This window comes from Shinella yambaruensis (assembly GCF_050859155.1).
GTDB lineage: Bacteria > Pseudomonadota > Alphaproteobacteria > Rhizobiales > Rhizobiaceae > Shinella > Shinella yambaruensis.
Window position 1 is genome coordinate 2,874,884 of sequence record NZ_CP150638.1, and the last position, 110,131, is coordinate 2,985,014.

Consider the following 110,131-nt stretch of genomic DNA (forward strand, 5'->3'; position numbering starts at 1 on the left):
ACACGGATTTCGAACGCGGCTTCATCCGCGCCTTCACCATCTCCTATGACGACTACATCGCCTACAAGGGCGAAGTCGGCGCCAAGGAAGCCGGCAAGGGCCGCGACGAAGGCAAGGAATATGTGGTGCAGGACGGCGACGTCATCCACTTCCGCTTCAACACGTAAACGCCCATGACGGACGCGCAGCTGACCTTCGAGGATTTCACGCCCGGCCGCCGCTTCGACTTCGCGGAGCGGACGCTGACGGCGGACGAGATCATCGCCTTCGCGCGGGAATTCGATCCCCAGCCCATGCATCTCGACGAGGAAGCCGGCCGCACCAGCATCCTCGGCGGGCTCGCCGCGTCCGGCTGGCACACCAGCGCCGTCATGATGCGCATGCTCTACGAGGCCTATATCCGCGGCTCCACCTCGGAGGGCTCGCCGGGCGTCGATGCCATGGAATGGAAGCGCCCGGTGCTCGCCGGCGACACGCTCGGCGGCCATTGCGAGGTGCTGGATGCGCGCGTCTCGCGCTCGCGGCCTGAGATCGGCATCGTGCGCATGCGCGCCACGGTGACGAACCAGCGCGGGGAAACGGTCGCGCTCTGCGAATATATCAACATGATGCGCCTTGCCGAAAAGGGAGCCGACCATGCGCATGGCTGAGCTCTACGCCTTCGGCGAGGCCGTCGAGATCGGCAGCCTCACCTTCACCGCCGAAGACATCATCCGCTTCGCCAGGGATTTCGACCCGCAGCCCTTCCATCTCGATGCGGAACTGGCCAGGCACGCGCTGTTCGGCGGCCTCTGCGCCTCCGGCTGGCATTCCAGCGCAGGGTGGATGAAATGCTTCGTGCCCTTCTGGACGGGCGAATGCCGGCGGCTCGCCGCCGAGGGGATCGCGCCTCCGAAGCTCGGCCCCTCCCCGGGCTTCACGAACCTGCGCTGGCTGAAGCCGGTCTTCGCCGGCGACACGATCACCTATTCGGTGACGCTGACGGCCTCGCGCGAACTCGCCTCGCGGCCGGGCCGGCTGATCAATACGATTTTGTGTGCGGGAAGGAACCAGAATGGCGAGCCGGTCATCCGGTTCGAGAGCACGGTTCTGGAATTCGTCTGAACCGCACGTTCGGTTTGCCCCTCACCCTAACCCTCTCCCCGCAAGCGGGGAGAGGGAACTTGCCCCATGAACAGTATGGGCTGGGGAAACCGGCGCGGCCTATCCTTTCGCCCCGCTTGCGGGGAGAAGGTGGCCGGCAGGCCGGATGAGGGGCGACACGGCAGATCGCGGGCAGCTATGCTCAATGCCCGTCGAACGCCACCAGCGTGCGCACTTCCACGTCGAGCGCTTCAAGCTTCTTCCGCCCGCCGAGTTCCGGCAGGTCGATGACGAAACAGGCCGCGACGATATCCGCCCCCATCTGGCGCAGCAGCTTCACCGCCGCCTCCGCCGTGCCGCCGGTGGCGATCAGGTCGTCGACGAGGATGACCTTCTCGCCCGGCTTGATGGCATCCTTGTGCATCTCCATCTCGTCCACGCCGTATTCCAGGCTATAGGCGATGCGCACGGTCTCATGCGGCAGCTTGCCCTTCTTGCGGATCGGCACGAAGCCGGTCGACAGCTGGTGTGCCATGGCGCCGCCGAGGATGAAGCCGCGCGCCTCGATCCCGGCGACCTTGGCAACGCCGATGCCCGCATAGGGATGCACCAGCTCGTCCACCGCGCGGCGGAAGGCGCGGGGATTGCCGAGCAGCGTGGTGATGTCGCGGAACATGACGCCGGGCTTGGGGTAATCCGGGATGTTGCGGATCGCGGCGACGAGTTCGTTTTCGAGTGTGGACATGGGAATTCCGACTGCGGAGGGCTTTTTCCGGTTATTGCAGGTGCGGCATCGCCCCACAACAAAAAAGGCGGCCCGAAGGCCGCCTTTCGACAGAGCGGCAGGACCGCTCAGTGTTCCTTGTTCGCGTAGACCGACTTCTTCGTCAGGTAGATCAGGCCGGTGAAGATCACCAGGAAGACCATGACCATGAAGCCGGTGCGCTTGCGGTCCTCCAGGTGCGGCTCGGCGGCCCACATCAGGAAGGCGGAAACGTCATGCGCATACTGATCCACCGTCTGCGGCGAACCGTCGTCATAGGTGACCTGGTCGTCGGAGATCGGCTTGGCCATGGCGAGCGCCGCGGCGTTTGCGAAATACGGGTTGTAGTGCGTGCCTTCGGCGACCTCGACATGCGCCGGCGGCTCTTCGTCATAGCCGGTCAGCAGCGAGTAGATGTAGTCCGGGCCGCCTTCCTGGTACTGGGTGAAGATGTCGAAGACGAATTGCGGGAAGCCGCGGGTGATGCCGCGCGCCTTGGCGATCAGCGAGAAGTCCGGCGGGGCCGCGCCATTGTTCGAAGCGGCAGCCGCCTCGTGGTTGGCGTAGGGCGACGGGAAGTAGTCGGACGGAACGGCCTTGCGGGTGAACATCTCACCGTCGCTGTTCGGGCCGTCCTCGACCTCGTAGTTCGCCGCGAATGCCTTCACCTGGGCTTCCGAGTAGCCGAGACCTTCCAGCGTGCGGAAGGAGACAAGGCTCATCGAGTGGCAGGCAGAACAGACTTCGGTATAGACCTTCAGGCCGCGCTGGAGCTGGCCCTTGTCATACTTGCCGAACGGGCCGGCGAAGCTCCAGTCCTGCTGCTTGGGCTTGTGGATCGGGTAGTGGGGCGTGGCGTGCTCCGCTTCGGCGCCACCGGCGGCATGCTCGTCCTGCGCGGTCGCGAAGGAGACGCCGATACCGGCGACGAGGGCGAGCGACAGAATGCCTGCAACAAGCTTTTTCATTGTCATGGTTCCTTTCGTCGCTCGCTATCAGGCTCTGGCCGCCTTGGCGTTCTTCTTTTCCAGAACCGCTTCCGTGATCGAATTCGGAATGCGCTTCGGGGTCTCGATCAGGCCGAGGATCGGCATGAGGACGATGAAGAAGCCAAAGTAGTAGACCGTGCCGAGCTGCGAGAGGATGACGTAGATGCCTTCGGCGGGCATGGCGCCGAGCCAGCCGAGCATGATGGCATTGGCCACGAAGATCCAGAAGAACAGCTTGTACCACGGACGGTAGACGGCGGAGCGAACCTTGGAGGTGTCGAGCCACGGCAGGAAGAAGAGGATGATGATCGAGCCGAACATCACCAGAACGCCGCCCAGCTTGGAGTCGATCGGGCCGATGTTGAAGGTGATGGCGCGCAGCATCGCGTAGAACGGCAGGTAATACCATTCCGGAACGATGTGGGCGGGGGTCTTCAGCGGATCGGCCGGGATATAGTTGTCCGGGTGGCCGAGATAGTTCGGCATGTAGAAGATGAACCAGGCGAAGACGATCAGGAAGACCGAGACGCCGAGGGCGTCCTTCAGCGTCGCATAGGGCGTGAAGGCGACCGTGTCGGTCTTGGACTTCACCTCGACGCCCGTCGGGTTGGTCTGGCCGGTGACATGCAGCGCCCAGACGTGCAGGACGACGACGCCGGCGATCATGAACGGCAGCAGGTAGTGCAGCGCGAAGAAGCGGTTCAGCGTCGGGTTGTCGACGGCAAAGCCGCCGAGCAGGAACTGCTGGATCCACTCGCCGACCCACGGGAAGGCCGAGAAGAAGCCGGTGATGACGGTCGCGCCCCAGAAGGACATCTGGCCCCAGGGCAAAACGTAGCCCATGAAGCCTGTCGCCATCATCAGGAGGTAGATGACGACGCCGAGGATCCAGAGGATTTCACGCGGCGCCTTGTAGGAGCCGTAGTAGAGGCCGCGGGCGATGTGGAGATAGACCGCGATGAAGAAGAAGGATGCGCCGTTGGCGTGCATGTAGCGCAGGAGCCAGCCGTGGTTCACGTCGCGCATGATCTTCTCGACCGAGTTGAACGCGACGGTGGTTTCGGCGGCATAGTGCATGGCCAGCACGATGCCGGTCAGGATCTGCACGATCAGCATCACCGACAGCATGGCGCCGAAGGTGTAGGCATAGTTCAGGTTGCGCGGGACCGGGTAGGACACGAAGCTGTCATGGATCATGCGCGGCAGAGGCAGCCGCGAATCGACCCATTTTTCGATGCCAGTCGTCGGCTGGTAGGTTGAATGTTCAGCACTCATTATCAGTAGTCCCCTCAACCGATCTTGATGACTGTGTCGGATACGAACGAGAAGGTCGGCACGGGCAGGTTCTCGGGGGCCGGACCCTTACGAATACGACCGGCGGTATCGTAGTGAGAACCATGGCAGGGACAGAACCATCCGCCGAAATCGCCGGCCTGGCCGAGCGGAACACAGCCGAGATGGGTGCAGGAACCGATCATGACGATCCAGTTCTCCTTGCCCTCGCCGGCCGAGCGGTCGAGATCCGTCGCCTGGGCGTCGGAAGCGATGTTGGCGTTACGGGCGACCGGGTCCTTGAGGTCGGAAAGCTGGACGGCCTTCGCCTCCTCGACTTCCTTGTCGGTGCGGTTGCGGATGAAGACCGGCTTGCCGCGCCACTTGGCGGTCAGCGACATGCCCGGCTGCAGGCTGGAGACATCGACCTCGATGGAGGCGAGCGCCAGCGTGGACGCGTCCGGACGCATCTGGTCGATGAACGGCCAGGCAACCGCAACGCCGCCCACGACGCCCGCCATACCGGTGGTCAGGTAAAGAAAATCGCGGCGAGTGGGCTCGCCCAGGGATTCGCTTGTTGTCTCGTGTTCGCTCACGGCTAAACCATCCTCTCACGCAAAGTCTGCGGAAAACCGCAACGCCCCTTTGGAAACCGGCAAGATCCGGACACAATACGGCCATAGATTCCCCGTCAATCCGGCGCGTTCTATGCTTGATCGCAAATTATGTCCAGCCTTGGCAAGGGGAGGTGGGCACATTGTCGCGGGAAAAACGGGGCATCTTGACAAGGCGCAGGCATCGCCTTGAACATCCAGCGCTTCCGGGCTTGGAAAGGGCGTGGGAAACGACGCTTTGCGGCCCTATTGCGCCGCTTCCTCGTGGCCGAGGAACCCGCCCGACTGGCGCGACCAGAGATCCGCATAGAGCCCGCCGCACGCGACGAGTTCCGCATGGGTCCCCTCCTCCACGATATGGCCGCGATCCATGACGATCAGCCGGTCGAGCGCGGCGATGGTGGACAGGCGATGGGCGATGGCGAGCACGGTCTTGCCGCGCATCAGGCGCTCGAGGTTCGACTGGATCGCCGCCTCGACCTCCGAATCGAGCGCCGAGGTCGCCTCGTCGAGCACAAGGATCGGCGCGTCCTTCAGCATGACGCGGGCAATGGCGATGCGCTGGCGCTGGCCGCCCGACAGCTTGACCCCGCGCTCGCCGACATGGGCGTCATAGCCCTTCCGGCCGCGCTGGTCCTCCAGGGCGAGAATAAAGTCGTGCGCCTCGGCCTTCCTTGCGGCCTCGATCATCTCGGCCTCGCTGGCGTCCGGATTGCCGAAGAGGATGTTGTCGCGGATCGAGCGGTGCAGCAGCGCGGTATCCTGGCTGACCATGCCGATATTGGCGCGCAGGCTCTCCTGCGTGACGGCGGCGATATCCTGCCCGCCGACGAGAATCCACCCGCCTTCGAGGTCGTAGAAACGCAACAGCAGGTTGACCAGCGTCGACTTGCCGGCGCCGGAGCGGCCGACGATACCGACCTTCTCGCCGGGACGGATCGACAGCGTCAGGTCGTCGATGACGCCGGACGGACGGCCGTAGTGGAAGCGGATGGCTTCGAAGCGGATTTCGGGGCGGGCGACCTTCATCTCGACCGCGTCCGGCGTGTCGACGAGGCCGATCGGCTGGGAGATCAGGTCGGCGGAATTCTGGATCGTGCCGATGTTGCGCATGATGCTGTTGAGCTGCGTCATCAGCCGGTTGAGCAGGAAATTCAGCCTGAGCACCAGCGCCATGGTGAAGGCGACCGCGCCGGAACTGGCGATGCCGCCGAGCCACAGATGGATGGAGAGCACCGCCATGGCGACGATCATCAGCCCGGAGACGAAGGCCATGGAGGCGCGCACGCCCGTCAGGAAGCGGGTGAAATCGAGCGTTGTCTTCTGGAAGATGTCGAAGCCGCTGCGCATGTAGCGGTCGTTCGCCTCGTCGCGGCCGAAGAGCTTCAGCGTCTGGATGTTGGAATAGGCATCGACCATGCGGCCGCTGAGCATGGACGCGGCTTCGGCGGTCTGCCGCGAATGTTCGCGGATGCGCGGCACGAAGTAGCGCGCCAGCACGGAGAAGACCACCAGCCACACGCCGAGCACGGCGGCGAGCCGCCAATCGAGCCCGCCGAGCAATACCAGCGTCGAGGCCGTGTAGATCGTCACGAACCAGACGCTTTCCATGAAGGAGGTGATGACGTCGCCCGTCGCCTGCCCCGCCGACCAGACCTTCGTGACGATGCGGCCGGAGAAGTCGTTCTGGAAGAAGGAGAGCGACTGGCGCGCGACATGCACATAGGACTGCCAGCGCACCAGATTGTAGAAGCCGGGCGTGATGACCTGCTGGTCGACGAGCGCCGTGAGGAACGTGACGACGAAGCGCACGAGGCCGATCAGGCCCAGCATCATCAGCAGCTCCGGCCCATGGGCGGCCATGAGGCCGCTCCACCCGTCCGCGGGCTTGACCGTCGCCAGGATATCGACCAGCCGCCCGACGAACCAGAAGGTCGCCGCCTCGATGCCCGCCGTGACGCCGCCGAGCACAAGCATCGCCGCAAACGGCGCCTTCGCCTGCCCGACATAGAACCAGATGAAGGCGAAAAGACCCTGCGGCGGGCGAAGGTCATCCCGCCGCGCGAAGGGCTGAATCCAGTTCTCGAACCAGGAGAAGAGCGGGCGGAAGATCATGCCTCCGATATAGGCGGTTTTTGACGGGGGACAAATTAAAGATTGGAAAGGTGGAGGTATCTGACAACGGTCGGCAATTCTCTTGATTTTCGAGGATTGTAATATTAAAGTTACAGATTAGATGACGCTCCTGATCAAGCAGACCGACACCTTTCGCAAATGGGAGCGGGCGCTCGACGACCGGAAAGCGCGCGCACTGATCGCCGCCCGGCTGAACCGGATCGCCTACGGCCTCATCGGCGATGTAAAATCCGTGGGAGACGGCATCAGCGAAATTCGCGTCCACTATGGCCCCGGATATCGCATCTATTTCACGCGGCGGGGCGACGAGATCATCGTGCTGCTCTGCGGCGGCGACAAGGGTTCACAGAGACGGGATATCGCCAAAGCCAAGACCTTGGCAGCCCAAATGGATGAATGACATGAACGAGACACTGCACAGTTACGACCCGGCCGAGGCCCTCGGTTCCGACGAGGCGGTCGACGTCTTCATGAAGGACGCGTTCGAGACGGGGGATGCGGGCTATATCGCACAGGCGCTCGGCGTCGTTGCGCGGGCCAAGGGCATGGGAAAGGTTGCGGAAGAGACCGGCCTTGCCCGGGAAGCGCTCTATCGTTCGCTTGCCAGCGACGGCAATCCAACCCTCAAGTCCATGCTGGCGGTCATGCGCGCCCTCGGGCTGGAGCTCACCTCCAAACGCACCGGCACGGATTGAAGGCGCCCCTTCCGCTGGAAAGGGCGCCCTCTTACCAGTTACTCCGCCGCCGCTTCCGCCTCGGCGTCGTCGGCGATGAAGCCGCCGGACTGGCGGGTCCAGAGATCGGCATAGATGCCGCCTTTGGCGACCAGTTCGGCATGGGTGCCGGTCTCGTGGAGACGACCCTTGTCGAGAACAACGAGACGGTCCATCTCGGTCAGCGTCGAGAGGCGGTGGGCGATCGCGATCACCGTCTTGCCCTGCATCAGGGCGAAGAGGTTTTCCTGGATCGCCGCCTCGACCTCCGAATCGAGCGCCGAGGTCGCCTCGTCCAGCACCAGGATCGGCGCGTCCTTGAGGAAGACGCGGGCGATCGCGATGCGCTGGCGCTGGCCGCCGGAGAGCTTGACGCCGCGCTCGCCGACCTGGGCATCGAGGCCCGTGCGGCCATGCTGGTCGACGAGACCTTCGATGAAGTCCCAGGCATTGGCGCGCTTCGCCGCCTCGATGATCTCCGCATCGCTCGCCTCCGGCTTGCCGTAGGCGATGTTGTCGCGGATCGAGCGGTGCAGCAGGGAGGTGTCCTGCGTGACCACGCCGATCTGCGAGCGCAGGCTGTCCTGCGTCACCGTCGCGATATCCTTGCCGTCGATGGTGATCTTGCCGGATTCGAGATCGTAGAACCGGAGCAGCACGTTCATCAGCGTCGTCTTGCCGGCGCCGGAGCGGCCAACGAGGCCGACCTTCTCTCCTGCCCCGATCCTGAGCGACAGGTCCTCGATCACGCCCTTGTTCTTGCCGTAGTGGAAGCGGACATGATCGAAGTCGATCGCGCCCTTGGCGGCCGGCAGGGCCGGTGCCTGCGGCGCATCCATGATGTCGTGCGGCTTGGTCATCATGCCCATGCCGTCATAGACCGTGCCGATGTTCTCGAAGAGCGCGGTCACTTCCCACATCACCCATTGCGACATGCCGTTGATGCGCATGGCAAGGCCGACCGCCACCGCCACGGCGCCGACGGACACGTCGCCGGACATCCAGAAATAGATGCCGATCGCCGTCGTACCGAACAGCGCGATGACATTGTTGATGTCGATCACGATGTTGAACAGGGTGATGAGCCGCATCTGCTTGTGCACGGTCTGCAGGAACGCGTCCATGCCTTCGCGGGCATAGCTCTCCTCCCGGCCGGCATGCGAGAACAGCTTCACCGTCGCGATGTTGGTGTAGCTGTCGACGATGCGGCCCGTCATCATCGAGCGCGCATCGGCCTGCTCGCGGGAGATGACCATGAGCTTGGGCACGAAGTAGCGCAGGATGCCGAGATAGATCACCAGCCAGACGAGCAGCGGCACGACGAGCCGCATCTCCGCCGAGGCGATGATCGCGATCATCGAGATGAAGTAGCTCACCACGTAGATGAAGACGTCGATGATCTTCATCACCGCTTCGCGCACGGCAAGCGCCGTCTGCATCACCTTCGTCGAGACGCGGCCGGCGAACTCGTTGGAGAAGAAGGTCATGCTCTGGCGGATGAGGTAGCGGTGCATCTGCCAGCGGGCGATCATCGGGAAATTGCCCGCGAGCGCCTGGTGCATGGTCATGGTGTGCAGCGCGCCGAAACCGGGGATGATCAAGAGCAGCAGCGCCGCCATCCACACGAGCGTGTCGCCCTCTCGGGCGAGGAACGTGCCGGGATCACCGGCCGAAAGCCAGTCGACGATGCTGCCGAGGAACTGGAACAGCACGACCTCGGCGATGCCGAGCACCATGGAGCAGAAGCCAAGCAGGGCCAGCCAAGGGGCGGCCGGGCGCGTATAGTGCCACAGGAAGGCGAAAAGGCCCTTCGGGGGCAGCGAGGGCGCCTCGGAAGGATAGGGATTCAAGCGTCTTTCGAACCAGCCGAACATGGCTTTCTCCGTAATAGAAAGACGGAACCGGCACGGACGGCGCAAAACGGGCGCGGTCAGGAACGGGGTTCCGGCAGGATTGCCGTGGGGCGACGAAAAGCGTCACACGACGAAGTAAAATGAAGAAACGGTGGGAATCTTGGTGGCGAAACGCCTACGCGAGAAGAGGCGTCAATCCAGCCGGGAGGCGCGGTCGATACATGGTATCCATAATGATCCTCCCTTTTCTCGCGTTGAAGATGCGCCTTGGTTAGCGCGAAACGACGCAATTTGCCAGCCGCTTTGTCGCAGTTTCGTCTTTCCGGCCAATTCTGTTGCCCTGCCGCCACATCCGCGATGGCATCCCGCCGCTTTTCGCCGAAAGGCGGGTCGGCACCATCTTTTTGTCTTTCCGCGATTTTGAAGACGAAACCGCTTCGCACTTTGGCCGGAATTGCTGTAGGCGAGGCCGTATGTCCGCACTTCGCATCGCCCTCTACCAGCCCGACATTGCCGGCAATACCGGCACGATCCTGCGTTTCGCCGCCTGCCTCGGCCTTTCCGTCGACATCATCGAGCCGGCCGGCTTCGATATTTCCGACCGCAGCCTCAAGCGGGCCGGCATGGATTACCTTGCCGCCGTGACGCTGACGCGACATGTCAACTGGGAGCGATACGAGGCGTGGCGGCGGGAAAGCAGCCGCCGCCTCGTGCTCGCCTCGACCAAGGCCGCCGAACGCTACACGGATTTCGCCTACCGGCCGACCGACATCCTGCTCTTCGGCCGCGAAAGCGCCGGCGTGCCGGACCACGTGCATGGCAGGGCGGACGGTCGGGTGCTCATCCCCATGGTCGAGGGGCAGCGCTCCATCAATGTCGCGCTCGCCGCCGCGATGATCTGCGGCGAGGCCCTGCGCCAGACGGGTTTTGCCTGACCGCACGCATTTCCGCTCCGTCCCGAATCGCAAAAGCGCTCCGCCTTTCCGTCTTAGCGCGGCTACGGGAATCGCCCTAGCCATCACCCGGCCACAACCAGCGCAACGCGAAGGCCACGACGCCGAAGGCCAGCACGATGGCGCCGACAATGGCATAGGCGCCGTCGTAACCCGATACGGCGATCAGCGGCTGCGAGACGACGGGCGAGAGGAACTGGCCGGCAAAGATGCTGGACACCAGGAGGCCCGAGACGCGGCCACGCCGGGCCGGCGGAGCGAGCAGCATCGCGGCGGCCGCGAAATTCGGCATGATCGTGCCCATGCAGACACCGGAGACGGCCATGGCCGCGAGCACGCCGGCATAGCTTTCTGCCCCCGAGAGCAGCAGGAACGACAGGCCGGCCGAGACGAAGCCGAGGCCGAAGACGCCCATGATGCCGGCGAGGCGCCGAAAGGGCGCGAAGGCGAGCGCGCTCACCACGCCGACGAACTGGCCCGCGCCGATCGCCGTGCCGGCAAGGCTCGGGGCGGCAAAGCCGAGCGTTTCGAGGTAGAAGGGAAGCTGCGTCGGGATCATGTAGAAGGCGATCATGTTGACCGCGGCGGCGAGGAACAGCAAGGCGAGCAATGCGGTGGCGCGCCCGCCGAGCCGGTCCGCCCCGGTGGCGGGGCCGGCCGGCCGCGCGCGGCGCGGCTCCGGCAGGAAGGCGAGCGCCGCCGGCACCAGCAGGACCGCCACCGTGTAGATGAGGAACGGCCCGCGCCAGTGGACCTCCGCAAGGAAACCGCCGCCGGTGAGGAAAATCGTGCCGCCGACGCCGACGAAGGCCTGCTGCAGGCCCATATAGCGATCGCGCGCCGCGCCCTGGAAGAAATCGCCGACCAGCGCCGTCGTCGCCGTCATGATGCCGCCGACGGCAATGCCGAGCGCGGCGCGCCCGACCAGGAGGCCCGGCAGCGTATCGAGGACGAGGCCGGACGCCCCCGCAATGGCGAACAGCGCGAGCGAGACCGTGAGCAGCGGCTTGCGGCCGAAGCGATCGACCAGGAAACCGGCAGCCGGAGAGAACAGCGCGATGAAGACCGCAGGCAGCGTCAGCACCAGCCGGCTGAGCAGCGCGACATTCTCCACATCGGCGAACCGCGCCGCGATGCCCGGCAGCGAGGCGGAAATCGTCGCGCCGGACATGATTGTGAGCGTGCTGATGAAGAGCAGCGTCGAATTGCGCCGGAGATCTGCCGGGGAGCGGGCGACCTCCGCTGCCGCATAGTGTTCCGGCTTCATGCCGCGGCCTCGTCATAGCGCGTCGCGATGCGCGCCGCCTTCAGCGCGTTCGCCCACCAGGTCAGGCGCTTCATCAGGACGGCAAGCTGGCCGTTGAGCTGGCCTTGTCGGAAAGGGTTGCCGACCGGGTCGAAATGCGTCCAGGCATGGGCAAGGCTCACCGTCTCGCGGATCGCCACCGCATGCAGCTCGGCAAAGACCAGCCGCAGCTGCTCGACGGCGCGCAGGCCGCCGGAGACGCCGCCATAGGCGATGAAGGCGATCGGCTTGGCATGCCAGGGACGGAAGCAGCTGTCGATGATCGCCTTCAACGCCGCCGGATAGGCATGGTTGTATTCCGGCGTGACGATCAGGAAGGCATCCGCCTGCGAAATCCGGCTTTCGACCAGCTCTGCCGAGGCTTCGTCGAGGCCGCCGGGCGTGAAGGCCAGCTCCATCGGGTCGATGCGCACGATGTTGAACTGGCCGAAACCGGCGAGTTCAGGCTCCAGCCATCCCGCGATCGTATCGGCAAAGCGCCCTTCGCGGCCGCTGCCATAGATGAGGGCGATCGTCAGTCTGTCAGTCATGCGGCGGCTCCGTCTTGGAAATGCGAGGAGCCGCTGGTATAAAACCTCAACTTAAGTTGAGGTCAACAGCCATGACGGAAAAATGTCCAAGGACCGGCATGCCCCGGGAACTCAGCGTCGGCGAGGTTGCCGAGCGTAGCGGCATCGCGGTCTCCACCCTGCATTTCTACGAGACGAAGGGGCTCATCCACAGCCAGCGCAACCGCGGCAACCAGCGGCGCTATCCGCGCAGCATCCTGCGCCGGGTGGCGGTGATCAAGGTGGCGCAGCGCACCGGCATTCCGCTTTCGGAGATCGCCGACGCCCTGTCGGTCCTGCCGCACGACCGGCCGCTGACGAGCCTCGACTGGCGCAAGCTCTCAGAGACCTGGCGCCGCCAGCTCGACGAGCGCATCGCGCGCCTGACGAAGCTGCGCAACCAGCTCGACGGCTGCATCGGCTGCGGCTGCCTGTCGATGCAGGAATGCCCGCTGCGCAACCCGTTGGACGAACTGGCCGCCGAAGGGCCGGGCCCGAGGCTGCTCGAGCCCTGACCTTCAGGAACGCGCGACCGCGGCTTGATGGGATCGGCTCAGTCCAGCCGCGTGGCGAGCAGCTTGTCGACGCGGCGGCCGTCCATGTCGACGACCTCGAAGCGCCAGCCCTGCGTTTCCGTGACCTCACCGGTCTTCGGCAGCTTCTGTAGCGATTCGATGACGAGGCCGGCGGCGGTCTGGTAGCTGCGGCGGGCCGGCAGCTGCAGGCCGAGGCGATCGGCCATCTCGTCGATCGGCATGGCGCCGGCGATCAGCCAGGAGCCATCCTCGCGCTGCACGGCATAGTCGTCGTCGCCTTCCTCGATATCGGCGCGGAACACGCCGGCAATCGCCTCCAGCACGTCGGCAGGCGTGATGACGCCCTCGAAGTGACCGTATTCATCGTGGACCAGCATCATCGGCACTTCGGAAGTGCGCAGCTTGTCGAGCACGCGCATCGCATCCATCGTGTCCGGCACGATCGGCGCGGGGCGGATGAAGGCGCGGATATCGAGCGGTTGGCCGGCCAGCACGGCCGAGAGCAGCTCGCGCTTCTGCACGATGCCGACGATCGTCTCCGGCCCGCCGTCGGCGACCGGCAGACGGGAATGCTGGCTCTCGTTGAGGGTCTGGTGGATTTCCTCCATCGTGTCGCCGAGGTCGATCCAGTCGACATCGTTGCGCGGCGTCATGAGACCGCGCGCCTCGCGGTCGGAAAAGCGCATGACGCCGGCGATCATCAGCTTTTCACCGCCCTCGATGACGCCGGCAGCCTCCGCTTCGGCGACGATGGTCTTGATTTCCTCGTCGGTGACGACGCTCTCGGCAACCTCGTGCTGGCCGGTGAGGCGGAAGATCAGCCGCGTCGAGGCATCGAGGATCCAGACCGCCGGGGCGCCGATCTTGGAGAGCAGCGACATGGCCGGCGCGACGAGCGCGGCGAAGCGCTCCGGGTTCTTCAGCGCGATCTGCTTGGGCACCAGCTCGCCGACCACCACCGAAAGATAGGTGATGATGAAGATGACGATACCGTAGCCGAGCGGATCGGCCAGCCAGTCCGGCACACCTTCGGCATAGAGGATGTCACGCAGGCGCCCGCCGAGCGCGGCACCCGAAAAGGCACCGGCGAGAATGCCGATGAGGGTGATGCCGATCTGGACGGTGGAGAGGAACTTTCCGGGGTGGTCCGCCAGCTTCAGCGCGGCGGCGGCGCCGCGCGAGCCCTGCGCGGCCATGGTCTTCAGGCGTGGTTTTCGCGCGGAGACGATGGAAAGTTCGGAAAGGGCGAAGACCCCGTTGAAGAGGATGAGGAAGACAGCAATCGCGAGTTCGAACAAGGACTGTGAGCCGTGCTTCTGAACCGCAACGGCGCCTTTCTGTTGATGACGATGGCCGCAAGATAGGGGCGCGGCGGGCCGCCGTCAATCGAACTTGCCGATCACGGTCGCGTCAGGTGGGGATCACGAGCATTTCGAGGAGGATGTCGCGCAGCCGCCCGACCGGCGCGGACGGCGCCGCCTCGGCCGTGTGCAGCATCAGGTCGACGCTGCCGAGCGCCGGCAATCCGGCCCGTTGCGGGTCGAGCACGCGCAGATGCGCGGGCATGCCGGTGGTGGTGCGGATCGTCACGCCAAGCCCGGCCGTCACCGCCGCCCAGAGCCCGGCAAGGCCGGGGCTGGAAAAGACCTGCCGCCACTCCCGCCCGGCCGCCGAAAGCGCATCGACGGCGGCGGCCCGGAACGAACAGGGCGGATCGAAGGCGATGAGCGGCACCGGTTCCCCGGCGGAGACGTCGTAGTCCGCCGCCGCGATCCAGACGATCGGATAGGTGGCGATGTGCCGGCAATGCGCGCTTTTCTGCCCGCCCCAGGTGACGGCCATGTCGAGGTCGCCGCGCTCCACCGCCGCCACCAGCCTGGCGCCGCGATCGACCCGCGCCTCGACGCGCAGCTTCGGATGCGCCCGGGAAAAGCGGCCGAGCACCGGCGGCAGCGACGTCTCGGCAAAGTCCTGCGGAATGCCGAGCCGCAGCCAGCCGTCGAGCGCCCGGCTGGAGCCGAGCATCATCATCGCCTCGTCGTTCAAGTCGAGGATACGCACCGCATAATCATGCAGCGCCTCGCCGGCATCGGTGAGCGCAAGGCCCCGGCCCTGTTTGGTGAAAAGCGTCTGGCCGCTGAGATCGGCAAGCTTCTTCAGTTGCAGGCTGACGGCCGGCGGCGTTCGCCCCAGCGCCTCCGCGGCTTTCGCAAAGCTGCCGAGCCGCACCCCCGTGACGAAGGTGCGCAGCACGTCCATGTCGAAGTTGCGGGGCGAAACCATTCAGTTTTCCAAAACCATTTCTGCAATGCTTCTCAATTTTAAAAACGATAGTCGCGCAATAGGCTCATCCCGTCAACACGAGACAGGAGACGACCATGCCCTTCCTCCATATCCGCCTCGCCGGCAGGAACCTGACCGACGGCGAGCGCCTGCACCTCCAGGACGAGGCCACCCGCCTTGCCGTCACGCTGCTCAGCAAGCGCGCCGAAGCGACCGCGGTCCTCGTCGAGGGAACACCGATCGCCGACTGGACCATCGGCGCGCGTCGGCAGAAGGTGGCCGGCCATTTCGAGATCCTGATCAGCGAGGGCACGAACACGGCGGAGGAGAAGGCCCGCTTCATCGCCGCCGCTTATGCCCTGCTGGAAGAAGCGCTGGGCGCGCATCTCAATCCGGTGACCTATGTGGTCATCCGCGACATCGCGACGGACAGCTGGGGCTATGGCGGCCAAACGCAGGAAAGCCGGCGCGTTGCCGTTGCGGCATGAAGCGTCAGTCGGCACTCGGCAGGCGGCGCATGGTAAACTCGATGCGGTCGCCCTCCATGGCGCGCCAGCTCTCGACCTCGGTCCAGTAGGCAGCCTTCGGCCAGAGGTCGAACCATTCGCGCGCCTTCTCCCGCGCCGCCTGCCGGTCGAGGCAGAAGGTCTCGCGGACGAAATGGCCCTCGCCGGCGGGTTTTTCGCGACGGCGACGCTCGATATGGCGCCGGAGCCCTTCGAGAGGGGGCGGACCGGGAACACGCGCCATGCAGATTTCCTCCTGGCAGCACATTCGACGGAAGAAACATAAGCCGCCCCCGCGCATTTTGCGAGTCCCGCCGTCCCCAGCCGATGCCCCGCCCGCGGTTGCCAAACGGCGCAAAGTTTTGGACTGTGGCGAAAATGCGATTCGGCGGGCTGCCCGCCAGCGGGAAGCACCATGGAACGACCAGACCTGCCGAAGGGCTTGCCCGAGGACATCGAAGACAAGAAGAATGCCGCCCGCGCCTGGTTCGAGCGGCTGCGCGACGCGATCTGCGCCAGCTTCGAGGCGATCGAGGACGACCTGCAGGGGCCACTCTCCGACATGCGGCCCGGCCGCTTCGCCGGCAAGGACTGGCTGCGCGAGGGGGGCGAAGGCGGCGGCGGACGCATGTCGATGATGGAAGGCCGCGTCTTCGAGAAGGTCGGCGTGCACACGTCCACCGTCCACGGCGAATTCTCGCCGGAGTTCCGCGGCCAGATCCCCGGCGCCAGCGAGGACCCGCGCTTCTGGGCCTCCGGCATCTCGCTCATCGCCCACCCGGTGAACCCCAACGTGCCCGCCGTGCACATGAACACGCGCATGGTCGTGACCACCAGCCGCTGGTTCGGCGGCGGGGCGGACCTGACGCCGGTGCTCGACCGCCGCCGCGTGATGGACGACCCCGACACCACGCTCTTCCACAAGGCGATGGAGATCGCCTGCAACCGCCATCCCGTCGCCGACCACCGGAAATTCAAGGAATGGTGCGACGACTACTTCTTCCTGAAGCACCGGGGCGAACCGCGCGGCACCGGCGGCATCTTCTACGACTGGCTGCATTCGCCGGAAGAGCTCGGCGGCTGGGACGCCGACTTCGCCTTCACGCAGGATGTCGGCCGGGCCTTCGCCATGGTCTATCCGAAGATCGTGCGCGCGAACTTCAACAAGGGCTGGACGGAAGAGGACCGCGACGAGCAGCTCGTGCGGCGCGGCCGCTATGTCGAGTTCAACCTGCTCTACGACCGCGGCACGATCTTCGGCCTCAAGACGGGCGGCAATGTCGAATCGATCCTCTCCTCGCTGCCCCCGGTGGTGCGCTGGCCCTGAAGGCCGGCCCTCGCCGCCTTGTGATTACAGATCCGCACTGTCCATGGTATGATGCCGCCTGCATGAGTCCATGGAGGAAGCAGTCATGAAGATTGCAGCACAAGAGGCAATGCAGGCGGGTCCCGACCCGAAATCCCCCGAATTTCTCGATCGTTTCGCCGAAACCATCCGTGCCGAGAGCGGGCTCGACCTGCCGCACGCCTATTTCGTCGAGGAAGCCCGGCTGCGGCTTGCCAGCGGCGTGGTTCACCATCTTGTCGATCACCACACGACCCCGGCCCAGTTCCAGTCGTCCTGCTGCTTCGACGCCTGGGCAAAGGACGACGCGGCCTGACAATGGCCGCCCGCAAAAGCGGCGATGAATCCGCGCCCGGGGCGGAACCCCGGGCCGCTTTCGCCGTTTCTTGGGACGGCCAACCGAGCCACCGGCCCGGCCGCGATTTGGCCGGCGGGCCCTCATCTGCTACACTGGTTCCGTTGAAACGACAGGAGATAGGTCATGAGACTTTTTGAATGCGGTTCACTCGTCCCCGGATGCGACTGGCATACGCGGGCCAATGACGACGCCGAAGTCGTCCGCCGCGCGGTCGAGCACTTGCGCGCCGTCCATGGTGAGGCGATCATCCGGGAAAGCATGGTCGACCACATCAAGGAACGCATCGTCGACGAGAAGGCGGCCGACGCCGCCTGACGGGCAGCGCCCCGCAAGCCCCTTGTCGATCTGCCGCACCTTCTCCCCGCCGGGGAGAAGGAAATTGTCGGTGTGACTGGACGTTCCTGCTTCTAGGCCTTCGAAGGCTCTCCCTCCTGCCTGGCCAGTGCTTCCAGGCGGGCAAGCAGCTTGGTGCGGCCGTCATGAAAGTTGCCCGCCACCCACGCGTCTTCGATCGCGCCGAGTACCGCGCCGACCTTCGGGCCGGCGGGAATGCCGGCGGCCAGCACATCCGCGCCATTCAGCGGGAAGGTCGGCTTGTGCCATGTCTCCGCCTTTGCGAGGAGCCGCTGGCAAAGCCCGGCAAAGGCGAGCGCCTGCGGATCGGCGAGCCCGCGGGCCCGGGCGGACGCGAGCGCCAGCTTCAAACGCATGGTCAACCCCTCAGCGCCGTTGCGGTAGAGCAGCCGCTCGAACGCCGTCTCGGCGAGTTTCCGCGCGATTTCCGGCGCGCCTGCCCAATGGTCGAGAGTGGCCGCCTCGGCCCTGGAAAGGCGCAGGCGCCCGGCAAGCGCCTTCAGGCGCGCGCGGTCCGGCGGCACCATGGCGGCAAGGCGCAGCAGCGCGTCCGGCATCCAGCCGAACGCCGTCTCGGCATCGACCAGGCCGGGGATCGCATCGATGCCCCATTTCTCCGTCTCGGGCAGGATCGCGGTGAGCGCGCCCGCCTGCCGCATCCACAGCAGCGCCCGGCCAGGGTCGGGCGCGGCCAGCAGCTTCTTCGTCTCGGACCAGACCCGTTCCGCCGAGAGTTTTCCCAGCGTATCCTTCGCCCGCGCGCAGGCCTTCAGCCCCTCCGCATCCGGCCGGCCGCTGCCGTAAAGCGCGAAGAAACGGAAGAAGCGCAGGATGCGCAGATGGTCCTCCGCAATGCGCGTCGCCGCATCGCCGATGAAGCGCACCGTGCGGCTCTCGATATCCGGCAGGCCGTTCACGAGATCGATGACCGTGCCGTCGTCGGTGGCGTAGAGCGCATTGATCGTCAGGTCGCGCCGCTCGGCATCCGCCCGCCAGTCCGTGCCGAAGGCGACGTCCGCGCGGCGGCCATCGGTGGCGACGTCGCGGCGCAGCGTCGTCACCTCGAAGGGCTTGCCGTCGAGGACCAGCGTCACCGTGCCGTGCTCGATGCCCGTCGGCACCGCCTTGATGCCGGCCGCCTTCGCTCGCTCGACCACCGCTTCCGGCCGCAACGTCGTCGCGATGTCGATATCGGCGACCGGCAGGCCCATCAGGCTGTTGCGCACGGCCCCGCCGGCGATGCGTGCCTCCCCGCCGTCGCTGTTGAGCAGCGCCAGCACGCGAACGAGCGCCGGATCGGCGAACCACGCCTCGCCCGAAACAGACGTCATGCATAAAGCCTTTCATAGATCACCCGCACGATGCCGGCGGTGATGCCCCAGATATTATGCCCCTCATAGGGCATGCGATAATAATGCCGCTCGCCGCCGAGCCAGATGCCGCTGCCCTGCTCGTGGTTGCGCGGATCCATCAGGAACGACAGCGGCACGTCGAAGACCTTTTCGACCTCCGCCGGATTGGGCGTCAGCGCGAACCCCGGCTGCACCACGGCAAGGACGGGCGTGATGGAAAAACCCGACAGCGCCTTGTATTGCGGCAGACGCCCGACCGGCTCGACGAAGCGGCGGTCGAGGCTGATCTCCTCCTCCGCCTCGCGCATCGCCGCAGCCTCGACGTTCTCGTCCTCGTCATCGACCGCGCCGCCCGGAAAGGCGATCTGGCCGGAATGTTTCCGCATGGTGGCGGTGCGCTGGGTGAAGATGACCCGCGCCTCGTCGCCATCGTCGACGACGGGGATCAGCACCGCCGCATCGCGCAGCTTCATGTCTTCGAGATGCGGAATGACGCCCGGATTGAGCAGGCTGTCGCCATGCTCGCGCCAGGTCCCCTCGCCGAGCGTCAGCATCTGTTCCAATGCCCGGCGGCGGAACTCGGCGGCGCTGTAGGGCGGAAAACTCATCGGGTGAGCGCATCCAGCTCGGCGGCCGGCATGATCGGGAAGACCACGCCGCCGGAGCGCACCGCGAACATGTCCGTCCCGTCGATCTCGACCGTCTCGCCAAGCGCGACCAGCTCGTACATCATCGCCCGCGAGACCAGGGCCTCCAGCCGCCCGCGCACGAGGAGGTAGGGCTTCAGCTCGCTGTTCCCGCCCGCGATGACGAAGCGCAGCGGGTGCTCCGGCCCCGCCTCCACCACATCGCCGACATTGGTGCGGAAGGTGAGCTTCTGCACCTCCCCCTCGCCCGACGCATTCATCTCGACGGCGAGGAACGGCGCGTCGACGACCCGGATGCCGACCTTCTCGACCGGCGTCACCAGATAGGTCCTGCCGTCCTCGTCCTTGCGCAGGACGGTGGAGAACAGCCGCACCAGCGGCGCGCGGCCGATCGGCGTTCCCAGGTAGAACCAGGTGCCGTCGGCGCGGATCTCCATGTCGATGTCGCCGCAGAATGGCGGATTCCAGCGCTCGACCGGCGGCAGGCCGCGCCCGCCGGTTTCCGCGCCGGCCCGTGCGATCAGCGCGGCCAGTCCTGCCGCATCGCTGCTTTCGCGAATTTCGCCCGTTGCCATTGTTCCGTCCCGGTTGAACCCTATCTCCGCGAGAGGCCCTTCTTCACGAAGAGGAAAGGGTGGATACACTCACGAGATAGTCATTTCGTGGCCGCTTGTCAGCCACGGGTGAGCTAATAAGCTTTCTATCTATGAAGCGGACGCGGCAAGACCACGATTCGCCGAAGATTTTAGGACCGATAGTGGAGAGACCCATGGGCGTTCAGAATTCCCCCGAGGCAGGCCTGGACGAAAAGGCGGTGATCGCCGCCGCGGAACGGGCGCTCTCCGACATCGCGATCATCCGCAAGGAGGTGGCCAAGGTCATCTTCGGCCAGGAAAGCGTGGTCGAGCAGACGATGCTGGCGGTGCTCTCGGGCGGTCATGCCCTGCTCGTCGGCGTGCCCGGCCTTGCCAAGACCAAGCTGGTGGTCACCCTCGGCACCGTGCTCGGCCTTTCCTCCAGCCGCATCCAGTTCACGCCGGACCTGATGCCCTCCGACATCCTCGGCTCGGAGGTGATGGACCAGGACGAGAACGGCAAGCGCTCCTTCCGCTTCGTGCCCGGCCCGATCTTCACCCAGCTCCTGATGGCCGACGAGATCAACCGCGCCTCGCCGCGCACCCAGTCCGCCCTGCTGCAGGCCATGCAGGAATATCACGTCACGGTCGCCGGCCGGCCGAACGACCTGCCGAAGCCCTTCCATGTGCTGGCGACGCAGAACCCGCTGGAGCAGGAAGGCACCTATCCGCTGCCCGAGGCGCAGCTCGACCGCTTCCTGCTGCAGGTCGACGTCGACTATCCGGAACTTGCCGCCGAACGCCAGATCCTGCTCGAAACGACCGGCGTGCACGAGGCACAGGCGAGCGCCGCCATCTCGGCCGCGCGCCTGATGGAGATCCAGAACCTCATCCGCCAGATGCCGGTCAGCGAAAAGGTGCTCGACGCCATCCTCTCGCTCGTGCGCTCCGCCCGCCCCGGCAACGGCATCGCCTCCACCGACAAGCACGTCGCCTGGGGCCCCGGCCCGCGCGCCGGCCAGGCCATGATGCTCTGCGCGAGAGCCCGCGCGCTCTATGAAGGCCGCCTCGCGCCTTCCGTCGACGACGTTCTCGCCCTTGCCGAACCCGTGCTGCAGCACCGCATGGCCCTCACCTTCGGCGCGCGCGCCGAAGGCATGTCGGTTCGCGACGTCATTGCAGGCCTCGTCCGCCAGGCCGGCGGCTGAGCGGGGCCGATCACATGGCGACCGTCGGCCAGATCGTCCAACCGACCCCGACCCGCGAGGTTCTCTCGCGGGCGCAGGCCCGCGCCGCCCTCATCCCCGATTGCATGGTGGAGGCCCAGCGCCTCGCCAACACCGTGATCGCCGGCTGGCACGGTCGCCGCAAGCGCGGCATCGGCGAGAACTTCTGGCAGTTCCGCCCCTATGTCGACGGCGAGAGCCTGTCGCGCATCGACTGGCGGCGCTCGGCCCGCGACGACCATACCTATGTGCGCGACCGCGAATGGGAAGCCGCGCACACCGTCTGGGTCTGGGCCGATCTTTCTCCGTCGATGATGTACAAATCGACCTTCGGCAGCGTCTCGAAGGAAAGCCGCGCGCTCGTGCTGATGCTGGCGCTCGCCGAAATCCTCGCCCGCTCCGGCGAGCGCATCGGCTGCCCCGGCATCATGGAGCCGATCGCCGCGCGCAACGCCGCCGAACGCCTCGCCACCGCGCTGATGCACGCCGGCATGACCGGCGGCCTGCCGGAGACGAGCATGATCCGCGGCAACAGCGATATCGTGCTGATCGGCGATTTCCTCGATCCCGTCGAGGATGTCATGGAACGCCTCGCCCCCCTCGCCCGCCGGGGTCTCAGAGGCCATGTCGTCGAGATCGCCGACCCGGCGGAAGAGACCTTCCCCTATGTCGGCCGCACCGAGTTCACCGATCCCGAAAGCGGCCAGAAGCTCACCGCCGGCCGCGCCGAGACGCTGAAGAACGACTATGCCCGCGCCTATGTCGCCCGGCGCGAGACGCTGGCCGACAATCTGCGCCATCTCGGCTGGAGCTTCGTGCCCCACCGCACCGACCGCCTCGCCTCCGAGGCGCTGGTCGCCGTGCACATGTATCTCTCCGGCATGCCGGCGATGAGGACGGAGGGCCGCGGCCGATGAGCGCCTTTGCCTTCGCCTTTCCCGCCGTCCTCACCGCGCTCGTGCTGCTGCCGGTCATCTGGTGGCTGCTGCGCCTGACGCCGCCGAAGCCGCTGACCGAAGTCTTCCCGCCCTTCGCCATCCTCGCCTCGATCATGAAGCGCGAGGAGACCCCGGCGCAAAGCCCCTGGTGGCTGACGCTGCTGCGCATGCTGATGGCCGCCGCGATCATCTTCGCCATCGCCGACCCGGTCTTCAACCCGCGCACCAATACGCTGGCAAGCAGCGGCCCCCTCGCCCTCGTCATCGACAACAGCTGGGCCTCGGCCACCGACTGGCAGCAGCGCATCGACACGGCCTCGACGCTGATCGACGACGCGGAAAGCCGCGACGTGCCGATCTCATTGGTGCTGACCGCCGACCGCCAGCACGACGCCGTGCCGGTCGATGCCGCGACGGCGCGCAACCGCCTCGCCGCCGCCGAAGTCCGCCCGCTCCCGGCCGACCGCGCGTCGGCCGTCGCCTCGCTGCGCACCGCGCTCGACGGAACCGCGCCGGGCACCCTCGCCTTCATCAGCGACGGCATGGCGGGCAGCGAGACGGACGAGACGGTCTCCGCGCTGCAAGCACTTTCACCGGCCGATTTCCGCCTGATCGCCGGCGACGGCGCCCCCGCCGTCGCCATCACTACCGCCAGCAACGGCGCGGACGCGCTATCCGTCACCCTCACCCGCCTCGACGGCGGCCCGGCACGCAGCCTGCCGCTGACGGCACACGATTCGCGCGGCCGCCCCATCGCGACGGGCACCGCCGATTTCGCCGCAGGCAGCACCACGACGACCGGCACGATCACCGCGCCCTTCGAGCTGCGCAACGACTTCGCCCGCATCACCATCGACGGCCTCGCCAATGCCGGCGGCACGTATCTGCTCGACGACGGCTTCCGCCGCCGCCGCGTCGCCTTCCTCTCCGGCGAGGTGGTCGATGCCAGCCAGCCCCTCCTCTCGCCGCTGCACTATATCAACCGCGCCCTCGCCCCCTATGCCGACCTGATCGAGCCGAGCGTCGCCGACCTCTCCGTCGCCATCCCCGAACTGCTGGAACAGAACCCCTCCGTGCTGATCATGGCCGATATCGGCCGCCTGCCGGAGGACGTACAGGCCGAAGTTCAGCGCTGGATCGAGGCCGGCGGCATGCTGATCCGCTTTGCCGGCCCGCGCCTTGCCGCCGCACCGGCGGACGATCCGCTCGTGCCGGTCATGCTGCGCAAGGGCGAACGCGCGCTCGGCGGCGCTCTTTCGTGGTCCGAGCCGCAGCCGCTCTCCGCCTATCCGGCGAACAGCCCCTTTGCCGGCATGCGCGCGCCTGAAGGCATCCTCGTCAAGCGCCAGGTGCTCGCCGAGCCGACGCCGGACCTTGCCGAGCGCACTTGGGCGAGCCTTGCCGACGGCACGCCGCTGGTGACGACCGGCCCGCTCGGCTCCGGCCGCCTCGTGCTCTTCCATGTCAGCGCGGAAACCGGCTGGTCCAACCTGCCGCTCTCCGGCGATTTCGTCGAAATGCTCCGCCGCACCGTGCAGCTTTCGCGCGGCGGCGGCGTCTCCACCGGCAACGGCGCCGAGACGCAGGGCCTGCCGCCCTACCGGCTGATGACGGCGAACGGCACGCTCGCCGCCGCCACCGGCGAGGCCAAACCGCTTGCCGCCGGCAACGCCACGAGGGCGATCGCCAGCTTCGACAACCCGCCTGGCCTCTACGGCACGGAGGACGGCTACGTCGCCCACAACCTCTTCCCGCCGGGTCACGAAATCCGCCCGCTCGCCGTCGCCGAAGGCGCCGCCGTCCGCGAGCCGCTCGCCGGCAAGGAGACCTGGTCGCTGAAGCCGCATCTCTTCACCCTCGCCGCCCTCTTGCTGCTTGCCGACTGCGCCATCGTGCTCTTCATGGGCGGGGCCTTCGCCGCCGCGGCCCGAAGCATGCCGAAGCGCGGCGCCACCGCCGCCGTGCTGCTGACCCTCATGGCCGGCGCGCTGGCGGCGCTGCCGTCCGAAAGCCGGGCGGATGACGCAAAACCGGGCGACGAAAATATCCTGTCGCGGCTCGACACCACACATCTTGCCTATGTCGTCACCGGCGAGGGCGAGGTGGACCGCATTTCCGAGCGCGGCCTAGCCGGCCTCACGGAATTCCTCACCTACCGCACCACGCTGGAGCCCGGCGAGCCGGTCGGCATCGACATTTCCAGGGACGAGCTGTCGCTCTACCCGATCATCTACTGGCCGGTGAGCGCCAGCGCCGAAATGCCCTCCAGCGCCGCGATCAGCCGCATCGACGCCTATATGCGCAATGGCGGCACGGTGCTGTTCGACACGCGCGACCAGTTCGTCTCGCTCGACGGCAGTTCGACGAGCCCGAACACCGAACGCCTCCAGGCGATCCTCGCCAGCCTCGACATTCCCCCGCTCGAGCCCGTGCCCACCGATCACGTCCTGACCAAGGCCTTCTACCTGCTCGCGAATTTCCCCGGCCGCTATGCCGGAAGCCCGCTCTGGATCGAGGCGGAGCTGGACCGTGCCGAGGACCCGAGCCGGCCGGCCCGCGCGGGCGACGGCGTCTCGCCGATCATGATCACCGGCAACGATTTCGCCGGCGCCTGGGCGGTCGACGCCAACGGCATGGCGCTGCTGCCGACCGTGCCGCCGGACGAGATCCAGCGCGACCACGCCTTCCGCGCCGGCGTCAACATCATGATGTACATGCTCACCGGCAACTACAAGGCGGACCAGGTACACGTGCCCGCCCTCCTCGAACGGCTGGGGCAGTGACATGACCCTGCAATTCTCCCCCTTCCTGCCCTGGCTCGCCATCGCCGCGATCGGCCTTGTCGGCCTTGCGCTTGCCGCCCTCGGCTTCTGGCGCGGCCTGCGCGGCGCCGTCATCCGCGCGCTGGCGCTCGCCCTGCTGGTCCTCGCCCTCGCCAACCCGGTCTTCCTGCAGGAGGACCGCGAGGCGCTGTCGACCGTCGTGCCCGTCATCGTCGACCGCAGCCAGAGCCAGGACAACGAGCAGCGCACCGCCCAGACCAACGCCGCGCTGGAAGGCCTGAAAGAACGCTTCGCCCGTTATCCCCGCATCGAGCCGCGCATCGTCGAAGCGGGCGACGACGGCACGTCGGACACGCCTTCAACGCGCCTCTTCGACGCGCTCAACGCGGCAATCGCCGATGTGCCGCGCTCGCGCGTCGGCGGCGCGATCCTCGTCACCGACGGCCAGGTGCATGACATTCCGGAGGCTTCCGCCTTCTCCAGCTTCGAGGCGCCGGTGCACGCGCTCGTCACCGGCCGGCCGGACGAGTTCGACCGCCGCATCGAGATCGTCAGCGCGCCGCGCTTCGGCATCGTCGGCGAGCCGCAGGAGCTGAAATTCCGCGTGGTGGACGACGGCGCCGGGCCCGGCGACACCGCCCGCGTGACCGTGCGCCTCAACGGCAACGAGATCGCCTCGGAAATCGCGCAGCCGGGCACGGAACAACCGCTCCGCTTCACCGTGCCGCGCGGCGGCAACAACATCCTGGAATTCGAGGTCGAGCCGGTCGAAGGCGAGATCACCACGGCGAACAACCGTGCCGTCCATGTCATCGAGGGTATCCGCGAGAACCTGCGCGTGCTGCTGGTCTCCGGCGAGCCGCATGCCGGCGAGCGCGCCTGGCGCAACCTTTTAAAGTCCGACACCGCCATCGACCTCGTGCACTTCACCATCCTGCGTCCGCCGGAAAAGCAGGACGGCACGCCGATCAACGAACTCTCGCTGATCGCCTTCCCGACGCGCGAACTGTTCGTCGACAAGATCAACGAATTCGACCTCATCATCTTCGACCGCTACCAGCACCGCGGCGTGCTGCCGATCCTCTATTACGACAACATCGCGCAATATGTCGAAAACGGCGGCGCGCTGCTGATCGCCGCCGGGCCTGAGCATGCGGGCAACGATTCCATCGCCGGCACGCCGCTCTCCGTCGTGCTGCCGGCGAACCCGACCGGCGCGATGAACGAGGCGGCCTTCTACCCCCGCCTCTCGGACCAGGGCAAGAAGCACCCCGTCACCCGAGGCCTCGAAGGCGCGAACGAGGAACCGCCCCATTGGGGCCGCTGGTTCCGCACCGTCGACGTGCAGCGCCCGGACGGCAATGTCGTGATGGAGGCCAATGACGGCAAGCCGCTCCTCGTGCTGAACCGCGCCGGCAAGGGCCGCGTCGCCATGCTGCTTTCCGACCAGGGCTGGCTCTGGGCGCGCGGCTTCGAGGGCGGCGGCCCGCATGTCTCGCTTTACCGGCGCACCGCCCACTGGCTGATGCAGGAGCCGGCGCTGGAAGAGGAGGCGCTGACCGCGCGCACCTTCGGCCGCACGCTCCAGATCAACCGCCAGACGATCGGCGACGCACCCGGCGAGGCAACGCTGAAGCTGCCTTCCGGCGCGACGCAGCAGGTGACGCTGAGCGAGGCCGAGCCCGGCCTCTACCGAGCCGAGGTGCCGACGGCGGAGACCGGCCTCTACGAGATCACCAACGACGATCTCTCCGCTCTGGTTCATGTCGGCGCGGTCGACGCGCCGGAATTCAAAGCGACGATCTCGACCACCGAGAGCCTGATGCCGCTCGCCGACGCCACCAAGGGCACGGTGCGCCGGCTGGTCGATGCGGAGGGCGAGACGGTTTCCCTGCCGCCGCTGCTGCCGGTGTCGGGCCAGGTGCGCACGGTCGACGAGAACCGCCTGTCGCTGCGCATGACGGACGAGACGGTGCTGAAGGGCATCAACTCGCTGCCGCTCTTCGCCGGTTTCGCCGGCGTCGGCCTCCTGCTGCTTGCCTTCTCGGCCATGTGGTATCGCGAAGGGCGATAGTCTCTCTGGCGTCGCGCCTGCCGTTCGGCTAGTCTCGCCGCACGGCCGGAGGCGGCCGGCAGACCCGCGCCTTTTCCGAAGGCATGGCGAACGCCTCCCTGAAAACCTTTCACCACCGTTCATCGTTGGCGAAGGCGTCGGCAATGCGGGCACTGACGAAGACTTCGCCTTGAGATGAGGAACGGACATGCGCGATTTTCGCGACGCAAAAACCATGGCGAAAACCCTGCGGGAGGCGCTCGCCGCCCGCGCCATCGAGATCACCCACAGCGAAGCCCTCGAAATCGTCGCCCGCCAGTTCGGCGTCGAGACGTGGAACATCCTGTGCGCCAGGATCGAAGCGAAGCCGGTGAACGGTATCGAGTTCGAGCAGGCGGTGCCGATCGTGCGCATCTTCGATGTGCCGAAGGCGCACGAATTCTATCTCGGCTTCCTCGGCTTTACCGTCGATTGGGAGCATCGCTACGGCGAGAACTTTCCGCTCTATACGCAGGTCTCGCGCGGCGGGCTCAGGCTGCACCTTTCCGAACATGCGGGCGATGCCACGCCCGGCGGCAACATGGTCGTCTACATGACCGGCATCCGCGCCTTCCAGAAGGAGCTGATCGGCAAGGACTACCGCTACATGAAGCCGGGGCTGGAGGACGAGGGTTCGCGGCTGGAGGTGACGGTGACGGATCCGTTCAACAACCACATCCGCTTCATGGAGTTGAAGGACTGAGAAAGCCCCTCATCCGGCTGCCGGCACCTTCTCCCCGCAAGCGGCAGAGCGATCGCATATGGAAGGAAACCGTTGCCCCATCTCCTTCTCCCCCGCGGGGAGAAGGTGCCGGCAGGCGGATGAGGGGGAGGTCGGAAGCGCAGACGATCCGGCGGAACCACCCCCTCATCCGACCCTTCGGGCCACCTTCTCCCCGCGGGGGAGAAGGGGAGAACGGCAATGTCGAATTCCATAGGCGACCGCTCTGCCGCTTGCGGGGAGAAGGTGGCGGCAGCCGGATGAGGGGATGCCTCAAACGCTGGGAGTAACCCCCTCGTCACACCGCCACGCAATCACCCCCTTCAGCCGCTCATGCGTATCGGCCGCAAAGGGCATGACGAGCACGCGGGCGGGATCGACGGGGCCGGGGAAGGTCAGCGCGTTCCAGGCGACCTTCTCGAAGCCGAGCGGGCCGTAATAGGGCGGATCGCCGACGAGCACGACGGCTTCCGAGCCCTTGCGTTTTGCGGCGGCGCAGGCGATGCGCAGGAGCTCCCGGCCGATGCCCCGGTTCTTGTGCGAGGGCCTGACGGCGAGCGGGCCGAGAAGATGCCCCTTCACGCCGCCCGCCAGAACCGGCGTCATGCGCACCGAGGCGATCGTCTCTCCATCATCGGTACAGATGAAGGACAGCGACAGGTCGTGCGGCCCCTGCTCGCGGATGCGCGCAGCCGCGCGGACATGCCGGCCGGGGCCGAAGGCTTCTTCGTTGATGTGTTCGATGGCCGCGTCGTGGGAGGCATCTTCCGTCAGGTAGACGAGGTCGTGCTTGAGCATGTTCATGGATCGGGGAACCGGAGACGAAACGAGGGATGCGGGGGATCGCGCCGCCGCCAGGGGGCGCAGCAGGAGCATCAGCGTCGTCGTGGGGTTCCGGTGTAGAACATGCGCGTTTCGTCTTCCCTGCCGGCGTGAGCGCCGGTGCTGGTCTGCGCGGATAGCAGAAATTTCGTGTCTGTCAAAGAGCAAAACGCACTGTTCATCAAAATGCACCTATCCACGTCCCGCCCATGCGCTCACTATGGCCGCACGTTTTGGCCGCGAAGGGCCGCAGAAGGAGACCATCATGGGCATGCTCGTGGACGGCGTCTGGCATGACGTCTGGTATGACACGAAATCGACGAAGGGCCATTTCAAGCGCGCCGCCTCGCAGTTCCGCAACTGGATCACGCCGGATGGCGCCCCGGGGCCTTCGGGCGAAGGCGGCTTTGCCGCGGAGGCGGGGCGCTACCACCTCTATGTCTCCTATGCCTGTCCCTGGGCGCATCGCACGCTGATCTTCCGCAGGCTGAAGAGGCTGGAGGACCTGATCACCGTCTCCGTCGTCGATCCGCTGATGCTGTCGAAGGGCTGGGAGTTCAAGGGCGAGAACGGCGGCACGCTCGATCCGCTGTTCGGCGCCGCCGCGCTCCACGAAATCTACCAGAAGGCCGATCCGCACTATTCCGGCCGCGTCACCGTGCCCGTCCTGTGGGACAAGAAGCAGAACCGGCTGGTCTCGAACGAATCGGCCGAGATCATCCGCATGTTCAATTCCGCCTTCGACGGCCTCACCGGCTCGCGCGACGACTACTATCCCGAGCCGCTGCGCGCCGAGATCGACGCCCTCAACGAGGCGATCTACGACAGCGTCAACAACGGCGTCTACAAGGCCGGCTTCGCGACGACGCAGGAGGCCTACGAGGCCGCCGTACAAAGGCTCTTCGAGATGCTGGACCAGCTCGAAGAACGGCTTTCGAAGAGGCGCTATCTCACCGGCGACCGCCTGACGGAGGCCGACTGGCGGCTCTTCACCACGCTGGTGCGTTTCGATCCGGTCTATGTCGGCCACTTCAAGTGCAATATCCGCCGCATCGCCGACTATCCGAACCTTTCCGGCTACCTGCGCGACCTGTACCAGGTGCCGGGCGTCGCCGGCACGGTGAACATGCGCCACATCAAGGAGCATTATTACCGCAGCCACACGACCATCAACCCGACGGGCATCGTGCCGGTCGGCCCGGAGCTCGACCTGACCGTGCCGCATGGCCGGGATCGGCTGAAAGCGGCCTGAACCTACCAGACGTCCGAAAACGGTGCCCGGCCGGCAAGCTCCTCCAGCCGCCTTCGGGTGGCGGCGGTCGTGTCGGCCGGCAGCGCGTCGAGCGCGAAGAAGCCGGCCTCGACGATCTCCCGGTCCTTCAGGCGCGGCGCCGACTGGGTGACGCCCTCGCAGCGATAGAGGAGGACATGGTCGCGCCTGCTGGTCTGCCGGTTGAAGTAGACGTGCACGAGCCGCGGCGGCGCCCCCGGGATGAGGTTGCCCTCCTCCCGCATCTCCTTGGCCAGCGCCTCCAGCGCCGTCTCGCCGCGCTCAATGCCGCCGCCCGGCAGGTGCCAGCCGGGCACGTAGCTGTGGCGCACGAGGAAGAGGCGGCCGGCCTCGTCGAAACAGGCGGCGCGCACGCCCATCGTCATGCCGCGCGAAAGCGCGAAATAGCCGTGCAGCACGCGCGTCGCGAGCCGCGTGAGGCGGCTGCGGGTGGGCGGGGCGGCGGGCTTGTCCTGGTCCATGGCGGCACTTCGCCGGAAGCGTTCGGCCAAATCAAGTCTCACCGCGCCAAAGGCCAGGGAATATCCACGCCTTGCGTTCCCCTTGCGCATCTTATGCTCTAAGGAAGGATATGTTCAGACTTGCCCATATATCGGACGTCCATCTCGGCCCGCTCCCCGCCCTCACCTTCCTGGAGCTTTTTTCCAAACGCATCACCGGCTTCGTCAACTGGCATCGCAACCGCCGCCGGCACCTCTTCGCCAACACGCTGGACATCGTGCTCGACGATATCGAGCGGCGCGATCCCGATCATCTGGCGATCACCGGCGACCTCGTGAACCTCGCCTCTTCGCTGGAAATCACGGCCGTCAAGCGCTGGCTGGCAGAGGCGGGCACGCCGGAAAACGTCTCGGTGGTTCCGGGCAACCACGACGCCTACGTGCCGGGCGCCTACGAAAAATCGACCAGGGCCTGGTATCCCTACATGCGCGGCGACAACGGGCCGGCCGAATGGCATGACGACTTCCACGTCTTTCCCTACATGCGGGTGCGCGATCAGGTGGCGATCATCGGCTGCTCGACGGCGGTCGCGACGCCGCCCTTTGCCGCATCCGGCTATTTCGGCAGCCGTCAGGCCCGCGAGACCGTCAATCTCCTGCGGGCAGCCGAGGAGGCCGGCCTCTTCCGCGTCGTGCTGATCCATCATCCGCCGATTCGCGGCGCGACCTCGTTCCACAAGCGCATGATCGGCATCCGCCGCTTCGCCGCGACCGTCTCGACCGGCGGGGCGGATCTCGTGCTGCACGGCCACACCCACCTCAACACCGTGCACTGGCTGCCCGGGCAGGCAAAGCAGATCCCGGTCGTCGGCATCGCCTCCGCCTCGCAGGGGCCGGGCGGCCACAAGCCGCCGGCCGGCTACAACCTGTTCTCGATCTCCGGCGCGCCGGGGAACTGGAACGTGATGCGCGAGCGATACGCCCTGACGCAGGACGGCCTGGCCCTGTCTCTCGCGGAAACCACGCGGTTCTGAAAAGCGCGAATAAAACCCCTCCTTCGCCCGTATCATCTTCTTAGAGCGGCCCGCCCTCCAGGGTCACCAGAGGGCCGGCCCGCTCCCGGACGGCCAGCGCCAGGCAGGCGAACGATCGAGAGGGAACCCATGACCATGCTCCGCCACACCATGCTGCTTTCATTCTGCGCCGCCGTCTCGCTGACGGCGCTTTCGGCCGCGCGTGCCGCCGATTCCGACACGACGACGCCACCGGTCGCGACCGAGACGACGACGACCTGCACCGACGGCAAGATCTGGAACGACGAGAAGAAGGAATGCGTCGCGCCGGAGGACCTGAAGCCGGCCGAGGGCACGGCGCCCGAGGACGAGGCCAAGGAGGAAGAACAGAAGAAGACCGAGCGCACGATCGACGACAAGCTCTACGAGGCGGCGCGCGAATTCGCCTATGCGGGCCAGCATGAGAACGCGCTGCGGGCGCTGCGCGCGGCCTATGACCAGGAGGACCCGCGCATCCTCAACTATATGGGCTACAACACCCGCAAGCTCGGCGACATGGCGCTGGGCATGACCTACTACGAGCGGGCGCTGCAGAAGGACGAGAACTACATCCTCGCCCGCTCCTATATGGGCCAGGCCCTGCTCGAACAGGGCGATGTCGAAGGCGCCCGCGTCCAGCTCGTCGAGATCCGCGACCGCGGCGGCGAGAATACCTGGGCCTACCGTGCGCTGCTTCAGTCGCTCGGCGGCGAGCGCACCACTTACTGACACATGGTTGGCGACGCCGTGCCAAAACGGCACGGCGCGGGCCAACAGGGGATCAATCTTGGAGGGAACGCGGGAAACTGCGCTCCCGGATGCCGTTCATGCTTGCAGACACTAGGAAGAATGTTTCATATCAGACGGTCGCCGCCCGCCCGGCAGCGAATAGAGTTTTGATCCCGAACGTTTCCTTGGAAAAGCAATGCGTCCGACGGCAGAATCGAATGAGTTCCGGCGAGAACTGGTCAATTTGCTGCCAAAGTTGCGCCGTTTCGCCATGACGCTGACGCGCAACGGCAGCGATGCCGACGACCTCGTACAGGAGGCATGCGAAAGGGCCATCACGCGGAGCCATCTGTGGAACGGGGAAGGCCGGCTGGAAAGCTGGGTTTATGCCATGACGCGCAATCTCTGGGTGGACGAGATCCGCAAGCGAAAGGTCCGCACAGGGTCCGGCACGGTAGATGTCGCCGAGCAGGATAGCCTGCATATCGAAGCGTCAGCCGACAAGGCGGTCTATGCCAAGCAGTTGCACAAGTTGATCATGACCATGCCGGAAGGTCTTTCGAGCGTCTTTCTCCTCGTCAATGTCGAAGGCCACAGCTATCGGGAGGCGGCGGATATTCTGGGCATACCGATCGGCACCGTGATGAGCCGGCTCTCGGCCGCCCGCATCCGCCTTGCGGCCATGATCTCCGAACAGATGGAAAGGAGGGCCTGATGGTGGAGAGCACACAGGGTCTTCCGCTCGAAGTCCGCCTGTCGGCCTATCTCGACGGCCAGCTGCCGGAAGCGGAAATGGACGAGATCAACGCGATCCTCGCCGAGAACGACGATGCGCGCATGGTCTTCGAGAAGCTGAAGCTCGGCAGCGAGTTCGGCGCCCGCGCCTTCGACAAGCTGCTGCAGGAGCCGATCCCGCTCGATCTGGTGCGCAACATCAAGGAGGCCGGCAAGAAGGACGACGAGCCGTCGCCGGCGGGTTTCGCCGCCATTCCGGTCGCCGCCGCCGCCCCGCGCCGTCCCTCGGCCTTCTGGCCGAAGGCACTCGCCGCCTCGCTCGTATTGTTCCTTGCCGGCGGCGCCGCCGGCTATCTCGTCGGCGAACGGCAGGACGGCGTGTCCCGGCTCGCCTCCAACCAGTTCGCCCCTGCCCGCACCTGGCTGGATGATATTGCAGACTACCATCGCATCTATGCCCGCCAGACACGCCATCTCGTGGAAGTGCCGGCAAGCGAGAAGGAGCATATCGTCGAATGGCTGACGGCCAGCACGGGCGTGCCCTTCACGCTGCCCGACCTTTCCGACCAGAACCTGACCTTCGAGGGCGCGCGCCTGCTGGTCGCCGGCGGCAAACCGGCCGCCCAGCTTCTCTATCGCAATGCGCAGAACGAGGTCTTCGCCATCTGTTTCGTCCAGAGCGATCCGGTCGAAACCGTCACGGCCCTTGCCGAAAGCATGCGCAACGATATCGGCCTCGTCTCCTGGCAGAAGGGCAGCGCGTCCTATGTCGTGGTCGGCCCCTCTGCCGATCCGGCCCTCGAGCGCATCGCCGAGACGGTTTCCTCGACGATCTGAGCATCCGCGCAACAGGCGCCGCAGATCACGGACACCAAAAAGCCCGGCAGCGATGCTGCCGGGCTTTTTCTGTTCCGGGATCGTCGCGGCTCAGCCGCGGACGGCGAGCACGCGGTTGGCGGCCGAGACGATGGCTTCGAGCGAGGCCGTCACGATGTTCGTGTTGATGCCGACGCCGAACAGCTTGCCGCCCGGATGCTCGACTTCCACATAGGCGATGGCCGCCGCGTTGGAGCCGTGCTGGAGCGAGTGCTCGGAATAGTCCGCCACCGACATCGGGATGCCGAGATAGATCGACAGGGCATTGATGAAACCGTCGATCGGACCGGTCCCCTTGCCTTCGATGCGCTTCGTCTCGCCGCCATCGGTGATCTCGGCGGCAACGATGCGCGTGCCCTTCTGGCCTGCGTCGTCCGGATAGGTGTGATGGTCGACGAAGCGCAGGCGCGTGCCGGGCTGCGTGACGTAGCGCTGCATGAAGCTTTCATGGATGCGCTTCGACGGCAGCTCCACGCCCTCTTCGTCGGTGATGCGCTGGATCTCCTCGCGGAACTCCACCTGGAGGCTCCGCGGCAGGTTGATGCCGTAGTCCTCCTGCAGGATGTAGGCGATGCCGCCCTTGCCGGACTGCGAGTTGATGCGGATGATCGCCTCGTAGGAGCGGCCGACGTCCTGCGGGTCGATCGGCAGGTAGGGCACCTCCCAGATCGGCTTGTTGGCTTGCCTGATGGCCTTCATGCCCTTGTTGATGGCGTCCTGGTGCGAGCCGGAGAAGGCGGTATAGACCAGTTCGCCGACATAGGGGTGGCGCTCGGGAATGGCCATCTCGTTGGAATATTCGTAGACCGCCTTGATGCGCTCGATGTCGGAGCAGTCGAGCTTGGGATCGACGCCCTGCGTGTACATGTTCAAGGCCAGCGTCACGACGTCGACATTGCCCGTGCGCTCGCCATTGCCGAACAGCGTGCCCTCGACGCGGTCCGCGCCGGCCATCAGCGCCAGTTCCGTGGCGGCGATGCCGGTGCCGCGGTCATTGTGCGGGTGCAGCGAGATGATGACGTTCTCGCGGTTGTCGATGTTGCGGCACATCCATTCGATCTGGTCGGCATAGATGTTCGGCGTCGCCATCTCGACGGTGGACGGCAGGTTGAGGATCAGCTTGTTGTCCGCCGTCGGCCTGACGATCTCCACGACCGCGTTGCAGATCTCCAGCGCCACTTCCAGCTCGGTGCCGGTGAAGCTCTCCGGCGAATATTCGAAACGGTAGCCGCCGCCGGCCTTGGCGGCCATGTCGGTGATCATCTTGGCGGCATCGGTGGCGATCTGCTTGATGCCGGCGACGTCCTTGCCGAACACCACGCGGCGCTGCAATTCGCTGGTGGAGTTATAGAAGTGGATGATCGGCTTGTGTGCGCCTTCCAGGGCCTCGAAGGTGCGGGTGATCAGCTCCGGCCGGCACTGCACCAGCACCTGCAGGGACACGTCCTGCGGCACGTTGCCCTCCTCGACGCACCAGCGGGCGAAGTCGAAGTCAGTCTGCGAGGCGGAGGGGAAACCGATCTCGATTTCCTTGAACCCCATGTCGAGCAGGAGCTGGAACATGCGGGCCTTGCGGTCGTGGCCCATCGGGTTGATCAGCGACTGGTTGCCGTCGCGCAGGTCCACCGAACACCAGATCGGCGCCTCGGTGATCGTCTTGCTGGGCCAGGTCCGGTCCGCAATGTCGATCGTCGGATAGGCCTGGTACTTGACGGGCGCCTCGGGCATGCCCTGCTTGGGGGAATGGGTCTTCAAAATCATCGTCTTCGTCTCTTCGTCGTCCCGGCATTCGCGAAATGCGTCATAGCGCCTAACGAGGGCGAATGCACCGGAATTCATGCGTAGGGGTGAAACGAGGAGCTATCGCCGGACGGGCTTTTCGGCCGCCGGGCGCTCCTCAGCGAACCCGGCAACCGCGCGTAAGGCCGAGAAGAAGAAGCGAGGAGAAGCCGCGCGAACGCTCGCGGACAGCTGCGCTGCCGCGGGAAACTCGTTCGATGATCTGTGCGCTGGTCTTCAACATGAGGCGGCTTATAGCGGGGGAGAGACGAAAGGGCAAGCGGGGCGCAGGATTTTTGCCGAAGCGCACCTCACCTGCCTGCCGGCATCCTCTCCCCGCAAGCGGGGAGAGGAACGATGGGCTCTCCGTTCTGCCCCTCCTCCCCGCTTGCGGGGAGAAGGTCCCGGCAGGGGGATGAGGGGCAAGGGCGGATCAGATATCCGCCTGCGAGGTCACGATGCGCGAAACGAGGCCGTAGCCCTTGGCTTCCTCGGCCGAGAGCCAGTAGTCACGGTCCGTGTCCTTGGCGATCTTCTCGATCGGCTGGCCGGTGGCGTCGGCGAAGATCTTGTTCAGGCGCTCGTTCATCTTGATGATCTCGCGGGCCTGGATCTCGATGTCCGACGCCATGCCGCGGGTGCCGCCCGACGGTTGGTGCAGCAGGAAGCGGGTGTTCGGCAGGCAAAGGCGCTGTTCCTTCGGCGCGGCGACATAGATCAGCGCACCGGCCGAGGCGACCCAGCCCGTGCCGATCATCCAGACCTTCGGCTTGATGAACTTGATCATGTCGTGGATCGAATCGCCCGATTCGACATGGCCGCCCGGCGAATTCACGTAGATGCGGATGTCCTCGTCGCTGGCGGCGGCGAGCGCCACGAGCTGCGAGCAGACCTTCTGCGCCAGTTCCTGGTTGATCGGCCCGTAGATGAAGATCGAACGCGACTTGAAAAGGTTCGCCTCCGTTTCCTTGCCCAGGGGCAGTTCCGTCTTCTTGTCGTCTTCGTCGCTCATCCAAAGTCTCCGGATTGCTCGTCAATAGTCCTGTCGCTGTCAGATAATGCGACTCACTGGCCAAGACAATGCAACAAAACCGATAAGGGGCGATAGAGCCTCGCCGCGCCACCGGAAAACAGGGTAAATACGCCCGGCGCGTTGCGCACTTTGCGTATGGACTTGGCGCCGGCACCGCTCCTACGATGCGGCCTTATCGAAAAAGGCGCCGGCTGCTCCCCAAGGCCGGCGGAACAGGGGACATCATGATCAGACGCATCCCGCTGGCGCTGGCCGCGCTCGCCGTCACGGCCGCACCGGCCTTCGCCCACCTCAATCCGGAAGAGCACGGCTCCTTCATGGCCGGGTTCTCGCATCCGCTCTTCGGCCTCGACCATATCCTCGTCATGGTCGCCGTCGGCCTCTGGGCGGCGCAGATCGGCGGCAAGGCGCTCTGGGGTGTGCCGGCCGCCTTCGTCGCCACCATGGCGATCGGCTTCGGCCTTGCGCTTGCGGGCGTCGATCTGCCCTTCGTCGAGCCGGCGATCCTCGCCTCGGTCGTCGCGCTCGGCCTACTCGTGGCCATGGCGGTGAAACTCGACACGGCGGCCTCGGCCGCGATCGTCGCCGTCTTCGCGCTCTTCCACGGCCATGCCCATGGCGGCGAGCTCGGCAGCGCCGGCGCCCTCGAATTCGGCGCCGGCTTCGTCGTCGCGACAGCGCTGCTGCACGTCGCCGGCATCGGCCTTGGCTTCGGCATCGCGCGCCTTTCGGGCGGCGGCGCAGCGGCGCGCATCCTCGGGGCCGTCACGGCGCTCGCCGGCCTCGTGCTCGCCTTCGGCTGACATCCGGGGGCGGCGGAAGAACCGCCGCCTTCACCCCCGCCCGCGATAGGGCTGCACGCCCTGCTCGGGGATCCACACGCCCTTCGGTGCATCGCCCGTCTGCCAGAACACATCGATCGGAATGCCGCCGCGCGGATACCAGTAGGCGCCGATGCGCAGCCATTTCGGCTCCAGCAGCCCGACGAGCCGCTTGGCAATATCGATGGTGCAGTCCTCATGGAAGGCACCGTGGTTGCGGAAGGAGTGCAGGTAGAGCTTCAGCGATTTCGATTCGACCAGCCAGCCGTCCGGGATGTAGTCGATGACGATATGCGCGAAATCCGGCTGGCCGGTCATCGGGCAGAGCGAGGTGAATTCCGGCGCCGTGAAGCGCACGACGAAATCCGTGCCTCCATGGTTGCTCGGCACCTTCTCCAGAACGGCGGCCTCCGGGTTGGACGGCAGGTCGACCGCCTGGCCGAGCTGCGACAGTCCCGATACGTCAGTCTTGCTCATTGTGAACCTCCTCGATCTTCACCTTGATTCCATGCGCCTTTTCCGTCTCCGGCTCGACATGGATGGCGATCTGCGCGCCGGGCTGCACGGCACGGATGGCATCCTCGAGCCGGTCGCAGATGTCATGCGCCTCGCCCACGGGCATCCGCGCCGGCACGACGAGATGGAAGTCGACGAAGGTCGCCGCCCCTGCCCTGCGCGTCTTCAGGTCGTGCACGCCGAGGGAGCCCGCGCCATGCGCGGCGATCGCCGCCTGGATGGCCTCGGCCTCCTCCGGCTCGACCGCATGGTCCATCAGGCCATCGACCGAATGGGCAATGACCCTCCAGCCCTGGTAGAGGATGTTGAGCGCGACGAGCACGGCCAGCAGCGGATCGAGCACCGCATAGCCGGTGGCGATGGCGAGAAGGAGGCCGACGAGCACGCCCGCCGACGTGACCACATCCGACAGGATATGCTGCCCATCCGCCGACAGCGCCGGCGAGCGATAGCGTTTTCCCGCGCGAATGAGGGTGAAGGCCCAGACCGCGTTGATCACGCCCGCAAGGAAGTTGATGGCAAGACCCAGTGCCGGCGCCTCCATCGGCGCGGGCGCAAGCACCGCCGGCGCCGCCTCCGCGACGATCAGCAGCGCCGCGACCACGATCAGCACGCCCTCCAGGACCGCCGAGAGATATTCCGCCTTGTGGTGGCCGAAGGGATGCGTCTTGTCCGCGGGTTTTGCCGCATAGGTGATCGCCGCGAAGGCGACGATGGCGGCGACCACGTTGACGCTCGATTCCAGCCCGTCGGAGAGGAGCGCCACGGAGCCCGTCACCCACCAGGCGATGAGCTTCAGCCCCATCACGAAAAGCGAGAGCGGAATGCCCCAGAGCGCCAGCCGCTTGACCCGATCCGAATTTTCCATGCCATTCTCCATGCGCATGCAACCGAGTTGCAAAAAGCCTGGTCCATCAACGCAAAACCGCGCGCACGGGGACGTGCACGCGGTTTTCTCTTGGCGTCGGTATCGGCCAGTTCGGCCGTTTTGTCAAAGCCTCAGGCGGCCTTTATCTTCGCTTTCTTGGAAAGGTGGGCGACCACGTTCTCGATCATCCGCATGCCGGCGTCCTGGCCGAGCGTCATGATCGATTCGGGATGGAACTGCACGGCGGCGACCGGCTCGCTGGCATGCTCGATGCCCATGATCGTGCCGTCCTCGCTCTCCGCCGTGATGATGAAATCGCGCGGCAGCGTGGCGGGGTCGGCGAAGATCGAGTGGTAGCGCCCGACCGTCACCTCGCGGCCGAGGCCGGAGAAGACGATGCCCGGCTCCAGCACGCGGATGCGCGAGGGCTTGCCGTGCATGGGAATGGCGAGCTGGCGCAGCTCCCCGCCATAAGCCTCGGCGAGCGCCTGCAGGCCGAGGCAGACGCCGAAGATCGGCAGGTTGCGCGCCCGCGCCTTCTTGATCGTCGCCTTGCAGTCGAAATCCTTCGGGCTTCCCGGGCCGGGTGAGAGCACGACGAGATCCGGCTTGATGCGGTCGAACACCTCTTCGGGAACCGGCGTGCGCACGGTCGTCACATTCGCGCCCGTCTGTCGGAAATAGTTGGCGAGCGTGTGGACGAAACTGTCCTCGTGGTCGACGAGCAGGATGTTCACGCCCGCACCCACGGCCGCGACGTCGCGCTGCACCTTGGCGGAGTTGCCGGACTTGGCGTCGCGGATGGCTGCGATCATGGCGGAGGCCTTCAGTTCGGTTTCGGCTTCTTCTTCCTGCGGATTGGAATCATAGAGCAGCGTCGCCCCGGCGCGCACCTCTGCAATGCCGTCCTTGATGCGGATGGTGCGCAGCGTGAGGCCCGTGTTCATGTCGCCATTGAAGCCGACCATGCCGATCGCCCCACCATACCATGCGCGCGGGCTCTTCTCATGCGCCTCGATGAAGCGCATCGCCCAGAGTTTCGGCGCGCCGGTGACCGTGACGGCCCAGGCATGCGAGAGGAAACCGTCGAAGGCGTCCATGTCGTCGCGCAGGCGCCCCTCGATATGGTCGACCGTGTGGATGAGGCGCGAATACATCTCGATCTGCCGGCGGCCGATGACCTTGACCGACCCCGGCTCGCAGACGCGGCTCTTGTCGTTGCGGTCGACATCCGAGCACATGGTGAGCTCGGATTCGTCCTTCTTGGAGTTCAGCAGCTTCAGGATCTGTTCCGAATCGGCGATCGGATCGTCGCCCCGCTTGATCGTGCCGGAGATCGGGCAGGTCTCGATGCGCCGGCCGGAGACGCGCACGAACATTTCCGGCGAGGCGCCGACGAGATATTCCTGGTTGCCGAGATTGATGAAGAAGGAATAGGGCGACGGGTTGATCGCCTTGAGGCGGCGGGAGATTTCCGACGGCTTGCTCTCGCACCGCTCGAAAAACTTCTGGCCGGGCACCACCTCGAAGAGGTCGCCGCGGCGAAAACTCTCCTTGGCCTTGACCACCAGCTCGGCATATTCGCCGGGACGATGGTCGCCATGCGGCGGGATCACGTCGACGGTCTGGAACGGCTCCGGCGCGATCGCTTCGCCCCTGCCCTCCGTCGAAAGCCCGTCCTTGGCGAAGTCGTAGCGGTCGATCCAGGCCTTGGCGGCATAGTGGTCGACGACGAGGATCTCGTCCGGCAGGAACAGCACCATGTCGCGCTGGTCGTCCGGCCGCGTCAGCTTCAGGTCGATCGCATCGAACTGGAAGGCGAGGTCGTAGCCGAAGGCACCGTAGAGGCCGAGGCTGGCATCCTGGTCCGAATGGAAGAGGTCGGTGACGGCGCGCAGCACCGTAAAGACCGTCGGCATCTTGGAGCGCTCTTCCTCGGTGAAGACCCGGTCGGGCAGCTTCACCTCGAGATCGAGACGGTTTTCCGTGCGGGCGCCGAGCGCGAGTTCCGGCACATCCGCCAGGCGGTCGGCGATGAGGGAAAGCAGCACCGTGCCGCGGGCATTATAGGCCTCGATCCAGACGGCGCGGCCGAAGGAGGAGATTGCGAGCGGCGGATCGACGACGGCGGTGTCCCAGCGGGTATAACGGCCGGGATATTCGTAGTTCGACGAGAAGACCGCGCCGCGCCGTTCGTCGAGCTTGTCGACATAGGCGGAAATCGCGTGCGCATAATCGGCGGCGCGGCGGCGGCGCGTGACGGTCACCCCGCCCTTCGTCTCGTAGGCTTCGGCGCCGTCTTCCAGGATTTTCGTGGCCATTCCCCAACTCCGTTTCAGGCCCGCTTCGCTCAAGACGGCCCAAAAGAAAAAGCCGCCTCGAAGGTTTCGGGCGGCTTGTCGTCTCAATCACGCATGACTGGTCAAGGCCGCCTCAGCGAGCCCACCACCAGCCAGCGATGATGATCATCTTTTTCATGAGCGGAGTGTTAGCGTGAAGTGCGGGCGTGCGCAAGACCGATTGCGACGGCCCTGACGCTGCTTTCCGGATGTTGCGCCTCCGCATCACCGGCCGTTGTGCTTGCTGCGCGAGGAAACGGCATGGTGAAACAATCTGTCAATATGGCGAATTTTCGCCATGTTCGGAAGTTTGCTCCTTTTGTGAGCGCATGCTAATGGCAGCGCCCTAGACATCGACATCAAGGCATGAAACCCATGGTCTCCATCATGGTGGAACAGTTCCGTGAAATGCAGGTCCTGCTCGCGGAAACGATCGCGGATTATGAAACGCCGGAGTTCAAGGGACTGGACGGCAGGATCGCCCGCGCCTTCGACACCATCTATCGGCACGACCCGCGCGATGCCGCCGAAGCCTGCACCATGGTGCGCTTCTTCCTCGACATCATCGAGGACAATGACAGCGGCGACAGCATCCATCTCATCCAGCGCGTGCGCACGATCATAAACGACTGCGCCGGCCGCTGTCCGCCGGCAATGGAAATCACCCACGGCGCGGGCATCTGACCGCTCAACCGGCAACCAAATCGGTTTTCCGGCGTTTCCTCGCTGATCTTGTCAGCCGGGAGACGGAACCATCGCCACGCTGCCTCGCCCAGACCGCTTCCGCGTTCCTTCGCCCCGTGGAAACATGCCCGCTCCCGGTTTTCATGCAAAACCGCTGCGCATTTTCGCCGGGATTGTCCTGGCCCTCTTCGCCGCCGCCCTCATCCTGGCCGGCGCTGCCGACCTGCCGGAGGAAGGCCCCCTCCCGGTCACACGGCCGGAGCAGACGGCCGGCGACGATGCCGGAAAGGCGCCGCCGGAAACGATCGAATCCGGGCAGGAGATGAAGGACGACGTGGAGAAGGCGAAGGAACGCCCTCGGGAGGACGACGGGCAGGAGGCTGCCTGCCGGGTGGCGCTGAAGGCCATCGGCGCCCTGTTCGAGGAGGCACCCGCCGTCGACGACGGCAAGGCCTGCGGCATCGACAGGCCCGTCCTGCTCGAGGGCCTGTCGGGCGGCATCAAGGTCGAGCCCGCGGCGACGATCCGTTGCGAGACCGCGCTGCAGCTTGCCCGCTGGATGGAGGAATCGGTGAAACCGTCCCTTGAGGCCGCCATGCCGGGCGAGGCCATCACCGTGCTCTCCCAGGCCTCGGCCTATGTCTGCCGCAACCGCAATGGTGCGGACGAGGGCAGGATTTCCGAGCATGCCTTCGGCAATGCCGTCGACATTGCCGGCTTTGCACTGAAGAGCGGCAAGACCGTCACGATCCGCCCGGCGGACAAGGAGCCGACGCTGGAAGGCGCCTTCCAGCGCGCGATCACGGAGGCGGCGTGCCTCTACTTCACCACGGTGCTCGACCCCGGCAGCGACGCCGCGCACCAGAACCACCTGCATCTCGACGTGAAGGAGCGGCGCGGCGGCTACCGCTATTGCTGGTAGATGCGATTATATTTTACCCCGCTCCTGAAAAGGCCCGGCGGCAGCGCCTATGTCAGGCATGGCCACTTGTGGCCATCCGCCATTCCCGCCCAACAAGGTTCCCGCCATGTCCATCACCCCCTACGACCTCTCCATCCCCGCCTTCCAGCGCGGTTTCACCGTGCTTTCCAAGCTGCTCGACAAGGCCGAGGCCTTCGCCGAGGAAAGGAAGATCAAGCCGGAGATCCTGGTCAACGCCCGCCTTGCGCCGGACATGCTGCCGCTCGCCGGCCAGATCCAGCGCATGAGCGACACCGCCAAGGGGGCAGCCGCCCGCCTGACCGGCACGGAGGCGCCAAGCTTTGCCGACGACGAGACGACGCTCGCCGACCTGCGCGTCCGTATCGCGAACACCGTGTCCTATCTTGCCACCGTGCCGGAATCCGCCTTTAAGGACGCGGCGGAACGCACCGTCGTGGTGAAGACGCGCGGCGGCGAGACGAGCTATGCCGGCAAGGACTATCTCCTCACCTTCGCCCTGCCGAACTTCTATTTCCACCTGACCACCGCCTACGCGATCCTGCGCCACAACGGCGTTCCCGTCGGCAAGCTGGATTATCTCGGCCGGACGTGAACGGGCCGAGCGGCGCAGGTGCCATATCCCTAGCGCTTTGTTGTTAAAAACCTTTTTCCCCTCTCCACCGTCATCCTCGGGTTTAACCCGAGGATCCTGTGTGTTTGGTCTGATGTAAGATGGTTGCGGGAAGGAGGCCGAGAGGATCCTGTGTGTTTGGTCTGATGTAAGATGGTTGCGGGAAGGAGGCCGAGAGGATCCAGGCCGCCGTTTGTGACGGCAGGCCGCGGCATGGCTTGGTCCCTTCCCGCTTCGCCCATCAACCTGAACAGTTGCACGGGGCTGTCGCCACAGACCCCGCACACAGGAGCAGGCGCCATGACGATACACCATACCTTCATCGGCTGCGACATCGGCAAGGACATGATCGACATCTTCGATCCGAAAACGGCCAGGTTCTGCCGCATCCCCAACGAGCAGACCGCGCTGTCCGCTTTTGCCCATGGTCTCGACCCGGCCACCGACCTGGTCGTCTTCGAGGCGACAGGTCATTGCGACCGGCTGCTGCGCCTGTGTCTTTCGCAGGCCGGCATCGCCTTTGCCCGCGTCAACCCGAAGACGGCCCGGCGCTTTGCCGAAGCGCGGGGACGGCTGGCCAAGACCGATCGCATCGATGCCCGCTCGCTTTGCGAGATGGGAACCATGTTCGGCCTGACGGCCGAGGCGCCGCCTTGCCCGGTGCGCGAGCGGCTGGCGGCCCTTGCCCGCCGCCGGGACCAGCTCGTCGATGCCCGTGCAACCGAGCGCCGGCATCTTTGCGATGCCTTCGATCCCGCCGTCCGCGCCGACATCGAGGCCATGATCGCCATCCTCGGCGAGAGGATCGCCTCGATCCAGGCTGCGATCGACGAGCAGATGAAGAATGGACATCTCGCTCAGCAGGCGCACCGCCTTACCTCCGCGCCCGGCGTGGGCAAGGTGACAGCCTTGACCCTGCTGGCCCATATGCCCGAACTCGGCAGCCTTTCGCCCAAAACAGCCGCAAGCCTTGCCGGCCTTGCTCCCTTCAATGACGATTCCGGCAGGAGATCCGGCCGCCGCCGCATCAAGGGCGGCAGGCCACGGGTGCGAAAGGCCCTCTACATGGCGGCCCTCGGCGCCATCAAGGCCTCAGCGCGCCTGCGCGCCTTCCATCAGGCCGTCTCAGCCAGAACAGGCTCCGCAAAGGCCGGCATCATCGCCGTCGCGCGAAAGCTCATCACAATCCTCAATGCAATGCAGCGCGACAAAACCAACTTCGCTTGAACACAGTTGCCAGGCCGCCGTTTGTGACGGCAGGCCGCGGCGTGGCTTGGTCCCTTCCCGCTTCGCCCATCAACCTGAACAGTTGCACGGGGCTGTCGCCACAGACCCCGCACACAGGAGCAGGCGCCATGACGATACACCATACCTTCATCGGCTGCGACATCGGCAAGGACATGATCGACATCTTCGATCCGAGAACGGCCAGGTTCTGCCGCATTCCCAACGAGCAGACCGCGCTGTCCGCTTTTGCCCGTGGCCTCGACCCGGCCACCGACCTGGTCGTCTTCGAGGCGACAGGTCATTGCGACCGGCTGCTGCGCCTGTGTCTTTCGCAGGCCGGCATCGCCTTTGCCCGCGTCAACCCGAAGACGGCCCGGCGCTTTGCCGAAGCGCGGGGACGGCTGGCCAAGACCGACCGCATCGATGCCCGCTCGCTTTGCGAGATGGGAACCATGTTCGGCCTGACGGCCGAGGCGCCGCCTTGCCCGGTGCGCGAACGGCTGGCGGCCCTTGCCCGCCGCCGGGACCAGCTCGTCGATGCCCGTGCAACCGAGCGCCGGCATCTTTGCGATGCCTTCGATCCCGCCGTCCGCGCCGACATCGAGGCCATGATCGCCATCCTCGGCGAGAGGATCGCCTCGATCCAGGCTGCGATCGACGAGCAGATGAAGAATGGACATCTCGCTCAGCAGGCGCACCGCCTTACCTCCGCGCCCGGCGTGGGCAAGGTGACAGCCTTGACCCTGCTGGCCCATATGCCCGAACTCGGCAGCCTTTCGCCCAAAACAGCCGCAAGCCTTGCCGGCCTTGCTCCCTTCAATGACGATTCCGGCAGGAGATCCGGCCGCCGCCGCATCAAGGGCGGCAGGCCAAGGGTGCGAAAGGCCCTCTACATGGCGGCCCTCGGCGCGATCAAGGCCTCAGCGCGCCTGCGCGCCTTCCATCAGGCCGTCTCAGCCAGAACAGGTTCCGCAAAGGCCGGCATCATCGCCGTCGCAAGAAAGCTCATCACGATCCTCAATGCAATGCAGCGCGACAAAACTAACTTCGCTTGAACACAGTTGCCATGCCACTCCCTCCGGCGTGCCGTGTGGGTGGATCCTCGGGTCGAGCCCGAGTTTTCACCGAGACCGACAAACGGGTTGAACCTACGTCGGGATTAGGTCTGTAGCCGGGTTTTCCGGTACGTTCGATCCAGTCGAGGATTGTACCCAACTCGCCTTGCAGGGTGATAGAAAAGTCGCGGCGCGTCGGGACGGGGGTGATGACGATGCGGTCGATGATCTCCCGGACGGCTTCGGCCGCTTCCGCCGCGTCGTCGGGGTGTTCGAGTGCAGTTGTCAGGCGCTCAATCCTGCGTCGATAGGTTTCGGCGATGCCGGGATGAATGTCGGGAGCGCCCTGCGGGGCTTCCGGCAGGCGGGCGGTAAGGCTGTCTTGCTTCGCCTCCAACTCGGTGAGGCGGTCGGACAGAGCGCGGTGCCATCCGCCTTGCTCGATGACGCGCACGATTTCGGCAATGGCCTTAATCGTCTCGGCCAGATCGCGGCGGGTCGCGTCCTGCGTCTGGCGGCACTCGCGGTTGAGGCGATTGGTTTCCTCTGCGTAGGCGCGCATGGCTTCTGCCGCCATTTCCGGCGTCATCATGCGCTCGCGCAGACCGGTCAGAACACGGGCTTCCAGAGCCTCGCGGGCGATGCTCCGGGCGTTATCGCAGCCGTTACCAAGCACATGGTTGGTGCAGGCGTAGCGGTCCTGTCCGCGACGGGCATACGAACCACCGCAGCAACCGCAGAACAACAGACCGGACAGCAGAGTGCGCGGACGGTGGGTGGCGTTGAGCGCGCCATTCCTGGCAAGGCTGCGCTTCATGCCCTCGCGCGACGCCTCGATCTGGTTCTTGTAGAGCGCAGTCAACTCGTCCTGCCGCACCTTGGCCGCATCCCATAGCTCTTGCGGCACGATGCGAAGCTCGGGAGCCTCCGCGCGTATCCATTCGCTTTCAGGGTTGAGCCGATAGGCGAAGTGGCCAGTGTCGGGATTCTTGAGCTTCTTCTGTCGGTTCCAGCGGATGATGCCGACATAGAGCTCGCAATTCAGGATGCCGGAACTGATGATCCGGTTACCTCGGATCGTGGTGTCGTTCCAGCGTTTGCCGGTGGGGCTGGGGATGCAGTCGCGGTTCAAGTCTGCCGCGATGCGCTGCGGCCCTTTTCCGGCGACATATTCGCGGAAGATGCGGAGGATGACCTCGGCCTGTTCCTCGATGATCTCGCGTTCGCCCCGGATCGGCTCGCCGCGTTCGTCAAGTTGATGGACGACGCGATAGCCATAGGCATTGCCGCCGCCGATCTTTCCTGCTTCCACACGGCCCCTGATGCCGCGATGGGTCTTGATGGCGAGGTCTTTGAGGAACAGGGCGTTCATGGTGCCTTTGAGGCCGACGTGAAGCTCGTTGATCTCGCCTTCGGACAGGGTGACGATGGTGACGCCTGCGAAGCGCAGGCGCTTGAAGACGCCCGCCACATCCTCTTGATCGCGGCTGATGCGGTCCAGCGCCTCGGACAGCACGATATCGAAGCGGCCTGCCTGCGCATCGGCAAGAAGCGACTGGATGCCGGAACGGATGAGCGACGCGCCTGATATGGCGCGGTCGGAATAGCTCTCCACGATGGTCCAGCCCTCGCGGGCGGCGCGCTCGCGGCATTGGCGCAACTGGTCCTCAATGGAGGCGTCGCGTTGATTGTCGGAGGAATAGCGGGCGTAGAGGGCGACGCGGGGCGCTGAACGGGTAATGCTCATGGGGACGATCCTTTCAGTCGGTTTCGGCCCCGTCCTCCGTGTTGCCGGCTTCCAAGGGCCTGTTGTCGTTTGCGGCGGTCAGCCGCTCGAAATCTTCTCGCGCCATGCGGCGGCCGATGATGCGGGCCAGTCGGATGGCGACCTCATCGATCCTGCGCCACGTCACGGCGTCCGGCTCGTCCTGCGGGCCGGTATTGTCGTTGGCCGGCCTGAACCGTTCCTGCCTCGGGTCTGTGTCGTCTTCCATGCAGCGGCCTGTTTGCAATTGAAGTCAAACAGGCATGAAGCAGCTCGTAGAGAAGAACCGAAGACGAAATCGAACGCTGTGCGGCTATAGACGGCCATCGGCGGCAAATAGGACGGGTTATGATTCATCGTCGCCTCCGCGTTTACTGTCGGAAGGGGAGCGCTTGCGCTCACCTCTCGCCTTATCTGCTTGATAAGCCCGCTGCCGGGGCGGCGGCATCCGGTCCAGGCTGGCGCGCAGCGCCACCGCAAAGCGGCTTGGCCTTGACGGGAAGACGGCGCTCCGGCCTCCTCTGCAAAGCAGAAAGGCTTTCCAACGGTCATCGAACCGTCCCGCGTTTCATCTGCTCGGCTAAGTCCAGCAGGTTCCGAAGCGCCTGGCTGCGGTTGTAGGGTAAGCGTGTAGGCGATCCCACGTAGCGCGTTTGTTCGCGGAAGCTCATTTTCTGCATGAATCATGCGGAGAGTCATATGAGCGACAAGGTGAATCAGGTCCGGACATTCGAAGTTTTGACGGCAACGCCGTCGCGACGTTCGCCGCGGCATTGGTCTGATGACGAGAAAGCGCGGCTTGTGGCGGAAGCTTTTTCGCCCGGAGGGACGGTTGCGGAGGTTGCGCGCGCCTATGAACTGGACGTGTCGCAACTTTATGCGTGGCGCAGGAAGGCGCTTTCCATGGGGACGATGGCGCCATTGACGGTGCCATTGGGCGGTCGAACCATGATGGAAAGCGAGCCGGCGAAGTTCACGCGCTTTGAGGTGAGCGGCGGCGCGACGGTGGAGATTGTGGTTGGCGATATCGTCATCCGGGTACGCGGCGATATCGATCCGGATCAGTTGGCGGGCATTATCGGCGCGGTGCGCAAGGCATGATCGCTTCCGGCGTTGTGGTTTACGTGTCTTGCCAACCGGTCGACTTCCGCAAGGGAGCCGCATCGTTGATGGCGTTGGTGCGGGATGGCGGCCTCGACCCGTTCAATGGCGCGCTTTACGTCTTCCGGTCGAAACGGGCGGACCGTGTCCGCATTGTCTGGTGGGACGGCAGCGGGGTCTGCCTCTATTCAAAAACCCTGGAAGAGAGCAGCTTCTGCTGGCCGGGCATATCGGCGGCGCGGGTGCGTCTCGACCATTCGCAACTGATGGCGCTTCTGGCCGGAATGGATTGGAAAAAGATCCGTCCAGCCAAGGTCCGGCGACCGCTGCTGACGGGCTGATACCGGCCTGCGGCAAGATGAATCATGTCGCGGGAACGCTTGGGAAAACGGCCGCTTTTGTGCTCTATTCCTCCCATGGTTTTGCCTGTTTCCGAATTGCCAGATGACGTCGATGCGCTGAAGGCGATGGTCCTGGCGATGGCGCGCGAGCAGGCGGCAAACGAGGCGCGGATAGCGGTTACAGAAGCTCGGCTCGTCACCTCCGAGGCAGAGGTTATCCGGTTGCAGGCGGTCGAGGCGGCGGCCAACGAGCGGATCGCCAACCTCACGACGATCATGAAGGTCCTGCAGCGCACGCAGAATGGCACGCGGTCCGAGCGATTGCACCTGGCCGTCAATGACGAGCAGGTGTCCTTTGCCTTCGAGGAGGTCGAGACGGGTCTTTCGGCGATCCAGTGCGAGCTTGATCGCGCTGCCGGGGACAAGCCGAAGCGTGCGCCGCGTCCGCGCAAGGGCTTTGCCGCTCACCTCGAACGCATTGAGGAGATCATCGAACCGGAAATCCCTGCTGAATGCGAGGGTCTGGAAAAGGTGCTGATCGGCGAGGACCGCTCCGAACGGCTGGATGTCGTGCCGCCGAAGTTCCGGGTCATCGTGACGCGCCGCCCCAAATACGCTTTCCGGGGGCGTGACGGCGTGATCCAGGCTCTGGCACCGGCGCGCATCATCGAAGGCGGCCTGCCGACGGAGCGGCTGCTGGCCTATATCGCGGTCTCCAAATACGGCGACGGCCTTCCGCTTTACCGGCAGGAAGCGATCTATCTGCGCGATGGCGTCGAGATTAGCCGGAACTTGATGGCGCAATGGATGGGGAATCTGGGCTTCGAGCTTCAGATATGCGCCGACTACATCCTGGAGCGCGTCAAGGAAGGCGAGAGGGTCTTTGCCGACGAAACGACGTTACCCACCCTTGCGCCCGGTTCGGGCAAGACCATGAAAGCCTGGCTTTGGGCTTACGCACGCGATGATCGGCCCTATGGCGGAACCAGCCCGCCGATGGTCGCCTATCGCTTCGAAGACAGCCGAGGTGCGCAGTGCGTGGCGCGGCATCTCGTTGGCTTCAATGGTATCCTGCAAGTCGATGGATACACGGCCTACACCAGCCTGGCCAAGACGCGGGCCAAAGGCGGCAACAACGAGACGATCCAACTCGCAGGCTGCTGGGCGCATCTGAGGCGCAAGTTTTACGACCTGCACATCACCGGGGTCTCGCAGGCCGCGACGGATACGGTCGTCGCCATGAGCGCGCTATGGAAGGTCGAGGATGAGGTTCGCGGCAGGGACGCCGATACCAGAGCGACGCTGCGACAGCAAAAGTCCGCAGTCATTGTCACCGGCCTCTTCGATCTGTGGGAGAGAGAGCTGCGCAAAATCTCCGGGAAATCCAAGACCGCCGATGCGATCCGCTATGCGCTCTCCCGGCGGGACGCGCTGGAGCAGTTCCTGGCGGACGGCCGTGTCGAAATCGACTCCAATATCGTCGAACGCGCGATCAGGCCTCAAACAATCACGAGAAAAAATAGTCTATTCGCCGGCAGCGAAGGTGGTGGACGCACCTGGGCGACATTGGCCACTCTCCTTCAGACTTGTTTATGCCGCGCGCGGCATAAGGCCGTTTATGCCGACCGGCGAACTATGCCGATTAAGCAAACTTTTGCCAACGTTTTCTGTAACATAGCGGTAACCCCAGCGGCATAGCTTAGGGTCTCTCCGTCGTAATTGACGCGAAGGAGAGGACATATGATCGCAAGTGACTATTTGAAGCGCAGCGCACTGTATCGGAAGCTGGTCCACGGTCCATATCGGGAGTTTGCGCGCGTTTACGCCACCAAGATGTCAAACGAAGGTTTGGGTCGGCACTGCACGCGGCGCTCGCTGAGCCTGTTTCGAGACCTGATGGACTGGTATGTTGGCAATGGACATCATCCGCAGGATTTAAGCGAAGCTCATGTCGATCGTTTTCTTGAGCATCGTTTCGAACACTGGAGCCCTGACACGGGCGACCGATCAGCGCTCCGACGCTTACTCTCCGCGCTACGGGAAGAGCGCTTAATACCAACTGCCCTCCCGGTTGAGCGTACAGAGCACGAGCAGATTATCGATGTATTCGCGGTATATTTGTCGAATGAGAGAGGACTCGCTGCCTCGACGGTGGAAAGCCACAAGCTGCTGTCATATCGATTTCTGCGGGAGGTCTGTCCTGCCGGCGCAGACGGGTTTGAAGCGCTCACCCCGGAGATTGTCATCGGGTATGTCGAACGACATGCGCTCGATGGCTCCGCCGACAGCGGCAAGGCAATGTGCGGAGTCGTGCGTGCCTTTCTGCGTTACTTGCATCTGAAGGGCTTCATTTCGACGGCGTTGGCCGATTGCGTGCCGTCCATCCGCCGCTGGCGACTTGCCGGCCTTCCAACATTCCTACCGCCAGAGAAGGTCCAGAAGGTTCTTGATGCCTGTGATCGGACGACGGCAATGGGTCATCGGGACTATGCGGTTCTGATGATCCTTGCCAAGCTCGGTTTGCGCGCCAGCGAAGTTGCCACCCTCAATCTCGATGATATCGACTGGCAGTGCGGCACGATCCTCGTACATGGAAAGGGGCGACGGCAAGCGACTATGCCGCTACGTCATGACGTCGGAACAGCTATCGTCGCTTATATCCGGCATGGGCGGCCCGCTTCGGCATGTCGGCGAGTTTTCTTGCGAACTCTTGCGCCGCACGTGGGTTTTGCGTCCGGCTGCGCCATCACGATGATCGCGAAGCAGGCACTCGAACGGGCAGGCATTGACGGCTATGCGCATCACGGTGCCCATCTTTTCCGCCACAGCCTCGCGACCGACCTTTTGCGGTCAGGCGCCAGCTTTGCCGAGATCGGCCAACTGCTCCGCCATCGAAGCATCGACAGTACAAGGATCTATGCCAAGCTCGATATCGAGAAGCTGCGTGAACTGAGCCTGCCCTGGCCGGGAGGTGCCCAATGAGCCGGCTTCGCACCGCGCTTGAGCGCTACGTCGGCATGCGCCAAGGGCTGGGATACAAATATGACGGTCCGGCAAAACGATTGTCGGAGTTCGTCGCTTTCATGGAAGCCCGCGGCGCCGAGACCATCACGACAGACCTTGCAATGGAGTGGGTCACCTCAATGGGCCGGCAGCCGAGTTGGTCCGTCCGCCTGGTTGACGTGCGCTGCTTTGCCCAGCACCTGGCTCATTTCGATCCTCTGACGGAAGTACTACCAAGCGACGCTGTACCGCCGGCACGGCGCACAAAGCCCTACATCTATAGTGAAGTCGAGATTCAGGCGCTTCTGGCAGCAGCACTGTCGCTGCCGCCGGCCGGCGCCCTTCGGCGATGGACATATAACTGCCTGTTCGGATTGATAGCGGTGACCGGGCTGCGCCATTCCGAAGCGCTCGGCCTGCTCCGGACCGACGTTGATCTCGACCAGGGCATCCTCACCATTCGAGAGACTAAGTTTGGTAAGTCACGGCTAGTGCCGCTACATGCCACGACAATCGCCATCCTTTCAGACTATGCCGCCCGACGCGATGCACACCTTGGTACGCCGCGCAGTCCCTATTTCTTCGTCGCCGAACAGGGCGGCAGATTGCTGCATCAATACGTGCACCGCGTGTTCTGGCGATTATCCCGGCAAATCGGATTACGGCAGGAGGGGAATCGCAATGGCCCACGGATTCATGATCTTCGTCACCGTTTCGCCGTCCAGACCCTGATCAACTGGCATCGGGCTGGCGAAGATGTGGAACGCGAACTGCCGGTTCTCTCGACCTTTCTCGGCCATACCAATGTTCGCGACACCTACTGGTACCTGTCCGCCGCGCCGGAACTGATGAACCATGCGGTCCGGCGATTGGATAAGCGTTGGGAGGCTCGGTCATGAGACGCACGAACGACTTGGCCGTGCTGATCGAGCGGTGGTTCACAGATCGGCTTATGAAGCATCGAGGTGTAAGTTCTAACACCATCGCCTCCTATCGCGACACCTTCAGGCTCCTGTTTGCGTTCGCACAGACGCGCCTTGGGAGATCCCCATCCCAGTTGACGCTGCGGGATTTGGACGCTCCCTTCATCGGCGCATTCCTGGAGGACCTTGAGACGAAGAGATCCGCCTCAGTGAGGACCCGGAATCTCCGCCTCACAGCCATCCGATCCTTCTTCCGGTATGCAGCGTTCGAGGAGCCCACACATAGCGCCCATATTCAGCGTGTGCTCGCGATCCCCAGCAAGCGATGTGACAAGCGGCAGCTTCAGTTTCTAACCAGGCCCGAGATTGAAGCGATCCTGGACTGCACGGATCGAAGCACGTGGCTGGGACGCCGCGATTACACTCTGCTATTGTTGGCCGCGCAAACCGGATTGCGGGTCTCGGAGATTGTCGACCTGGACCGAGACTCCGTAATGCTCGGCCAGGGCGCGCATGTGCGATGCGTTGGCAAGGGCCGCAAAGAGCGATGTACGCCGCTCACAAAGGTTGCACGGCAAGCCCTTCGTCACTGGCTCAACGAGCCCAGAAAGCGAAGCGCAACGGCGCTCTTTCCGAACATGCACGGTGGCAAGCTCAGCGCTGACGGCGTGCAGGCACTGCTGAACAAATATGTCGCCAAAGCACGTGAGCACTGCATCTCCCTTCGCTCAAAGCGGGTCTCGCCCCATGTCTTGCGGCACTCCGCCGCCATGGAGTTGCTACAGGCTGGCGTCGACTGCTCGGTTATTGCCCTGTGGCTGGGCCATGAAGCGATGGAAACAACCCTGACCTATCTTCATGCACATCTTGAACTGAAGGAATCTGCACTCGCAAAGCTGAAGCCGTACGAACGCGCTAAGGCCGAGCGATTTCGACCAAACGACCGGCTTCTGGAATTCCTGAACGCCCTCTGAGCATGAGAACTATGCCGAGTGTCAACCACCGGCATCCGGCCGAACCTGCCGGGAACGCGCCATGGACCGTTCCTATCAGAAGAGGCATTCGGCATAGTTCGCCGGTCGGCATAAACCTGCAAAATGAACAGCGTTGATCCGCTCGCCTGGCTCTGCCAAACCTTGACCCGCATCGCTCAAGGCTGGCCCGCGTCTGACATCGAAGCCCTCATGCCCTGGAACTTCAGGTCCGACGCCATCGGCTGACCGCTTACGTTGTAGGGCGACCAAACGGCGTGAAACTCTGCCCGTTCTGGCTCGTCGGCAATGGGGCGAAAGACAAGACCGGAAACGGGAACGGATGCCACCGACTCCGTTGTGATCGTCACTCCCCAGCCTTGGGCGACCATGTGAAACAGCGTCTCGCGGCCAACATCCCAACGCAGAATCCGGGGGTGATGGCCCAGCTCCGCGATCCGCCGCGTCACGTGATCATGCGCCTGCGGGCCGGTTCCGCCATACCGGACAAGGAAGGTTTCGGCCGTGAGGTTTGCCCATCCGAACGTTGGACGATCCGTAAGGGGATGGTCAGCCGGGATAACGGCCATCAACGGCTCCGACCATAGCAAGCGAGAATGGCAGTCCTCGGCCTTCGGCGCTCCGATGACGAAGGCAATGTCGAGTTGGCCTTCTCGCACCAATTGCATGATGTCGGCTGATCGGCCCTCTGTTACGTCGATGCCGATGCGGGGATATTGTTCATGATGGCGGGCAAGCAGATCAGCGAGGAATCCAGCCAAGGGGGGCACATGCAGCCCGATCCGCAAACATCCTTCCTCGCCGCGCGCCAGTGCGCCGGCCGTCTTCATGGCGTGGTCAAGTTGGTCGATGCCGGCGGATACGCTCGTGACAAATTGGCGCCCGGCCTCGGTCAGCCGGACGCCCCGCGCGTGACGCTCAAATAGGAGAACGCCAAGGTCTTCCTCCAATGTCTTCACGCGGGCGCTGACGCTGGACAGGCTGACACCCAGCGCTTTGGCGGCATGACGGAAGTTCAGATATTCGGCGACAGCGCATGTCTGTATCAGAGCGGCCATTGGAACCCGGCCGCCCAACAGCTTGGATGATTGGTCGTAATCCAAAAATCTATTCTGCCGCCGTCTCATGCTGCCTCACGATCCCGCTGAAATGCACCGAGCATCACGGCGACGAGCAGGAGCAGCACGGACGCCCACAAGCCGCTTGATAGATTCTGCATCGCATCGTTGACCAAGCCGATAGCGACTGGCCCGAGCATCTGGCCGATCCCGAAGACGACGGTGAGAATGCCGATGGCAGACGCCCATTGCGTTTGCAGGAGGTTGCGTCTCACGAAGGCGGTCGTTGCAGCCACCACCGCGAAGAACGCGCTACCGAACAATGCCGCCGATGCGAGCAGCATCGGCACCGTATTGGATACGAGCGGCAGCACGGCCCCGATGGCGGTAATGCCGGTCAGGATCGCAAAGGCGTGCCCGTGCAGGAACCGCTTGAGGATCACTGTCCACAGCCACGGCGATGCCATCGTCGCCAGTCCGATAGTCGCCCAAAACAGAGCTTGGAAACTGACCCTGCCGCCGCTGCCCTGCACCCAGGCGATCATGAACGTCATGTAGGCGATATAGCCCGCGCCGAAGAACAGATAGCCGCACAGTAGCCAGCGCATATCCGCGTAACGCGGACTCGCCTGCACAGATGGTGGCGCGGCGGTGCTTTCACCCCGCGCAAGAAGCAAACCGACAGCCAGCGGCAGGGAAAGGACCGCAAGCGCGGCCCATGCCGCGCCCCACGATCCCGCGCCGAACCGTTCGAGCGTGAACGGAACCGCGACGCCGGACAGCAGAATGCCGAGGCCCGGTCCCGCATAGAACAGGCCGAGCAGGAAGGCGGCGCGTTCCGGGTTGCGCTGCGCCACGCCGGCCGCGAGCACACCGCCCGACACGAAGGCGAAGCCGCCGCCAAGCCCAGCCAGCACTCTGGCGGCGTTGAGCGGTATGGCGTGACGGAAAACGGCGCAAAGCATGAGCGCCACGACGCAGGCCCATGCGCCGGCCACCATGACACGATATGCGCCGACCGAAGCGATTGCCCGCGCAGCGACCAAGGCCCCGAGCAGATAGCCGGCGGCATTGGTGGTGTTCATCCAGCCCGCATCCGCATAGGACCAGCCAAGATCGGCGCGCATGTCGGGCAGGACCAGCGCATACGCGAAGCGGGCAATGCCGAGGCCGATTGCAGGCGCGAGCGCCAGCGCCGCAACAACCGCAACATCGCGGCGGGCGTGCTCCGGTTCAGGGCTGGTCAGTCTGTCGGCGCTGGACCGCGAGGGCGTGGATAACAGGTTCCAAAGCGAACGAAGGCCACAAGCAATTGTGCGGCGCATCGCTACGTTTCGGCTCCGGTGCGCGCGGCGGCGATGATGGTCGATCAGCTCCAGCGTGATAATCGGCTGCGACATTGCCATCTGAGTCCATTTTTCATACCCAAACTATCCGCTCTGGGTATGAAAATCAAACTCTGTTATGCTGACCGCATGACCGAATGCGCCTCCAAGATCGTTTCCTCCCACCAAGCCCCTGTGCCACTCGCAGAATGCGCGCTCGCGCGGGCCATCCGTGCCATCGGCGACGGCTGGACGCTGCTGATCCTTCGGGAAGCCTTGTGTGGGGTGGAGCGGTTCGACGCGATGCACGACGATCTCGGCATTCCGCGCTCGGTGCTCGCGGAGCGGCTGTCAAAGCTGGTCGCGGAAGGCATCCTTGAACAGCGACCCTATCGGGAGCCGGGCCGCCGGCAGCGCAATGGCTATGTGCTGACGGAGAAAGGCCGCGCGCTCACGCCGGCACTGGTCGCTTTGCGCGAGTGGTCGGAAGCCTATCTGCCCGGCGGCCCCTCACGATTGCGCCTGCAAACTGCGGACGGCCAAGAGGTCGTCACCCGCCTCATGCGCGCCGATGGCTTGGTGTTGGTCAGCCCTTCCGAGATCGTCGCAGTAGCCAAGCCGGAATAGCTGCGCATTGACCCATTGATGCGGTGGAAGATCGCCCCGCGCCGCCTGATGACAGGCGCTGGCGTCCCCTGATCCAGAGCAAGCAATCTGCCGCGCTGGTTCATCGCCTCGCGCACCCGCTGGCCAAAGTCGGTCGGTGCGACGTCGTCCGTCTTGCCGGAGGGTTAACCGCCGGTCGAGCTAATACGGCCCCTCACTGATCAAAACCCATTGGCCCATTCTCTGCGTCCGATCGACATGACGCGCCATGGCTGGCTTTCGAGCCGCCGCCAGGCATCGCAGCAATGATCGACGATGTCGTCGTATGATTTGAACACGCGGTTTGATAACCAGTTGTCGCGCATGAAATGCCAGAGGTTTTCGACCGGGTTGAGCTCCGGCGATTTCGGCGGGAGTGGCAGAATGGTGATGTTTTCGGGCACGACGAGATTGTTGGACATGTGCCAGCCTGCCTGATCCATGATGAGGACAGCGTGCGCGTCGAGATCGACGTGACGGGCAATTTCGGCCAGATGCTGGGTCATTGCGTGGGTGTCGCACCATGGCATGACCAGCGCGGCCGCCTTGCCGAGCTTCGGGCAGATTGCGCCGAAGATGTAGGCCGACCTTGTGCGCTGATCGTGCGGTGCTGAAGGCCGTGTTCCTCGCCTGGCCCATCGGCGGGTGATCTTGTTCTTTTGCCCGATACGAGCCTCATCCTGAAACCAAATCTCTATGCGTTTTCCTCGGGCGGCTCCAGCGGCAATCTCTGCCACTGCGGCGGGGAAACTTTTTTAAAATCCTCAATGGCTTGAGGGTCTTGCGCGTGATGTTTGGGTCGGACAGCCAGCTTGCGATAGCCCATGGACCGGACTTCACGGCTCAGCGTTTGCTCGCTCACCGAAACGCGAAACTCTTCCCAAAGCCATTGCGCCAGATCGCACAGACGCCAACGAACAACGCCGTCGAGATAGGGTGTCGGCCCACGCTCGATTGCTTGCGCCAGGGCCGCACGCTGCTGATCGTTCAACCGCGACTGTGGACCGGGAGCCTTGCCATTGATCAGGCCTTTGGGACCGTGTTCGTTGAACCGCATGACCCAGTCCCGGACAATTTGGAGCGTGACGCTGCCGAGGCGGGCGGCATCGGAACGCGAGCCTCCATCGTAGATCGAGGCGAGTGCCAAAAGACGTCGTGCCTGAGCGGCATCCTTCGTCTGCCGCGCCAGCCGCCGCAGACCGTCTCCATCAAAATCCGCCCGTAGTGAAATCCCTGATCGCATCGCAGACCTCCGGTTTGCACCAGAGATTCAGATTCACCGCACTTTGGGAAGACAAAAGAGTCAAGCTCAGCGAGGCGGCGTATAAGTCGCGCCATTCCCATATCGAGCAGAAAAATTTGGGCTCCGGCTAGAGGCAATTTTGCCGCCGCCGCTCATGGTGGCGTCCCGGCCAAATCTCACGAAAATCGGACGTTCGGCGGCCATGGTGCCGGTCGAAAACCAACAAAACCAAGGCTTTGCACGAAATCGCGGCACCAAGGGGGTAAAATATGGGGTGCCGCTCTCGCACCACCTAAACAGTGTGCAGACAACGATAATTTCCAGAACATGGGCGACGTAGTGCCATGTTCTTTAATCTTGCCCTCCGAAAATCCGCCCCTTTCCGCCCAAAACGCCGATTTCCGGTTTTGCACTAAACACGCCGATTTCCTGCATGGACACTGCAAGGAAGTTTGCTGCCGAAGGCGCATTATTTCGACCGCCGATCTGCAAAGCGGCTGCCGGATTCACGCCGATCTGATGCACATTCCACGCCGCCCGATGCGCACCGAGCGCGTAGGTGAAGTGCATGAGTTTCGGCAGTGATCGCGTCGTCAACAGTGCTTGCTGTGCAAGCATCAGGACGCTGCAGGCGTCTCTATTCGCTGGGACAGGCGCGACGGTGGATCGGACGAGCAACTTCATTGGAGCGACCGCTAAGTGTCAGGTGTGGGCGGCCCGCTTCAAGAAGATACAAGAAATCCCTAGTCCACCAATTCAACGTTGAGCTTATCCAGCGCGCTACCAACCTCTCCAAGTTGGGCAAGCGGTGCGATACATTTTTCAACGAGATGTGACGTGATTGCGCGATCGAATACGACGACACAGTTCTCGCTGGTTAGCCGCGACGCATAGAGGATACCGTCGATCGTATGGTCCTTGTATACGAAATCGGCGAATTGCTGTGCTTCATCGAAGCACTTAGCCCCAGTTATATCGGTGGATATGCCGAGCTTGAGACAGCCTCCTTTGCGCAAGTCTACGAGCCGCAGGGGTTTGATCGTGCCGAGTTGAACCGCAGAGCGTTCGGTAAGTTCCGTGGTGAAGAGACGACGATCCTCAAGACCTTCATACCGATCACGCACAACGGTCTCGGCGAGCGCTGTCGCAAGGTTGCGGGCGGCATACAGAACCGCAAAATCTTTCTTGGTACCGCCAAAACGTGAAACTCCAGCCGCACAGCCGAGCGGTGTCGCTTGATGGACCGAAGGGATAATTCGGACATAATTCGAAAACTCGAAGACTTTGGTCTGACTTGCGAGCGCCCCTCCCACGATCATGGTCAGCCGAAATCGCGCTTGGCCAAGTCTAGTACCCGATTGATCGCACCTGCCTTCAGCAAAGCTATCGGAGCTGGTTCATCGGTCGCTGGCCGAGGTGTTCGCAACCACAGCCAAGCCACATTCGGTTTGCCCACATTCTCGACCACCGATCGCACGCCCGGCGTCGGCTTGCCTTTCATGAACTGCTCCAAGGGGTAGACAGGCTCGCCCGAGTCACCGCGAAGCGCGATAACTGCCCCCTCAGCCACCCAGCGCTCCAGTTCATCTGGCGACAGCGCCAACCTCGTTTCGAGGGCCGCGGCGTCAAACACCTCTCCTGCCCAGTCGCTTATAGGAATGGAAACGGTAGCCTCTGCCAGCCTGCGCTCGCCAATGACGCGTGAGACGATCGGACCAAGCCCTTCGCCTTCGTCATGCTCGATGGTTTCAGATGTGAACAAGCCCGGCGTATGATCATGATCATCACGCGCACGCTTGATCCGTCGCCTACGCGACGTCCTGCCAAATATCGGGCGATCATCACCCATTCTTGACAGAAGCGCCCTCCGATCCGCGCCTACAAGGCCATAGGCATCAAGAACCAGCGCGTCGATTGCCGCGAGTTTATCAGCGAGTTGTTGAGGATCGGAACCACGTGCCGCCTCCGCAGCATAGGCACGACTAAGCACGCCGAGCTCGGGGGGAAGCTTGGCGGGAATAGGTGCCTCTTCCAGCTTACCGATCCGAAACCTCTTATCGAACGAATGCTCGGTCAAGAAAGCGTTAATCACCGGGCCATTAATAACCGCAGCCAGCGCATCAAGATCGATCTCGACGCCGGACCGCGGCCACAGACCCAAGAACTGCTGGGTTGCGCGACGCCCTAGGCGGTCGACAGCTGCTGCAAGCCGCCAATAGCCACGGCTGAGGCGTGTCGCGTTGCATAGAATTTTGGGCTCGTCCCAAGCCAAATTCCCACCAGCCAGAATTTGACTGGATCGCACATCCATCCATCTCGCATTTTCGAGCAGATACTGGTGGACGCTCGAACTGTCCTGATAGCCCAATTCCCGATCCGGACCGGGTACGTCGCTGGTCCGTGCTCGCTGTCCCGAATGCCACCGGAGACCCCAGCTTCCCTTTACTACCGATCCGAGCTTCGGCAGCTTCTGGAAGCGGTCCCATAACTCCTGTGAGGGATAGACCCAGAGTTCGCCGGATGGCGCATCCGCCTGCGGTCGCGAACGCTCCCGTTGCAGCGATGGCAGGCCCGTCGCTGCAAACTTCTTCTTATCGCCGTCTAGGACGACTGCCGAGCGGATAATCTGGCGGCTTCTGTTTGACGCCTTACGCGCAATCACTAGTGCGCTGTTTGCTTGTGACACATTGAAGATGCCATCGGGAAGCGCCACAAGCTCGATTTCGCGATACAGTCGTTCGAGAGCGACGCGTTGGCTCCGATACCGTCGATCGACCAGCACCGTGTTAGGTAGCACGAATCCCAACATGTCGGGCTCGGCGCGCAATGCCATCTCGAGAGCATAAACCGCCTTTGATCGGCTGATCTTGAATGCTTCGGGATAGGCTTTCGCCTCATCTTTGGTAAACGCTTCGAATGGCGGATTGCAGAGCACGACACGCGCGCCGTCGAGGCATGCGCCAAGCGCTTCTTCTTCGAACAGATCAATCTCGTCGATCTTCCAGCCGTTCGCGTTGGGATAGTCAGCAAGAATCAGGGACAGCTTAGCCACCTCGGCCGCAAACGGGTCGATTTCAGCGCCTCCGATATGCTTCACTAGAAGATCGTGGCGCCGCTTATCATTCCAATCGGCAGGTAAGGCGTCGCGCATGAAGCGGAGTGCCGAGCCAAGAAATACGCCCGCGCCGGCAAATGGCTCGACCACCCGAGGGGGCGCTGTGCCAAACTCCCACAATCTTAACCGGCCGACGATATAATCAGCAACATGCCGCGGCGTGCTATGCGTACCGAACTCCGCCCGCGCCTTGTCGGTGACGAGTGTGGATTCATAGACATAGGCAAGATCATCGGCGGAAATGTTCGCGACGTTGAAGCCCGAACGAAAGATTCTCCATACCGGTTTGAGCGCGGCGATCGCAGATGAGGGCCACGCCTGCGACACATTGCCAAGCTCGTAGAAGTCATCCATCGCGTTGAGCACCGACCGGACGTCGTCGGCGTTCCAGCTTTGCGCGCGCGCGTGTTGGCGGTCCATTAGGATCTTTGCAGCAAGCAACCGGAATACACCGCGGAAGAAGATGCGAATAGCATCGTCGCCATTGAATTCACGCGTGTCGGCGACAGCTTCACGGATCAGTCGGTCGAGCTTTACATGAATTTCTCCGGCGATCGCCGGCATCAGACCTAGGTCGACGAAGTCTAGCTGTGCCTTGGGTTCGATATGGCCAATGGATTTGGCGCGATGGATACGATCAGGTGCCCAACTTCCGCGTCTTTCAGCAAAGAAATAAGGGATCGCATCAAGGCCAAACTCGGCAAATTTGTGCGGAGGCTTATTAGCATAGACCTGCCAAGCTGAAATCTGTCCTGGCTCGATCACCAAGAACACCGGAGCGCCGAGAGCACGATGTTCACGGATAATCTTGGCAGCGGTCTCAGGCGTCGCCTCGATTACTGCAAAGGCTGCTGAACGGTAGGAAGGTGGGGTCTGCGTAAATGCGGCGAATGGTACGATGCAGGTGGTGTCGCCCTTACCCCAAACATTGCTGAACGTATAGTTCCGGCGCAATGCCTCGTAGCGATAGCCGAGCTTGACTGACTCACGTTCGATGATGTCGATCAAACTCATCGGCGTGACCTAGCGATCATCGGCGGAAAGGCAAGATCACCTTGTGGATCGGGAATGCTGGCGAGCAAACGTTCGCGAAGCTCAACAACAAGCGGTGCTAACTCGATGAGTAACGCAACGGCGGCGGGAGGTATGTGGCACTCATGACCCACAAGCTCGACCCGACGAGACTCGAAATCAATCGCCACGCTCGATCGCTCAAGCTGCGGCCAAGGATGTGCAGCGCACAATTCAAACAGCGGCATTGCGGTACCTGTGAAGGCGGGCAATGGCATTGAAAGTGATGTATTGATTTTGTGCACCACGCTGGTTGCGAGCAGATCGGCTGCTGAGAAGCAGCCTGACCGACTATGATCTTTCGCCAGCGGTGGCAGCGCTTCACGATAGCTGCGCCATTGCTGCTTGCTCAGACCAAAGGCCGAGCGCAATTGCCCAGTCGTGAAAAGCATGACGAATATCACCCCATGGTGTTGATCAGCAACACCATGGGGTGATTAGCACAGGCGTGCGGAAAGAACAAACCAAGATTCTCATAATGTGCTAGAGTTGGCTCGATTGGCTTCGCTTCAAGCGAGTTGCAAACGCAAATGGCTATGAGGAAAGGCCCGCCAAGCTGGAAAGCCGTCCGGTTTTTCCGATACTGACGCTTCAAACCTCTACGATCAGCAAATGTCTGTCTCGGTCAAAACCTGCCCGAGGATGACGAAGGAGAGGGTATGGCTTGGAGCACCGTCCAAGCGTCGAGAAAGCGACGTGCCGAGGCTTCAAAGCCTCTAGCGCCTTGCCTCGCCTCAGAACAACCCCTCGATAAACCCCTCCTCGTTGAGGAAGATCTTCTCCGACGACGGCACCTTCGGCAGGCCGGGCATGGTCATGATCTCGCCGGTGATGACGACGACGAAGCCGGCGCCGGCCGAGAGGCGCACCTCGCGCACCGGCACCGTATGGCCGGAGGGCGCGCCGCGCAGGTTCGGATCGGTCGAGAAGGAATATTGCGTCTTGGCCATGCAGACCGGCAGGTTGCCGTAGCCCTGCTCCTCCCAGATGCGCAGCTGGTCGCGCACCGACTTGTCCGCGATCACCTCGCCGGCATGGTAGATGTCCTTGGCGATGGTCTCGATCTTCTGGAAGAGCGGCATCTCGTCCGGATAGAGCGGCGAGAACTGCGACAGTCCGGATTCGGCAAGTTCCACCACCTTGCGTGCCAGGTCCTCGATGCCGGCCGAGCCGAGCGCCCAATGACGGCAGAGGATCGCCTCTGCTCCGAGCGTCGCGACATAGTCCTTCACCGCCTGGATTTCCGCATCCGTGTCCGAGATGAAATGGTTGATGGCGACCACGACGGGCACGCCGAACTTCTTGACGTTCTGCACATGGCGGCCGAGGTTGGCGCAGCCCTTCTTGACCGCGTCGATATTCTCCCGGCCGAGATCGTCCTTCTTCACCCCGCCGTTCATCTTCATGGCGCGCACGGTGGCGACGATGACCGCCGCATCCGGCTTGAGCCCGGCCTTTCGGCACTTGATGTCGAAGAACTTCTCCGCCCCGAGATCGGCGCCGAAGCCGGCCTCCGTCACCACATAGTCGGCAAGCCTCAGCGCGGTCGTGGTGGCGACGACCGAGTTGCAGCCATGGGCGATGTTGGCAAAGGGACCGCCATGCACGAAGGCGGGATTGTTCTCCAGCGTCTGCACGAGGTTCGGCTGCATGGCGTCCTTCAAAAGCACGGTCATCGCGCCGTCCGCCTTGATGTCGCGGGCAAAGACCGGCGACTTGTCGCGGCGATAGCCGACGATGATGCTGCCAAGGCGCTTTTCGAGGTCCTTCAGGTCGGTCGCAAGGCAGAGGATCGCCATGACCTCCGAGGCGACCGTGATATCGAAACCCGTTTCGCGCGGATAGCCGTTGGCAACGCCGCCAAGCGAGGCGACGATGTGGCGCAGCGCCCGGTCGTTCATGTCCATGACGCGCCGCCAGGCGATGCGGCGGATGTCGATGTTCTGCTCGTTGCCCCAGTAGATATGATTGTCGATAAGCGCGGAAAGCAGGTTGTGCGCCGATGTGATGGCGTGGAAATCGCCGGTGAAGTGGAGGTTCATGTCCTCCATCGGCACGACCTGCGCATAGCCGCCGCCGGCCGCCCCGCCCTTCACGCCGAAGCAGGGCCCGAGCGAGGCTTCGCGGATACAGGTGATCGCCTTCCTGCCGATGCGATTGAGGCCGTCGCCGAGGCCGACCGTCGTCGTTGTCTTGCCCTCGCCCGCCGGCGTCGGGTTGATCGCGGTGACGAGGATCAGCTTGCCGTTCTTCCTGCCCTTCTGCGCGGCGATGAATTCGGCACTGATCTTCGCCTTGTCATGGCCGTAGGGCAGCAGGTGCTCGGGCGGAATGCCGAGCTTCTCGCCGATCTCCAGGATCGGTCTTTTCTTGGCGGCGCGGGCAATTTCGATATCGGATTTCACGTCGGCCATGCGGTGTCGCTCCCTCTCGGCACAGCTACCGCAACCGGGTCTCCTCCCCTGACGGCGGTGCTTCCTTCATTATCTGCCGCGCCATTTCATCGTGAAGCCGGGGGCAATGCCACACCGGGTTTTGCCGCTTGTTAGACCAGAAACGACATGGGGGGATAAATTTGCGGCGAATAGCGAATAGCGAATAGCGAATAGCGAATAGCGAATAGCGAATAGCGAATAGCGAATAGCGAAAGAGATCGCGCCCCTATTCGCTATTCGCAACTCCCTATTCGCTCCCTACCGCGCCAGCACGTCGCGCATCTCGACGAGATTGGACCGCACGCGCAGGACATAAAAGCCCATCGTGGCAAGATGGGTCGGCATGATCCAACCGTCCTCGCGGCCGTTGGAGATGATCGCCGGCTGGATGTTGAGGGCGGACCGCAGCTGCTTGATGCTTTCCGTCCAGAGCGGCTCGATGCCGCGCAGCCTGATGACCGCATCGAAATCCGCGCCGGCGGCCGAAAGAATGCCGTAATAGCCGTAGAGCTGGCCATAGGCGAACCAGTAGCGGTCGTCCGCACGCGTATCGAACCAGCCGCCATTGTGGAACTCCGACCGTTCGCGAATGATTGCGGAGGTCGAGCCGATATCGTTGGCGATGCGGTCGAGGAATTCGATCAGGTTGTCCGAACGGCCGTCGAAGATCGCCTCGCAGGATTCCAGCGCGGCGTTGAACTTGCGCAGGTCCGCCATCGCCGTGCGGTAATAGGTCGGCGTCGGCGTCTTCGGCAGCAGCGAATCCGAGCCGAAATACCACGTCTCCTCATCGAACTGGATATTGCCGCGGGCCCGCTGGAGGTCGGCATTGATGCCAGAGGTGCCGCGCACACGGCCGAGCGAATCGACGAGCTCGACCGCCGTGCGGCGGACCGCCTGGTTGATGCCGCGCTGGAACGAGGCCTTGTTGTCGAACCAGGGCGTACGGTCCCAGTCGAGCCCGAAAAGGCCGAGCTTATAGAGCAGCATGGACGAAATCCAGGCATTCTGGTTGACGTTGTAGTCGATGAGGTCGGCCGTCACATCGACGATGGCCGAGCGCACGCAGGTCTTCGGCTCCGGCTCGGCGACCTCGCCCGCTGCCGGCGTGGTCGCCTGCCCGCCCGATGCGCTGCCGGCATCCTGCTTGCGCTGGGCGAGATTGTAGGCGTTCACGTAGTCCGGGCTGAAGCCGGTCCACATCTGGGTCTGCCAGATGAAATAGGCGTAGAAGCCGACAAGCAGGAGCAGGCCGATGCCGATCGGCCCCTTGATGATCCAGCCGCGCGCCCGATACCAGTTCGTCACCGTCATGAACGGCCAGAGGATCCAGGCGATCACGAGGCCGATGCCCCGGCCGATGGCCGCGAAGATGCGTTGGAAAAACGCGACAATCGGGTCAAGCATTAGGGTCGTCCTCTCTGATGCCGAAAAGTTTCCTGCGGAAGGCAGCCTTGTCCTGCAGATAGGTCCGCGTCAACGTCGCCACAACATAGGCGCGGAACTTTTCGCTGTAGTGTTCGTAGGCGGCGTAGAACCCCTGCTTGTCGAAGACGAAGCGGGAGACGAAATCATAAGGAACCATCTGTGAAATCAGGCGGTTGACCAGCCACTGGTCCGGATGCTCGGGCGCTGCGCGCACCAGCATGAAGCGCCGCTGCGGCGGCACTTCGGCAATCTTGATCTCCCCCGTCGATGCAAGCGTTCGGATCGCCTCCTGCAGGAAGGGATAGGTGCCGTCGCGCGCCATGAGCTCGGCATTGCGATGCATCCAGGTCTGCAGCCAGATGCGGTCTGCCTTTTCGAGATCGGCGGTCGGATCACCCCGGTTGACGAGGCCGACCACCGTCATCTCCGCCCGGTGCTGGAAGAGGCCCGACGGCTCCACCCAGGAGGCGCGCGGCAGTTCCAGCCGCTTCGTGGAGGCGAGGAAATCGAAGATACGCTTGTGGTCGTCGAGCGCGATATAGCTCACCTGCCAGGGCCGGGAACGGCGGAAGCCCGGCACGGTCGGGTCGCAGATGACCGTCGTCGTCTTGTCGTCGAGGAAGACGTAGACGCCGCCGAAATGGTTCGCCCAATAGGCCTCGTGGCGGAAGACGAGCTGGTCGGGCACCAGCGCGTTCTGGCGGATGTCGCCGGTCTGTTTCACCAATTCCACCATGCGGTTGAGCATGGCATCGTCCGCCCAGGCATTCGGCACGGTCTTCAGCCGGTCGACGAGGCCGCGCAGCTCCCCCGCCTTGCCGAGCATGTCCTCGGCCGACAGGACCTTGAAGCGCACCTCGTTGATCGAGAGCAGGTCGTCGATGTCGTTGACGACGGAGACGGAGTCCTCGATCTCGCCATAGAGCGCATCGCGGATGGTGATGGCGTTGATCGCCCGGGCGTTGGCCGAGAAGAACTCGTGCATCAGCGCCGCGGTGTTGGAAAAGCTTGTATGCACGACCGGCAGGTTCACCTGCTCCGGCGTCATGATGATGAAGCGACGGTTGACACGGTTCGGATCGAGATAGTCCCGATCGCCGAGTTCGTCGGCGATCTCCGGCGAAAATCCGGTCATGTCGATGCGGAAGCTGGGAAGCGCCGTGCGGCGCATGCCGAACCCGTCGAGCGCCTTGTTGTAACGCTCCACCAGATGCGGCTCATCGACCGGCAGCAGCCGTCCATAGATCAATTCGGCTTCGAGGAGGCGTTTCATGCGTCTTGAATCACTCGCTTACCGGCCTTTTATTGTCTTCACCCCAGAAGAGATCATCGAGATCAACACGCAAGGCCTTGGCGATGCTCCTGAAAACCGAAATGCTGCCTTCCTTCTTGCCGGTTTCGATCTCGGAAAGATAGGCCGCGCTGATGCCGATGGCCTTCGCCAGGTCCTTGCTCGTCATGCCGCGGAAATCGCGCCAGACGCGGATCGGGCTCTCTCCGTCGATCAGCCGGTCGACGAATTCGGACGGAACCTTGAGATCGTCGCCCTCCGCGATGCGCCGTTTGGCTTCGTCGTAGGCGGCGACGTCCTCCAGCATTTCCGCCATTTCGACGAGCGCCTCGTATTCGGCCCGCGCGAGCACGACCATCTCTTCGCCGCCCGGCGTGGTAAATCTGGTCACCTTGTTCATCGCCCGCTTCCTTCAGTAGATGCTTCCGCGGCTATCGACTTCAAGCACATCAAGAACGTCGCCATTTGCATCGAAGATCACACGCCAGTTACCGACCCGCAATCTAAAGCCCGCACGTCCCTGCAGCTTTTTGACATTTGCTTTCTGCGCTGCAGGATCGGCAGCATATTGGTAAATCTTCCGTCTGATCTTGTCGGCTTCGTTTCTCGGTATCCGGGCCAGCGTCCTTAAAGCCGGTGCATGAAAGACGACCTGTTTCATGGACACTAAACCTCACCCGGGCAACAGGCAATAAAATTCGCTAACAGCTAATTTTTACCACCGTCCCTCCGCCTTCATCGTCTCGATCTCGCGGATCGCCTTCTCGCGCTGGCGTTCGCGGCGGATGATGTCGGAAACCGCCGCGTCGTCGGATTTGTCCGTGTAACGGAATTCGCTGTCGGCGTAGCGGTTGATCTCCTGGAGGACCATTTCCATGGTGATCGGGCCGCGCAGTTCCTCGATCATCGCCTTCTTCTCGTCGTAGCCCTTGTGCATGAAGGCGCCCGCGGTGGCGAACCAGTCGTCCGGCAGGTCCACATCCATGGCGCGCATCTTGATCGCGTCGGTGATGTTCTTGATGGCGCGGCCGGTGAAGCGGGGCTCGGCGATCTTGATGCGATGGAGATAGGCGCCGACATCGGCGAGCGACTTGATGGCACCGTGCTCCTTCTCGTGCATTTCCCACACGGCGAGAAGGCCCTCTTCCTGTGGTTTTGCATGTTGTCCGTAGGAGGTGGAGACGGCACGCTTGATCTCCTGGCCCTCGAAGAGCGTGTGCGCGCCGAGTGGGATCGAGTGGTTCTTGCCGACCAGCATGGCGAAGATGTCGATATAGTCGTCCTCGGTCTGCGGCCCGTCGACCAGCCAGCGGGCACCGGCGCGCTGGCGCAATGCATCGTCGACATTTTCCGGATAGTTGGAGAACATGCCAAAGGTGCAGTTGCCGCGCACCACGGTCGAGGCGCCGGCAAAGCTTTCCATGAGGACCGCGGTCACCTCGTGCTGGCCGGCCGAGGCCCGGTCGTCCGAACGTTTCGCGGCGACCTGGTCGACGTCGTCGATCGTGCCGAAGCCGATCGCCTTCGGGTTGATGACGTTGTTGACGAATTCCTTGCAGTTCTGGCCGGATTTGCCCTGGTAGGAGGAAATCTGGTCGACGCCGAAATTCTCGTAGTGGAAGGCGTAGCCGGCGGTCTGGCAGTAGTCGTTGACGAGGCCGGCGAGCATCTGGATGAGGATCGTCTTGCCGGTGCCCGGCATACCGTCGCCGATGAAGGTGAAGAGGAAGCCCCCGAGCTCGACGAAGGGGTTGAGCTGGCGCTCGAAATCATAGGCCACAAGCATCTTGGCGAGCTTCATCGCCTGGTATTTGGCGATGTGGTTGCCGATGATCTCTTCCGGCTTCTTGAAGGTCATCGTGAGCGGCTTGCGCTTCTGGCCGGGCGCGACGTCGAAGCCGGAGAGGGTGAAATCGTCCTGCTCGATGCGGATATGGGCATTCTCGAAGCCGGCAAGGCCGGTGAAGCGCGCGCGGCGGCTGATCAGCCCCTCGATGGCGACGCGGGCGAAGGCCCGGGCGCGGGAAACGAGCGCCGCATCGTCCGGCGCGCCGGCAATCGTCCGGTCGAGGCCGGCGACCATGCTCTTCAGCGCGTCCTGCGGCGTGTCGAAGAGATAGTCCGGCTCGCCGCCGTCCTCCACCGGTTCGCCCTCGCCCGGCAGCGTCGCACCGAGATAGGCGGCGAAGGTGAAGGCGGCGATATAGGCGGAGGCGGAAAGCAGCGCCTTGAACTGGTTCGCCTCGTCGCCTGCCAGGGGCGAGGCGAGATTGCGCGATTGCAGGCCTTCGAGATTGGTCTGGCGGGAAAAGGCATCCGTCACCGCCAGGGCGACCTGAAGACCACGGCGGGAGCGGAAGAGCACGGCATGCTGCTGCGGCGAGAGCAGCGGGTCGGCGGCGCGCACGGACTGGATGGTCCTTGCCAGCTCCACCTCGCGCGTGCGCCGCGCGCCGGCGGTCGAGACCGTCGACACGAAACGTCGGCCGGTGCCGGCAAGCGAGGTGCCCTGTCTGCCGTCGTCGCTTTCGAGGATGACGAGCTTGGTGACGAGGCTCTGCGCCGTCGCCTGATGCTTGGCGATATCGTCTTCGTGGATCGTCGTCAGTCCGGCATTGAGGCTCATCGGTCTCAGTCCTTCTGATGGCTCGGTGGCAAAAACCACCGAGGGATTTGGGCTCCGTCAGGAGCAGTTTGCCGCCGGTCTCCCCGAAGCATCCGCGAGAACGCGACGGGTGGAGCGTGAAAGCGGCCGGCGGATCGGCGCCCGCCTGGCCGGGCGGATGTTCACCCTTCGCTGATCACCTGGTTTCCCGAGATCACATGCACCTTGTAGGCGCCGAAAATGCCGGCGGTCTCGCCCGCGGCATAGAGCGCCTGATAGGCATCGTGCGGCACCAGCGCGTGTTTCTCATAGGCGCTGACGCCCATGCGGGCGGCCTCGAGATCGTCGGTCTCGATATGGAACTCCTCCTGCGCCGGGGTGGAGCTCCAGAAACCCTTCTTCGCCGGGCGCTCGGCCTTGGAGAAGACCTCCTGCACGGTCCAGGTCAGCAGCCAGGCGTTTTCCGGCTTCCGCACCTTGGAAAGGATCTCGTTAACCCGCTCGTTGTTCTCGGTGATGCCGGCCGAATAGAACGGCCCCAGCACGATGCGGCGCAGCTGCTTGGGATGCAGCGTCGGAAAATCCCGGTCGAGATTGGTGGCGATCGTCGCGGGGGTGAGCGAATAGGCACTGTTCTTCAGCGCGAAATCGTCGAAGCGGCTGGCAAGCTCGGGATTGAGCAGGCCGCCGACCGGCAGCGGGATGTCCACCTCCGGATTGAGCTTGCCATCCTTCGTCACCAGCATCTTGATGACGTTCTCGCTCGAATCCTCGATCGTCGCCATGTAGACCATCGGCAGCGTCGCCGTGCCGTCGAAGGCGCCCCAGCACACGACGTAATAGGGCCGCATGGTCTTCGGGTTGACGGCGACGCGGATCGTCTCCGGCAGCACGAAGGGCGAGAAGATGTCGCCCTTGCCGATCTGTTCCAGGTAGAGCCGCTCGGCCATGCGCGCCTGGAGATCGCCCGGGAACTCCTTGTGACGCAGGATGAAATCCGCCATCTCGCCGCGCAGCTGGTCGGCATTCGGGATCGCGGCAAGCCGCTTTTCCGCGCTCTGCCGGTCGTTCTCCAGTTCCAGCACGTTCTGGAACACCGGAAAGCCGCTCTCGGCGCGCGAGACGCGGAACTGCTGGACGAAGCCGATGCGGTTCTCCCAGCAGGCGAAGGAGGCCTTCAGCCGGGCAAGGTAGGGCACGACGATCTCGCCCACCACGCTGTTGCGGTAGAGCGGCGAGTTGCGGTCGGCAAGGAAGATCTCAAGGCCGCCGAGGGCGGCGCGGATGGTGGAGAAATATTGTGCGACGGCGCTGTCGGCGGGGGCGTTCATGAGAGCGTCCCTTCCTTGCCGGCGAGCACCCCCCTCTGCCCTGCCGGGCATCTCCCCCACAAGGGGGGAGATTGGATGGAGCAAACGCTTCGCCCATGACTGACGCTACGCCTGGAGCCTTGTTCGCGCCTCTTGCCGATCTCCCCCCTTGTGGGGGAGATGCCCGGCAGGGCAGAGGGGGGTAACGCGATGCGCGACGTCGGCATTCGGGGTATCACTGCTTCACGTAGTTCGCGGTGTTGTGCTTGTCCATGACAGCCTGGAAGCGCCGGGCGAAGGCGTCGTCGGCGAGCTTCTTGCGGCGCTGGATGTCCTGCGTCGCCAGCATGTTCTTCTCGTGCATTTCGAGGAGATCGCCGATATGGCGCTGGGCGGCCGAGCCGATGCCGGCCATGGTCTCTTCCGCGGCCGTGTCGACCTGCGAGCCGAGCGTGTTGATCTTGTGCGCCACGTCCTGCTGCGCGGCGGTCTTCAACGAATCCTCCAGCGCCTTGTAGAGCACGATGCGCTGCTCGGTATCGATGGTCAGCTTGTTGATCAGCGTGTTCTGCGCGGCGATCTGGTTGTTGAGCGAATCGACGAAGGTCTGGAACATCGAGGTGTAGCGTTCCAGCGTCTGGCTCTCGGCAAGCAGCTCCTGCTCCTTCGCCTGCATCTGGTTGTATTCCGTCGCCAGCGCCGAGCGCTCGCCTTCAAGGTCCGTGCGGGTCTTCTGGTCCGTCGAAGCGGCGATGCGGTTCTCGAGATCCATCAGCAGCGGGTTCAGCTCCTCGATGCGCTTCTGGGTGGCCTCGAGATTGGTCATCGTGCCCTTGCGCCGCTCGATCACCTGCACGAGGCTCGCCTCGGAGGTCTTGTAGCGCTGGTCGAGGATCGACTTCTGCTCCTTCAGGATGCCGACGATCGTGTCGGACTTGGAAAGCAGTTCCTGCAGGTTGCCGGCGAGCGACATGTTGCGCACGCGGTCGGTGCGCATGCGCTGCATCTTCTGCTTGGAGAAGATGCCGATGAACTTCTCGTAGCCCGTATAGCTCTTCATGCTCTCGAATTCGGTGCCGAAGATGTTCGTCGCATCTTCGAGGCCGATAATGAGGTCGGCGATATTGCCTTCCATCACGCGCTGCTGGGCGATGACGTCCTGGATGCGGGCGTTCTCGATGTCGAAATTGACATCGCCGAGCTTGGTGTCCGCCTTGGCGAACTGGTCGAGCACGGTGCTCGACTGCTCCAGCTTGCTGCGCATCTGGTTGACGACGCTGCGAGTCTTCTCGATTTCCGCATCGAAGTTCTGAAGTGTGGCCATGCTTGTCCCCTTGAAACTCTCCACGGCAGACGTCTGCGCCGCCCGATTTATTCCATCGCGGCAACACTATACGATTTCAGGCAGATAGGAACCTGCCCGCCGCCTTTACCGAACAAGATGTGGGACGGCACGGACCGCCCACAAGAGCGGTGCCGAAAATTTCGGCGGCGGCTAATGGCCCGCCGGCGCTTTCAGATAGGCGATGAGGTTGGCGATATCCTCGATCTTCCTCAGTCCCGCGAAGGCCATGGCGGTGCCCGGCACCATGGCCTTGGGCGACATCAGATACTCGGCGATCAAGGCCTCGTTCCACATCTTGCCGCCCTCGGCGAAGGCCGTCATGGCGGCGGAATAGCGGTAGTCGCCGACGGAGGCGACCGGCCGGCCGACAATGCCGGCGAGCGTCGGCCCGACGCGGTTGACCGGCTCGGTCGAATGGCAGGGCGCGCATTTCTTGAAGACCGTCTTTCCCGCGACGGCATCGCCCTCCGCCAGGGCGGGGGCGGCGAGACAGAGGAACGCCGCGGCGGCGGCAGGAAGTCGTTTCATCATTTGTCCCCTCGCCGCCCGACGGCCGTCAATCGGCGTTCATGATGTCGTCCCAGTGGCGGCGGCAATAGGAAACGTACTTGTCATTGCCGCCGATTTCCACCTGCGCGCCTTCGCGCGCCACCTTGCCGTCCGCGCCGAGCCGGACGACCATCGTCGCCTTGCGGCCGCAATGGCAGATGGTGCGCACCTCGCGCAGCTCGTCGGCGATGGCGAGCAGCGCTTGCGAGCCGGGAAAGAGCTTGCCCTGGAAATCGGTGCGCAGGCCGTAGGCCATGACGGGGATATGCAGCCGGTCGGCGACGCGGGCGAGCTGCCAGACCTGCGCCTCGGAGAGGAACTGCGCCTCGTCGACGAAGACGCAGGCGATCTCGCCGCCGCCGTCGCCATTCAGTTCCTCGACATGCTTGTAGAGGTCGTCGGCATGGTCGAAGGCGATGGCTTCCGAGGTCAGGCCGATGCGCGAGGAGATGCGGCCCTGGCCCGCGCGGTCGTCGAAGGAGGCGATCAGGATCGCCGTGCGCATGCCGCGTTCGCGGTAGTTGTAGGACGCCTGCAGGAGCAGCGTCGACTTTCCCGCGTTCATCGTCGCGTAACTGAAATAGAGCTTGGCCATGATTTTCTCCGTCCCCGCCTCATGGCCCGGCAGGGCGCGATTTTCCAGTCGAAAAGGCCGGAAAACCACAGAAAACCGCGCGGCCCGCCTTCTGCGACATCCATGTGCAAAATTGCGAACAGGTCCGAAATTTATTGGACGTTTCAGGGGCTTCCGGCTACGCCAAGATGCTTGAAAGCATATCGTTTTGATGATTGGCTAAACCATCAGTTATAAGGGGAGCAATAAAATGAAGTCTGCATCGCCATTCAAGACCCTTCTTGCCGCAGCCGTCTCCGTCCTCGCGCTTGGCGCCGCCAACGTCTCGGCCGCCGAAGCCGAAAGCTGTGGCAAGGTTCGCTTCTCGGACGTGGGCTGGACGGACATCACCGCCACGACCGCCACCGCGACCGTTCTGCTGAAGAGCCTCGGCTACGAGACCGAAGTGACGGTCCTGTCCGTTCCGGTGACCTATACGTCGCTGAAGAACAAGGACATCGACGTCTTCCTCGGCAACTGGATGCCCACCATGGAAGCCGACATCAAGCCGTTCCGCGAGGACGGCTCGGTCGAGACCGTGCGCGAGAACCTGGAGGGCGCGAAATACACGCTCGCGACCAACGCCAAGGGCGCCGAACTCGGCATCAAGGACTTCGCCGACATCGCCAAGCAGAAGGATGCGCTCGGCGCCAAGATCTACGGCATCGAGCCGGGCAATGACGGCAACCGCCTGATCATCGACATGGTCACCAACAACAAGTTCGATCTGTCGGGCTTCGAAGTGGTCGAATCCTCCGAGCAGGGCATGCTGGCCGAAGTCGCCCGCGCCGAGCAGGAAGGCACCCCGGTCGTCTTCCTCGGCTGGGAGCCGCACCCGATGAACGCCAACTTCAAGCTGACTTATCTCACCGGCGGCGACGATGTCTTCGGTCCGGATTTCGGCGGCGCGACGGTCTATACGAACGTGCGCCAGGGCTATGTCGCCGAATGCCCGAATGTCGGCAAGTTCCTGCAGAACCTCAAGTTCACGCTGGAAATGGAAAACCAGATCATGGGCAAGATCCTGAACGACGGCCAGGATCCGGAAACCGCCGCGACCGACTGGCTGAAGGCCAACCCGGCTGCCGTCGAGCCGTGGCTTGCCGGCGTCACGACCAAGGACGGCAGCGGCGAGGCCCTGCCGGCCGCGAAAACGGCACTCGGCCTCTAACAGGGAAGAAGGGGAGCGGGGAGAAGACCTCCCCCCTCCTCAGGTTGTTGACAGACCTCACCTCTCCCGCTGCCGTCATCCTCGGCCTTGAGCCGAGGATCCACATACCACGACGGCGATGGATGCTCGGGTCAAGCCCGAGCATGACGGCGGAGAGGTTTTCGGAACTTTGTCAGCGCTCTGTGGGCGAGAAGGAAACTTTCCCGCCCTTACTTCCCGCCGATAGTCGTTGCATCGTCAACCTCCAGACTAAGGCTTGCTGCCGTGGATTGGCTCACCGTCTCCAAAATTCCGATCGGCCCGATCGCCAAGGAAGTCGTCAACTGGCTGACGACCAACGGCAAGGGACTGTTCGACTTCCTGAAGGTCTTCCTGCAGGCCGGCATCGACGCCGTGCTCTTCCTGCTGCAGGGTCCGTTCTCCAGCGCCGGCGGCAGGTTCGGCTATGCGCTGTTCCTCATCGTGCTCGTGACGGGTCTCAGCTGGTGGTTCCGCCGCTCGATCGGCGTCGCCGCCTTCACCTTCCTCGGCCTGCTGCTCATCGTGAACCAGGGCTACTGGAAGGAGACGACGGAGACGCTGGCGCTCGTGCTGGCGGCGACCGGCGTCAGCATGGTGGTCGGCGTGCCGCTCGGCATCGCCGCCGCGCGCCGGCCGTGGTTCTATTCGATCCTCCGGCCGATCCTCGATCTCATGCAGACGATCCCGACCTTCGTCTATCTCATCCCGGCGCTGATCCTCTTCGGCCTCGGCATGGTGCCGGGCCTCATCGCCACGGTGATCTTCGCCATCCCCGCCCCGATCCGCCTCACCCGGCTCGGCATCATCTCGACGCCACCCTCGCTGGTGGAGGCCGCGCAGGCCTTCGGCGCGACGCCCGGCCAGGTGCTGCGCAAGGTCGAGCTGCCCTATGCGACGCCGCAGATCATGGCGGGCCTCACCCAGACCATCATGCTCTCCCTGTCGATGGTGGTCATCGCCGCGCTCGTCGGCGCCAAGGGCCTCGGCGTTCCCGTGGTGCGCGCGCTCAACACCGTGAACATCTCCATGGGCTTCGAGGCGGGCCTGTGCATCGTGATCCTCGCGATCATCCTCGACCGTCTCTTCCGCGCCGCCGATGAGGGAGACGCCAAATGACCGAAACCGTCGTCTTCAAGAATGTCTCCATCATCTTCGGCGACAGCCCGCAGAAGGCCCTCGCCATGGTCGATGCGGGCAAGACCCGCGACGAGATCGGCGCGGAGACCGGCCTGGTGCTCGGCGTGGCCGATGCCACGCTGTCGATCACGGAGGGCGAGATCCTCGTGCTGATGGGCCTTTCGGGCTCCGGCAAGTCGACGCTGCTGCGCGCCGTCAACGGGCTTGCGCCCGTGGTGCGCGGCGACGTGCAGGTGAAGGCCGCAAGCGGTTCGGTGAACCCCTATACGGCAACGCCCAAGGCGCTGCGCGATTTCCGCATGCACACCGTCTCGATGGTGTTCCAGCAGTTCGCGCTGCTGCCCTGGCGCAGTGTTGCCGACAATGTCGGCTTCGGCCTGGAGCTTGCCGGCGTGCCGGATCGCGAGCGCAAGGCGCGCGTCGCCGAACAGCTCGAACTCGTCAACCTCGCCAAATGGGCGGACCGCAAGGTGAACGAGCTGTCGGGCGGCATGCAGCAGCGCGTCGGCCTTGCCCGCGCCTTCGCCACCGGCGCGCCGATCCTGCTCATGGACGAGCCGTTCTCCGCGCTCGACCCGCTGATCCGCACGCGCCTGCAGGACGAGCTGCTGGAGTTCCAGCGCCGGCTGAAGAAGACCATCCTCTTCGTCAGCCACGACCTCGACGAGGCCTTCCGCATCGGCAACCGCATCGCCATCATGGAAGGCGGGCGCATCATCCAGTGCGGCACGCCGCAGGAGATCGTCAAGAACCCGGCCAACCAGTATGTCGCGGACTTCGTGCAGAACATGAACCCGATCAACATGCTGACGGCCGGCGACGTGATGCAGCACGGCGCTTCAAGCAATGGCGGCGTGACGGCGACCGCGGCACCGCAGACCCCGCTCGTCGACATCCTCGACGCCATGGCCCGCACGCCGGGCAATGTCGGCGTCGTCGACAACGGCACGGTCGTCGGCACGATCAACGCGCAGGATATCGTGAACGGATTGACGCGGCACCGCCGGCGGGGGTGACGGTTCGCCCGCGGGTGGTCCCCCCTCTGCCCTGCCGGGCATCTCCCCCTCAAGGGGGGAGATCGGAAAAAGACAAGAACCTCGCTTATCCCGCAGCGTTGACGATGGACGAGACGGTGCTCCATCCAATCTCCCCCCTTGAGGGGGAGATGCCCGGCAGGGCAGAGGGGGGTATCCTGCAAGCGGAAGGACCGAATCATGGCAGAAGAACAAAAGGACAGGCCGAGCGTCCTGCGCGAAACCGATGATGACGCGCGGCGCCTCGCCCGCACGCTGCTGCGCTCCGCCCGGAGCTGCGCGCTTGCGGTCATCGAGCCGGAAAGCGGCGCGCCCTTCGCCAGCCGCACGCTGACGGGCACCGACACGGATGGCACGCCGGTCATCCTCGTCTCCGCCCTTTCCGTCCACACCCAGGCGCTCCGGCGCGACCCGCGCGCCTCGCTGCTGGCGGGCGAGCCCGGCAAGGGCGATCCCCTCGCCCATCCCCGCCTGACGGTGCTCTGCGAGGCAGAGGAAGTGGCCCGCGACAGCGCCGCCCATGCCGCGCTGCGCGAACGCTTCGTCCGCCGCCACCCCAAGGCGAAACTCTATGTCGATTTCCCCGATTTCGCCTTCTTCCGCCTCGTGCCGCTGCGCGCCCATCTCAACGGCGGCTTCGGCAAGGCCTTCGTGCTGACGGCGGACGACCTCATGATTCGCTCCCCGGCCCGCGGCGCGCTTGCCGAGATGGAAACCGGCGCCGTCGAGCACATGAACAGCGACCATGCGGAAGCGGCCGGCATCTATGCCCGCCACTATTGCGGCGCGAAGGACGGCGACTGGATCATCGTGGGGCTCGACGCCGCCGGCATCGACCTTGCCAGCGGCGACAAACTGAAGCGGCTGGAATTTTCACGCGAACTTGATGAGGCCACGGAACTTCGCGGGGAGCTTGCGCGTTTGCTTCGGGAAGCAAGGGCGGCGGGCTGAACCGTCTGCATTTGCGCGAAATCCGCTTGCCGCGCCTTTTTCGACAAGGGAAGGCGCCTATCGCTATACGTGCAGGATACCCCCATTTCTGGCACTTGATGAGGGGTATTTTGTTTATATGCTAACAAGCGGATTCAAAAAATTACTTAATTTGAAGCGGAAACGCCCAAAGGAGTTTCAGATGGACAAGATTTCAGACGCAGAGCACGCGCAGGCCGAGGTTGCATCCGACTTTCTGTCCGCCATGGCCAACCCGAAGCGCCTGCTCATCCTGAAGGTCCTGGTCGAAGGCGAAATCGCCGTCGGCGCCCTCGCAAACCAGGTCGGTCTCAGCCAGTCGGCGCTGTCGCAGCACCTGTCGAAGCTGCGGGCGCAGAATCTCGTCACCACGCGCCGCGATGCCCAGACTATCTATTATTCCAGCAAGTCCGATGCCGTGCTGACCATTCTCGACGCGCTTGAGCGCATCTACAGGGCCCCCGGCAACGGGGCGTCGGAAAAGAAGCTTCGCATCGCCTGATCGCCTCCCCGCCTATCCCGTTCGCAACGCCCCGGCCGGAATCCGGGGCGTTTTGCATGGAATCATCCGCTTGACGGCCCCGGGCGCCTTGATACTTTGACCAGCGGGTAAAAATTCCATCCGCAGTGCCCGCCGGGACGGCCCCCGCATTCAAAGGCCCAGCATTTCAAGGATCACGGAGAGACCGCATGTCCAACCGCCTCAACACCCCCAATGACCTGCGTGCCTTCTGGATGCCGTTCACGGCAAACCGGCAGTTCAAGAAGGAACCGCGCCTCTTCGTCGGCGCCAAGGACATGTATTACACCACCCATGACGGCCGCCAGGTGCTCGACGGCACGGCGGGCCTTTGGTGCGTCAATGCCGGCCATTGTCGCCCGAAGATCACCGAGGCGATCCGCGAACAGGCCGGCGAGCTGGACTATGCGCCCGCCTTCCAGCTCGGCCATCCGAAGGCCTTCGAGCTCGCCAACCGCCTCGTCGACATCGCGCCCGAGGGCATGAACCATGTCCTCTACACCAATTCCGGCTCCGAATCGGTCGAGACCGCGCTGAAGGTGGCGCTCGCCTATCACCGTGCCAAGGGCGACGGCGCGCGCTTCCGCCTGATCGGCCGCGAGCGCGGCTACCACGGCGTCAATTTCGGCGGCATCTCCGTCGGCGGCATCGTCGCCAACCGCAAGATGTTCGGCACGCTGCTGACGGGCGTCGACCACATGCCGCACACCCATTTCCCCGACAGGAACGCCTTCTCGCGCGGCGAGCCGGAACACGGCGGCGACATCGCCAGCGAATTGCAGCGCATCATCACCCTGCATGACGCCTCCACCATCGCCGCGGTCATCGTCGAGCCGGTCGCCGGCTCCACGGGCGTCCTCATCCCGCCGAAGGGCTACCTCCAGAAGCTGCGCGAGATCTGCACGCAGCACGGCATCCTGCTGATCTTCGACGAGGTCATCACCGGCTTCGGCCGCCTCGGCGCGCCCTTCGCCGCGCAGTATTTCGACGTGAAGCCCGATATCATCACCACCGCGAAGGGCCTCACCAACGGCGTGATCCCGATGGGCGCCGTCTTCGTGACCTCCGAGATCCATGACGCCTTCATGAACGGCCCGGAGCACATGATCGAGTTCTTCCACGGCTACACCTATTCCGGCAACCCGATCGCCTGCGCCGCCGCGCTCGGCACGCTCGACACCTACAAGGAAGAGGGTCTCCTGACCCGCGCCGCGGAACTCGCTTCCTACTGGGAGGAAGGCCTGCATTCGCTGAAGGATTGCCCGAACGTCATCGACATTCGGAATGTCGGCCTGATCGGCGCCGTCGAGCTCGCCTCCATCGCCGGCGAACCGACCAAGCGGGCCTTTAATGCCTTCCTCAAGGCCTATGAGAAGGGCCTCCTCATCCGCACGACGGGCGACATCATCGCGCTCTCCCCGCCGCTCATCATCGAGAAGCGCGAGATCGACGAACTGTTCGGCAAGCTGCGCGAGGTTCTGCAGAACAACATCTGATCCGGACGATCCGGCAAGCGGGATGGGGCGGCTTCGGCCGCCATTTCCGTTCGCGTCAGAGCCGACGCAGCCGGCCGGAATAGTGCACGACCTCGCCGATGACCGGCAGCCCGATCGGCACGTCGAAGCAGAAATCCTCGCCTTCGGCCCATTCGCGCGCCGTGCTGCGAGGCGCCAGCGCCAGCGGCATCGGAAGGCCGAAGACGGACCATCCACGCATCACCATCGCCAGGCCGGAGGCATCCACCGGCAGGTCGAAGGAAAAGCGCATCGGCCCGAACCGCTCGACAAGGCGTGCGCCGCTCTGGCTGAGTTCGCTTGAAAAGACATGGCCGGCAAAATCCCGCGTCCAGCACTCGACGCCATCCCTCTCCTCGAAGGAAACGTGCAGGTCGTGCTCGCCCTCCGGCGGAAAGCGCATGACGGCACAGACAAGCCGCGCCAGACGCGACCGTCCCCGCCGCACGCGTCCCCAGCCCGCGGCCCCGGCATCGCCGACAAGGTCGTGCATGTCCCGCACCGGCTGCGGCATCGTGCCGTAGGCCGCACCGATGACACGGCGGTAAAGCGGCACATAGGGCAGGCTCTCGATCGCCTGATGGAGGGCGAGCCTTTCGAAGTGGGGAGAGAATTCCGCAAGGCTCATCTCGCCCGCCGCCGGCCGCGCGCCCGGCGCAAGGCGTCCCGCCGCGATGGCATCGGCCGCGACATGGGCCGCGATCGTCGGGATCTCCGGGCCGTCGCCATTTTCCGCGATCAGCGTCCAGCGGCGGAGGACCGGCGCCCCCTCGAAAAATCCCTTCACTTCGATCACCATGGCGGAACGATCCGTGCCGAAACGGGCGCTCAGCTTCTGCAGCGGCAGCAGCCATCGAGCGAAGCGCGAAAGCGAGCCCAGCCATCCCCATTTCACCGGCCAGCTCAAGAGCCAGAGCGTCAGCAGCTGAAAGGAGAATTCCGGTCCCGCGCGGAAAATGCTCGCCGGCCGGCCGGGCAGCGACGCCGGCACGATATCGTGATCCGGCACATCCGCAAGCACCACCAGCCGCCGGATGGGCGGCCGGCCGGCAACAGCGTAGTCCTGCCGGCGCAACCGGTGCCAGCCCGTCTCCTGCCGCCAGCGCCCGCCGCGCCAGAGGCGCACCGGCTTTCCGACATAGCTGAGGATCGCGGCCGCCACGGAAGCGCCGGCCGTCGCGCGGTTCGAGGCGCTGATCGACATCTCGACCAAGCAAACCCGCTCCATGTCCCGCGCCAGCTCGGCAATGACCGCGCCCGAAAGCGCCGGCACGCTGGAGCCGCCCGAGACCACCACGACACCGGCCGCCCGCGCCGCCGCATCCAGCCGTCCGACACCGCAGACGAAGTCCCGCGCATCCGCAAGGTCGACATAATGCACTCCGCGCGCGATGCAGGCTTCCGCAACATGGTAGCCGCTGCCCTGAAAGGGTCCGGCCGCATCGATCAGCAGGAAGGGACGATGCGCCTCGAGGACGGGGCCGAGATCGCCGTTGCGATCGACGGCAAGCGCCGCTGCATTGGACAAGTCTTCGGCGAGACGCAGCGCCGCCGCCCTGTCGCGGCCCGCGACCAGCACCGCCCAGCCATCCGCCGCCAGCCGCCGGGACAGCCGGGCGCCGAAACCGCCATATCCGCCGAGAACGATGACCCGCTTCACAACACCCGGTCCGCATCCTCCGGCGCGGGGATCCAGCACGCCTCCCGTCGCCCGAACACCCGGTAGCGGTTGCGCGCCAGCCAGCGATAGGCGGGATCGCGCAGGAAGCGCGGGATGAACCGCAGCGCGGACAGCGCCTTCCACGGCCAGCCGAGCCCGGCATAGATCGCCAGCACCGCATCACTGTCCTTGAGCAGCCGGTCGCCATCCACGACGATCATCGATTCGGGATCGGCCGGATCGATGCCGAAGCGGCGATAGAGCGCTGCGCCGACCGCATTCTGCATGGAGGCAAGACGGAACCGCCGGGCGCGATCGTGCCGGAGCACGAATTGCGCATTGGCCGAGCAGAGAATGCACTCCGCATCGAAGACGATGATCGGGCCTGCCGCGTCGTTCCGGGTCATGTCCTCAACATAGGATGGCGGCGATGCGCCATCAATCCGCAACCGCCGGAGAAAGCCGCTTTTCATAGCGCCAGACCTCCAGATCGAAAGGCCCCTCCGTCGTGTCCAGCCGGTGGACGACGGTCGCGGCAAGGTGCCAGCCGCATTTCTCGTAGAAGCGGGCGGCGCGGTGGTTGCCGATCGCGCAGGCGAGCCAGGCGGTCGCCACGCCACGGGCGGCAAGGCGCCCTTCGGCATCCGCCACGAGCGCGGCGGCAACGCCCCTGCCGCGCCCTGCCGGCGTCACGAAAAGCTGGTCGAGCTCGTCATGCCGGATGGCGCAGAAGCCGAGCGGTGCGTCCGCATCGCCGATCACGCGCACATCCGCCAGCATGGCCGACAGGCGATCGGCAAAACTCTGCCGCGTGCGCAGGCGGGCAAGCGCCGCTGGAAGCACCGCCGCATGCGCATCCTGCCATCCGTCAAACCAGAGCCGCGCCAGCGCCGCGATCTCCGACGGTCCCGGTGTCCTCGTGGTCCATGCCGGCTGCATCCGCTTCTCCCTGAATGGCACGCCGCGATCTTTCAGCGCATGCCATTGTCGCAAGTCCGCTGCGTTCTTTCGCGCGGCATGCTTTAACCGTGGCCGGATGGGCCTTGCAAGTCCGGTCCGTTTGAGGGCTATTCTGCGCGCCAGAAACCTTAAGGGCGAGCCCATGCCGACCACCACCCGCATAGCGAACGGCCTCCTGTCGATCGATGTCTCCTCGCTCGGTGCCGAAATGCAGTCGATCACCACCCGGGACGGGGCGGAATGGCTGTGGAACGGCGACGCCACCTTCTGGACGGGGCGCTCGCCGGTGCTCTTCCCGATCGTCGGCAAGGCGCCCGACGATACGCTCCTCATCGACGGCAAGCCCCATGCGATGGCGCAGCACGGTTTCGCCAGGCGACGGGAATTCTCGCTGGCCGCCGCAAGCGACATGCTGTGCCGCTACAGCCTGGAGGCCTCTGACGAAACCCGCGCCGTCTATCCGTTCGACTTCCTGCTCTCCGTCGAGCACAGCCTGGACGGCCCGACCCTCACCGTCGTCGCCGAAGTCGAAAACCGCGGCAGGACCGCCATGCCCTTCGGTCTCGGCTTCCACCCCGCCTTCCTCTGGCCCCTGCCCGGCGCGGCGGGAAGGCCGCATGCCGTGACGCTCGGCAATGCCGGGGAACCGCGGCGCCAGCCGCTGGAAAAGGGCCTGCTGTCGCAAGGCCGCACGCCCTCGCCCTTTGCCGCGGGCCGGCTCCGCCTCTCCCCCGATCTCTTCGAGAACGACGCGCTCGTCTTCCCCGAAGGCGCGGGCGACGACCTCGCCTACGGCGCCGAAGGCGGGCCGGCGCTGGCCTTCCGCTTCGAGAACCTGCCGAACCTCGCGCTGTGGACCAAGCCCGGCGCGCCCTTCCTCTGCGTCGAGCCCTGGCACGGCACAGCCGCGGAACTCGGCGGCTCGCGCGAATTGAGAGACCGTCCCTACACGACCGTGCTTGCCGCGGGAGCGCGCGCCCGCTTCGCCTTCACCGTCACCTTCCCCGCCTGAACGCGCAATTCGACGCGCCGGCCCTTCCCTCTTCCCGCCGCACCGCTAGAGTCTCCCCAATGGAATCGGGAGACTTCGCCATGACCGACTTGGAACGCTTCATCGATCAGGGGACCGGCCGGGAGCCTGCCGACATCGTGCTGAAGGGCGGGCAGTTCTTCGATCTCGTGACAGGCGACCTCGTCGCCTCCGACATCGCCATCTCGGGCGATCGCATCGTCGGCACCTGCGGCGACTACGAGGGCCGCGAGGAGATCGACATTTCCAGCCGCATCGTCGTGCCCGGCTTCATCGACACGCATCTGCACATCGAATCCTCGCTCGTCACCCCGCACGAATTCGACCGCTGCGTGCTGCCCTATGGCGTGACGACGGCGATCTGCGACCCGCACGAGATCGCCAACGTGCTCGGCACGGAAGGCATCGCGTTCTTCCTCGACAGCGCGCTGGAGGCGATCATGGACATCCGCGTGCAGCTGTCGAGCTGCGTGCCGGCGACGCATCTGGAAACATCGGGCGCGGACCTGCCGATCGAGCGCCTGCTGCCCTTCCGCGACCATCCAAAGGTGATCGGTCTTGCGGAATTCATGAATTTCCCCGGCGTCATCCACAAGGATCCCGTCTGTCTTGCCAAGCTGGAGGCCTTCCAGGGCGGCCATATCGACGGCCATGCACCGCTGCTCTCGGGCAAGGACCTCAACGGCTATCTTGCCGCCGGCATCCGCACCGAGCACGAATGCACCACCGCCGAGGAAGCGCTGGAGAAGATCCGCAAGGGCATGCACATCCTCGTGCGCGAAGGCTCCGTCTCCAAGGATCTCTTGGCGCTGCTGCCGATCATCACCGAGCGCCTTTCGCCCTTCATCGCGCTGTGCACGGACGACCGCAATCCGCTCGACATCGCCGAGCAGGGCCATCTCGACTACATGATCCGCACCGCCATCAGCCATGGGCGCGCACCGCTCGCCGTCTACCGTGCCGCCTCGATCTCGGCGGCCAGGGCCTTCGGGCTGCGCGACCGCGGCCTTGTCGCGCCCGGCTGGCGCGCCGACCTCGTCATCGTCGACACGCTGGAGACCTGCAAGGCCGAGATGGTCTTCTCCGCCGGCCGCAGGGTGGGCGATGCGCTTTTTGCGACGCGCCGGCCCGTCGCGCCGGTCGGGCTTGACAGCGTCAAGGCCCGCCCGGTCGCCGCCGCCCAGTTCGCCGTGCCCGTCACCGATGGCGAAACGCCGGTCATCGGCGTCCTGCCGGGCAAGATCATCACCGAGCACCGCCGCTACCGGCTGCCCGCCAAGGGCAACCAGACGACCGTCGATCTCGCGCAGGACATCGTCAAGGTCGCCGTCATCGAGCGTCACGGCAAGAACGGCAACCATGCCAACGGCTTCGTGCAGGGCTTCGGGCTGAAGAAGGGCGCCATCGCCTCGACGGTCGGCCATGACAGCCACAATATCTGCGTCGTCGGCGTCGACGAGGACGACATGGCGCTCGCCGCCAACCGCCTCGGCGAGATCAAGGGCGGCTTCGTCGTGGTGGAGGGCGGCAGGGTGACCGGCGAGATCGCGCTCCCCGTCGCCGGCCTGATGAGCCTCGAACCCTACGAGACCGTCCGCGACACGCTGCACCACCTGCGCCAGGCCGCCTTCGCACTGGGCGCCACGCTGGAGGAACCCTTCCTCCAGCTCGCCTTCCTGCCGCTGCCGGTGATCCCGCACCTGAAGATCTCCGACCGGGGGATGGTGGACGTGGACCGGTTCATGCTGATGGGGTGAGGTTTGCCTTTCCGCGTTCGGCTCCTTCGAATAGAATAGACATGAAAGGAGCGCGACATGACGAAACTGGAGCAGATTGAGAAAAGCGTGTCTGAACTCAGCCCAGAAGAGTTCGACCGGTTTTCCGCATGGTTTGAAGCGCTTCAGGCGGAGCGGTGGGATCGGGACCTTGCCGAAGACACCGCAAACGGCACTCTGGACGAGCTCGCCGAACTCGCTTTGGCTGCATTCCGCAACAATCGGACACGCCCGCTTTGAAGCATCATGCCACGGACACGTTCTGGACGTGTTACGCGGCGGTGCCTTCTCATATACGCGAACAGGCCGACAGGAATTTCGCCCTCCTGAAAGCTAACCCCGCACACCCATCCCTGCAGCTCAAACCCGTTGGCCGCTTTTGGTCGGTCCGGGTGGGCCTTTCCTGGCGCGCCCTTGCCGTCAGGGATGCGGAGACCGACACTCTCGTCTGGTTCTGGATCGGCTCACATGCCGACTACGACCGGCTCGTCGGACGAAAACGGTAGAATGCTCCCAGAGGGGGGGGAATACTGGCAGACCGTGCTTCCGCACGGTCAGGAATTGCCGGAAACCCCTACAGCCGCACGCAGGCCATATCCAGCCCGTCCAGCTCGATCGTTCCGTCCTTCAGCTTCGCCCCGAAGCCGGGCACCGACAGGGGGGCGCCGAGTTTCAGCGACTTGGCCGGCACGAATTCGGCCTTTTCATGCGTCAGGTTGAAGACGAAAAGCAGTTTCTCGCCGCCCTTCTCGCGGGTGAAGGCGAGGATGTCGTGGTTGGAGTGCAGGAAGGCCATGTCGCCGTCGTGCAGCGTCTCGTGTTCCCTGCGGAAGGCGAGCGTGGCGCGGTAGTGGTTGAGCACCGAGCCGGCGATCTTCTCCTGCACGTCGACGGCAAGCCGGGCGTGGTCCTGCGGCACCGGCAGCCAGGGCTTGCCGGTGCTGAAGCCGGCATGGGCCTCGCCGTGCTGCCAGGGCATCGGCGTGCGGCATCCGTCGCGCCCCTTGAAGGCCGGCCAGAAGCGGATGCCGTAGGGATCGCGCAGGTCCTCGAAGGCGAGGTCGGCTTCCGTGAGGCCGAGTTCCTCGCCCTGGTAGAGGCAGATCGAGCCGCGCAGGGTCGACAAGAGGGTGATGGCGAGCTTGGCGATGCGCTCGCGCTCCTCCGGCGCACGGATGAAGCGGCTGACATGGCGGTTGACGTCGTGGTTGGAAAAGGCCCAGCAGACCCAGCCGTCCGTCACCGCGCGCTGGAAGCTCTGCACGCATTTGCGCACATGGTCGGCGGTGAAGTCCGGCCCGAGAAGATCGAATGTGTAGCACATGTGCAGCTTGTCGCCGCCGCTCGTATAGTCGGCGACGGTCTTCAGCGAGCGGGCGCCGTCGCCCACCTCCCCCACCGTCGCGCGCCCCTCGTATTCGTCGAGCAACGCGCGGAACCGCTTGAGGAAAGCGACGTTCTCCGGCTGCGTCTTGTCGTAGCGATGGGTCTGCATGCCGTAGGGATTGACGTCCGGCGCATCGAGGCCGACCGCCTCGGGATCGGGCTCGTGGGGCGGGTTGTCGCGCAGCTTCCTGTCATGGAAGTAGAAGTTCACCGTGTCGAGGCGGAAGCCGTCCACGCCGCGATCGAGCCAGAAGCGCACGGTCTTCAAAAGCGCCTCCTGCACATCCGGATTGTGGAAATTGAGGTCGGGCTGCGAGATCAGGAAGTTGTGCATGTAATATTGCTTGCGCACGCCGTCCCATTCCCAGCCTGGCCCGCCGAAGATCGACAGCCAGTTGTTGGGCGCCGTGCCGTCGGGCTTGGGATCGGCCCAGACATACCAGTCCGCCTTGGGGTTGCTCCGGCTGGAGCGGCTCTCGACGAACCAGGGATGCTGGTCGGACGTGTGCGAGATGACCTGGTCGATGATGACCTTGAGGCCGAGGCGATGAGCCTCCGCCAGCATGGCGTCGAAATCGGCGAGCGTGCCGAACATCGGATCGACATCGCAATAGTCCGAGACGTCGTAGCCCATGTCGGCCATCGGCGACTTGAAGAAGGGCGAGAGCCAGATGGCGTCGACGCCGAGCGAGGCGATGTGTCCGAGCCGCTTCGTGATGCCCCGCAGGTCCCCCATGCCGTCGCCGGTCGTGTCCTGAAACGAGCGGGGATAGACCTGATAGATCACCGCCCCGCGCCACCAGTCATCAGCCTTCTTGCGGGGCTTCGCCATGCTTTTTTCGCTCCGGTTTCCAGTTGTCACCGGCAAGATGTAACGCGGCCCCGGCGGAGCGTAAACGGCCCGGACCGCGATTTTTCGAAGGTTGACGCGGGGCCGGTCGATCGGGATGATGCCGGCAAATTCCATAGAGAAGGTTGACCCCATGACCGATGCCGTCACCCTTTCCCCGCAGGAAGCGCGCGACCTTGCCCGAACGGCGCTGATGCGCGTCGGCATGGTGGAGGCCGCGGCGGCGGCCCTCGCCGAGGCGACCGTGGAGGCGGAACTGGCGGGCAAGCCGGCCGTCGGCTTCAGCCATCTGACGGACTATCTCAGAAGTCTCGTGGACGGCAGGATCGCCGGCAAGGCCGAACCGCTCATCACCTCGCCCGTGCCGGCCATCCTGAAATGCGACGCGATGGGCGGCGTGGCGCAGCACGGCTTCTCGATTGCGCGCGAAGAGCTTGCGTCGAAGGCGAAGACCTTCGGCATCGCCGTCTTCACCGTTTGCAACAGTTACACGACCGGGGAACTCGGCTGGTATGCGGCAAATCTCGCGAGCGAAGGCCTCGTCGCCCTCGTCGCGACCAACAGCCATGCCGTGCTGGCCGGCGCCGGCAGCCGCCATCCGGTCTACGGCACCAATCCCCTCGCCTTCGCCGCGCCGCGCGATGACGGCGGGATCCTGCTGATCGACCAGTCGTCGAGCGCGACCGCACTGGTCAATATCCGCGCCGCCGCCGCACGCAGCGAGCCCATTCCGGACACCTGGGCGGTCGATCAGGATGGGCGGCCGACGACCGATCCCTTCGCCGCCATGCAGGGCGCGCTGACCGCCTTCGGCGGCAGCCGCGGCGCCAACATCGCCCTCATGGTCGAAGTCCTGGCCGCGGGCCTTACCGGCGGCAACTGGTCGCTCGACGCCGCCGATTTCCAGGCCGGCGACACCTCGCCGGGTGTCGGGCTGTTCGTCCTGGCGCTCTCGCCGCAGCTCTTCGCCGACAATTTTCCGGTGCGGCTGGCGCGGCAGGCGGACAGGCTGTCGACAGACCACAACGTGCACGTTCCCGGCCTCGACCGGGTGAAACGGCAGCGCGAGGCCGAAAGCGCAGGCATCCGCTTGCCGCAGCAACTCTTTGACAGTATTTCCTCTTTCCGGCGGAACTAGCCGGGAGGACCTTGGAACATGACGGCACGATTGCTCACGATCGGTGAATGCATGGTGGAACTGATGCAGGCCGAGGGCGGCCTCCTGCGCAAGAGCTTTGCCGGCGACACGTTCAACACCGCCTATTATGCCCGCCAATACCTGCCCGACGACTGGAACGTCGACTATTTCTCGGCCGTCGGCACCGACATGATCTCCGACGAGATGCTTGCCTTCATGGATGGCCACGGCATCGGCACCGGATATGTCGCGCGCATCGAGGGCCGCTCGCCGGGCCTTTACATGATCCACCTGAAGGACGGCGAGCGCAGCTTCTCCTACTGGCGCTCCGTTTCGGCGGCAAAGCTGCTGGCACGCGACGGCGACCGGCTGCGCGCGGCCATCGACGCGTCCGACATCGTGGCCTTTTCCGGCATCACGCTGGCGATCCTGCCGGCCGAGGATGTCGAGACACTGCTCGCCGAGCTGCGCCGCGCCAAGGCCGCGGGAAAACGCGTCGTCTTCGACCCCAACATCCGCCCGCGTCTTTGGGACGATGCCGAGCGCATGCGCGCGACGATCACCGCGGGCGCGCGCGCCGCGACGCTGGTCATGCCGAGCCTCGACGACGAGACGACGCATTTCGGCGATGCCGGGCTGGAGGAAACCATTGCCCGCTACCGCGCGCTCGGCGTCGACGGGCTTGTCGTGAAGGACGGCGCCGAAGGCGCGACCCTCGTCTTCGGCGAGAAGCGCAGCCATGCGCCGTCCGCCAGGGTGGAGAAGATCGTCGACACGACCAGCGCCGGTGACAGCTTCAACGGTGCTTTCCTCGCTCGCCTCGCGACAGGGGCAAACCCCGAGGCGGCGGCGCGCTTTGCCGCGGATGTCGCCGCGGCCGTGATCCAGCATCACGGGGCGCTGGTGGCGAAGGACAAGCTGCCGGAGGGCTGAGGTCACCCGGGCAACGACTCCGGCCCCTCATCCGGCCTGCCGGCCACCTTCTCCCCGTAAACGGGGCGAAGGGGATATGCCGCGCCGGTTTCCCCAATCAATGCCCGCAAGCGCGGCACGTCCCCTCTCCCCGCGTGCGGGGAGAGGGTTAGGGTGAGGGGCAAACGCCATATCCGCCGAAAGGCAAAAAGGTGCTCAGCGCCTCTTCTTCGCCTTGTTCGCGAACGGGTTGTCCGATGCGCGGAAGTGGATGCGGATCGGCACGCCCGGCAGGTTGAAGTCGTTGCGCAGGCCGTTCGTCAGGTAGCGGATGTAGGATTCGGGCAGCGCATCGGGGCGCGTGCAGGAGATCATGAAGCCCGGCGGACGGGCCTTCACCTGCGTCATGTATTTCAGCTTGAGGCGGCGGCCGGAAACGGCCGGCGGCGGATGCTGCGTCTGCTGCGCGTCCAGCCAGCGGTTCAGCTTGGCGGTGGAAACGCGGCGGTTCCAGGTGCGGTCCGTGTCGATGACGGCCTGCATCAGCTTGTCGAGGCCGCGGCCCGTCTGGCCGGAAACCGGCACGGCGCGGATGCCGCGCGCCTGCGGCAGCAGCCGGTCGGTCTTTTCGCGCAGTTCCGCCAGCACCGCCTGCGGGTCGTCGATCAGGTCCCACTTGTTGAAGGCGAGCACGGCGGCACGGCCTTCACGCAGCACGAGGTCGACGATCTGGAGGTCCTGCTTCTCGAAGGGGATGGTCGAATCGAAAACGATGACGACCGTCTCGGCAAAGCGGATGGCACGCAGGCCGTCGGCGACGGAGAGCTTTTCCAGCTTCTCCTGCACCTTGGCCTTGCGGCGCATGCCGGCCGTATCGAACATCTTGATCGTGCGGCCCTTCCAGTCCCATTCGACGGAGATCGAATCGCGCGTGATGCCGGCCTCCGGGCCGGTCAGGAGCCGGTCCTCGCCGAGGAAGCGGTTGATCAGCGTGGACTTGCCGGCATTCGGGCGGCCGACGATGGCGACGCGCAGCGGCTTCGTCTCGTCATATTCCGGCTCGAAATCCTCGTCCTCTCCGGCGCCCTCGGCAGCCGCCTCGGCGCGCACGTCGACATCGGTGACGGCCTCGTCGTCCTCGGGAAAGGCGCGGTCCTCGCCGATCGCCGCGACGATGGCGTCGCGCAGGTCCAGCATGCCCTGGCCGTGCTCGGCGGAAATCGGCGTCGGCTCGCCAAGGCCGAGCGTGAAGGCATCGTAGAAACCGCCGTCGGAGCCGCGGGCCTCCGACTTGTTGGCGACGAGCACCACCGGCTTGCCCTTGCGGCGCAGCATGTCGGCAAGCGCCTGGTCGACCGGCGTCAGGCCCATCTTGGCATCGACGACGAAGAGCGAGAGGTCCGCCTCGTCGATCGCCGCCTCCGTCTGGGCGCGCATGCGGCCCAGCAGGGTATCGGGCGCGGCCTCCTCGAGGCCAGCCGTGTCGATGATGCGGAATTTCAGGTCGACGAGCCGCGCATCGCCGGGACGGCGGTCGCGGGTGACGCCGGGCGTGTCGTCGACAAGCGCGAGCTTCTTGCCCACGAGCCTGTTGAACAGGGTGGACTTGCCGACATTGGGGCGTCCGACAATGGCGACGGTGAAGCTCATGGATGTGTTCCGTTTCGGTGGCCGGCTAAAGCAATTCCGGTAAAAGGGCGAAGCGGTCTTTCATCCGGAACTGCGTCAAAAACGATACGAGATCAGGAGGACAGCTTGCCGCTTGCGGCGATCAGGTCAAGCAGCATCTGCGCCCGGTTGGCGACGTTGCGCGGGCTCTCGTTGTCGGAAAGGATCGCGTCGAACCATTCCTTGGCGCGCGCATAGTCCTCGTGCTTGTAGGCGGAGAGACCGAGAACCTCGCGCGCGGAATGGCGCAGCGCGCTTTGCGGCGTCGCAAGCTGCTCGGCTTCGGCGGAAACCTGGTCGTAGGTGCCGGTGTCGACGAGCAGATAGGCGGCGCGCAGGCGCGCGGCATCGCGCAGCGCCTGCGGCACGGAGCTATCCTTGGCGATCGCCGTGAAGGCATTGACGGCGCCCTGCACGTCCGTCGTCGCCAGCAGCGAGGCGGAGCGCATGCGCGCCAGCACCGGATAGGAGCCGAAGCCGTCCTTCTCCAGTGCGGTCAGCGCGGCGAGCGCCTCCTCGTTCTTGCCCTCGCGGGCAAGCGTCAGGGCAGCCAGGAAGCTGTCGCCGGCGGCCGAGGCCTCGCTCTCGCGCCAGTAGTCGTAGCTCACCTTGCCGATCGTGCCGAGGACGACCAGGACGGCGGCGCCGATGAAGATGCGACCGAAACGCTTCCAGACCAGACGCATCTGGTCGGAGCGCAGTTCCTCGTTCACCTCGCGGATAAAGCTGTCGTCCTGATTTGCCATGTTCTGCCCGGCTCGAATTCACGCTTAAAGTTAGCGCCTTCTACCCCATTTTGGCGGCGTTGTAAGGGGGCAGGCGCGAAAAGCCGGGGATCAGGCGATGATCACGGCAGGGGTGGAACACCGATCACCCATTCGTGAAGCTTGAGGACGATCACCGCATAGAGCGCAAGGCCGACGACGACGGAAATCAGATCGTATTTCGCCGAAACGAAGACCGGCAGCTTCGTCTCGCCGGCCGCGATGCGCTTCTTCAGCGTGATGCGCAGGATGACCGCCCAGGCGAGGATCGTCACGAAGAGCAGCACCGAATAGCTCTCGCCATTCGCCAGGAGATGGGCCAGCGCCCAGATTTTGATGGCGACGAGCAGCGGGAACTTCAGCTTCGTGCGGATATGCCCGGCCGGCAGGAAGCCGGCGACGAGACAGATCGAGGCGATCAGCATCAGCGTCAGCGCGATATGCGACAGGAAGGTCGGCGGGAAATAGAGCATCTCGCCGCCATTCTCGCGTGCATCGACGAAACCGTAGGCGATGAGCGCGAGGCTGAGCAGCGAGACGATGCCATGCAGCGCCATCCAGCCCGGCTTGCCGAGGGCGGCGATGCCCGCATTGCGCAGGCCCGGCGCGAAGGGGCGCAGAAGATGGGTGACGATGAAAAGAACAAGACCGGCGATGAGCAACGTCATGAAAATGCCCCTTGAAGAAAAGACGGCCCGCGGCCGTTTCCTCTGGAATAGCCCTCGTGACGCGACAATTCCAGCCCGATCAAAGGATTGCCGCATTCGCGAACCATGAAAACCCCTTTGCAAATTGTCGCGGGTAGCCATGTCGTCTTCAGTCTCGTTCCGGATCGTCCTCCTTCCCCTCGCCGCCGCACTTACCGCCGGCCCGGCCCTTGCCAAGGACGACACGATCGAGACCGCTAAGCGCAAGCAGCTCGTCATCGCCTCCTTCGACGGGGCACACGACAATCTCCTGTGGGAGAAGAGCCGCGCCATGGCGAAACGCACCGGCGCGCATTTCACCTATTTCCTCTCCTGCACCTTCCTCTTCCCGAAGGACGAACGCGCCAGATACCAGGCGCCGCACGAAAAGCGCGGACGCTCCAATGTCGGCTTCTCCCCGGACCGGGAGGACACGATCCTGCGCCTCGGCGAGATCTGGCTGGCAAAGCTCGAGGGCCACGATATCGGCAGCCACGCCTGCGGCCATTTCGACGGGGGCAAATGGAGCGCGGAGGACTGGAAGGGCGAGTTCACCTTCTTCCACGAGACGCTGAAGAACGCCTGGCAGAATGCCGGCGTCGGCGAGCGGGAGCCGGCGGACTGGCAGCGCTTCGTCAAGGAGGACATCAAGGGGTTCCGCGCGCCCTATCTTTCCGCCGGCAGCGGGCTGATCAAGGCGCTGGAGGCACACGGCTTCACCTATGATGCCAGCCTCGTCTCGAAGGGACCCGCCATGCCGGTCGCAAGCGGCGAGATCGCCCGCTTCGCCCTGCCCCTCGTGCCGGAAGGCGCCGCCCGGCGCCCGGTCATCGCCATGGACTACAACCTCTACGTCCGCCATTCCAAGGGCAAGGAGGCGCCGGAAAAGAGCGCCGCCTTCGAGGAAAGCACGCTTCAGGCCTATCGCGACGCCTTCACGAAGCAATATGACGGCGAGCGCATCCCCCTCCAGCTCGGCTTCCATTTCGTGGAGATGAACGCCGGCGCCTATTGGCGCGCGCTCGACCGATTCCTGACGGAGACCTGCGGCAAACAGGACGTCGCCTGCGTCAGCTATGCCGAGGCGATGGACATTCTCGCGAAAGAGAAGAAGGCGGCCGGAGCCGCCCTCTGACGGTCAAGCCTACCGCGCCAGCTCCTCGTTGCCGCCAGCCGCGATGAACTGCTGGTCGATGCTCGGCAGCTCCTGCCCATCGATCGCCGCTTCGAAAGCCTTGAGGCGCTTGTGGATCGACTGCAGCTCGATGATCGTCGACCACGAGTTCACAAGATACTGGAACGAGCTGGAGACCTGGCCAAAGGCCGTCAGGATCTGCTGCAGGATGCCGTAGGTGATCTTGCCGGTGACGATGGTCGGCACGAGGATGAAATAGACGAAGAGGTTGTCGGCCTGCAGATAGAACATGCGGGCGACGTTGAAATAGAGATAGTGGAAATAGAGCCGGAAATAGTTCATCCGGACGTTGTCGAACAGCTCGCGCACCGTCGGGGGCTGGGCCTTGGTCTCGTCGTCCTCGCCATAGACCAACTCCTTGCGGTAGGCGGCCTCGACACGCTGGTTGCGGAACTCGAGGCCCGGCAACTTGATCCCCACGAAGGCGAGCAGGAAGGTGCCGAAAGCCGACCAGAGGATCGCCGCCCAGAACAGCGCATGCGGCACTTCGCCGATGACCGGCAGCGGGCCGATATGCACGGAGAGGGCGAAGAGCACCGGCAGGAACGCGATCAGCGTCATCACCGCGTCGATCAGGCTGACGCCGAGGCCCTCGGTGATCGTCGCGAAGCGCATCGTGTCTTCCTGCACGCGCTGCGAGGCGCCTTCGATATGCCGCACGCGCGGCCAGAGCGACATGTAGTAGTTGTTCATCGCCGTGCGCCAGCGGAAGACATAGTGGCTGACGAAGAAGCGCGTGATGACGTAGACGAAGACGCTGATGAAGGCGATCTGGCAGAAGATCAGCATCAGGTCGAAGAAATTCTGTGTGGTCACACCGCCCGTGCCCTGCAGCGCGTTCTGCAGGGTATCGCCGAAGGGGCGGCGCCAGTTGTTGATGGCGAGCGAGACCTGCACGCTGAAATAGGTCGAGAAGATGATGAAGGCCGAGCCCCAGATCGACCAGTTGGTCCAGGGATGATCCTTCGCCCGGATCTGCCAGAACAGGCCGAAGAGGCCGGTGCAGATCAGGAAATAGAGATAGAACCAGATGTTGTCCGGCGTCACGAAGTAACCGAGGCCGACCGGCGGTTCCGTGCCGGCCGGCAGCGGCGGCAGGCCGATCAGCGCACCGAAATTGGCGCCGACCGTGTACCAGGCCGCGATCGAAAGCAGCGTCCAGACGACAAGGGAGGAAAAGAACAGCTTCGGCTGCGGGAAGAAGGAGTGGAACAAGGTGCGAAACTCTCGTTTGCATGGGGCAGCAACGCCGCCGGTTCGCGCAGAACCTAGAGGAGTTTACGCATCGCAACAATCGCCAAGCGCCCGGATTACCGAGATTTAATGGAAGGCGCGCCGCCAAGAACGGTGATGCCCGCTGCCAACATGGCTACCATGCCGCCAACGCGAATGTCCCTTTACGCCGGTCCGGACAATGGGCACCGCTGTAACACCCCGAGCCGCGACGGCCCCGTTGAACGACAAGGCTGGTAAAGACGGTTCCTGGCTTCCCGGTTCAGCCCGGCAGCGTCACCACGAGCGGCCCGTTGCGGGTGGCGACGACCGTGTGCTCGAACTGCACCGTCGGCGCGCTCGGCTCGCTGTAGAGCGTCCACTCGTCGTTGCTGCCGCCTTCCGCCCAGTTGGCGCCGAGCGAGAGGAACGGCTCGACGGTGAAGACGAGGCCTTCCGTCATGCGGCGCTTTTCCTGCGGGTCCGGCCAGGTGGCGATTTCCGTCGGCTCCTCGTGCAGCGAGCGGCCGACGCCGTGGCTGGCGAGGTTGGCGATCAGCGTATAGCGGTTCTTGCGGGCGAATTCGCCGATGGAATTGCCGACCTCGGCGAGCGGCCTGCCGGCCCGCACCGATTTCAGCCCGACCCAGAGCGCGCGCTTGCCGTCGCGGCACAGGCGCTCGACGGCCGGCGTCGACCGCCCGACCGTGAACGAGGCGCCGGTATCGGCGAAATAGCCGTCGAGCTCGGCGGAGACATCGATATTGACGAGGTCGCCGTCGCGGATCACCCGCTCGCCCGGAATGCCGTGCGCCACCTCTTCGTTGACGCTGATGCAGGTCGCGCCCGGAAAGGCATAACAGCTTTCCGGCGCCGAGCGCGCCCCTGCGGCCTCCAGCATGCGCCGGCCGATCAGGTCGAGCTCGGCGGTCGTCATGCCCGGCCGGATGGCGGTCGACATGTGTTGCAGCACATTGGCGCAAATCCGGCCGATGGCCTTCAGGCCGTTGAGGTCTTCATCGTTTTCCAGGGTCATCGCGTCTCTCTTTCGCGGGCCTCTTACCATGCCCGCGCGCCCTTGTCAGGCGGAAGCGGCCACGTCGCCCTTCGCGTCGTCCGCCAGCATCTCGCGCACCAGCGGGGCGACCTTCGTGCCGTAGAGCTCGATGCCGCGCAGCACCGCCTCGTGCGGCATCGGGCCGATCGCCATCTGCAGCAGGAAGCGGTCGTTGCGGAAGATCCGGTGGTGGGCGACAATCTTCTTCGCCACCGTTTCCGGATCGCCGAGGAAGAGATGGCCGGTCGGCCCGATCGACTGGTCGAACTGCGCCCGGCTCGTCGGCCCCCAGCCGCGCTCGCGGCCGATGCGGTTCATCACCTCGGCCTGCGGGCCGTAGAAGGTGTCGGCCGCAGCCGCGGTGGTGTCGGCGATGAAACCGTGCACGTTGATGCTGGTCTTCAGCCCGCCCGCATCCTGCCCGGCGCGGCGCGCGGCCTCGCGGTAGAGATCGAAGAGCGGCGCATAGCGCGACGGCGTGCCGCCGATGATGGCAAGCGCCAGCGGCAGCCCGTAGGCCCCCGCCCGCGCCACCGATTGCGGCGTGCCCCCGACGGCGATCCAGATCGGAAGGCGGCCATGCGCCGGGCGCGGATAGACGCCGAGCCCCGGCAGCGGCGGGCGCATCGTGCCGTTCCACGACACGGTCTCGCTCTCGTTGAGCGCCAGCAGCAGGTCCAGCTTCTCCTCGAAGAGCCGGTCGTAATCATCGAGCGCATAGCCGAAGAGCGGGAAGGATTCGATGAAGGAGCCGCGCCCGGCCATGATCTCCGCCCGGCCGCCGGAAAGAAGGTCGACCGTCGAGAACTGCTGGAAGACGCGCACCGGATCGTCCGAGGAAAGCACCGTCACCGCGCTCGTCAGCCGGATGGTCCTGGTCCGCGCGGCGGCGGCGGCCAGCACGACGGCCGGCGCCGAGGCGGCATAGTCCGCCCGGTGATGCTCGCCGAGCCCGAAGACATCGAGCCCGACCTGATCGGCAAGCGCGATCTCCTCCAGGAGGTCCTTCAGCCGCCGCTCCCCTGCCCGCCCCTTGTCGGCAGCATTGGGATCGACGTCGGCAAATGTATAGAGGCCAAGTTCCATGGGATATTCCAGGCAAGAGGGATTTGCCCAGAGATATGGCCGGCGCAGGCGGGTTGAAAGGGCCGTTCGGGAAACAGTGTGTTCACCCGGCGAGCCAGGGGTTCAGCAGGTGGATATCCATGTCCGCGAAATCCGCGACATTACGCGTGACGAGGATCATGTTGTGAACGTGAGCCGTCGCGCCGATCAAGCCATCCCGCTCCGGCCGCCGATCGGGAACCGACAGTTCCGCGCAGCGCAGCGCCACGGCAAGATCGACCGGAAGGACACGCCCGGCGAAGAACGGCAGCACCATCTCGTCCAGCCAGCGACGGAGAGCCAGTCCTTGCGGCTCGTCCCGGCGTTCCATCTGGCGCACGCCGATCTCCAGTTCGAGCATCGACATTGCCGAGATATGGCAGAGCGGCGGCGGCACAGATTGCGACCAGCGCACGACATGGGCATCGACGCGGCCGGACGAGGTTTTCCGCAGTTCGGACACGACATTCGTGTCGAGCAGATACATCAGCCGAGATCCGCCGGCTTCACGCCGATATCGGAGAGCTTCGGTGGGTCGAACTCAACGTCCTCGCCGGACGGCATGGCCAGCAGGTCGGCAAGCGTCTTCTCGCCGCTGATCAACCGCCTGTAATCCTCGATGGAGAGCAGGACGTGGCCCGGCCGGCCACGATCCGTGATGAAGACGGGGCCATTTTCAGCGGCCCTCTTGGCCTTGCCCGTATCCTGATTGAATTCCCGGCTGGACATGACCGTCATGGCGCCCTCCATGTGTAGCAACATTACTACACATGGAGGGCAATGCAAAGCGTCTTCATCAGAGCCGCGAAGCCACTGCTTCCAGCTGCGTCGCCACCTGGCCCCAGCCCTCGTGGAAACCCATCTTCTCGTGCATCTCGCAGTCCTCGACGGTCCAGTGGCGGGCGATGGCGGTGTAGCGGGTCTTGCCGTCGCCGAGGTCGTCGAAGAGAATCTCGGCGCTGAAGAAGGCCTTTTCGGTGGGCTTCCAGTCGGGGCCGAAGGCATCGGTCGTGATGATGCGCCTGTCCTTCTCCACCTTCAGGAAGATGCCGGTGTTGTCCATGTGGAAACCGTCCGGGCCGGTCATGACCGTGCGGAACTTGCCGCCGTCGCGCGGCTCGATCTCGATGACCGGCGTCTCGTAGGGTTTCGGCGCGAACCATTCCTTCATTAGCTCCGGCGTCGTCCAGGCCTTGAAGAGCTGGGCGGGCGTTGCGTTCAGCACGCGGGTCAGCACCAGTTCGCGGTTGTTGGCGGGCTTGATCTCGGCGTCGGTCATGTCTGTCTCCTCGTTGGATATGTTCGGCGGTTCATCGCAAGGACGCCCGGCCGACGGCCAGTCCGACACCGAAAAGGGGTTATTTTTCGGCTGCGGCCCTTTCGCGCTGCATGCTGTCGAGATGCTGGCGGATATGGGCCGCCTCCGCCGAACTCGTGGCGAGCGCAATGGCGCGGTCGAAGGCTTCGTGCGCCTCGCCATAGCGGCCGAGCTGCTTGAGCAGGCCGCCGCGCAGCCCGTGGAAATAGAAATAGCCGTTCAGCTTGTCGGCAAGCGGCTCGATCAGCGCCAGCGCCGCCTCCGGCCCTTCGCGCTTCGAGACGGCGACGGCGCGGTTGAGCCGCACCACCGGCGAGGGCTGCAGGCGCTCCAGCGTCTGGTAGAGCAGGTCGATCTCGAGCCAGTCCGTCTCCGCCGCCGTTTTCGCGCGGGCATGCAGCGCGGCGATCGCCGCCTGGACCTGGAAGGCCCCGGGCGCGCGATGGCGGATCGCCTTGTCGATCAGCACCAGCGCCTCGTCGATCAGGCTGCGGTCCCAGAGCGAACGGTCCTGGTCCTCCAGGAGCACGATCTGCCCGTCCTTGTCGAAGCGGGCCGCAAGCCGCGAATGCTGGAGCAGCAGCAGCGCCGTCAGGCCCATGATCTCCGGCTCGGCCGGAAAGAGTTTCAGGAGCAGCCGCGCCAGCCGGATCGCCTCCGCGCAGAAGGGCGTATCCGCCTTGTCGGGAACGCCCGCCGAATAGCCCTCGTTGAAGACGAGATAGATCATCGCCCCGACGAGGCCGAGCCGCTCGGCCCGGGCCACCGCATCCGGCGTCTCGAAGGGAATGCCGGCCGCGCCCACCTTCGCCTTCGCCCGGGTGATGCGCTGCTCCATCGCCGCCTCCGAGACGAGGAAGGCGCGGGCAATCTGCCGAACCGACAGGCCCGAGACGATGCGCAGCGCCAGCGCGATCTGCTGGGTCGCCGGCAGGTCCTTGTGGCAGCAGACGAAGAGCAGGCGGAGAATGTCGTCCCGGTAATGCGCGCCGTCCAGCCGGTCCGCAAGGTCGCTTTCCGTATCCTCCAGGTCGGACAGCACCTCCTCGGGCGGCAGCGGCTGGTGCCTGGCGCGCTTGCGCACCTGGTCGATGCCGCTGTTGCGGCCGACGAAGATGAGCCAGGCTGCCGGATCGCGCGGCGGGCCCTTGTCGGGCCAGGTCTTCAGCGCACGCAGGCAGGCCTCCTGATAGGCCTCCTCCGCCATGTCGAGGTCGCGGAAGTAGCGCAACAGCGCCCCCATGGCCTGCGGCCGCGCCGAGGTCAGCGCCAGATCGATCCAGGCAAGCTCTGTCATGTGATGGGTACTCCCGGATTGAAATACTGCAGCGGCCGGACCTCATAGGTGCCGTTGGCCGGATTGACCGCCGAAAGCTCACGGGCGAAGGTGATCGCCTCCTCCAGCGTCTCCACGTCGAGCACGAAGAAGCCGAGGAACTGTTCCTTGGTTTCGGCGAAGGGGCCGTCCATGATGATATCGTCCGTCGCGCCCTTGCGCACGGTGACGGCCGCCGTCGTCGGCATCAGCCGCGCGACCGGACCGAGCTTGCCCGCCTCGGCATAACGCTGGTTGACCGCCCCGAGATCGGCCATGACCTTCGCGTCGAGCTCCTTGCTCCAGGCGTTGACTTCACTTTCGGCGTCGTAACAAAGAACGGCATACAGCATGGTGAACTCCCGTTGGTTGAAAGACGTAGGAGTAGCGTCTCAGCCGACAGGGCGCACCGGAATATTTTTGATGATAGGGATAAAGGCGGGTGATGAGAGCCTAGGAAAGATCGAAATCCGCGGGCGTCAGCCGGCCGGAACGCAGCAGGTGCTGCAGGACAAAAGCGACGGATCGGGCATCGTCGACGGCATCGTGGGCGCGGAGCGAACCCTGGTCGAGACCGTATAACGACATGAGCCCGCTGCTGGGCGTCTTCTGCATATCCTCATACGCCATGCCGCCGCGCAGCAGCAACTTGCACGCATTGTCGAATCGGTTCGCGGCGATGGGCGGCGTAATCCCGGCGACATAGCAACTCGTCGCCAACATGCCGAGTTCGTCCTTGCCCCACGACCAGAGCACCAGGCCGCGCGCATAGTCGGCGAACCGTGCGAGCGCCGTTTTCAGGTCGATTCCGGAAGCATCGATCATGCCGTCGCCAATACCTGTCAGCGCCGTGAGGAAGGGATCGATCGCGCAGCGGCGGCCATACCTGTCGCGCGGCTCCACATAAACGTTGAACGCGTCTTCGATTTCGAAATCACCGGCCAGCCGAAGCTTGACCGCCCCGATCTGCACCACCAGCGGATCAGGATCGTAAGGCCCGCACCAGAGCCGCCGCTGAGCGCCTTCGGCCGAGAGAAACTCGCAATCGAAAATCACCGCCGCTTCAGGCATCACGCTCTCCCCGTCACCATCAGCCGCACAGGCAGTTGCCGGTAGCCTATCCGTTGCTCAGCGTGCGCCGCACCGCGTCCTTCCAGCCCTTGATCTTCACCGCACGGGTCTTCTCGTCCATCTTGGGCTCGAAGCGCGTATCCCGCGCCCAGGACTTGGCGAACCCCTTGCGGTCCGGCCACACGCCCGCGCGCTGGCCGGCGAGCCATGCGGCGCCGAGGGCGGTCGTTTCCAGGATGGTCGGACGGTCGACGGGCGCGTCGAGGATGTCGGAAAGGCGCTGCATGGTCCAGTCGGAGGCGACCATGCCGCCGTCGACGCGCAGCACCGTTTCCTTGCCGTTCGCCTTCCAGTCCTTGTGCATGGCGTCGAGCAGGTCGCGCGTCTGGTAGCAGACGGCCTCCAGCGCGGCGCGGGCGAATTCCGCCGGCCCCGTATTGCGCGTCATGCCGTAGATGGCGGCGCGGGCGTCGGGGTCCCAGTGCGGCGCGCCGAGGCCGGTGAAGGCGGGCACGAGGTAGACGTTCTGCATCGGATCGGCCTTGGCGGCAAGGTCGCCGGTGTCGGGCGCGGCCTTGATGACCTTCAGCCCGTCGCGCAGCCATTGCACCGCCGCCCCGGCGATGAAGATCGAGCCTTCCAGCGCATAGGTTGTTTCGCCGTCGAGCCGGTAGGCGATGGTGGTGAGCAGCCGGTTCTTCGAGCGCACCATGTCGGTGCCGGTGTTGAGCAGCGCGAAGCAGCCGGTGCCGTAGGTGGACTTCATCATGCCGGGTTCGAAGCAGGCCTGGCCGATGGTCGCCGCCTGCTGGTCGCCGGCAACGCCGAGGATAGGGATTTCCGCGCCGAACAGGCCCTTTTCCGTCACGCCGAAATCGGCGGCGCAGTCGAGCACGTCGGGCAGCATGGCCTTCGGCACGCGCAGGATGTCGAGCAACTCGTCGTCCCAGGCGTTGGAGGCGATGTTGTACATCAGCGTGCGGCTGGCATTGGTGGCATCGGTGACATGGGACTTGCCGCCCGTCAGCCGCCAGATCAGGAACGTGTCGATCGTGCCGAAGCAGAGGTGCCCGTGGGCAGCCCGCGCCCGCGCGCCCTTCACGTTGGAGAGCATCCAGGAGAGCTTGGTGCCCGAGAAATAGGGATCGAGCAGCAGGCCCGTCTTCCTGGTGAAGGTCTTTTCGAGGTCCTGCTTCTTCAGCTTCTCGCAATAGGAGGCGGTGCGGCGGTCCTGCCAGACGATGGCATTGTGGATCGGCCTGCCGCTCTCGCGCTCCCAGACGACGACCGTCTCGCGCTGGTTGGTGATGCCGATGGCGGAAATGTCGGAGGCGGCAAGGCCCGCCTTCTTCAAAGCGGCCTTGACGGACCAGACGACGCTGTCCCAGATTTCCTCCGGATCGTGCTCGACCCAGCCGGACTGCGGAAAATGCTGCGTGAATTCCTTCTGGCCGGAACCGACGACCTTCTGCTTGCCGTCGAAGACGATCGCCCGGCTCGATGTGGTGCCCTGATCGATCGCGAGAACATATCCGCCCATCTCTTCCTCCCAGCTGCGGGTCGCTCCCAGACCCTTCGGAATCTTCAATACGATACTAAAACGAATGTCAAAGGAAAATAAAACGCAAGTCACGCTCTGCCCTCAGCGGGACTGTACCGCGCGGAAAACGCAATTGTCATCGCGCGAGTTTTGGGCGTAGGCTACCGCAACGCAGCATGAACGGGAGACAGCAAGCATGAAAAGCGTCGTCGTAACGGGCTCCACCAGCGGCATCGGCCTTGCCATCGCCACCGCCTTCGCCGAAAGCGGCGCCAATGTCGTCATCAACGGGTTCGGCGCGGCGGACGAGATCGAGGCGATCCGCGCAAGGCTCGACGGCCTCGGCAAGGGACGCGTGCTCTATCATCCCGCCGACATGACGAAGCCGCACGAGATTTCCGACCTCGTCGAGACGGCGGTGGAAGCATTCGACGGCGTCGACATCCTCGTCAACAATGCCGGCATCCAGCACGTCGAGAAGATCGAGGATTTCCCGGTGGAGAAGTGGGACCAGATCATCGCGATCAACCTCTCCAGTTCCTTCCACACGATCCGCGCCGCCATTCCGCACATGAAGCGCAAGGGCTGGGGCCGCGTCATCAACGTCGCCTCGGCGCACGGCCTCGTCGCCTCGCCGTTCAAGTCCGCCTATGTGGCCGCGAAACACGGCATCATGGGCCTGACGAAGACCGTCGCGCTGGAAGTCGCCGAGAACGGCATCACCGTCAACGCCATCTGCCCCGGCTACGTGCTGACGCCGCTCGTCGAAAAGCAGATCCCCGACACGGCCAGGGCCCGCGGCATCAGCGAGGCTGAGGTGAAGTCCGACGTCATGCTGAAGTTCCAGCCGACCAAGGAGTTCGTCGGGGTCGACGAGGTCGCGGCCATCGCGCTTTTCCTCGCCTCCGATGCGGCAAAGTCGATCAACGGCACCCATATATCGGTGGATGGCGGCTGGACCGCCCAGTAGAAACGGAAGCGCGGGCACCCTGTGTATCCGCGTGTTCGCGATGGCGGGGCACCGTGCTCCGCCACAGGCCGCCCCTTCCCGGCGGCGGCCAAACCGCCCCACGCCCAGGCGCGTGTCGGCCATCGGACGGCTGAGGGCCGTCAAAGAAGGATGACATGAACTTTCTGCAGGACAGTCTGGAGGGCTTTCTCGCCCGGGAACACCGCGTCGTCATCGTCGAGGTCACCGTCGCCAAGGGTTCGACCCCGCGCGACGAAGGCACGTTCATGCTGGTGGCGCCGACGGAAATCCACGGCACCGTCGGCGGCGGCCAGCTCGAATACGACGCGATCGAGAATGCGCGAAAGATGCTGGCGGATGCCGGCGGCGAGGCGAGGCTCGACATTCCGCTCGGCCCCGAGATCGGCCAGTGTTGCGGCGGGCGCGTCGAGCTCACCTTCACCTTTGCCGACGCGCAGGCCCGCGAGGCGCTCGAGGCACGCCTTGCCGAAGAGGAACGGCGCAAGCCGCAGGTCTGGGTCTTCGGCGCCGGCCATGTCGGCCGGGCGCTGGCGGATGCGCTGACCATGCTGCCGCTCAACATCTTCGTGGTGGAGGCGCGCCAGAGCGAACTCGACCAGCTCACCTCCGAGGTGCACCACCGCCTTGCCGCCCTGCCGGAGGCGCTGGTCGCCGACATTCCGCCGGGCTCTGCCGTCGTCATCGTCACCCACGACCATGCGCTGGATTTCCTGATCGGGCAGGAAGCGCTTGCCCGTACCGACCTTGCCTATGTCGGCATGGTCGGCTCGACGTCGAAACGCGCCTCCTTCCTGCACCATCTGGAACGGCAGGGCATCGACCGCAGCGCGGCCGACCGGCTGGTCCTGCCGATCGGCGGCACGGCGGTGGACGACAAGCGCCCGGAGGTCATCGCCGCGATGACCGCCTCGGAAGTGCTGCTCGCCTTCGCCACCTGGCGGCAGAACGGGGACGCCCCCACGGCGGCAGGCTAGCCGCGGCCGTCGAGAAAGCCGAGATCGCGCTTCATGTAGTCGGAAAGCTCGCGCGGATCGAGGCGGGGGACGCGCTTGCGCCGCCGCCCCAGGAAGACGCGGGAGAGCTTATGCCAAAGGCTTTCCTTGCGAAACGGCAGGCGGGCCGCCGGCGCCTGATCGACGATGCATGTCATGGTAAAACCTCGTAAATTCCATCCATTGGCTTGCAGGATGCGCCGAAAGATGATGGAATTCCAATCGAAGCTTCGTCTGTATCCATAAAGAGAACTTGGCCTTGAAGATGTCGCGCAACTTCCCGCTCAATGCGCTTCGCGTCTTCGAGGCGGCCGCGCGGCATGCCAGCTTCACCCGCGCCGGCGACGAGCTCGGCATGACGCAGACCGCTGTCAGCTACCAGATCAAGCTTCTGGAGGAGACGCTCGGCGAGACGCTGTTCCTGCGCCAGCCGCGGCAGGTGATGCTGAGCGAGGCCGGCGAGCGGCTGGCGCCCAAGGTGGCCGAGGGGCTGACGAAACTGGCCGAAGCGGTGGCGGACCTGCGCGGGGCGGCCGAACAGAAGCTGCACATCCATTCGACGCCCACCTTCGCCACGCAATGGCTGAGCCGCACGCTCGGCGACTTCCAGCTCAAACACCCGACCATCGCCGTCCGGCTTTCCACCTCGCAGGAGCTGATCGACTTTGCCCGGGAAGAGGCGGATGTCTCGATCCGCTGGGGCAAGGGCGATTGGCCGGGCCTCACCTGCCACCGCGTCATGCGCATGGACTTCGCCCCCATGCTGAGCCCGGCGCTGGCCGAGACGATCGGCGGCATAAGGGAGCCGGCAGACCTTCTGAAACTGCCGATCATCAGCCCGCTGGACATCTGGTGGCGCACCTGGTTTTCCGCCGCGGGCATCGACGATCCGGGCCTCGAACGGTTTCCCCCGAACGAACTCGGCGTGCAGACGATCGACGCCCAGGTGGCAATGGCCGGCCAGGGCGTCGCGATCCTCAATCCCGGCCACTTCCGGGCCGAGGTCGCCGCCGGCCAGCTCTACCAGCCCTTCGAGCTGACATGCAACGATGGCCGCGACTACTGGCTCGCCTATCCGGAAAACCGCCGCAACATCCTGAAGATCCGTGCCTTTCGCGACTGGATCCTGGCGACGATGCCGGCGGCGGTGTAACCGTTAGGCCTTGGCGTCCAGTTCGGGATAATGGCGGAAGAGATCACTTTCGTTACCGGGAAGCCGACGATCGCTGGCGAGATAGGCGCTGATCCGCGAATGCCCGGCGACCGCGGCGCAGAGCGCCTTGATCTTCGGATAGCGCGGATAGAGCCCGTCGATCAGCACAGGGAAGGCGTAGGTCAGGCCGTCCATGACCTGGAACAGCGAGAGATCCGCATAGCTGAGCCTGTCGCCGACAAGATGCGTTTGACTGTCCGGGTTTCGCGCAAGGATGCCCTCGAACCAGTCGAGGAATTTCGGAACGCGCTGCGCGCGGAATTCCGCCGCCCGCCGCAGCGATTCGGGCTTCTGGTTCTCGTAGTACTCCCCCGCCCCGATGGGATGGTGGACGTCATGGCCCTCCAGGACGAAGTCGGCGATGGTCAGCTGGATCTGATGCGTCCAGAGCCGCAGCCGCGGCTCGCGGGGCGCAAGGTCGAGCTTGTCGCCGAGATAGAGCAGGATGGCCGCCACCTGCCCGACGACCACGTCGCCGTCCCTCAGGAAGGGCGGCGCGAAGGAGGGCGTGGCCACCTCCCGGCTTACCTTCGACAGGATGCCGTCGCCCTCCTCGCGCGCGACGTCGCGATAGGGCGCACCGGCCGCCTCCAGCGCGAGGCGGATATATTCTCCGCGCCCCTGGATGCCGGTCCAATAGTACAGTTCGTAGGTCATGGCGCAAAACACCCTTGGCCGGGCGGCGGTTCCGCCCGGGGCGAATTTTCGGGCGCACTGCAATCGAAATCAGAGGGATAGCCGTTTGGACCGCCCTTCCCTCGCCGCCGATTATTGCGCAATGTGCGCGGTGCGGAAAGAGCATGAGGGGACGCGCCGATGTATGAATATGCCATCGCCTGGGAATGGCTGACCTTCGCGGTCCGTTGGCTGCATGTCATCACCGCCATCGCCTGGATCGGCTCGTCCTTCTATTTCATCGCGCTCGATCTCGGCCTCGTGAAGCGGCCGCATCTGCCGGCCGGCGCCTATGGCGAGGAGTGGCAGGTGCATGGCGGCGGCTTCTACCACATCCAGAAATACCTGGTGGCGCCAGCCTCGATGCCCGAGCACCTCACCTGGTTCAAATGGGAAAGCTACATGACCTGGCTTTCCGGCTTCGCACTGCTCTGTCTCGTCTATTACGGCGGCGCCGACCTCTTCCTGGTCGACCGCTCGGTGCTCGACGTCTCGACGCCGGTCACCATCCTCATCTCGCTCGCCTCGCTGGCACTCGGCTGGATCCTCTACGACCTTCTCTGCAAGTCGCCGCTCGGCAGGAACACCTGGGGGCTGATGCTCGTCCTCTATTGCATCCTCGTCGCCATGGCCTGGGGCTACACGCAGGTCTTCACCGGCCGGGCCGCGTTCCTCCATCTCGGCGCCTTCACGGCGACGATCATGTCGGCCAACGTCTTCTTCATCATCATGCCGAACCAGCGCGTCGTCGTCGCCGACCTCATCGCCGGCCGCACGCCCGATCCGAAATACGGCGTCATCGCCAAGCAGCGTTCCACGCACAACAACTACCTGACGCTGCCCGTCATCTTCTTCATGCTGTCGAACCACTATCCCCTCGCCTTCGCGACGGCCTTCAACTGGATCATCGCCGCACTGGTCTTCCTGATGGGCGTGACGATCCGGCACTGGTTCAACACGAACCATGCCCGCAAGGGCAAGCCCACCTGGACCTGGCTCGTCACCGCGCTCCTCTTCCTCCTCATCATGTGGCTTTCCACCGTGCCGAAGGTGCTGACCGGCGAAAGCGCGAATGCCGGTCTTCCCCCCTCCGCGCAGCGGTTCGCATCGAACGGCCATTTCCCGGCGGTGCGCGATCTCGTCTCCACCCGCTGTTCGATGTGCCATGCCGCCGAACCCGTCTGGGAAGGGCTTCGCGCGGCGCCGAAGGACGTGGTGCTCGAAAGCGAAACGGCGATTGCCCTCCATGCCCGCGAGATCTATCTGCAGGCCGGGCGCAGCCATGCCATGCCGCCGGGCAATGTCACCGGCATGACGAGGCAAGAGCGCGCCCTGATCACCGCCTGGTTCGAAACCGCAGCAGAAGGACGCTGACCGCCATGACGACAACCCTCATCCGCGGACGCCTGCTCTCCTTCCTCCGCCGCCCGGTCGCGATCGACGATACGGCAAGCTATCGCTACGAGGAGGACGGCGGCCTGCTGGTGGAGGACGGGAAGATCGCCGCCGTCGGCCCCTATGCGGACATGCGCGCGGCTGCGCCCGCCGAGGTGGAGGAGATCGACCATCGCCCGCATCTCATCCTGCCCGGCCTCATCGACACGCATCTGCATTTCCCGCAGATGCAGGTGATCGGCTCCTATGCCGCCAACCTCTTGGAATGGCTGAACACCTATACCTTCCCGGAGGAATGCCGCTTCGTGGAGAGCGAGCATGCCGCCCGCATCGCCCGCCACTTCTACGACGAGATGATCCGCCACGGCACGACGACCGCGGTCGCCTATTGCTCCGTGCACAAGACCTCCGCCGACGCCTATTTCGCCGAGGCGCTGAAGCGCGGCATGTGCATGGTGGGCGGCAAGGTGATGATGGATCGCAACGCGCCGCAAGGCCTGCTGGACACGCCCGAAACGGGCTATGACGAGACGCGCGCCGTGATCGCCGAATGGCACGGCAAGGGCCGCAACCATGTCGCCATCACCCCGCGCTTCGCCATCACCTCGACACCGGCGCAGATGGAAATGGCGGCCGCGCTCGCCCGCGAATTCCCGGACCTCCACATCCAGACACACCTTTCCGAAAACCACGACGAGATCCGCTTCACCCGCGAGCTCTATCCCGATGCGCTCGACTATACGGATGTCTATGCGAAACACGGCCTGCTGGGCCCGAAAAGCCTGTTCGGCCATTGCATCCACCTCTCCGAGCGGGAAGCGGATGCGATGAGCGAGGCGGGCGCCGTCGCGGTGCACTGTCCCACCTCCAACCTCTTCCTCGGCTCCGGCCTCTTCCCCCTCAAGGCGCTGTCGCGCCGGGAGAGGCCGGTGCGCATCGCCGTCGCGACGGATGTCGGCGGCGGCACGAGCTATTCGATGCTGAAGACGATGGACGAGGCCTACAAGATCCAGCAATTGCTCGGCGAGCGGCTGAACCCGTTCGAGAGCTTCTACCATATGACGCTCGGCAATGCCGAGGCGCTGTCGCTCGAGGACCGCATCGGCACGCTGGATGCCGGCACGGACGCCGACTTCGTGGTGCTGGATGCCGCCGCGACACCTGCCATGGCGCTGAAGATGGAAGTGGTGCGCTCGCTGACGGACGAACTCTTCCTGCTCCAGACGCTCGGCGACGACCGGGCCGTGCGCGAGACCTACGTGGCCGGCAAGCCCATGAAGGCGGCGCTCTAACTGCCGCGATAGGTGGAGTAGCCGTAGGCCGTAAGCAGCAGCGGGACGTGGTAGTGGCTCGACGGATCGGCGACGCCGAAGCGCAGGGGTATGCGGTCGAGGAAGGCGGGTTCGGTGGTGACCGCCCCCGTCGCGCGCAGATAGTCGCCGGCGTGGAACACCAGCTCATAGGTGCCGGCCATGAAGCCGACGCCCTCCACCAGCGGAGCGTCGACGCGCCCATCGCCGTTCGTCACCCTGGTCACGATGTGCTGGTGCTCGCCGTTCTCGATCCAGAAGAGATCGATCGTCAGGCCGGCCGCGGGCTTGCCGAGCGCGGTGTCGAGGACATGGGTCGTGAGGCGGCCGGGCTTGTTCATGGGTTCCTCAGGGATGTTCGATGATGAAGGGTTCGTCGAAGAAGAACTCCTCCAGGTTGACGCCGCCGCCGAGGCGGTCGACCACGAGGAAATCGCTCACCGCGTCGAGGGTCATCAGCGGATGGTGCCAGACGTTGCGGCGATAGTTGACGCCCTGACGCCCCCCGGCGCGGAAGACCTGCGGCCTGCCCGGCCTACCGCCCTCGTCCTCCGCCACCACGACCAGCCAGGGCCGGTCGTCGATCGGCGAGAAGCTCTGGCTGCCGAAGGGATGGCGCTCCAT

The 110,131-nt window shown here is 64.7% G+C and carries 112 protein-coding genes and 3 pseudogenes (2 of these 115 cut by a window edge); 54 read left to right on the forward strand and 61 right to left on the reverse strand.

Annotation, left to right across the window (positions count from 1 at the left end):
• The 3 genes in view from ychF to WMC41_RS14090 are tightly spaced (at most 6 nt apart) and all read left to right on the forward strand, a layout consistent with a single transcriptional unit that may run on beyond the window.
• A protein-coding gene (gene ychF / locus WMC41_RS14080) for a redox-regulated ATPase YchF (RefSeq protein WP_244767022.1) crosses the window boundary here: on the forward strand, positions 1-167 show its end. 937 nt of this gene lie to the left of the window's left edge; 167 of the gene's 1,104 nt are visible here — the last part of the coding sequence; its start codon lies beyond the left edge, outside the window; its stop codon occupies positions 165-167.
• Positions 168-173: 6 nt separating this feature from the next.
• Positions 174-650, forward strand: coding sequence for a MaoC family dehydratase (locus tag WMC41_RS14085; protein WP_244767023.1), 477 nt, complete (start codon positions 174-176; stop codon positions 648-650).
• Positions 637-1,104 (forward strand): MaoC family dehydratase, encoded by a 468-nt coding sequence (locus WMC41_RS14090; protein ID WP_272806080.1) that lies wholly within the window; start codon positions 637-639, stop codon positions 1,102-1,104. The genes WMC41_RS14085 and WMC41_RS14090 overlap by 14 nt, the downstream gene beginning before the upstream one ends.
• A gap of 181 nt (positions 1,105-1,285) precedes the next feature.
• Here the strand turns inward: WMC41_RS14090 and WMC41_RS14095 are convergent, their stop codons facing one another.
• The 5 genes from WMC41_RS14095 to WMC41_RS14115 form a co-directional block, all read right to left on the reverse strand.
• Positions 1,286-1,828, reverse strand: a complete 543-nt coding sequence (locus tag WMC41_RS14095) for an adenine phosphoribosyltransferase (RefSeq protein ID WP_432344080.1) — start codon at positions 1,826-1,828, stop codon at positions 1,286-1,288.
• Between the two features lie 107 nt (positions 1,829-1,935).
• The gene (locus WMC41_RS14100) at positions 1,936-2,814 is read right to left on the reverse strand and encodes a cytochrome c1 (RefSeq protein ID WP_272806082.1); all 879 of its coding nucleotides are present in this window, start codon (positions 2,812-2,814) and stop codon (positions 1,936-1,938) included.
• A gap of 27 nt (positions 2,815-2,841) precedes the next feature.
• On the reverse strand, positions 2,842-4,110 hold the full coding sequence (locus tag WMC41_RS14105; protein ID WP_244767027.1) for a cytochrome b: 1,269 nt from the start codon (positions 4,108-4,110) through the stop codon (positions 2,842-2,844).
• A 14-nt stretch (positions 4,111-4,124) separates the two neighbouring features.
• The gene (gene petA / locus WMC41_RS14110; RefSeq protein WP_244767028.1) at positions 4,125-4,703 is read right to left on the reverse strand and encodes a ubiquinol-cytochrome c reductase iron-sulfur subunit; all 579 of its coding nucleotides are present in this window, start codon (positions 4,701-4,703) and stop codon (positions 4,125-4,127) included.
• A gap of 264 nt (positions 4,704-4,967) precedes the next feature.
• Positions 4,968-6,836 carry an ABC transporter ATP-binding protein gene (locus WMC41_RS14115; RefSeq protein WP_432344083.1) on the reverse strand — a complete coding sequence of 623 codons (1,869 nt, stop codon included), beginning with the start codon at positions 6,834-6,836 and terminating at the stop codon, positions 4,968-4,970.
• 121 nt (positions 6,837-6,957) lie between these two features.
• On the opposite strand from WMC41_RS14115, the gene WMC41_RS14120 reads away from it, so the two are divergent.
• Both WMC41_RS14120 and WMC41_RS14125 read left to right on the forward strand, forming a co-directional pair.
• Entirely contained in the window at positions 6,958-7,257 is a 300-nt protein-coding gene (locus WMC41_RS14120; protein ID WP_432344085.1) for a type II toxin-antitoxin system RelE/ParE family toxin, read from the forward strand.
• A gap of 1 nt (position 7,258) precedes the next feature.
• Positions 7,259-7,552 (forward strand): addiction module antidote protein, encoded by a 294-nt coding sequence (locus WMC41_RS14125; protein WP_432344086.1) that lies wholly within the window; start codon positions 7,259-7,261, stop codon positions 7,550-7,552.
• A gap of 38 nt (positions 7,553-7,590) precedes the next feature.
• Here WMC41_RS14125 and WMC41_RS14130 read toward each other — a convergent pair whose 3' ends face one another.
• The gene (locus tag WMC41_RS14130) at positions 7,591-9,444 is read right to left on the reverse strand and encodes an ABC transporter ATP-binding protein (RefSeq protein ID WP_244767032.1); all 1,854 of its coding nucleotides are present in this window, start codon (positions 9,442-9,444) and stop codon (positions 7,591-7,593) included.
• Positions 9,445-9,896: 452 nt separating this feature from the next.
• Here WMC41_RS14130 and WMC41_RS14135 point away from each other — a divergent pair, with 452 nt between their 5' ends.
• Positions 9,897-10,358, forward strand: coding sequence for a tRNA (cytidine(34)-2'-O)-methyltransferase (locus WMC41_RS14135; RefSeq protein WP_432344087.1), 462 nt, complete (start codon positions 9,897-9,899; stop codon positions 10,356-10,358).
• A gap of 76 nt (positions 10,359-10,434) precedes the next feature.
• Here the strand turns inward: WMC41_RS14135 and WMC41_RS14140 are convergent, their stop codons facing one another.
• Entirely contained in the window at positions 10,435-11,643 is a 1,209-nt protein-coding gene (locus WMC41_RS14140) for an MFS transporter (RefSeq protein WP_244767034.1), read from the reverse strand.
• Positions 11,640-12,212, reverse strand: a complete 573-nt coding sequence (locus tag WMC41_RS14145) for an NADPH-dependent FMN reductase (protein ID WP_272806088.1) — start codon at positions 12,210-12,212, stop codon at positions 11,640-11,642. Before WMC41_RS14145 ends, WMC41_RS14140 begins: the two co-directional genes overlap by 4 nt.
• Positions 12,213-12,310: 98 nt before the next feature.
• Between WMC41_RS14145 and soxR the strand changes: the two genes are divergently transcribed.
• The gene (soxR, locus tag WMC41_RS14150) at positions 12,311-12,745 is read left to right on the forward strand and encodes a redox-sensitive transcriptional activator SoxR (protein WP_317633299.1); all 435 of its coding nucleotides are present in this window, start codon (positions 12,311-12,313) and stop codon (positions 12,743-12,745) included.
• A gap of 38 nt (positions 12,746-12,783) precedes the next feature.
• On the opposite strand, the gene WMC41_RS14155 is transcribed toward soxR, so the two are convergent.
• On the reverse strand, positions 12,784-14,064 hold the full coding sequence (locus WMC41_RS14155) for a hemolysin family protein (RefSeq protein WP_244767037.1): 1,281 nt from the start codon (positions 14,062-14,064) through the stop codon (positions 12,784-12,786).
• A 112-nt stretch (positions 14,065-14,176) separates the two neighbouring features.
• Entirely contained in the window at positions 14,177-15,049 is an 873-nt protein-coding gene (locus tag WMC41_RS14160) for a LysR substrate-binding domain-containing protein (protein WP_432344093.1), read from the reverse strand.
• A gap of 95 nt (positions 15,050-15,144) precedes the next feature.
• On the opposite strand from WMC41_RS14160, the gene WMC41_RS14165 reads away from it, so the two are divergent.
• Complete coding sequence (locus WMC41_RS14165; RefSeq protein WP_432344095.1) at positions 15,145-15,537, forward strand: tautomerase family protein; 393 nt, start codon at positions 15,145-15,147, stop codon at positions 15,535-15,537.
• Positions 15,538-15,541: 4 nt separating this feature from the next.
• On the opposite strand, the gene WMC41_RS14170 is transcribed toward WMC41_RS14165, so the two are convergent.
• On the reverse strand, positions 15,542-15,799 hold the full coding sequence (locus tag WMC41_RS14170; protein WP_244767040.1) for a hypothetical protein: 258 nt from the start codon (positions 15,797-15,799) through the stop codon (positions 15,542-15,544).
• Between the two features lie 171 nt (positions 15,800-15,970).
• On the opposite strand from WMC41_RS14170, the gene hemF reads away from it, so the two are divergent.
• The 3 genes from hemF (at position 15,971) to WMC41_RS14185 (ending at position 17,573) form a co-directional block, all read left to right on the forward strand.
• Positions 15,971-16,882: an oxygen-dependent coproporphyrinogen oxidase gene (gene hemF / locus WMC41_RS14175; protein ID WP_432344097.1), complete on the forward strand. Its 912-nt coding sequence runs from the start codon at positions 15,971-15,973 to the stop codon at positions 16,880-16,882.
• A gap of 85 nt (positions 16,883-16,967) precedes the next feature.
• The gene (locus WMC41_RS14180) at positions 16,968-17,216 is read left to right on the forward strand and encodes a hypothetical protein (protein ID WP_244767042.1); all 249 of its coding nucleotides are present in this window, start codon (positions 16,968-16,970) and stop codon (positions 17,214-17,216) included.
• A gap of 165 nt (positions 17,217-17,381) precedes the next feature.
• Entirely contained in the window at positions 17,382-17,573 is a 192-nt protein-coding gene (locus tag WMC41_RS14185) for a DUF1059 domain-containing protein (protein WP_288081462.1), read from the forward strand.
• A 92-nt stretch (positions 17,574-17,665) separates the two neighbouring features.
• Here the strand turns inward: WMC41_RS14185 and WMC41_RS14190 are convergent, their stop codons facing one another.
• From WMC41_RS14190 to WMC41_RS14200, 3 genes are read right to left on the reverse strand one after another with little or no spacing between them, the layout of a single operon-like run.
• Positions 17,666-18,943, reverse strand: a complete 1,278-nt coding sequence (locus WMC41_RS14190) for a CCA tRNA nucleotidyltransferase (RefSeq protein WP_432344101.1) — start codon at positions 18,941-18,943, stop codon at positions 17,666-17,668.
• The gene (locus WMC41_RS14195; RefSeq protein WP_432344102.1) at positions 18,940-19,572 is read right to left on the reverse strand and encodes a CoA pyrophosphatase; all 633 of its coding nucleotides are present in this window, start codon (positions 19,570-19,572) and stop codon (positions 18,940-18,942) included. Before WMC41_RS14195 ends, WMC41_RS14190 begins: the two co-directional genes overlap by 4 nt.
• On the reverse strand, positions 19,569-20,186 hold the full coding sequence (locus WMC41_RS14200; RefSeq protein WP_432344105.1) for a DUF1285 domain-containing protein: 618 nt from the start codon (positions 20,184-20,186) through the stop codon (positions 19,569-19,571). Before WMC41_RS14200 ends, WMC41_RS14195 begins: the two co-directional genes overlap by 4 nt.
• A 194-nt stretch (positions 20,187-20,380) precedes the next feature.
• Here WMC41_RS14200 and WMC41_RS14205 point away from each other — a divergent pair, with 194 nt between their 5' ends.
• The 5 genes from WMC41_RS14205 (at position 20,381) to WMC41_RS14225 (ending at position 27,928) form a co-directional block, all read left to right on the forward strand.
• Positions 20,381-21,394 (forward strand): AAA family ATPase, encoded by a 1,014-nt coding sequence (locus WMC41_RS14205; RefSeq protein ID WP_272806093.1) that lies wholly within the window; start codon positions 20,381-20,383, stop codon positions 21,392-21,394.
• Positions 21,395-21,408: 14 nt separating this feature from the next.
• On the forward strand, positions 21,409-22,329 hold the full coding sequence (locus WMC41_RS14210; protein ID WP_432344108.1) for a DUF58 domain-containing protein: 921 nt from the start codon (positions 21,409-21,411) through the stop codon (positions 22,327-22,329).
• Entirely contained in the window at positions 22,326-25,133 is a 2,808-nt protein-coding gene (locus WMC41_RS14215) for a DUF4159 domain-containing protein (protein ID WP_432344110.1), read from the forward strand. Before WMC41_RS14210 ends, WMC41_RS14215 begins: the two co-directional genes overlap by 4 nt.
• Position 25,134: 1 nt before the next feature.
• Positions 25,135-27,207 (forward strand): hypothetical protein, encoded by a 2,073-nt coding sequence (locus WMC41_RS14220; RefSeq protein ID WP_432344112.1) that lies wholly within the window; start codon positions 25,135-25,137, stop codon positions 27,205-27,207.
• A 187-nt stretch (positions 27,208-27,394) separates the two neighbouring features.
• Positions 27,395-27,928, forward strand: a complete 534-nt coding sequence (locus WMC41_RS14225; RefSeq protein ID WP_432344114.1) for a glyoxalase superfamily protein — start codon at positions 27,395-27,397, stop codon at positions 27,926-27,928.
• Positions 27,929-28,219: 291 nt separating this feature from the next.
• On the opposite strand, the gene WMC41_RS14230 is transcribed toward WMC41_RS14225, so the two are convergent.
• Positions 28,220-28,822 (reverse strand): GNAT family N-acetyltransferase, encoded by a 603-nt coding sequence (locus WMC41_RS14230; RefSeq protein WP_432344117.1) that lies wholly within the window; start codon positions 28,820-28,822, stop codon positions 28,220-28,222.
• A 211-nt stretch (positions 28,823-29,033) separates the two neighbouring features.
• On the opposite strand from WMC41_RS14230, the gene WMC41_RS14235 reads away from it, so the two are divergent.
• Positions 29,034-30,020 carry a glutathione S-transferase family protein gene (locus WMC41_RS14235; protein ID WP_432344119.1) on the forward strand — a complete coding sequence of 329 codons (987 nt, stop codon included), beginning with the start codon at positions 29,034-29,036 and terminating at the stop codon, positions 30,018-30,020.
• A gap of 2 nt (positions 30,021-30,022) precedes the next feature.
• On the opposite strand, the gene WMC41_RS14240 is transcribed toward WMC41_RS14235, so the two are convergent.
• Positions 30,023-30,520, reverse strand: coding sequence for an NUDIX domain-containing protein (locus tag WMC41_RS14240; protein WP_432344121.1), 498 nt, complete (start codon positions 30,518-30,520; stop codon positions 30,023-30,025).
• Positions 30,521-30,630: 110 nt separating this feature from the next.
• On the opposite strand from WMC41_RS14240, the gene WMC41_RS14245 reads away from it, so the two are divergent.
• The 4 genes from WMC41_RS14245 to WMC41_RS14260 all read left to right on the forward strand — a co-directional run bounded on the left by WMC41_RS14245 (position 30,631) and on the right by WMC41_RS14260 (position 33,852).
• Positions 30,631-31,533 (forward strand): metallophosphoesterase family protein, encoded by a 903-nt coding sequence (locus WMC41_RS14245; RefSeq protein ID WP_432344123.1) that lies wholly within the window; start codon positions 30,631-30,633, stop codon positions 31,531-31,533.
• Between the two features lie 129 nt (positions 31,534-31,662).
• Positions 31,663-32,280 (forward strand): hypothetical protein, encoded by a 618-nt coding sequence (locus WMC41_RS14250; RefSeq protein ID WP_398431075.1) that lies wholly within the window; start codon positions 31,663-31,665, stop codon positions 32,278-32,280.
• 196 nt (positions 32,281-32,476) lie between these two features.
• Positions 32,477-32,995, forward strand: a complete 519-nt coding sequence (locus WMC41_RS14255) for an RNA polymerase sigma factor (protein ID WP_024270476.1) — start codon at positions 32,477-32,479, stop codon at positions 32,993-32,995.
• Positions 32,995-33,852: an anti-sigma factor family protein gene (locus WMC41_RS14260; protein ID WP_288081475.1), complete on the forward strand. Its 858-nt coding sequence runs from the start codon at positions 32,995-32,997 to the stop codon at positions 33,850-33,852. The genes WMC41_RS14255 and WMC41_RS14260 overlap by 1 nt, the downstream gene beginning before the upstream one ends.
• A 90-nt stretch (positions 33,853-33,942) precedes the next feature.
• Here the strand turns inward: WMC41_RS14260 and leuA are convergent, their stop codons facing one another.
• Both leuA and WMC41_RS14270 read right to left on the reverse strand, forming a co-directional pair.
• Positions 33,943-35,652 (reverse strand): 2-isopropylmalate synthase, encoded by a 1,710-nt coding sequence (gene leuA, locus WMC41_RS14265; protein ID WP_432344128.1) that lies wholly within the window; start codon positions 35,650-35,652, stop codon positions 33,943-33,945.
• Between the two features lie 451 nt (positions 35,653-36,103).
• Positions 36,104-36,682: an ATP-dependent Clp protease proteolytic subunit gene (locus tag WMC41_RS14270; RefSeq protein ID WP_117366840.1), complete on the reverse strand. Its 579-nt coding sequence runs from the start codon at positions 36,680-36,682 to the stop codon at positions 36,104-36,106.
• A gap of 245 nt (positions 36,683-36,927) precedes the next feature.
• On the opposite strand from WMC41_RS14270, the gene WMC41_RS14275 reads away from it, so the two are divergent.
• Positions 36,928-37,506 carry a HupE/UreJ family protein gene (locus WMC41_RS14275; protein ID WP_432344131.1) on the forward strand — a complete coding sequence of 193 codons (579 nt, stop codon included), beginning with the start codon at positions 36,928-36,930 and terminating at the stop codon, positions 37,504-37,506.
• Between the two features lie 30 nt (positions 37,507-37,536).
• On the opposite strand, the gene queF is transcribed toward WMC41_RS14275, so the two are convergent.
• From queF to WMC41_RS14290, 3 genes are all read right to left on the reverse strand, one after another.
• Positions 37,537-38,001, reverse strand: a complete 465-nt coding sequence (queF, locus tag WMC41_RS14280; protein ID WP_244767059.1) for a preQ(1) synthase — start codon at positions 37,999-38,001, stop codon at positions 37,537-37,539.
• Positions 37,988-38,908 carry a cation diffusion facilitator family transporter gene (locus tag WMC41_RS14285; RefSeq protein WP_432344135.1) on the reverse strand — a complete coding sequence of 307 codons (921 nt, stop codon included), beginning with the start codon at positions 38,906-38,908 and terminating at the stop codon, positions 37,988-37,990. The genes queF and WMC41_RS14285 overlap by 14 nt, the downstream gene beginning before the upstream one ends.
• Before the next feature lie 131 nt (positions 38,909-39,039).
• On the reverse strand, positions 39,040-41,229 hold the full coding sequence (locus tag WMC41_RS14290) for an anthranilate synthase (protein ID WP_432344138.1): 2,190 nt from the start codon (positions 41,227-41,229) through the stop codon (positions 39,040-39,042).
• Between the two features lie 384 nt (positions 41,230-41,613).
• On the opposite strand from WMC41_RS14290, the gene WMC41_RS14295 reads away from it, so the two are divergent.
• The 5 genes from WMC41_RS14295 to WMC41_RS14315 all read left to right on the forward strand — a co-directional run bounded on the left by WMC41_RS14295 (position 41,614) and on the right by WMC41_RS14315 (position 45,766).
• On the forward strand, positions 41,614-41,931 hold the full coding sequence (locus WMC41_RS14295) for a hypothetical protein (RefSeq protein WP_244767062.1): 318 nt from the start codon (positions 41,614-41,616) through the stop codon (positions 41,929-41,931).
• A gap of 124 nt (positions 41,932-42,055) precedes the next feature.
• On the forward strand, positions 42,056-42,853 hold the full coding sequence (locus tag WMC41_RS14300; protein ID WP_432344141.1) for an extensin family protein: 798 nt from the start codon (positions 42,056-42,058) through the stop codon (positions 42,851-42,853).
• Between the two features lie 106 nt (positions 42,854-42,959).
• Positions 42,960-43,466 (forward strand): DUF1993 domain-containing protein, encoded by a 507-nt coding sequence (locus WMC41_RS14305; protein ID WP_432344145.1) that lies wholly within the window; start codon positions 42,960-42,962, stop codon positions 43,464-43,466.
• Positions 43,467-43,784: 318 nt separating this feature from the next.
• Entirely contained in the window at positions 43,785-44,711 is a 927-nt protein-coding gene (locus WMC41_RS14310; RefSeq protein ID WP_432344148.1) for an IS110 family transposase, read from the forward strand.
• A gap of 128 nt (positions 44,712-44,839) precedes the next feature.
• Complete coding sequence (locus tag WMC41_RS14315; protein ID WP_432343942.1) at positions 44,840-45,766, forward strand: IS110 family transposase; 927 nt, start codon at positions 44,840-44,842, stop codon at positions 45,764-45,766.
• Here the strand turns inward: WMC41_RS14315 and WMC41_RS14320 are convergent.
• Both WMC41_RS14320 and WMC41_RS14325 read right to left on the reverse strand, forming a co-directional pair.
• Positions 45,753-47,513, reverse strand: a complete 1,761-nt coding sequence (locus tag WMC41_RS14320) for a recombinase family protein (RefSeq protein ID WP_432344150.1) — start codon at positions 47,511-47,513, stop codon at positions 45,753-45,755. The genes WMC41_RS14315 and WMC41_RS14320 overlap by 14 nt on opposite strands.
• A 13-nt stretch (positions 47,514-47,526) precedes the next feature.
• On the reverse strand, positions 47,527-47,760 hold the full coding sequence (locus WMC41_RS14325) for a hypothetical protein (RefSeq protein ID WP_432344153.1): 234 nt from the start codon (positions 47,758-47,760) through the stop codon (positions 47,527-47,529).
• Between the two features lie 470 nt (positions 47,761-48,230).
• Here WMC41_RS14325 and WMC41_RS14330 point away from each other — a divergent pair, with 470 nt between their 5' ends.
• From WMC41_RS14330 to WMC41_RS14360, 7 genes and pseudogenes are all read left to right on the forward strand, one after another.
• Positions 48,231-48,632: a transposase gene (locus WMC41_RS14330; protein WP_288081970.1), complete on the forward strand. Its 402-nt coding sequence runs from the start codon at positions 48,231-48,233 to the stop codon at positions 48,630-48,632.
• The gene (gene tnpB / locus WMC41_RS14335; protein ID WP_109462507.1) at positions 48,629-48,973 is read left to right on the forward strand and encodes an IS66 family insertion sequence element accessory protein TnpB; all 345 of its coding nucleotides are present in this window, start codon (positions 48,629-48,631) and stop codon (positions 48,971-48,973) included. The genes WMC41_RS14330 and tnpB overlap by 4 nt, the downstream gene beginning before the upstream one ends.
• Positions 48,974-49,048: 75 nt before the next feature.
• Positions 49,049-50,671: an IS66 family transposase gene (gene tnpC, locus WMC41_RS14340; RefSeq protein WP_432348257.1), complete on the forward strand. Its 1,623-nt coding sequence runs from the start codon at positions 49,049-49,051 to the stop codon at positions 50,669-50,671.
• A 42-nt stretch (positions 50,672-50,713) separates the two neighbouring features.
• Positions 50,714-51,955: a site-specific integrase gene (locus WMC41_RS14345; RefSeq protein ID WP_432344158.1), complete on the forward strand. Its 1,242-nt coding sequence runs from the start codon at positions 50,714-50,716 to the stop codon at positions 51,953-51,955.
• The gene (locus tag WMC41_RS14350; RefSeq protein ID WP_432344161.1) at positions 51,952-52,875 is read left to right on the forward strand and encodes a tyrosine-type recombinase/integrase; all 924 of its coding nucleotides are present in this window, start codon (positions 51,952-51,954) and stop codon (positions 52,873-52,875) included. Before WMC41_RS14345 ends, WMC41_RS14350 begins: the two co-directional genes overlap by 4 nt.
• Entirely contained in the window at positions 52,872-53,873 is a 1,002-nt protein-coding gene (locus WMC41_RS14355) for a tyrosine-type recombinase/integrase (protein ID WP_432344164.1), read from the forward strand. The genes WMC41_RS14350 and WMC41_RS14355 overlap by 4 nt, the downstream gene beginning before the upstream one ends.
• A gap of 114 nt (positions 53,874-53,987) precedes the next feature.
• Positions 53,988-54,119 (forward strand): annotated as a pseudogene (locus WMC41_RS14360) (transposase domain-containing protein); the annotation flags it as partial.
• Between the two features lie 74 nt (positions 54,120-54,193).
• Here WMC41_RS14360 and WMC41_RS14365 read toward each other — a convergent pair.
• A pseudogene (locus WMC41_RS14365) lies at positions 54,194-55,018 on the reverse strand (LysR family transcriptional regulator); the annotation flags it as partial.
• Positions 55,015-56,355: a YbfB/YjiJ family MFS transporter gene (locus WMC41_RS14370; protein ID WP_432344167.1), complete on the reverse strand. Its 1,341-nt coding sequence runs from the start codon at positions 56,353-56,355 to the stop codon at positions 55,015-55,017. The gene WMC41_RS14370 and the pseudogene WMC41_RS14365, both read right to left, overlap by 4 nt.
• 39 nt (positions 56,356-56,394) lie before the next feature.
• On the opposite strand from WMC41_RS14370, the gene WMC41_RS14375 reads away from it, so the two are divergent.
• Positions 56,395-56,901, forward strand: a complete 507-nt coding sequence (locus WMC41_RS14375) for a winged helix-turn-helix transcriptional regulator (protein ID WP_432344169.1) — start codon at positions 56,395-56,397, stop codon at positions 56,899-56,901.
• A gap of 200 nt (positions 56,902-57,101) precedes the next feature.
• On the opposite strand, the gene WMC41_RS14380 is transcribed toward WMC41_RS14375, so the two are convergent.
• The 15 genes from WMC41_RS14380 to WMC41_RS14450 all read right to left on the reverse strand — a co-directional run bounded on the left by WMC41_RS14380 (position 57,102) and on the right by WMC41_RS14450 (position 73,906).
• A protein-coding gene (locus WMC41_RS14380) for an IS630 family transposase (RefSeq protein ID WP_432344172.1) occupies positions 57,102-58,162 on the reverse strand; the annotation gives its coding sequence in 2 pieces (ribosomal slippage) (positions 57,102-57,670 and positions 57,670-58,162; 1,062 coding nt in all).
• Between the two features lie 351 nt (positions 58,163-58,513).
• Positions 58,514-58,846, reverse strand: a complete 333-nt coding sequence (locus WMC41_RS14385; protein ID WP_432344174.1) for a hypothetical protein — start codon at positions 58,844-58,846, stop codon at positions 58,514-58,516.
• 59 nt (positions 58,847-58,905) lie between these two features.
• Complete coding sequence (locus WMC41_RS14390; RefSeq protein WP_432344177.1) at positions 58,906-59,481, reverse strand: RES family NAD+ phosphorylase; 576 nt, start codon at positions 59,479-59,481, stop codon at positions 58,906-58,908.
• Positions 59,482-59,483: 2 nt separating this feature from the next.
• Positions 59,484-62,291 (reverse strand): N-6 DNA methylase, encoded by a 2,808-nt coding sequence (locus tag WMC41_RS14395; protein ID WP_432344179.1) that lies wholly within the window; start codon positions 62,289-62,291, stop codon positions 59,484-59,486.
• Positions 62,288-62,740, reverse strand: a complete 453-nt coding sequence (locus WMC41_RS14400) for a hypothetical protein (protein WP_432344181.1) — start codon at positions 62,738-62,740, stop codon at positions 62,288-62,290. The genes WMC41_RS14395 and WMC41_RS14400 overlap by 4 nt, the downstream gene beginning before the upstream one ends.
• Positions 62,741-63,082: 342 nt before the next feature.
• Positions 63,083-64,762, reverse strand: coding sequence for a formate--tetrahydrofolate ligase (locus WMC41_RS14405; protein ID WP_272806107.1), 1,680 nt, complete (start codon positions 64,760-64,762; stop codon positions 63,083-63,085).
• A 279-nt stretch (positions 64,763-65,041) separates the two neighbouring features.
• Positions 65,042-66,190 carry a DUF2333 family protein gene (locus tag WMC41_RS14410; RefSeq protein ID WP_244767065.1) on the reverse strand — a complete coding sequence of 383 codons (1,149 nt, stop codon included), beginning with the start codon at positions 66,188-66,190 and terminating at the stop codon, positions 65,042-65,044.
• Positions 66,183-67,484 carry a DUF6638 family protein gene (locus WMC41_RS14415; protein WP_432344183.1) on the reverse strand — a complete coding sequence of 434 codons (1,302 nt, stop codon included), beginning with the start codon at positions 67,482-67,484 and terminating at the stop codon, positions 66,183-66,185. Before WMC41_RS14415 ends, WMC41_RS14410 begins: the two co-directional genes overlap by 8 nt.
• A 10-nt stretch (positions 67,485-67,494) precedes the next feature.
• Complete coding sequence (locus WMC41_RS14420) at positions 67,495-67,902, reverse strand: helix-turn-helix domain-containing protein (protein ID WP_280530988.1); 408 nt, start codon at positions 67,900-67,902, stop codon at positions 67,495-67,497.
• A gap of 12 nt (positions 67,903-67,914) precedes the next feature.
• Positions 67,915-68,163 (reverse strand): type II toxin-antitoxin system RelE family toxin, encoded by a 249-nt coding sequence (locus WMC41_RS14425; protein ID WP_272806108.1) that lies wholly within the window; start codon positions 68,161-68,163, stop codon positions 67,915-67,917.
• 54 nt (positions 68,164-68,217) lie between these two features.
• Positions 68,218-70,128, reverse strand: a complete 1,911-nt coding sequence (locus tag WMC41_RS14430) for an AAA family ATPase (RefSeq protein ID WP_432344187.1) — start codon at positions 70,126-70,128, stop codon at positions 68,218-68,220.
• A 161-nt stretch (positions 70,129-70,289) separates the two neighbouring features.
• Positions 70,290-71,438, reverse strand: a complete 1,149-nt coding sequence (locus tag WMC41_RS14435) for a hypothetical protein (protein WP_432344189.1) — start codon at positions 71,436-71,438, stop codon at positions 70,290-70,292.
• Between the two features lie 214 nt (positions 71,439-71,652).
• Positions 71,653-72,741 (reverse strand): hypothetical protein, encoded by a 1,089-nt coding sequence (locus WMC41_RS14440; RefSeq protein ID WP_244767070.1) that lies wholly within the window; start codon positions 72,739-72,741, stop codon positions 71,653-71,655.
• A 171-nt stretch (positions 72,742-72,912) separates the two neighbouring features.
• Positions 72,913-73,290, reverse strand: a complete 378-nt coding sequence (locus tag WMC41_RS14445) for a c-type cytochrome (protein WP_244767071.1) — start codon at positions 73,288-73,290, stop codon at positions 72,913-72,915.
• Positions 73,291-73,318: 28 nt separating this feature from the next.
• The gene (locus WMC41_RS14450) at positions 73,319-73,906 is read right to left on the reverse strand and encodes a thymidine kinase (RefSeq protein WP_244767072.1); all 588 of its coding nucleotides are present in this window, start codon (positions 73,904-73,906) and stop codon (positions 73,319-73,321) included.
• A 229-nt stretch (positions 73,907-74,135) separates the two neighbouring features.
• Between WMC41_RS14450 and WMC41_RS14455 the strand changes: the two genes are divergently transcribed.
• The 7 genes and pseudogenes from WMC41_RS14455 to WMC41_RS14485 all read left to right on the forward strand — a co-directional run bounded on the left by WMC41_RS14455 (position 74,136) and on the right by WMC41_RS14485 (position 80,272).
• Positions 74,136-75,095 (forward strand): choline ABC transporter substrate-binding protein, encoded by a 960-nt coding sequence (locus tag WMC41_RS14455; RefSeq protein WP_244767073.1) that lies wholly within the window; start codon positions 74,136-74,138, stop codon positions 75,093-75,095.
• 264 nt (positions 75,096-75,359) lie between these two features.
• Positions 75,360-76,232: a choline ABC transporter permease subunit gene (gene choW, locus WMC41_RS14460; RefSeq protein ID WP_244767074.1), complete on the forward strand. Its 873-nt coding sequence runs from the start codon at positions 75,360-75,362 to the stop codon at positions 76,230-76,232.
• Positions 76,229-77,269 (forward strand): choline ABC transporter ATP-binding protein, encoded by a 1,041-nt coding sequence (choV, locus tag WMC41_RS14465; protein ID WP_244767075.1) that lies wholly within the window; start codon positions 76,229-76,231, stop codon positions 77,267-77,269. The genes choW and choV overlap by 4 nt, the downstream gene beginning before the upstream one ends.
• A gap of 19 nt (positions 77,270-77,288) precedes the next feature.
• Positions 77,289-77,442, forward strand: a pseudogene (locus tag WMC41_RS14470) (bifunctional diaminohydroxyphosphoribosylaminopyrimidine deaminase/5-amino-6-(5-phosphoribosylamino)uracil reductase RibD); the annotation flags it as partial.
• A 25-nt stretch (positions 77,443-77,467) separates the two neighbouring features.
• Positions 77,468-78,238, forward strand: a complete 771-nt coding sequence (locus WMC41_RS14475) for a HugZ family protein (RefSeq protein ID WP_432344193.1) — start codon at positions 77,468-77,470, stop codon at positions 78,236-78,238.
• 181 nt (positions 78,239-78,419) lie between these two features.
• Positions 78,420-78,758, forward strand: a complete 339-nt coding sequence (locus WMC41_RS14480) for an ArsR/SmtB family transcription factor (protein WP_244767077.1) — start codon at positions 78,420-78,422, stop codon at positions 78,756-78,758.
• Positions 78,759-78,946: 188 nt separating this feature from the next.
• Positions 78,947-80,272 (forward strand): aspartate aminotransferase family protein, encoded by a 1,326-nt coding sequence (locus WMC41_RS14485; protein WP_432344196.1) that lies wholly within the window; start codon positions 78,947-78,949, stop codon positions 80,270-80,272.
• Positions 80,273-80,327: 55 nt separating this feature from the next.
• On the opposite strand, the gene WMC41_RS14490 is transcribed toward WMC41_RS14485, so the two are convergent.
• Genes WMC41_RS14490 through WMC41_RS14500 form a run of 3 tightly spaced genes read right to left on the reverse strand, consistent with a single transcriptional unit; the run spans position 80,328 to position 82,889 of the window.
• Positions 80,328-81,950, reverse strand: coding sequence for a DUF4166 domain-containing protein (locus WMC41_RS14490; protein ID WP_432344199.1), 1,623 nt, complete (start codon positions 81,948-81,950; stop codon positions 80,328-80,330).
• Positions 81,947-82,357 (reverse strand): thiol-disulfide oxidoreductase DCC family protein, encoded by a 411-nt coding sequence (locus WMC41_RS14495; RefSeq protein ID WP_244767080.1) that lies wholly within the window; start codon positions 82,355-82,357, stop codon positions 81,947-81,949. Before WMC41_RS14495 ends, WMC41_RS14490 begins: the two co-directional genes overlap by 4 nt.
• A 31-nt stretch (positions 82,358-82,388) precedes the next feature.
• Complete coding sequence (locus tag WMC41_RS14500) at positions 82,389-82,889, reverse strand: GNAT family N-acetyltransferase (RefSeq protein WP_432344201.1); 501 nt, start codon at positions 82,887-82,889, stop codon at positions 82,389-82,391.
• 163 nt (positions 82,890-83,052) lie between these two features.
• Between WMC41_RS14500 and WMC41_RS14505 the strand changes: the two genes are divergently transcribed.
• The 4 genes from WMC41_RS14505 to WMC41_RS14520 all read left to right on the forward strand — a co-directional run bounded on the left by WMC41_RS14505 (position 83,053) and on the right by WMC41_RS14520 (position 86,221).
• A complete protein-coding gene (locus tag WMC41_RS14505) occupies positions 83,053-83,922 on the forward strand; it encodes an aldose 1-epimerase family protein (RefSeq protein WP_432344203.1) in 870 nt (289 codons plus the stop codon).
• A gap of 80 nt (positions 83,923-84,002) precedes the next feature.
• Positions 84,003-85,697: an adenine deaminase gene (gene ade, locus WMC41_RS14510; RefSeq protein WP_432344205.1), complete on the forward strand. Its 1,695-nt coding sequence runs from the start codon at positions 84,003-84,005 to the stop codon at positions 85,695-85,697.
• 57 nt (positions 85,698-85,754) lie between these two features.
• Positions 85,755-85,955, forward strand: a complete 201-nt coding sequence (locus tag WMC41_RS14515) for a hypothetical protein (RefSeq protein WP_432344207.1) — start codon at positions 85,755-85,757, stop codon at positions 85,953-85,955.
• Between the two features lie 41 nt (positions 85,956-85,996).
• On the forward strand, positions 85,997-86,221 hold the full coding sequence (locus WMC41_RS14520) for a hypothetical protein (protein WP_432348347.1): 225 nt from the start codon (positions 85,997-85,999) through the stop codon (positions 86,219-86,221).
• 68 nt (positions 86,222-86,289) lie between these two features.
• On the opposite strand, the gene WMC41_RS14525 is transcribed toward WMC41_RS14520, so the two are convergent.
• Positions 86,290-87,933 carry an alpha-glucosidase family protein gene (locus WMC41_RS14525; protein WP_432344209.1) on the reverse strand — a complete coding sequence of 548 codons (1,644 nt, stop codon included), beginning with the start codon at positions 87,931-87,933 and terminating at the stop codon, positions 86,290-86,292.
• A gap of 151 nt (positions 87,934-88,084) precedes the next feature.
• On the opposite strand from WMC41_RS14525, the gene WMC41_RS14530 reads away from it, so the two are divergent.
• Complete coding sequence (locus WMC41_RS14530) at positions 88,085-89,089, forward strand: Ldh family oxidoreductase (RefSeq protein ID WP_272806120.1); 1,005 nt, start codon at positions 88,085-88,087, stop codon at positions 89,087-89,089.
• Between the two features lie 18 nt (positions 89,090-89,107).
• Entirely contained in the window at positions 89,108-90,022 is a 915-nt protein-coding gene (locus WMC41_RS14535) for a sugar kinase (RefSeq protein WP_432344211.1), read from the forward strand.
• 195 nt (positions 90,023-90,217) lie between these two features.
• Here WMC41_RS14535 and der read toward each other — a convergent pair whose 3' ends face one another.
• The 3 genes from der to WMC41_RS14550 form a co-directional block, all read right to left on the reverse strand.
• Positions 90,218-91,651, reverse strand: coding sequence for a ribosome biogenesis GTPase Der (der, locus tag WMC41_RS14540; RefSeq protein ID WP_432344213.1), 1,434 nt, complete (start codon positions 91,649-91,651; stop codon positions 90,218-90,220).
• Positions 91,652-91,743: 92 nt separating this feature from the next.
• A complete protein-coding gene (locus tag WMC41_RS14545; protein WP_432344215.1) occupies positions 91,744-92,415 on the reverse strand; it encodes a tetratricopeptide repeat protein in 672 nt (223 codons plus the stop codon).
• Positions 92,416-92,516: 101 nt separating this feature from the next.
• Positions 92,517-93,101, reverse strand: coding sequence for an NnrU family protein (locus WMC41_RS14550; protein ID WP_432344217.1), 585 nt, complete (start codon positions 93,099-93,101; stop codon positions 92,517-92,519).
• 139 nt (positions 93,102-93,240) lie between these two features.
• Between WMC41_RS14550 and WMC41_RS14555 the strand changes: the two genes are divergently transcribed.
• Positions 93,241-94,254, forward strand: a complete 1,014-nt coding sequence (locus WMC41_RS14555; RefSeq protein WP_432344219.1) for a polysaccharide deacetylase — start codon at positions 93,241-93,243, stop codon at positions 94,252-94,254.
• A gap of 9 nt (positions 94,255-94,263) precedes the next feature.
• On the opposite strand, the gene sbmA is transcribed toward WMC41_RS14555, so the two are convergent.
• The 10 genes from sbmA to glpK form a co-directional block, all read right to left on the reverse strand.
• Positions 94,264-95,529 (reverse strand): peptide antibiotic transporter SbmA, encoded by a 1,266-nt coding sequence (sbmA, locus tag WMC41_RS14560; protein ID WP_244767092.1) that lies wholly within the window; start codon positions 95,527-95,529, stop codon positions 94,264-94,266.
• 280 nt (positions 95,530-95,809) lie between these two features.
• Positions 95,810-96,562: a type I methionyl aminopeptidase gene (gene map, locus WMC41_RS14565; RefSeq protein ID WP_288083053.1), complete on the reverse strand. Its 753-nt coding sequence runs from the start codon at positions 96,560-96,562 to the stop codon at positions 95,810-95,812.
• Positions 96,563-96,607: 45 nt separating this feature from the next.
• Positions 96,608-97,669, reverse strand: a complete 1,062-nt coding sequence (locus tag WMC41_RS14570) for an LLM class flavin-dependent oxidoreductase (protein ID WP_432344222.1) — start codon at positions 97,667-97,669, stop codon at positions 96,608-96,610.
• Positions 97,670-97,751: 82 nt separating this feature from the next.
• Positions 97,752-98,174 carry a type II toxin-antitoxin system VapC family toxin gene (locus WMC41_RS14575; protein ID WP_432344224.1) on the reverse strand — a complete coding sequence of 141 codons (423 nt, stop codon included), beginning with the start codon at positions 98,172-98,174 and terminating at the stop codon, positions 97,752-97,754.
• Entirely contained in the window at positions 98,174-98,425 is a 252-nt protein-coding gene (locus tag WMC41_RS14580) for a type II toxin-antitoxin system Phd/YefM family antitoxin (protein WP_432344226.1), read from the reverse strand. The genes WMC41_RS14575 and WMC41_RS14580 overlap by 1 nt, the downstream gene beginning before the upstream one ends.
• 58 nt (positions 98,426-98,483) lie before the next feature.
• On the reverse strand, positions 98,484-98,966 hold the full coding sequence (locus WMC41_RS14585; RefSeq protein WP_272806127.1) for an SRPBCC family protein: 483 nt from the start codon (positions 98,964-98,966) through the stop codon (positions 98,484-98,486).
• 79 nt (positions 98,967-99,045) lie between these two features.
• Positions 99,046-100,302 carry an RNA polymerase sigma factor gene (locus tag WMC41_RS14590; protein ID WP_432344230.1) on the reverse strand — a complete coding sequence of 419 codons (1,257 nt, stop codon included), beginning with the start codon at positions 100,300-100,302 and terminating at the stop codon, positions 99,046-99,048.
• On the reverse strand, positions 100,299-100,673 hold the full coding sequence (locus tag WMC41_RS14595; RefSeq protein ID WP_244767098.1) for a YciI family protein: 375 nt from the start codon (positions 100,671-100,673) through the stop codon (positions 100,299-100,301). Before WMC41_RS14595 ends, WMC41_RS14590 begins: the two co-directional genes overlap by 4 nt.
• Positions 100,674-100,773: 100 nt before the next feature.
• Positions 100,774-101,391, reverse strand: coding sequence for a 3'-5' exonuclease (locus WMC41_RS14600; protein WP_244767099.1), 618 nt, complete (start codon positions 101,389-101,391; stop codon positions 100,774-100,776).
• Positions 101,392-101,437: 46 nt separating this feature from the next.
• A complete protein-coding gene (gene glpK / locus WMC41_RS14605) occupies positions 101,438-102,931 on the reverse strand; it encodes a glycerol kinase GlpK (protein ID WP_432344233.1) in 1,494 nt (497 codons plus the stop codon).
• 196 nt (positions 102,932-103,127) lie between these two features.
• On the opposite strand from glpK, the gene WMC41_RS14610 reads away from it, so the two are divergent.
• Together WMC41_RS14610 and xdhC are read left to right on the forward strand one after the other, a co-directional pair.
• Positions 103,128-103,901 carry a 3-hydroxybutyrate dehydrogenase gene (locus WMC41_RS14610; protein WP_272806132.1) on the forward strand — a complete coding sequence of 258 codons (774 nt, stop codon included), beginning with the start codon at positions 103,128-103,130 and terminating at the stop codon, positions 103,899-103,901.
• 155 nt (positions 103,902-104,056) lie between these two features.
• Positions 104,057-104,896, forward strand: a complete 840-nt coding sequence (gene xdhC, locus WMC41_RS14615; RefSeq protein ID WP_432344236.1) for a xanthine dehydrogenase accessory protein XdhC — start codon at positions 104,057-104,059, stop codon at positions 104,894-104,896.
• Here the strand turns inward: xdhC and WMC41_RS14620 are convergent.
• Positions 104,893-105,072 carry a hypothetical protein gene (locus tag WMC41_RS14620; protein WP_432344239.1) on the reverse strand — a complete coding sequence of 60 codons (180 nt, stop codon included), beginning with the start codon at positions 105,070-105,072 and terminating at the stop codon, positions 104,893-104,895. The two genes, xdhC and WMC41_RS14620, sit on opposite strands and share 4 nt — an antisense overlap.
• A 101-nt stretch (positions 105,073-105,173) precedes the next feature.
• On the opposite strand from WMC41_RS14620, the gene WMC41_RS14625 reads away from it, so the two are divergent.
• Positions 105,174-106,067: a LysR substrate-binding domain-containing protein gene (locus WMC41_RS14625; RefSeq protein WP_432344241.1), complete on the forward strand. Its 894-nt coding sequence runs from the start codon at positions 105,174-105,176 to the stop codon at positions 106,065-106,067.
• Between the two features lie 3 nt (positions 106,068-106,070).
• Here WMC41_RS14625 and WMC41_RS14630 read toward each other — a convergent pair whose 3' ends face one another.
• Positions 106,071-106,784, reverse strand: coding sequence for a glutathione S-transferase (locus WMC41_RS14630; RefSeq protein ID WP_432344243.1), 714 nt, complete (start codon positions 106,782-106,784; stop codon positions 106,071-106,073).
• Positions 106,785-106,943: 159 nt separating this feature from the next.
• Here WMC41_RS14630 and puuD point away from each other — a divergent pair, with 159 nt between their 5' ends.
• A complete protein-coding gene (puuD, locus tag WMC41_RS14635; protein ID WP_432344245.1) occupies positions 106,944-108,176 on the forward strand; it encodes a urate hydroxylase PuuD in 1,233 nt (410 codons plus the stop codon).
• Positions 108,177-108,181: 5 nt separating this feature from the next.
• Positions 108,182-109,489 (forward strand): guanine deaminase, encoded by a 1,308-nt coding sequence (gene guaD / locus WMC41_RS14640; protein WP_432344247.1) that lies wholly within the window; start codon positions 108,182-108,184, stop codon positions 109,487-109,489.
• Here the strand turns inward: guaD and uraH are convergent.
• Together uraH and WMC41_RS14650 are read right to left on the reverse strand one after the other, a co-directional pair.
• Entirely contained in the window at positions 109,486-109,848 is a 363-nt protein-coding gene (gene uraH / locus WMC41_RS14645) for a hydroxyisourate hydrolase (protein WP_272806136.1), read from the reverse strand. The two genes, guaD and uraH, sit on opposite strands and share 4 nt — an antisense overlap.
• 7 nt (positions 109,849-109,855) lie before the next feature.
• Positions 109,856-110,131, reverse strand: partial view of an ureidoglycolate lyase gene (locus WMC41_RS14650; protein ID WP_272806137.1) — the 3' portion only. 219 nt of this gene lie beyond the right edge of the window; 276 of the gene's 495 nt are visible here — the last part of the coding sequence; its start codon lies off the right edge, out of view — the gene reads right to left on this strand; the stop codon is at positions 109,856-109,858.

Excerpts from the sequence above, each read along its gene's own strand:
- WMC41_RS14430 (WP_432344187.1), bottom strand. The coding sequence starts at position 70,128 with ATGAGCCTCAATGCCGGACTGACGACGATCCACGAAGACGATATCGCC.
- queF (WP_244767059.1), bottom strand. The coding sequence starts at position 38,001 with ATGAGCAAGACTGACGTATCGGGACTGTCGCAGCTCGGCCAGGCGGTC.
- WMC41_RS14230 (WP_432344117.1), bottom strand. The coding sequence starts at position 28,822 with ATGCTCCTGCTGCGCCCCCTGGCGGCGGCGCGATCCCCCGCATCCCTC.
- WMC41_RS14260 (WP_288081475.1), top strand. The coding sequence starts at position 32,995 with ATGGTGGAGAGCACACAGGGTCTTCCGCTCGAAGTCCGCCTGTCGGCC.
- WMC41_RS14545 (WP_432344215.1), bottom strand. The coding sequence starts at position 92,415 with ATGGCAAATCAGGACGACAGCTTTATCCGCGAGGTGAACGAGGAACTG.
- tnpB (WP_109462507.1), top strand. The coding sequence starts at position 48,629 with ATGATCGCTTCCGGCGTTGTGGTTTACGTGTCTTGCCAACCGGTCGAC.
- WMC41_RS14595 (WP_244767098.1), bottom strand. The coding sequence starts at position 100,673 with ATGCTGTATGCCGTTCTTTGTTACGACGCCGAAAGTGAAGTCAACGCC.
- soxR (WP_317633299.1), top strand. The coding sequence starts at position 12,311 with ATGCCCCGGGAACTCAGCGTCGGCGAGGTTGCCGAGCGTAGCGGCATC.
- glpK (WP_432344233.1), bottom strand. The coding sequence starts at position 102,931 with ATGGGCGGATATGTTCTCGCGATCGATCAGGGCACCACATCGAGCCGG.
- WMC41_RS14550 (WP_432344217.1), bottom strand. The coding sequence starts at position 93,101 with ATGACGTTGCTCATCGCCGGTCTTGTTCTTTTCATCGTCACCCATCTT.
- WMC41_RS14140 (WP_244767034.1), bottom strand. The coding sequence starts at position 11,643 with ATGAAGCCGGAACACTATGCGGCAGCGGAGGTCGCCCGCTCCCCGGCA.
- WMC41_RS14440 (WP_244767070.1), bottom strand. The coding sequence starts at position 72,741 with ATGGCCACACTTCAGAACTTCGATGCGGAAATCGAGAAGACTCGCAGC.
- WMC41_RS14115 (WP_432344083.1), bottom strand. The coding sequence starts at position 6,836 with ATGATCTTCCGCCCGCTCTTCTCCTGGTTCGAGAACTGGATTCAGCCC.
- leuA (WP_432344128.1), bottom strand. The coding sequence starts at position 35,652 with ATGATTTTGAAGACCCATTCCCCCAAGCAGGGCATGCCCGAGGCGCCC.
- WMC41_RS14275 (WP_432344131.1), top strand. The coding sequence starts at position 36,928 with ATGATCAGACGCATCCCGCTGGCGCTGGCCGCGCTCGCCGTCACGGCC.
- WMC41_RS14495 (WP_244767080.1), bottom strand. The coding sequence starts at position 82,357 with ATGACCCGGAACGACGCGGCAGGCCCGATCATCGTCTTCGATGCGGAG.
- WMC41_RS14095 (WP_432344080.1), bottom strand. The coding sequence starts at position 1,828 with ATGTCCACACTCGAAAACGAACTCGTCGCCGCGATCCGCAACATCCCG.
- WMC41_RS14245 (WP_432344123.1), top strand. The coding sequence starts at position 30,631 with ATGTTCAGACTTGCCCATATATCGGACGTCCATCTCGGCCCGCTCCCC.
- WMC41_RS14215 (WP_432344110.1), top strand. The coding sequence starts at position 22,326 with ATGAGCGCCTTTGCCTTCGCCTTTCCCGCCGTCCTCACCGCGCTCGTG.
- WMC41_RS14310 (WP_432344148.1), top strand. The coding sequence starts at position 43,785 with ATGACGATACACCATACCTTCATCGGCTGCGACATCGGCAAGGACATG.
- WMC41_RS14290 (WP_432344138.1), bottom strand. The coding sequence starts at position 41,229 with ATGGCCACGAAAATCCTGGAAGACGGCGCCGAAGCCTACGAGACGAAG.
- WMC41_RS14255 (WP_024270476.1), top strand. The coding sequence starts at position 32,477 with ATGCGTCCGACGGCAGAATCGAATGAGTTCCGGCGAGAACTGGTCAAT.
- WMC41_RS14410 (WP_244767065.1), bottom strand. The coding sequence starts at position 66,190 with ATGCTTGACCCGATTGTCGCGTTTTTCCAACGCATCTTCGCGGCCATC.
- WMC41_RS14445 (WP_244767071.1), bottom strand. The coding sequence starts at position 73,290 with ATGAAACGACTTCCTGCCGCCGCCGCGGCGTTCCTCTGTCTCGCCGCC.
- WMC41_RS14135 (WP_432344087.1), top strand. The coding sequence starts at position 9,897 with ATGTCCGCACTTCGCATCGCCCTCTACCAGCCCGACATTGCCGGCAAT.
- uraH (WP_272806136.1), bottom strand. The coding sequence starts at position 109,848 with ATGAACAAGCCCGGCCGCCTCACGACCCATGTCCTCGACACCGCGCTC.
- WMC41_RS14210 (WP_432344108.1), top strand. The coding sequence starts at position 21,409 with ATGGCGACCGTCGGCCAGATCGTCCAACCGACCCCGACCCGCGAGGTT.
- WMC41_RS14160 (WP_432344093.1), bottom strand. The coding sequence starts at position 15,049 with ATGGTTTCGCCCCGCAACTTCGACATGGACGTGCTGCGCACCTTCGTC.
- WMC41_RS14555 (WP_432344219.1), top strand. The coding sequence starts at position 93,241 with ATGTCGTCTTCAGTCTCGTTCCGGATCGTCCTCCTTCCCCTCGCCGCC.
- WMC41_RS14475 (WP_432344193.1), top strand. The coding sequence starts at position 77,468 with ATGGCAGAAGAACAAAAGGACAGGCCGAGCGTCCTGCGCGAAACCGAT.
- WMC41_RS14120 (WP_432344085.1), top strand. The coding sequence starts at position 6,958 with ATGACGCTCCTGATCAAGCAGACCGACACCTTTCGCAAATGGGAGCGG.
- WMC41_RS14225 (WP_432344114.1), top strand. The coding sequence starts at position 27,395 with ATGCGCGATTTTCGCGACGCAAAAACCATGGCGAAAACCCTGCGGGAG.
- WMC41_RS14185 (WP_288081462.1), top strand. The coding sequence starts at position 17,382 with ATGAGACTTTTTGAATGCGGTTCACTCGTCCCCGGATGCGACTGGCAT.
- WMC41_RS14630 (WP_432344243.1), bottom strand. The coding sequence starts at position 106,784 with ATGACCTACGAACTGTACTATTGGACCGGCATCCAGGGGCGCGGAGAA.
- WMC41_RS14330 (WP_288081970.1), top strand. The coding sequence starts at position 48,231 with ATGAGCGACAAGGTGAATCAGGTCCGGACATTCGAAGTTTTGACGGCA.
- WMC41_RS14515 (WP_432344207.1), top strand. The coding sequence starts at position 85,755 with ATGACGAAACTGGAGCAGATTGAGAAAAGCGTGTCTGAACTCAGCCCA.
- WMC41_RS14270 (WP_117366840.1), bottom strand. The coding sequence starts at position 36,682 with ATGAGCGACGAAGACGACAAGAAGACGGAACTGCCCCTGGGCAAGGAA.
- WMC41_RS14400 (WP_432344181.1), bottom strand. The coding sequence starts at position 62,740 with ATGCTTTTCACGACTGGGCAATTGCGCTCGGCCTTTGGTCTGAGCAAG.
- WMC41_RS14250 (WP_398431075.1), top strand. The coding sequence starts at position 31,663 with ATGACCATGCTCCGCCACACCATGCTGCTTTCATTCTGCGCCGCCGTC.
- WMC41_RS14585 (WP_272806127.1), bottom strand. The coding sequence starts at position 98,966 with ATGACCGACGCCGAGATCAAGCCCGCCAACAACCGCGAACTGGTGCTG.
- WMC41_RS14085 (WP_244767023.1), top strand. The coding sequence starts at position 174 with ATGACGGACGCGCAGCTGACCTTCGAGGATTTCACGCCCGGCCGCCGC.
- WMC41_RS14535 (WP_432344211.1), top strand. The coding sequence starts at position 89,108 with ATGACGGCACGATTGCTCACGATCGGTGAATGCATGGTGGAACTGATG.
- der (WP_432344213.1), bottom strand. The coding sequence starts at position 91,651 with ATGAGCTTCACCGTCGCCATTGTCGGACGCCCCAATGTCGGCAAGTCC.
- WMC41_RS14200 (WP_432344105.1), bottom strand. The coding sequence starts at position 20,186 with ATGGCAACGGGCGAAATTCGCGAAAGCAGCGATGCGGCAGGACTGGCC.
- WMC41_RS14570 (WP_432344222.1), bottom strand. The coding sequence starts at position 97,669 with ATGGAACTTGGCCTCTATACATTTGCCGACGTCGATCCCAATGCTGCC.
- WMC41_RS14235 (WP_432344119.1), top strand. The coding sequence starts at position 29,034 with ATGGGCATGCTCGTGGACGGCGTCTGGCATGACGTCTGGTATGACACG.
- WMC41_RS14090 (WP_272806080.1), top strand. The coding sequence starts at position 637 with ATGCGCATGGCTGAGCTCTACGCCTTCGGCGAGGCCGTCGAGATCGGC.
- WMC41_RS14370 (WP_432344167.1), bottom strand. The coding sequence starts at position 56,355 with ATGGCAATGTCGCAGCCGATTATCACGCTGGAGCTGATCGACCATCAT.
- WMC41_RS14165 (WP_432344095.1), top strand. The coding sequence starts at position 15,145 with ATGCCCTTCCTCCATATCCGCCTCGCCGGCAGGAACCTGACCGACGGC.
- WMC41_RS14600 (WP_244767099.1), bottom strand. The coding sequence starts at position 101,391 with ATGCCTGAAGCGGCGGTGATTTTCGATTGCGAGTTTCTCTCGGCCGAA.
- hemF (WP_432344097.1), top strand. The coding sequence starts at position 15,971 with ATGGAACGACCAGACCTGCCGAAGGGCTTGCCCGAGGACATCGAAGAC.
- WMC41_RS14575 (WP_432344224.1), bottom strand. The coding sequence starts at position 98,174 with ATGTATCTGCTCGACACGAATGTCGTGTCCGAACTGCGGAAAACCTCG.
- WMC41_RS14105 (WP_244767027.1), bottom strand. The coding sequence starts at position 4,110 with ATGAGTGCTGAACATTCAACCTACCAGCCGACGACTGGCATCGAAAAA.
- WMC41_RS14375 (WP_432344169.1), top strand. The coding sequence starts at position 56,395 with ATGAAAATCAAACTCTGTTATGCTGACCGCATGACCGAATGCGCCTCC.
- WMC41_RS14435 (WP_432344189.1), bottom strand. The coding sequence starts at position 71,438 with ATGAACGCCCCCGCCGACAGCGCCGTCGCACAATATTTCTCCACCATC.
- WMC41_RS14525 (WP_432344209.1), bottom strand. The coding sequence starts at position 87,933 with ATGGCGAAGCCCCGCAAGAAGGCTGATGACTGGTGGCGCGGGGCGGTG.
- WMC41_RS14580 (WP_432344226.1), bottom strand. The coding sequence starts at position 98,425 with ATGACGGTCATGTCCAGCCGGGAATTCAATCAGGATACGGGCAAGGCC.
- WMC41_RS14325 (WP_432344153.1), bottom strand. The coding sequence starts at position 47,760 with ATGGAAGACGACACAGACCCGAGGCAGGAACGGTTCAGGCCGGCCAAC.
- WMC41_RS14170 (WP_244767040.1), bottom strand. The coding sequence starts at position 15,799 with ATGGCGCGTGTTCCCGGTCCGCCCCCTCTCGAAGGGCTCCGGCGCCAT.
- WMC41_RS14320 (WP_432344150.1), bottom strand. The coding sequence starts at position 47,513 with ATGAGCATTACCCGTTCAGCGCCCCGCGTCGCCCTCTACGCCCGCTAT.
- choV (WP_244767075.1), top strand. The coding sequence starts at position 76,229 with ATGACCGAAACCGTCGTCTTCAAGAATGTCTCCATCATCTTCGGCGAC.
- WMC41_RS14505 (WP_432344203.1), top strand. The coding sequence starts at position 83,053 with ATGCCGACCACCACCCGCATAGCGAACGGCCTCCTGTCGATCGATGTC.
- WMC41_RS14285 (WP_432344135.1), bottom strand. The coding sequence starts at position 38,908 with ATGGAAAATTCGGATCGGGTCAAGCGGCTGGCGCTCTGGGGCATTCCG.
- WMC41_RS14125 (WP_432344086.1), top strand. The coding sequence starts at position 7,259 with ATGAACGAGACACTGCACAGTTACGACCCGGCCGAGGCCCTCGGTTCC.
- WMC41_RS14610 (WP_272806132.1), top strand. The coding sequence starts at position 103,128 with ATGAAAAGCGTCGTCGTAACGGGCTCCACCAGCGGCATCGGCCTTGCC.
- ade (WP_432344205.1), top strand. The coding sequence starts at position 84,003 with ATGACCGACTTGGAACGCTTCATCGATCAGGGGACCGGCCGGGAGCCT.
- WMC41_RS14480 (WP_244767077.1), top strand. The coding sequence starts at position 78,420 with ATGGACAAGATTTCAGACGCAGAGCACGCGCAGGCCGAGGTTGCATCC.
- WMC41_RS14130 (WP_244767032.1), bottom strand. The coding sequence starts at position 9,444 with ATGTTCGGCTGGTTCGAAAGACGCTTGAATCCCTATCCTTCCGAGGCG.
- WMC41_RS14145 (WP_272806088.1), bottom strand. The coding sequence starts at position 12,212 with ATGACTGACAGACTGACGATCGCCCTCATCTATGGCAGCGGCCGCGAA.
- WMC41_RS14190 (WP_432344101.1), bottom strand. The coding sequence starts at position 18,943 with ATGACGTCTGTTTCGGGCGAGGCGTGGTTCGCCGATCCGGCGCTCGTT.
- WMC41_RS14390 (WP_432344177.1), bottom strand. The coding sequence starts at position 59,481 with ATGATCGTGGGAGGGGCGCTCGCAAGTCAGACCAAAGTCTTCGAGTTT.
- WMC41_RS14345 (WP_432344158.1), top strand. The coding sequence starts at position 50,714 with ATGATCGCAAGTGACTATTTGAAGCGCAGCGCACTGTATCGGAAGCTG.
- WMC41_RS14100 (WP_272806082.1), bottom strand. The coding sequence starts at position 2,814 with ATGAAAAAGCTTGTTGCAGGCATTCTGTCGCTCGCCCTCGTCGCCGGT.
- WMC41_RS14295 (WP_244767062.1), top strand. The coding sequence starts at position 41,614 with ATGAAACCCATGGTCTCCATCATGGTGGAACAGTTCCGTGAAATGCAG.
- WMC41_RS14405 (WP_272806107.1), bottom strand. The coding sequence starts at position 64,762 with ATGGCCGACGTGAAATCCGATATCGAAATTGCCCGCGCCGCCAAGAAA.
- WMC41_RS14485 (WP_432344196.1), top strand. The coding sequence starts at position 78,947 with ATGTCCAACCGCCTCAACACCCCCAATGACCTGCGTGCCTTCTGGATG.
- WMC41_RS14500 (WP_432344201.1), bottom strand. The coding sequence starts at position 82,889 with ATGCAGCCGGCATGGACCACGAGGACACCGGGACCGTCGGAGATCGCG.
- WMC41_RS14350 (WP_432344161.1), top strand. The coding sequence starts at position 51,952 with ATGAGCCGGCTTCGCACCGCGCTTGAGCGCTACGTCGGCATGCGCCAA.
- WMC41_RS14590 (WP_432344230.1), bottom strand. The coding sequence starts at position 100,302 with ATGACAGAGCTTGCCTGGATCGATCTGGCGCTGACCTCGGCGCGGCCG.
- WMC41_RS14395 (WP_432344179.1), bottom strand. The coding sequence starts at position 62,291 with ATGAGTTTGATCGACATCATCGAACGTGAGTCAGTCAAGCTCGGCTAT.
- WMC41_RS14425 (WP_272806108.1), bottom strand. The coding sequence starts at position 68,163 with ATGAAACAGGTCGTCTTTCATGCACCGGCTTTAAGGACGCTGGCCCGG.
- tnpC (WP_432348257.1), top strand. The coding sequence starts at position 49,049 with ATGGTTTTGCCTGTTTCCGAATTGCCAGATGACGTCGATGCGCTGAAG.
- WMC41_RS14195 (WP_432344102.1), bottom strand. The coding sequence starts at position 19,572 with ATGAGTTTTCCGCCCTACAGCGCCGCCGAGTTCCGCCGCCGGGCATTG.
- map (WP_288083053.1), bottom strand. The coding sequence starts at position 96,562 with ATGACCCTGGAAAACGATGAAGACCTCAACGGCCTGAAGGCCATCGGC.
- WMC41_RS14220 (WP_432344112.1), top strand. The coding sequence starts at position 25,135 with ATGACCCTGCAATTCTCCCCCTTCCTGCCCTGGCTCGCCATCGCCGCG.
- WMC41_RS14620 (WP_432344239.1), bottom strand. The coding sequence starts at position 105,072 with ATGACATGCATCGTCGATCAGGCGCCGGCGGCCCGCCTGCCGTTTCGC.
- WMC41_RS14305 (WP_432344145.1), top strand. The coding sequence starts at position 42,960 with ATGTCCATCACCCCCTACGACCTCTCCATCCCCGCCTTCCAGCGCGGT.
- WMC41_RS14450 (WP_244767072.1), bottom strand. The coding sequence starts at position 73,906 with ATGGCCAAGCTCTATTTCAGTTACGCGACGATGAACGCGGGAAAGTCG.
- WMC41_RS14530 (WP_272806120.1), top strand. The coding sequence starts at position 88,085 with ATGACCGATGCCGTCACCCTTTCCCCGCAGGAAGCGCGCGACCTTGCC.
- WMC41_RS14355 (WP_432344164.1), top strand. The coding sequence starts at position 52,872 with ATGAGACGCACGAACGACTTGGCCGTGCTGATCGAGCGGTGGTTCACA.
- guaD (WP_432344247.1), top strand. The coding sequence starts at position 108,182 with ATGACGACAACCCTCATCCGCGGACGCCTGCTCTCCTTCCTCCGCCGC.
- WMC41_RS14205 (WP_272806093.1), top strand. The coding sequence starts at position 20,381 with ATGGGCGTTCAGAATTCCCCCGAGGCAGGCCTGGACGAAAAGGCGGTG.
- WMC41_RS14455 (WP_244767073.1), top strand. The coding sequence starts at position 74,136 with ATGAAGTCTGCATCGCCATTCAAGACCCTTCTTGCCGCAGCCGTCTCC.
- WMC41_RS14415 (WP_432344183.1), bottom strand. The coding sequence starts at position 67,484 with ATGAAACGCCTCCTCGAAGCCGAATTGATCTATGGACGGCTGCTGCCG.
- WMC41_RS14240 (WP_432344121.1), bottom strand. The coding sequence starts at position 30,520 with ATGGACCAGGACAAGCCCGCCGCCCCGCCCACCCGCAGCCGCCTCACG.
- WMC41_RS14385 (WP_432344174.1), bottom strand. The coding sequence starts at position 58,846 with ATGAAGTTGCTCGTCCGATCCACCGTCGCGCCTGTCCCAGCGAATAGA.
- xdhC (WP_432344236.1), top strand. The coding sequence starts at position 104,057 with ATGAACTTTCTGCAGGACAGTCTGGAGGGCTTTCTCGCCCGGGAACAC.
- puuD (WP_432344245.1), top strand. The coding sequence starts at position 106,944 with ATGTATGAATATGCCATCGCCTGGGAATGGCTGACCTTCGCGGTCCGT.
- WMC41_RS14315 (WP_432343942.1), top strand. The coding sequence starts at position 44,840 with ATGACGATACACCATACCTTCATCGGCTGCGACATCGGCAAGGACATG.
- WMC41_RS14180 (WP_244767042.1), top strand. The coding sequence starts at position 16,968 with ATGAAGATTGCAGCACAAGAGGCAATGCAGGCGGGTCCCGACCCGAAA.
- WMC41_RS14420 (WP_280530988.1), bottom strand. The coding sequence starts at position 67,902 with ATGAACAAGGTGACCAGATTTACCACGCCGGGCGGCGAAGAGATGGTC.
- WMC41_RS14300 (WP_432344141.1), top strand. The coding sequence starts at position 42,056 with ATGCCCGCTCCCGGTTTTCATGCAAAACCGCTGCGCATTTTCGCCGGG.